Origin of the sequence: Bacillus sp. FSL K6-2944, assembly GCF_038005385.1 — a bacterium.
Lineage (GTDB): Bacteria > Bacillota > Bacilli > Bacillales > Bacillaceae_G > Bacillus_A > Bacillus_A cereus.
Genome location: NZ_JBBOTE010000002.1, coordinates 1 through 115,343, shown reverse-complemented (window position 1 = coordinate 115,343; position 115,343 = coordinate 1). Strand labels below are relative to the sequence as shown.

Here is a 115,343-nt window from a genome sequence, read left to right as displayed (position 1 = left end):
AATTTCCCAAATTTCAAATACTTATTTTTATTAGAAAAATCGACTTTTTCATTGTCCTGCATAATTTTAAATGGCAACACTTTTGCACTCTTATAAGAGGGCAAAAGCATGAATATTTCAATCAATATTGCGCCAAAAATCATGACCATTACTGCTATTTTATAATCAAATCCTAACGAACTATATAAGTCCACTATAAAATATCATCATGTATAAATCACTTCGAGATACCCGATAATGTTTGTAAAAAACATAAGGGGAGAAAATACGCTATGTCATATAAAATACAAAAATCACAACCTTTCACAATATCAGATTTACGAAAATTAGAGAAAAAAGAAAAACAAGCTTCTCGTCAACGACGTATTACAGCTGTCCGAATGGTAATGGAAGGATATACAATGGTAGACGTAGCGGCCATACTTGGTATGCATCGTCAAAGCGTTGCTAGTTATGTAAAAAAGTTCAAAGAACATGAACTGGAAGGATTACTTACTCGTAAACAAATCCCAGGTAAAAAGCCGTATTTAACTAAGCAACAACAGGAAGAATTGAAGCAACTCATTTTAAATACAACTCCAGTGGAGTTGCAATTCGGTCAAGAATCTTTCTGGAATACACGCAATATCCAATACATCATCAAAGAGAAATTTACGATTTGTATGTCACGTGAAGGCATCCGTAAAATGTTACATCGGATGAATTTTTCCTATACAAATGCTACTTATGTATTAAAAAAAGCGAATAAAGAAAAACAAATACAGTTTCAAAAACAATTAGATATGATAAAAAAAACTTAATTGATGAAAATACTGTACTCTTGTATCAAGATGAATGTCACTTTAGAGATAGTCAAACCGTTCATGCTACATGGTTTGCAAAGGGGAAGCAAAAGAAAATTGCAGTATTAGGAAAGCGTATTTCAACATCTTTATTCGGTACAATTGATGCAATCACTGGTAAATTTCTCTGTACAACAGCAGAACGCTGTAATGCTGAAACGTTTCAGCACTTTTTAACATATGTGTTAAAAGAATATAAAAATAAGCACGTCGTGCTTGTATTAGATAATGCAAGGTATCATCATGCTAAATTACTGAAATCCTTTTTACGAGAAAATAACCGCCGTCTAACTTTGCTGTTTTTACCTCCATATTCCCCGAACTTAAATATGATTGAACGTGTATGGAAGGTAATGAAGGAAAATGTATTAGCAAATTGTTATCATGAAACGATGAATCATTTAGTGGATTCAATCTATCAATTTATAGAATCTATTGATAAAAATCCGGATGCAATCCTCAGTCGTATTCAACGTACAGATATGTCGATTTTTTAAAGAGGACTTATATAATTTGAAAAGAAAATAATTTTTCCAGCCATTTTTGCAAGAATTGATTACTTATCACAGCTAGCACAAAGCCCAAGATAGTACCAATAATATTAATCAAGCTACATTGAAATAACACAACTTTAAATATTTGTTTTGTTGTCGCTCCAATGGATCTCATAATAGAAATTTGATTTTTATATTTATATAAAAACAATTCAAAATTAGAAATAATCATCAATGAAGTAACAACAAGCATGAGTACCGACAAAATAATCATAAATATATTTAATGAGGCTAGATTACTCTTTAAAAATTCATCTTCTTCTGTTACATCAATTCGTAAGTCCGAATCAATTTCTCTAATTTGATTAGCTAATGTTAGTACATCTTCATTTTCTTTCATCTTAATTAAAACATAAGTGGCTTCAATATTTTTACTATTCTTTTCCTGCATAAGTCGTTGAACTGTATCTTTAGATAATATAATTATATCAGGAGGCATCCCCGTTGCATCTAAATCTGTCAATAACTCTTTTATCTTATATTGTTTATTTTCTATTAAAATACTATCCCCTATTCGAACCTTCAATACTTGAGCTAATTCTTTATTAATTATCACCTGTTATGAAGTGACCTTTGTCAATAGTTTTTCACCCATAATATTTTTCTTGATGGCATACAAAAGCTTCAGAAATAAGATCTATCGACAGTTAACCACTCTGTTATTCGTGGATTGGTTACCTCAGGTTAATGGTTCGTCGTTAGGCTCTTATAATCTCACTGCGTGGATCACACCTTTTCAAATTCTAATAAATAGCTTGTTTATCAGAATTTCAGCCATGCCAGAAGAGGTGAGTCATAGATAGCCAGACCTGTAATTCACTATCTCTGAAGCTCATCTATGCCATCAATTGATACCTTTGGTTTCTAACTATGAATGAATCAATCAACTTCATATCCTTCCCTCTTTATTTTCGGTGAATTTTACCTGTTTCTAATCCCCATATAAAACACCCCAGTTCTCTTGCGATAGCTGTAACGGCAACATTTCTAGGTTTCCCTTGATATATCATGCGATAATATTTTCTTTGTAACCTTTCTACAGCCTGATCCGCATAAGCAATCACTTCGCTTCGTTGCCCTTTTTGTCTTGCTTTCACTCGCTTCGATTTTAATCCGATTGTTCCTTTTACCAACGCATTTGCACATTCTACAAGAGTAGACCTAACGGTCGAATTTCCTTGTTTTGTAATCGAACGTCGACTGATTTTTTCTCCACTTGAGCTTTCGCTTGGTGTCAATCCTACATAAGCCATAAATGCTTTAGCCGTGGGAAAACGAGTGAAGTCTGCAATTTCCACATGAACAGTCATTGCCGATGTTGTATCTATACCTTTTAAGCATCTTAAATTTGCGATTGGTTCTTCGTACCTTTCACGATGAGATAATTCTTCTAATCTCAGACTGAACCGCTCAATTTTATCGACTAGAACATCATACTGTAATAGGTATTCGCCTAACGTTTCTTTGAATAATCCTTGTAGATCAAGATTCTTTAACCATTTCATATAAGCGATTGTCCAGCTTGATTTCCCTTCATACACATAGCCATGCCTTAAAAGGAATGCTTTTATCTGTTGTTTTATTTTTTTCAAAGATGTTTTAAAATCACCTAACATGCGGATATACTCTTTCACGGCAACATCCTCTTCTTCTGGAACATATACTTCTTTATAGGTGCCATTTGCTAAATTAAGAGCAATCATTTTGGCATCGAATTTATCATTTTTAACCATTTTATTTTTTGATGAACTGTACATTGTTGTGGGAGCTAAAATATCACAATCAATTCCATTTTGTTCAAGAAGATTATGAAGTGAATACCCTAAACAACCAGCCTCATATCCAGCTTTAATTTTTATATCTTCACCATATTTTGTTTTCAGTTTCTCAACGAATTTTTTTACGAGAGATACATTTGAAGCACATCGTGCTTCTCTTACAATTTCCCCAGTTGTTCCGTGTAGTGCACATAAGCTAAAACTTTCCTTGTGGACATCCATCCCAATATAGATTATATTTTCCATAGTGGCCTCCTATTATCATAGGGTATAACCCCATTCATAATGTTTTCATTCATTATTATGGGTTAAAATCCCTGACTTGATAATCTAGGAGGTCACTTCATATTATCTCATTGGATTCTATATTCTCATTAAAATGATATTTACTTTTTGTTAGTACATCATTTTGAACCCCAACTGTATACATATTTGTGTTTAAACTATCTACTTTTAAACGTGTAACCAAGGCACTAGATGATTGTTTAATACTTTTTGAGGATGTAATTTTATCTAATAGGGACTTATCCATGACTTTTGTTTGATCACTACTGTAACCAACTGATAAATCCATATCTCCATATATCTGTTTAACTTTATTTTCTATTGAATGTCTAGCATTTACCGAGAAAGTTCCCATTGTGATAATTAAAGAAATGGACAACATCACACTAACAATTGATGACAATGCAATAAATTTATTTGCTCTAAAAAAACGTAATGCTATTCCCCTAATAGATCTAATCATTGCACTTTCTCCATCAACGCTTTAAACTTCTCTAAAATATTTTCCATATCGACCGGTCCATTATCACATACATAATTGTCCACAATTTTTCCATCATGGAAAAAAATCACGCGATCTGCGTATGTTGCTACATTGGGATCATGTGTAACTAAAACCATACTTTGATTTAATTTTTTTTTCATCTCTACTAACATTTTTAAAAGTTCTGTAGTTCTATTAAAGTCTAAATTCCCAGTTGGTTCATCAGCTAATACGATAGGTGGTGATGTAATTAATGCTCTTCCGATAGCAACACGTTGCTGTTGCCCCCCTGAAAGTTGAACTGGTCGATGATTAGACCAGTTTTCCAAACCAACTAGTTCTATCATCTGCTGTACCTCAGTGTCTATTTCCTCTTTTTTTATATCTTTTAAAATAAGCGGTAATGCAATATTTTCTTTAACTGATAAATCTTTCAATAAATTAAATGATTGAAACACAAACCCTATATTCTCACTCCGGTATTTTGTCGCATATGGTTCAGTAAACATATTATTTTTCACTTCCCCATTTAACAAAATAGTGCCTTCATCTGGACTATCTAAAGCACCTAATATGTTAAGTAATGTACTCTTTCCTGAACCACTTGTTCCCATAACTGTAAGTAACTCACCTCTATATAAATCAAAGGATACATTTTTTAGCGCTTTAACTTCATAGCCAACGCCCTTATAAGTTTTACACAAATTTTTCACAGATAATAAAAACTGACTCTTTTCCATAATACCCTGTTATGAAGTGACCTTTGTCAATAGTTTTTCACCCATAATATTTTTCTTGATGGCATACAAAAGCTTCAGAAATAAGATCTATCGACAGTTAACCACTCTGTTATTCGTGGATTGGTTACCTCAGGTTAATGGTTCGTCGTTAGGCTCTTATAATCTCACTGCGTGGATCACACCTTTTCAAATTCTAATAAATAGCTTGTTTATCAGAATTTCAGCCATGCCAGAAGAGGTGAGTCATAGATAGCCAGACCTGTAATTCACTATCTCTGAAGCTCATCTATGCCATCAATTGATACCTTTGGTTTCTAACTATGAATGAATCAATCAACTTCATATCCTTCCCTCTTTATTTTCGGTGAATTTTACCTGTTTCTAATCCCCATATAAAACACCCCAGTTCTCTTGCGATAGCTGTAACGGCAACATTTCTAGGTTTCCCTTGATATATCATGCGATAATATTTTCTTTGTAACCTTTCTACAGCCTGATCCGCATAAGCAATCACTTCGCTTCGTTGCCCTTTTTGTCTTGCTTTCACTCGCTTCGATTTTAATCCGATTGTTCCTTTTACCAACGCATTTGCACATTCTACAAGAGTAGACCTAACGGTCGAATTTCCTTGTTTTGTAATCGAACGTCGACTGATTTTTTCTCCACTTGAGCTTTCGCTTGGTGTCAATCCTACATAAGCCATAAATGCTTTAGCCGTGGGAAAACGAGTGAAGTCTGCAATTTCCACATGAACAGTCATTGCCGATGTTGTATCTATACCTTTTAAGCATCTTAAATTTGCGATTGGTTCTTCGTACCTTTCACGATGAGATAATTCTTCTAATCTCAGACTGAACCGCTCAATTTTATCGACTAGAACATCATACTGTAATAGGTATTCGCCTAACGTTTCTTTGAATAATCCTTGTAGATCAAGATTCTTTAACCATTTCATATAAGCGATTGTCCAGCTTGATTTCCCTTCATACACATAGCCATGCCTTAAAAGGAATGCTTTTATCTGTTGTTTTATTTTTTTCAAAGATGTTTTAAAATCACCTAACATGCGGATATACTCTTTCACGGCAACATCCTCTTCTTCTGGAACATATACTTCTTTATAGGTGCCATTTGCTAAATTAAGAGCAATCATTTTGGCATCGAATTTATCATTTTTAACCATTTTATTTTTTGATGAACTGTACATTGTTGTGGGAGCTAAAATATCACAATCAATTCCATTTTGTTCAAGAAGATTATGAAGTGAATACCCTAAACAACCAGCCTCATATCCAGCTTTAATTTTTATATCTTCACCATATTTTGTTTTCAGTTTCTCAACGAATTTTTTTACGAGAGATACATTTGAAGCACATCGTGCTTCTCTTACAATTTCCCCAGTTGTTCCGTGTAGTGCACATAAGCTAAAACTTTCCTTGTGGACATCCATCCCAATATAGATTATATTTTCCATAGTGGCCTCCTATTATCATAGGGTATAACCCCATTCATAATGTTTTCATTCATTATTATGGGTTAAAATCCCTGACTTGATAATCTAGGAGGTCGCTTCATATTATCTCAATGTCTTAAATCGAATTTTGCGTTATTTGTTCCTCATACCATTTTGCTTGTGATAAATACATTTCATAATACACTCCACGTTTATTCATCAACTCATCGTAGTTTCCCTCTTCAACTATATTCCCATTGTCCATTACAATAATTCTATCTGAATACTTTGTAGGTCCTAATCTATGAGAAATAGTTATTGTCGTTTTATTTTCAGATAATTTGTTGAAAAGTTCAAAAATTTTCATCTCACTTAGTGGATCTAATGCTGCAGTAGGCTCATCTAAAATAATTAAATCTGAATCTTTCAAGAACCCTCTTGCAATAGCTAATTTTTGCCACTCTCCACCAGATAACTCTCTCCCATCTGGTATTTCTCTAGTTAAATATGTATCCAGATTAAATTGATAATTTTTTACTTTCTCATATAACCCTACCTTTTGTAGTGCATTATATAATTCCTGATCATCGTTTAACTTCTTTAGATTCCCAAATCCTAAATTTTCTCTTAAACTAAATTTATATTTATAAAAATCCTGGAAAATTGCTGCTACTCTTTCAAAATAAGTTATTTTATTAATATCTTTAATATTTTTTTCGTTTACTCTAATTTCACCATCACTTACATCATAAAGGCCTAAAATACATTTAACTAGTGTAGTCTTTCCAGAACCATTATGCCCTACAATTGAAATATTTTCTCCCTTATTAATCTTTAAGTTTATATTATCCAATACTTTAACATTAGTTTTTGGATAATAAAAACTTATGTTTTTTAAAGATATCTCTTCTACGCTTTGAATTTCTATGGGATCTACTTCTTTTTTATTTTTAACATCGTAATCCAATATTTGCATTAGAGCACTATTATAGATAGCTGTCTCAAAAATCGAACCTAGATGAGAACCAATTGAACCAAATATTGATTGCACAGAAGCTACTGCCCCAAGTAAAGCAACATAGTCACCAATGGATAACTTATTATCAAATATTTGGTATACAAGTATTAAAGATACAACTAAACTAGACACCTGTAACAGTAATGCGGCAAGCGATTTAGTTTTGCACTCCCATAAAGCTAAGTTGAGTTTATATTTTTGTATAACTTTAAATAAGTTAGACCATTTATTTAATAAAAAATCTCCCGAATCATTAATCTTTATCTCTCTGATAGCACTTTTATCAACAAAAAGGTTATCAGTAAAGCCCAGTTCTCTATCTTTAGCCGCTGTTTCTTTAGTCATTCTATAATTTTTAGACTTTGCTATAAAAATCAAAATAATACCTGGCAATGTAGACAAAAATAGTGCAATGGGTAATATCCAATGGATCGCAAGTAATATCCCACAAATCCCAATTAAAGAAATCAAACTTTGTAAAACCCCTATCAAACTACTAATTACCCTTACACCATTTCCGCTTATTGCTATATTCGCTAAATTTATAGTGTCAAAAAAACTACTATCTTCATATTCTTTTAATGGTATTTTAATCAATTTTGTTAACATTATTTTTTTTAGAACATAATTAACAGTCTGGGTAATACGAGTAAATATATATATTCCTATATTACTTAATACAGAAGAGAAGTACTGCAATAAAAAAGTTACTACCAACAAAATTATTACAACTTCTTGAGCATCAGGGTTATTATGTATATTAGTAATCGTGTCAATGGTTTGTTTATTTAAAATGATTAAAATTGGTGGAATAGTAGCGGTAATAAGTGATAATATACAAAATAAGATTAAACTCAAAGGATGCTCTCTATATATATAACCTAGAAAATATTTCTGAGTTTTTATAAATGCCCAAAATTGATTATGTCTTTTCTCCTTCACTATAATCCTCCTCTCAATTAGCTAGTTTAATTTTTCAAGTTATATAGTTAATCAAGTTTTCTTTAGTAATATGACTATTCTCTTCAACTTTACCACTTTCATCCACTCTCATTGCAAAAGGAAATACATCAATATTGAATTTATTAATAATAATATCTTCATCAATAAATAATGCTCTATCCTTATAAACACTATTGCTCATATATTTGAAATTTTTTTCTGTTTTTATTAAAACTAGTTTAATTTCACTTAGGTAGCTAATATTAAAAACATCTAACGAGCTAAAAACTTTATTACATTCTTTGCAATCTAGATCTAAAAAAACAAGTGTATTTTTATTTCCTAATACATTATCGTAAATCCCCTTTACGTCTCCATCAACATTGTTAAAATCAACGTTTGGAATCTTGTCTCCGATTTCTAGTCCCCCCTGAACTACTTGACCCCATTTTAATTTTAAAATTGTAATTATATGTAAGGCTGTTTGTATCGTTATAATAATAAGTAATGAAATTATTATTTGATGATTTATATCCATTATTGCTCCTCCAATTACAACTTAATTAGATAATTTATTAGGAAATATAATTTCAAATATTAATCGAATTAATATTAATGTTATTGTCCAAAATACAGAAATTATAATAATTTCTAGTCCATACATTAAATGCTCCTTATGAGTCAATACTGTGCTTAAATTTGTGCCATTAAATATTATATTTGGAATAATACTAAGCAATAATAGTAGACATTGAATTAATCCACCATAACCAAGTTTAGTCTCTATTATTTTTCCAAAACAAAAACATTTCTTTTGCTTTTTTTCAACAATTACTTTGAAGTTGATTAAAATAAACATGACTATCAAACCTATCGCTATAATATTAATAAACATATTATTATTAAAAATAATTAAGGATACACCTAAAAAAATCTCCAGAAAAGGGAATAACATTCCAAATATAGATGCTAATTTTTCAGGCATTAAATTCATTTCAACAATCGATTGAGATGCTTCTTTTATAGCAATCAATTTAAACAAACCCGAAATAAAAAAAAGTAATCCTACAGACACACTAAATATTAATGTTATAACATTCAAAAGCCTAATTCCTCCTAATCGATAACTAGTCTGCATAATATATCATGTTAAAATATGGTCTATTATAAAAGTCTAATCTCACAACCATATATCAGTACTATGGATAATAATAAAATAATATTAACAGCTAAATTTTTTGTTGTTACTTTCTTAGGCATATTTAAGGAAAAACAACCACAATTATTTATAAATTCTTTGTTTATGTTAATTACTATCAGTAATATATAAAACACTTGAATTATTAAACCTATAATTAGAACAATATTTGAATATATTGTAGTTATTAATAATAATGCTAAGAATAGCTCTAAAGCAATTAATAGAGAAGTAATAACATTTAGTGATTTTTCTTTTTTAACTATTTGATAATCTTTCATAGCCATATAATAAGCAAATGGCTTTTTCACTTTAGTTCTAACACTTTTTAGAAAAATCAAACCAAGAATAACATATGACATCTTAATCATAATTAGATAAACTGTATCCATAATTTAATCCTGCCCTAACCTTTTTTTGAGTTCTACCAGAAATTCTTGATTATTGAAGTTTTCCTCGAATTCACCAAAATGTATGATTTCTTTTAATTCCTTACCATTTTTCATATATATAATTGAAGGAATAAAACTAATGTCTAACATTTTAATAAGTTCCATATTGAGTTCAGATGAAGCATGTGTGTCATTAGATAAATCTACTAAAACACATCGTCTTTCTTTATTAACAATATTTAACAACTCTATAAACAAATTAAAATCATGTATAAAGCTTTCTCTATCTGAGCATATAGCATATCCTGTATAGTCATTAATCTTCTTCCTAAATTCCGATCCACTCATAATACTTGCGGTAAAATCTTGATTTTTTTTAATTTTGATATATATGTATGCGCATGTAATAATTGCTACTATTAAAATTATTATAAAAAGGTAAGTCACCATTAAAATTCTCCTATGAATACTAATAAAATAAATTAAAAAACAATTAAACATTTTTTGTTTCATCAGTTTAGTAAATTAACATGTTTTATCAATGGATTAATATTCCTCTCATTAAAAACTATAAAATTAGGCAATCATACCAGCTACACAGCTGGTATGATTATCTTTCAATTTATTTAGCATTGGTTAGAGTCGGAACTACAACCATCTACAACCGCACATTTAAATACTTCTTTATATCCTGGAAGCCAACCAGCATGTACATATTTTCTTTTTTTCGTATAGTACGCTCCTGTTTCGTCTAATGCGAAATTTTCTTTCCCCCAAGAGCAATCTCCTTTAATTACACTTTCACTTTTACCACAATTCACCATTGAAGGTTTTACAAATGTTTTCATTTAACTTATCTCCTTTAACTTTATAAGTATAATAATCCTAAATAATTACATATTATTTCTTAGCATTGGTTAGAGTCAGAACTACAGCCATCTACAACTGCACATTTAAATACTTCTTTATATCTTGGAAGCCAACCAGCATGTACATATTTTCTTTTTTTCGTATAGTACGCTCCTGTTTCATCTAATGCGAAATTTTCTTTCCCCCAAGAGCAATCTCCTTTAATTACACTTTCACTTTTACCACAATTCACCATTGAAGGTTTTACAAATGTTTTCATTTAACTTATCCCCTTTAGTTTTATGAGTATAATAACTTCAAATAATTTCTAACTATATTTCAATTACATTCTTGACATATTGTGCATTTCGAAAAATCTGTTACCAATAAATATACATATTGCGCTATTCACCTGTATATTTTTGCTTAATAAAATAATTATTTATTTATTTTTAGCATTGGTTAGAGTCAGAACTACAACCATCTACAACCGCACATTTAAATACTTCTTTATATCCTGGAAGCCAACCAGCATGTACATATTTTCTTTTTTTCGTATAGTACGCTCCTGTTTCATCTAATGCGAAATTTTCTTTCCCCCAAGAGCAATCTCCTTTAATTACACTTTCACTTTTACCACAATTCACCATTGAAGGTTTTACAAATGTTTTCATTTAAATCAATCTCCCTTATTGTTTTTTGATAAATAACGCAATAGTTTTATACTAATTTTAATTAAATATATTCATTATAAATTCACAAAAAATTAGTTAACATTAATTTCATATATAAAAATATTGCGTTATTTATTTGATATATTTTCTACTAATTATTTTGATTTAACCTTTGTTGATACTTTATAAACCATATTTCAATACAAAATAATGTCCAAAAATCTTTTCTATTTTCAAGACCATTTCTCCATTTTGCGAGTTCCTCGTGCCACTCTTCATGCGAAAGCAGGTTAAGCTTCTCTACAATCATCGGATTTTCCATTAATCTGTATATTTTATCCCAATTCTTTCGAATGCTTTTATAAGTATAATCTAAGTGAGTTGTTTTATTAATTTTATTAACAATATTTGGAGTTAAGTATTTCTCCATTGATTTTCTTAATATATATTTAGTAGTTTCAGTTGAAAATCTAAATTCACCGGGGATTTTGTAAACGAATTCGATTAATCTTCTGTCTAAAAACGGATGACTAATATCTGCACCTACTGCAGCACCTATTACCCTATCTATATATAAGTGCGCTTTAGCATTAGTAATTTGGTAATATAATTCCTTTTGGTGAAAACGTTTAATATTTCTCATTTTTTTATTCATAAACTTATAATAATTACTATCTGTATTCCCAATAAATTCTTTGGCTAAATCAGGAGATAGTACACAGTTATAAAAATTTTTAAGGGCTGATGTATTTGTAGTTATAGAATAATCAGTAATCCAAGAAAATGTTTTTTTCAGTTGTCCTTTATTAAAAAAATCTCGAGTTGTATGTAAGGAACCTTTTAATAGATGATCACCCGCGAAGCCACTCAATATGTTAACTAAGTTATTCTCAACTGATTTTTTCACAGTATTATATGTGAAATTAAAAGATATTGAATTTACATTCGGTTCAAAAGTAAAAGGGTCATCATTAGGGAATTTTTCAAACATCAATGTATTATCTAAATTTAAATATATTCCTTCATCATTATATTTGTGAGTTAATTCATTAATATATTCTCTTTCATCACAATTCTTCAATTCATCAAAAACTGCACTAACTGATGAAATATGGAGTTTTTTTTCTTCCTTCGCAATAATTTTGGAAGCTGCGTACAACGAGGTAGAATCCATCCCTCCACTCAACATTATTGCGTTTCCTTCCTCTTTATCTAGCCTATCTTTTACAGCTTGAAATAATAAATCTGAAAATTTTCTGAAATAATCTTCCTCAGTCTTATATAATATTGTTCCAGAAACTTTAGATAAATCCCAATATGTTTGCACTTTAGATACGTCCTGATTTATGTTTAAATAACATCCACTAGGGATTCTAAAAATATTATTATAGGGTGTATCTGTTGTATCAATTATTCCGTTTCTCTCATGAAATTCTTTGAAATAGTTATAATTTATATCTTTAAAATCAAAGTAACTCTTTAATAAGAAAATATCACTTGCTAAAACGTATTCATCCTTATGCTTAACCCAAAATAAAGTTTTCACCCCTATATGATCTCTTACTGCAAATGTTTTTTGCTTCGCTTGATCATACAGTACAAATGAGAATTCGCCTACCAAATCTTTTATAAATTCAATCCCTTTTTCTTTGTATAAATAACTAATGATATATTCACTTTCTACGTCTTCATCTAACGATATTGAAAGATTATATTTCCTTATAAGCTCTCTTTTGTTATGTAATACAATATCCCCAATAATTAATATGTCACCAAATTCAAATTTAGTGTTTATATTCTTATGGCTATTGGCGGCAAAAAATTCAAAATGATTTTTCATTCCATAATTTTCTTCAACTTTTATTTTAAATTCATCAAAAATAGTATTCTTTATACTTAGATTTTTAAAATCTTTTTCCTTAGAAGAAACGGATACCAAAAACCATTTCATTTTAAATCCTCCTTCTTTAATTCCCTCGAATCCAATATAATGTTATATCGACTTGTTTCTTCTTGGTCATCAAAAAAATTATCACCATTGCACTGTAACCATGCGTGAGCCTCAAAAGGAAATTTTTTAATCCCTATAACCATCTCAACTGGTATTGCGAAATTTTTTCTAATAATTTTATAGCCTAGTAAAGTTTTATGTATGCAATCGGCCTTTCTTGGATACCAAACACAAACAACATCTAATATATGGAATATTCTTTCGATTTCACTTTTAGTTTTTTCTATAGATTCCTTGTCCCATTTTACATCCCTTATATTAAGATATTTATATGCATATCTTTTAAATGTATTATTAAATCCATTTCTTGATAATTCCATGTCGAATTTTACTAATAATACTAACAAGTATATGTATGTATTCAAATTCTTAAACTTACTTATCAATCTCAATTACCCCTGCCTTCTCTAAATTAAAAATAAAATCCATTATTTCATTCTTAATAACTTCTCTTTCGCCATCAAACTCTTGAAATATAGAGTCAATTATCTTTGTTACTTCTGATAGAAGTTCGATTTTCTTCCAAATCTCAGATCCTGTGTGATCTAATGCATAGAAATTATTTTTAATCATATTCACTAGAATAATTTCATTATTTTCTTCATATACAATTACATCTTTATTTACCGAAATATCCAATTAATCAACTCCATTTTCCTGCCATTTATATTTCACAACACAAAACATATTTTTACAAAAAATATGTTTTTTTACTTTTTCCATTAGCGACATCTTGATATTACAATACAAACCAAAATTTGTATATAAGTTCCACATAATTTCCAATATGCAATTTTTTATATATGGATAAATAAATTAAAATTCCCTTTAGAGATACATCTATCTAAAGATTCTGACAGAAGAGAATCCGAATACTCCCACTTAATTATAATTTTCAAATATAAAAATTCTTCTAATCATCTAGTACAAAATAGAAGAGTGTTCTTTGATGGAAATTTATTTAATTTTAACTGTCCCCGTTTGAAACATACGTTTCCTTCTTGTTCTTTGTTACTTCACATATCGTTTTAATGATTTCGTGCGGTACAAAAAGTGAAAAACACCCTGCTTGCGAAAAAGGTAAGGGCGGTTCTCAATTAAATTGTTGATTTGATTGTTCAATAACCACATCTACTACCACCATAGAAGTATGGTTGTACAAGACAGAAATTCATGAGTGTTCTGTCTTTTTTTATTTTATGCAAAAAAGCTTATAAACCCATTAGAAACCTTAATATTCAAAATAAAATTAATACACTCTATTTACTTATAATCACGGTTTTAGTGCGTGCATAATAAAACAAAAACCACCTAAAGGCTCCCCTTCAGGTGGTTCTCTATTTTACGCTAACGCAGCTGCCTGTTCTTGTTGATCTACAGGAATTACAGCGTCTGTTAATGCTTTTTCTAATTCAGCTGTGTATTTCATTTGCTCTTCTTTACTCCAGCCTAGTTTCGCAGCCATGTAGTTGATTACTGCTTCTTTCCACTCGTATACCCAGTGGATGTTGAAGAATACAGCGCCTCTGCGGCGTACGAAGAAGTCAACTGGTTTTGCTGTCATTTCGTAATCCATTGCGTATACAAGCGGGATTAGAACGTCTAGTGGCATGTTGTATTCTTTCGCTTCGTCTTTATGTTTTTTCGCTAAATCAAATAGTACGTCAACGTTAGAGCCGTAGAATTTCGCGAATTCTTCTGCTTGTGCTGTTGTTAAACCATATTTCGTACCTTCGCCAGCTTTTTTCGCAACGAATGCTGGGAATCCGTGTGAACCATCTACATGTCCACCAGAGATTGGCATATGTTTCGTTGTGCTCTTCGGATATGCGCTATGACCTTCTTTTTGTAGTAAGTTCGTTACGTAGTCTACTACCATTTCAGCCATTTTGCGGTATCCAGTTAATTTACCACCTGCGATTGTAATTAAACCAGATTCAGAAGTCCAAATTTCATCTTTACGAGAAATTTCAGATGCGCTCTTACCTTCTTCATAAATTAACGGACGAACACCAGCCCAGCTTGATTCAATGTCTTTCTCTGTAATTTTCACGCTTGGGAACATGTAGTTAATCGCATTAATGATGTATGTGCGATCTTCTGTTGTCATTTGTGGTACAGCTGCGTCTTTATCATAGAACGTATCTGTTGTACCTACGTATGTTTTTCCTCCGCGAGGAATCGCGAACACCATACGTTTATCTGGTGTATCGAAGTAAATCGCTTGACCTAATGGGAAACGTTTTTGATCAATTACTAAGTGAACACCTTTTGATAACTGAAGTACTTTTCCTTTTTTCGAGTTATCTTTTTCACGAAGTGTATCTACCCAAGGGCCAGCTGCGTTTACAATTTTCTTACCGTAAACTTCGTATACTTCTCCGTCTAGTAAATCGATTACACGTACACCACATACTTTTCCATCTTTATATAAGAAACTATCTACTTTTGCGTAGTTAACAGCTTTTGCGCCGTGCTCAATTGCTTCTTTCATTACTTCAATTGTAAGACGCGCATCATCTGTACGATATTCTACGTAGTAACCGCCGCCTTTTAATCCTTCTTTTTTTACAAGAGGCTCTTTGTTTAGCGTTTCTTCACGGTTAAACATCTTTCTGCGCTCGCTTCGTTTTACACCTGCTAAGAAGTCGTATACACGAAGACCAATTGATGTACTAAATGATCCGAACGTACCGCCTGTATGGAACGGAAGTAACATCCACTCTGGTGTTGTTACATGGGGACCGTTCTCATATACGATCGCACGCTCTTTCCCCACCTCTGCTACCATTTTCACTTCAAGTTGTTTTAAATAACGTAGACCACCGTGTACAAGCTTCGTTGAACGACTTGATGTACCTGCTGCAAAGTCCTGCATTTCAAACACAATTGTTGATAACCCGCGTGTTGCTCCATCTAATGCAATACCAGAACCAGTAATACCTCCACCAATTACGATCACATCTAACTCTTGTTTATTTACTCCGTTTAATACGTCTTTACGTTGTTTACTTGAAAATTTCATGGTAATTCCTCCCTTTGATAACGAAAAAAGAGACCACAAACTCCGCTATAGATTTCGCCTCTATAGCGCGTTGTGGTCTCTCCAAATCTCCTACCGAATTATTAACTTGTCACCATTATAACACTGTTTATGATTATTTGAAAGCTTTTGTTGCTTCAATTGCTTTTTTCCATCCAGCATATAGCTCTTCACTTGTTTTCGCTTCCATCGTTGGTTCAAAGCGTTTGTCCATATGCCACTGTTCTTTAATTTCATCTTGGTTTTTCCAATATCCAACCGCAAGACCAGCTAAGTATGCTGCACCTAGAGCCGTTGTTTCGTTGATTACTGGACGCTCTACAGGAACATCTAAAATATCACTTTGGAACTTCATTAAGAAGTTATTTTTAACCGCTCCGCCATCAACGCGTAATGTTTTCAGCTCAATACCTGAATCTGCTTCCATTGCGCATAATACATCTTTCGTTTGGTAAGCTAAAGATTCTAGCGTTGCACGAATGAAATGCTCTTTCGTCGTACCGCGCGTTACACCAAACATAGCGCCGCGTACTTCACTATCCCAATAAGGTGTTCCTAGTCCAACGAATGCTGGTACAACGTATACACCGTCAGTTGATTCAACGCGATTTGCGTACACTTCACTCTCACTTGCATCTTTAAACATGCGCATTCCGTCGCGTAACCATTGAATTGCAGAACCCGCTACGAAAATACTTCCTTCTAATGCGTAGTTTACTTTACCATCTATTCCCCATGCAATTGTTGTTAATAGACCGTGCTCAGACGCTACTGCTTTTTCACCAGTGTTCATTAACATGAAACAACCAGTTCCGTAAGTATTTTTCGCCATACCTTCACCGAAACAAGCTTGTCCAAATAATGCTGCTTGTTGGTCACCAGCTACACCTGCAATCGGTACATTTTGGCCGAAGAAGTGGTAATCAATTGTTTCTCCGTAAATTTCAGATGATGGACGCACTTCTGGAAGCATGCTCTTTGGTACTGTTAACATTTCTAGAAGCTCATCATCCCACTGTAAGTCGTGAATGTTAAACATTAACGTACGTGATGCGTTTGAGTAATCTGTTACGTGTGCTTTACCACCAGATAGTTTCCATACAAGCCACGAATCAATTGTTCCGAATAATAGATCGCCGTTTTCTGCTTTTTCTCTTGCACCTTCAACGTTATCTAAAATCCATTTTACTTTCGTACCAGAGAAGTATGCATCAATTAAAAGACCTGTTTTTTCGCGAACCATTTCGCTATAACCTTTTTCTTTTAACTCATCACAAATTTCAGCTGTTTGGCGAGATTGCCATACGATTGCGTTGTAAATTGGTTTACTAGTTGTTTTATCCCATACAACCGTTGTTTCACGTTGGTTCGTAATACCGATACCAGCGATTTGTTCTGGTTTTACATCCGCTTCGCTTAAGCAGGTTGCGATAACTGCTAAAATAGATCCCCAAATTTCTTGTGCATTATGCTCTACCCAGCCTGGCTTTGGAAAATGTTGTGTAAACTCTTTTTGAGCTGAATGAACAATTTCACCTTTTTTATTGAAAAGAATTGCGCGTGAGCTTGTTGTTCCTTGGTCTAATGAAAGAATATATTTTTTCATATCGGTTTCCCCCTTATGCTACTTTTCTACTATTTGTATTGCTTCCGCTTTTTTTACTTGTCATATAAGAGATTGCTAGTACAATCACAGTTGCGATAATCACATAAATAAGTGCTGAATTTTGTTTTCCTTCAAATACAACTTGATGGAATAAACCTGCAAGTGATCCACCTAAAATTGGACCAACTACTGGAATCCATGCATACTTCCAGTTTGAACCGCCTTTTCCTGCAATCGGAAGGAAGAAGTGTGCGATACGCGGACCTAAATCACGCGCTGGGTTAATTGCGTATCCTGTTGTCCCACCTAATGATAAACCAATACTTACAATTAAGAAACCTACGATAAATGGATTTAATCCATCTGCAAATTTATTTGCACCAATTGCTAATATACCAAATACTAAAACGAATGTTCCAATCATTTCACTTAAAAGGTTTGCAAATGTGTTCGGAATTGCTGGACCTGTTGCAAATACACCTAACTTTGTTCCTGGATCTTCTGTTTCTTTCCAGTGTGGTAAGTAATGTAAATATACGATAACTGCCCCGATAATTGCCCCAATCATTTGTGCTACGATATAACCTGGTACGTCGCTCCATGGGAACGCTCCCTTAAATGCTAATCCTATCGTTAAAGCTGGATTCAAATGTGCCCCACTAATTGATCCAACCGCATACGCTGCAACCGCTACTGCTAAGCCCCAGCCCATTGTAATAACAATCCAACCTGAATCTTTCGCAAACGATTTCTTTAAACTTACACCAGCACAAACGCCGCCACCAAGTACGATTAACAACGCAGTCCCTATTAACTCTCCTAAAAATGCTGACATAGTATCCCTCCACAATCAATTTAAACGCTTTCAAATGTGATAGAGGTAAAATGAATGGCCATTCGTTTTTGTCAAAAGAAAAAGACCCACAGCTTGCACGCTTCTATATAAATTTATATAGAAACAATGAAATGTGGATCTCTACTTTTCTCCGTCACGTTTATTAACTTGTCTATAATGTTAACCGTAAATGAAAGCGGTGTCAACGAAAAAATTCACATTTTCGTCACTTTTTTTGGTAATGTTTCCATAGTTCACGTTTTGATGTCGTAATTGCTGTCGCACCAGCATTTAATGCTCTTTCCACATCTTCTACAGTACGAATAAAACCACCTGCTAAAATCGGTACACCAGTACGCTCTTTCACTTCAGCGATAACATCCGTTAATGCTCCAGGAAGTACCTCAATATAATCCGGTTTCGTCTTATCTAAAAGATTGCAGCTCTTCTCCATCGCACTCGAATCGATTAAAAAGATGCGTTGTATTGCCACAACACCTTTTTGCTTCGCCTTCATAATAACGCTCGCCTTTGTTGAAAGTAACCCGTACGGTCTAAACTCCTGACATAAATATTCCGTCGCATGCCCATCACTCTGCAAACCATGAATTAAATCCACATGTAAAAATACCTTTTTACAATATTGCTTCGCAAGTGATATAACACTCTTCAATTGGCCGACATGAATATCTAAAATAACGATATATTCATACGAACTATGTAATAGCTTTTCCAAATCTTTAATTTGCCTCACTGCCGGCAAAATTTTCTGTTCATGAAATTCCATTCTATACGTCCCCTTCTTTATGTCATCCTATCCTTTATAGTACACAATTTAAGTGAAAAGAACAGCTAGTGTCGGGGATTTCTTTCAAATCTTTCTCTTATCTATATATTTTCTTCAACTTATCAGAACCTATACCACCTATAATCATGAATACAAGGGGCAAAAGATTCATTACATATGGCGCATCTGCTACAATTGTAATACTTGCTCCAGCAAACTTATTTAGCATCCATACAACGATTTTTGCAATAAACAAAAATACTCCTATCATAAATAGACTATCAAAAAACACCTTCCATTTTGGATACGCCAATTGCTTACTATCTTCAATTATTTTCTGCGTCAATTCTTCATCACTCCTTAGCAGTTCATCAATTGTAATACCGAACAGATCACTTAAATGAATAATAATTTCAATGCTCGGATAGTTCTTTCCCGTCTCCCATTTCGAAACAGATTGCCTGCTCACATGAAGTTTTTCAGCCAAATCATTTTGCGACCAATTTCTTTTTTCCCTTTCTTCTTTTAAACGCTCACTAAAAATCATACTGTGTTTATCACCTCTCTATGCCCATTATGTTCAAATAAATGATGAAGAGTAAAGCGAGTTATTGTTGCATTTCCTGCACAACTTATACGTTACAGCTTATAATGGCGCTCTTTTATATGTATCTTCCCTATACTATGCTCCAATAATAATTTCCCGAACAATAATACAAGGGACGGATACTAATAAAGTGAAACTTTAATCAGCCCTCACTAATCGGGCTTTTACGGACAGCCCGCGCCCCACCTAACTTCTTTGATTCCGCTGAATTTTGAGGTAGGTCTTACTGCCCGGCAAATAGCGGGATAAAGACTGGATTAGGCATAAAAAATACGCCATCCCTTCTTATCAGTCTCCAGAAAGAATAACGCAAATTTTCATTTTTACTCATCATTTTTCGGACTATATGAAAACCCCGGATATTTCACAACAGGCCACTTCTCCTTACGCAGAGAATCCATTACTTGCGGGCCAACATGTATATTACTCTCCACTATTTCTTTAGGAGTCAGTGCCATCCATTGATTTAACGATACATCTTCAAAACGATTGCTTCTGAACATCTCTAAAAACCATAATGTTTCGGTACCTGTATTTTGAATATAATGCCCCGTCGCAAACGGTACATATCCGACATCGCCAGCTCTATAATCAAATGTACGAGCGGTACCATTTCCAAGAAACACAGTCATTCTCGCTTCCCCTGTCAAATAATATTGCCATTCATCATTATTCGGGTGCCAATGAAGTTCTCTCATTCCACCAGGCTCAACCTCAACGAGCGCTGCTGCGATTGTTTTGGAAATAGGGAAATTTGTGGAATCTACAATTCGAACGCTACCACCAGGCGTCTTAATCGGCTTTTGTTTTAACAATTCATGTTTAAATGTTAAAGGAACTTCTCCTTTCGGTGATTGAACTTCCTGACTTTCAAGGGAACCTGGCACCTCTCCTTGATAAATATAAACTTGATCTGAAGGGATAGAACGAAAAGCACTCTCAGGTACTCCAAAATTAGCCGACAACACCTCTTTTGGCGTATGCGCAAACCAATCAGAAATAGCTAAAGTAGATAAATCAGAAAAATGCCCATCATCGAAAACGAGTAGAAATTCACAATGTTCCAATCCTTGAATGGAATGCGGAATACCAGGCGGAAAATACCAAAGATCACCTGGTCCAACATCAGCAATAAAATTCCGTCCATTTTGATCAACAGCCGTTATGCGTGCCCGTCCTAAAAGCATATACGCCCATTCCGCTTCTTTATGCCAATGTAGTTCTCGTACTCCACCGGCCGTTAAACTCATATTTACTCCTGCAATCGTCGTCGAAACCGGTAGTTCTCGAACAGTAATCTCCCGAGACCACCCCCCTTGTTTCAAAATCATAGAAGTGTCCGAGAATGAAAACTTCAAGTTAGGAACTAACCCTGCATCCGTTATAGGCGGAACAAGCATATTCGGATTTTGAATATCCCGCATAACATTACGAGGTCCAGAATCAATCGCCCCTGCTCCGTCGCTGCGGATTGGTTGTGGCACATTCCCTCCTGCTTCATTAACAGTACGTTTCTTCATGATTACACTCCTTTTTCATCCGGTTATGAAGTAAAAAGCCTCCATCATAGTGTATGAATTGGGCTTTGAATGGTTACTTTTACTATAGATTCGGCAATTTTCGCTCTAACAGTCTACTACCCATTACTATTTAAAACAGAAGATGGACAACAAAAACTTTAAGTAAAATGCAAAAAACGCCCTCTGTTTCAGAAAGATTAACAGAGGGCGTTTTCTTTTTTTTACGTAAAGTGTCCAAAAGTCTTTCCTTTGTCATACTGATTACACCCTTTTTTAGAGGGCCAATATTAACACTCTCTTTTTAAAATTCCATATCAAAATCCCTTATATTATTAACAGCGACAAAAAGGAATACCATTCTATCCAAATAGAACAGCATTCCTTTTTATAAACAGTATTTAAAAATTATTATTTAAGGTATTTCCCCAAATCATCTAAGTTTCTCGTATGATTTAGAATGATTACATACTCAACTTCAACTTCTGTTACTACCATTTCTAGTACTTGATGGACTTCAATATAATCATTTTCATATTCTTTTGCCGAAGATACAATCTCTTCTAAGGTTCTTACAAATGTTTCAGCACTCCAGTCTTTTGTTGACAACGCCACATAGGTTTGAAATTTTTTTGTATTCATGTTAGTTCTTTAAGTACAATGGGAATTGTGTACTTCTTGATGAGTCAGAATGATTGATTATAACCCTATGATGACTTGTTGATGAATCAGAAGTGCTTATATTACCATCAAATTGTTTAGCATAAGTTGTTGTTCTGTTACCCTTGTTATCCGTTTGACTCCACTTATTTTCATAATTATGCATTGTTTCCTCCCTTAACTTCTTCACGTCAACATCTCGACCATACTGAGTTTTGCTAGAAGTAGATTTTTCTTTTGGATTATATTTATGTCTATTATAAGCGTGTTCGTTAATAAAGTTAGATTTATTTGTTCCACCATTTAATTTATATGGTACCTTTGGACTCGAACCTTTCCCTGGTTTCCCTGGTTTTTTCTTTTTAACTAGAGAATCAACTAGGTTGTCATGTGTAGTGACTTCGTTTACGGAAGTTATATTTCCTCTAGCATCTGTTCGAACAGATAGATCAATTGCTTCCTCTATACCTTGTGTATTTTTCCAATAAAAAGTTACCTGATTTTCAGTGTTTTTTGTAAATGTATCTTGAATTTGATTTAGTTGATACATATCAATTTTTTCAGATGTAGCTTTATCTAAACTAATTTGTTTTGGACTGAAATTTTCTTCAGTAGCGGCGGATACAGCTCCTGTGAATAAAAGGCTTAAACTTAGTGTGGCGGCCGTTGTTAAATTAAGAAATTTACTTTTTTCATAATACATCCCTCCTGATAATGTTAAAACTATATATTATATTATTTAAATATAAATTACTCTCTAGTAAAAATCAATTACATTTTCATTTTTACGTTAATCTATTTGATTATCTAAAAATACATATACTCAAGAAAACCAAAGTACATATAAAAACAGGCCATAATATAGATTTTTCCTATATTATGGCCTGTCTTTGTCTCCATTCGCATATGCACATTGGCTTTTTGTGGTAGCTAACAGCATCCATTTGGTTCTTCCTCTACTAAATGAAATGCTTTTAAAACGATCTCATAATTCTTCAATATTACTACTTCGTAATTAATCTAAATTCACTATAAAAAATGAAGTTAGGGTTTCTTTTCTATATGTAGTAAAAATATATTAAGTAGCAGGCGAGTTTGAAATAAAGTCACGATATTAACAATGTAACTGTAACTGAAACTGCAGCAGCTATTAGTTTCTTCACTTTCATACCTCATACCCCTTACATTAATGTATTCTTAGTTAGTTTTACTACCGATACTCTTCGCTGCCTCTTCAAACAGTTTCGAACCTTCTTGTGCTTTACTTACTGATTGATGCATTTTACTTTCGTCTTCTTGGTCCAATGCATCAAAGAGAAGTTGAAAACAATCCGCATACAGTTCCATCGATTGCTTTATCTTCGCCTGTTCTCCCTGTAACTCAGGGGGCGCTTGTAAATTCTTCAGTTTCTTCGTTGTTGCCTTTGCTCCACCTAAACTTAGTTGTACTTCACTTTTCTTTTGTTTGTATGATTTTACGTCTGAATCTGCTATTCCTTCAATTAATTTCATTGTATCTTCAATTTGAGTAGCACTATTTATGATATCTGCCTTGTACCTTTCAACATCTGAACCAGTTACCTTACCAGGTGAAGAAGTTGAAGAAGAACTTGGTTGACTACTTGATGAACTACTGTTTGTACCTTCACCTTTCGCTACAGATAAGCTATCCTCTTTCTTGCTATCAGTTGACTTACTCTCTTTTTCAGAAGTCTTATTCTCTTTCTCTACCTTTTGCGTCTCTTCTTTCTTTGTTTCAGCTTTCTTACCATCAGTTTCAATTGTAATACAACCGCTCAATAACATAACTGGTAATGCTAAACTTACTAATTTCTTTGCCTTCATGATTACTACTACCCCTTTAGTTGTAAAATTTAATGTGAAAAAGTTAATATACTTAATTAATAAATTTCCCCCCGAGTAATTTATTAAAATCTACTACCCATAGATTTCCTGTATATTCATAATATTTCCATATATAACATTTTACAAAGAATTACATATTTGGTCAAAAGGATTTATGTAGTCCTTAAAAGAAAATTTTAATCACAAAGAAAAGAAGCTAACAATAAATTGTTAACTTCTCAGCTTAAGGAAAAATAGTATCTTTCCTTATCTTCTAATATCTAGATTGTGGATGAACCATATACCGCTCCCTCAAAAGAAAAAAGCTACCACCTAGGCAATAATTTCTACTAAGTGGTAACCTTTCAAAATTTCTATTAAAGCAATACAGAATCCTTATCACTATCCTGATTACGTTTCTCGCGCTCTTCTTCTAAGCGCTTCATATATACTTCGCCTTCTTTTTCGATAAACTCATTATCCATATCTTGCTCTTTTTTCGAAGTATATAAAACCATGTAGCCACTTAGTACAATCCCAACAATTACAAGATACACCCACCATGGTAAAGTTTCCACTCTACTTCATTCCTTTCCTTAGACAAGCCTTATTAGTTTCACTTTATGAGGAAAGAAGTGGATTTATGCTTAAAATTTTTATTGTGGATGCTTCGCGAAAAATGCTTGTACATATTCCATAAACTCAATTGGTTCTTGACGAAACGGTGCGTGGTATCCTTTTTCAATAATGTGGAACGTGCTATTCGCAAATAGCTCATGATACAGTTCACCATTTTTCCAAGAAACACTTTTATCGTGTCGTCCCCATACAATTAAAGTCGGTACCTTAATTTTATCAGCTTCCATCGCAATGCGGCGCTCTCTCATTTTCGTAAGCTGATCATAATGCTCTTTATCATCACGACTATTTTTCACTTCACTTTTATTATACTTCGTAATCTCAGTTACAGTTTGTAAGTCCGTCGATAGCGGTGGTACTTCATAACTTTCTTTTTGTTGGAAAGACTCTATCCCTGTAGCATCCGCCAAGATGAGATGCGTCACTGCATCCGGATATAAATACGCTAAATTAAGGGACATCTCTCCGCCCATTGAATGGCCGAGCACTGCAAACTGATCGTATCCGAGCTTCTTCATTAACTTATAATATAAATTCACTTGCGCAGGAAACGAATACTGAAAATCAACTGGCTTAGAAGAACGCCCAAACCCTAAAATATCAACCGCAATAATCGTATGGTCTCGCGCTAGTTCCGGATAAATATCACTAAATCCATCAGAAGAACCACCAAACCCATGCAGCATAAGTAAAGGAGGTTTCCCCTCACCAATTTGTTTAAAATAAATCGTCTGCCCATCAATTTGCGCCATACTCTCTTTCGTATTCAGCTTCATCATAACAGTATCTTTCACTTCTCCAACCTTCGCAATCGGCTTATCAACGAAGTTACAAACAATTAACAAAACGAGCACAATACCGCTAATCATATAAAACTTAAACCGTTTCAAAGTTCCCGTCTCCTTTCTCTTGTTGCTATTTAAAAGTTTTTACATTTTTTGGTTGTTTTATGTTCTCTTTTTAATTGTAACCAAAACAGTTACAATTAAACTAAAAAAATATAACTCATTTCTATTACTAATGGTTATTATGTAACTATTATAGTTACACATTTAAAGTAAGTCAATTGTTTTACAACTAAAAAGAAAAAAGAGACCTCATTGTGAGATCCCTTTTTCTCTTTTAGCCACCATAATCACCATGTTCAGCTTTCATTAGTGTTGGACTTTTTTGATGATCTGTTGAACTATACACCCCTAAAGTCAGTGTAAATACTGTTACAATCCCTAATAATTTAATTACCACTTTTTTCATTTTAAAGCCCCCTTATCAAAAAGTTTTTCTCTTGCTTTTTTACTAAAATAAAAATACTTACTTGCCTCTTCCCAAAGGTTTTCTTCATAAAATTTTACTGCTAACTTTTCCTGATACTCCTGAGTATAATCATATAACTCTTCTCTTTCAAAATACGTAATTCCTCTAAGAATAATGTCCTCTAATTCTTCCGCTTTTACACCTTGATTTAATGCATTTAAAATTTCATAATGGTGTTGATATCCTTCAATTTTCGAATCTCTACAAATCTTCAATCCTTTTTCTATAAGCTTATTTGCAATCTCATGCTCTTTTAACTTGTAATGCTCTTTTGCTTTTACATAAAGAGCTTTATAATGTTGGGGAGATTTTTCTACTACTTCAGTAAGATAACGAATTGCCAATGCAGATAAATTTTGCGTAGAATACATCCATCCTAAATTATGACGAACCATAATAATAAATTTTTCTTCACCAATTTTTTGGAATTGATCCATAGCAGCTGTGAAATGCTCTTCAGCTAATTCCCATTCCTTTAAGTTCATACAGGCTAAGCCTAAAATATTATCACAAAAAGCTACATTTAATTCATATCCATCATGATTTAAATACATATCCTTTACCTTCGTTGCATGTTTAATAGATACCAAAGCTTGTTGTGTATCATAATGAAATGTAGCTAACTTATAATAAAATTCAGCCTTTTCTAATTGATCAGGAACATACTTCAAAAAACTTTCAGCCTTTTCGTAATGTTCTTTAGCGAGATGAAAATTTCCTAACTCACTAGCATGTATTGCTTTAAAAAAGTGATAATAATAAGTTAAAAAATTATCTGTTGGTTGATCAAACGAATCTATCTTGTTAAAACTCTCTTGAGATAAGCCTAGATTATCTATTAAATAGTTATATCGAAATTCTAGCAAATAATAATAAAGTAATAGATTTTGGTCCTGCAAACCTTCTCCAGTCTCTTTTTTTAGTTTAGTAAATTTAAAATCAATTTCTTGTTTTAGACGTTCTGCATTACTTATACGTCTAGATCTAATCTCTAGATACCATTCATTCAATAGCTGCGTCAGTTTTTCGTTTGTAGTAGATGTAATCATGAAACCCCTCCTAATCATTTGTTATGTACTCTTCTACAAATAATAACAGAAAATTCAAATATCTATTCCGATCATCCTACAAATAAATATTTCTCAATAATTAACTGACAATTCATTAATTATTTTATGAAGATTATCCACTTTGATAATTACCCAAATAAAAAAGCAAGCAGTTCCAGCACTCCGCTAAAACTACTTGCTCTCCTACTTACTATCTCTATTTTTACTCTTTAATAAATTCCTTCGTACTTCTCACTGTATCAATTGGACGAACTAATTTTTCAATTTCTTCACGTTTTGGCTCTAGGAATGGAGGTAAAGATAATTTTTCGCCAAGTGTTTCGTATGACTCATCTCCCATAAATCCTGGGCCGTCTGTTGCAAATTCAAATAAGATTTGTGGTGCAACTCTTGCGTATAATGATTCAAAGAAGTGACGGTTTACATAGCCAGATGAAGGAAGTCCTACGCTACTGATTCTCTCAATCCATTCTTCTAATACAGCGCGATCTTCTACGCGGAATGCAGCATGGTGCACTGTACCAAAACCTTGTTGTGCTTCAGGAAGAACTGTATTATGTTCTACGATGACAGAGGCACCGTTTCCGCCTTTGTTCACTTCAAATAAATAGAATTCTCCTTCTTGCGCAATCTCTTTAAATAATAAAACTTTTTCTAACACTTCTTTAAAGAAGCTAAAGTTTGCGATACGAATGAATACAGGTCCTAAACCAGTAATTGCGTATTCTAATGGTACTGGCCCGTTTTGCCATGGTGTACCTGATTCGATTCCTTTATCAAGTTCATCTGAGATTAATTGATAGTGTTGATCATCAAAGTCAACGAAAGAAAGAGTTTTCTTACCAAATTGCTCTTTAATTCCTGTATGTTCTACTTCAAGACGGTCAAAACGTTTTACCCAATATGCTAACGCTGCATCAGTTGGAACACGGAATGAAGTTTTTGAAATTTCATTTGTACCGTGTACTCCTTTCGGAACACCCGGGAAATCAAAAAATGTCATATCTGTTCCGGCACTACCTTTATCATCTGCAAAGAATAAATGATATGTTTGAATGTCATCTTGGTTTACTGTTTTTTTAACTAAACGCATTCCTAAAACGTGAGTGAAAAACTCATAGTTTTTTTCTGCACTACTTGTAATCGCTGTAACGTGGTGAATTCCTTTTAATTGGTTCATTTTATATTCCTCCAATGGGTTTCATTTATATGTTAAAGTTGTATATTTTCTTCTATTACTTCTCTTCAATCGGTGCTAAATTCGCTTCAATTTCTGCACGCTGATCTTCTAAGAACGGTGGTAAATCAAGTTTTTCTCCTAAATGTTCCACATCTCCATCAACTGTAAATCCTGGGCCATCTGTTGCAATTTCAAATAGGATTCCGTTTGATTCGCGGAAATATAAGCTTTTAAAATAGAAACGGTCGATGATTCCTGAAGAATGGAAGCCTCTTTGTTTCACCTGTTCTTCCCAATAAGCAAGCTCTGCATCGTTTTTCACGCGAATTGCTAAATGGTGAATGCTGCCTCGGCCCGGCTTTTCAGTAGGACCATCTAAATATTTCACAACGATTTCTCCAAAAGCCTCTCCTTTAATGGACTGGAAAATTGCTTCTTGATCATTTCGGCTAACCTCTGTATAACCGAACATCTCTGTAAGTGTACTCGCCATTTTATCAAGTCTACGCACTGTCAGTTCTACAGAACCCATTCCTTGAATTTGATGCTTTGCAGGAACTTCTGATTTCTCCCAAGTTTCCCAGTGCTCCACTTTTTCCCCGTTTGAAACGAGTAGTACTAAGCGAAGACCTTCAGCATCCTCAAATTGCAAAGCAGGACGATTTGCATATGTTGTCATTTCACTATGTTTCACATCAAATTTTTCAAAGCGTTCTTTCCAGTAATGCAAGCTATCCTCTGAAGGAACAAGTAATCCAATTCGAGTAATCGCATTCGTACCGCGATATGTTCTTCCTACTAATGGAATTTCAAAAAATGATAATTCCGTACCTGGACTTCCTGTTTTATCTCCATAAAATAAGTGGTACATTGACGGATCATCTTGGTTTACTGTCATTTTCACACGACGTAAGCCAAGCACGTTTTTATAAAAGTGATTATTTTCATTTGCATTTTTCGTAACCATTGAAATGTGATGATGCCCTTTAATTTCATACATTGGTTATTCCTCCGTTTCGTTTTACTAGTCAAGTGACAACTAAAAAAATAACATTTCCCACAACTAATATGGTTTTTAGCTTTTCAATTTATTCTTAATTATGTTTTTGTAAATTCATCTTAGTTTTTACTGTATAAGTTACTTTGTTTTTTAATCGAAAACAACTGAGTGTATGTTTTCATATGACTCAATCGCTTTCGTTACTATCACTTTACACCTCAAGTGATTAAAAAGCAAGTGATTTATCTCAAATTCGAGATATTTTTTTGTTAAATAACATTTTGGACTAAAAACACGAGAAATTCTTGGTTTGAGGACATTATAAAATTCATAAGTTTATGGATGTGAGATATCGCCAGCATTTTTGAAAAAAACACGCTAAGAGTATACGAGATTTTATACAGTTTTTTCGTTAATCCAATAACAGACAAGAACCCTAAAACCGCACCAGAATAGGAATGTATAAAAAATTGCATAGATTGATAGAACAAAAAAGGAGGTTTCCTTGTGAGAGTAGGGTTCCTCCTTTTTCCTTGCTACCGATAATAGGACGTTATGTTAACTGATCATGTATAGGATATTCATATAGGAATTGTTTCTATCAATGCTGAATTATACAAAGAAGGAGGCATGATAATGAAAAAAGAACAATTAATATTAATTGCTAGTCTTACTCTTTTATTTCCTGTCCTTGAATTTTTCTTCCAGAAATATGATTACTTCAATTTTTACGCACATATAGGTATTATAGCCATTGCTGTATCAACTGTCGTATTCACACTCCATTATATAAAACAAATTTATTGGAAATTATCGATCGTATGAGGAAATTATGAAAGAATAGAATTTAATTGAATATGTTTTCTATTACCCGTTTCAAGCTTTTCCCCATACCTTTTACTGCCCATACTAGTTTAAGGAACACTTTAAAGATAGCATCCCATACGTGTTCATTAATAAAAAATTCGTATACTTTCTTTAACCACTCTTTCGGGGATTTACTCTTACGTTTAAACCTTTGCCAATGCGTTTCTTCACTAGTTTTCATAACTACCCCTTCTTTCTTAATCGAATATGCTTTCTATTAGAAGTTTTAACACCTCGCTATAATGATGAAAAGAACGAGGTTTATCATATCTGGCAATTTAATCACTCCTAATTTTAAATTAAATTCATTATATAACGATTTCTAAATTTTTAGTTAATTACTAGTGAGAATTAAGCAAAATTTAAACAAAAAAACCTATGTTAGGCTTTAGTTACAGGTTTTCCCCCTATAAAATCAACTATTTGCGCCACCAACTATGGGTTACGCGAATTACTTTGATATTATCTTTGAACGAACAAAATAACTCCTTGCGAAAAACAAATGAACTGATATTAATCAACTTCCAATATCGAGAATTATGTAAATAAGCTGCCCATATGGACAGCTTATTGTATTTTTTGCTTAACATATTTTTTCTGAAATGCTGGCGGTACTCAATTTAAAAGTTGGTATGCCCCCATTCTAGTGGCAAGATATGTTTTATTAGTTCTTCGTTACACCCATGCGTACTTCTTAACTATTTTATTTCATTTTTAATAAAGTGAAACTTTAATCAGTGGGGGTTTTCTTCACCCCCCACTGATTATCAGCCCTCACCAATCGGACTTTAATGACTTAACATTATGCTTATCTTGGGAGCGAGGTATTTTATCGGTGAGTGTATACAAACCATGTAATACTTGCTGTTAATAATGCTGACGAAATCAAAGCTGTAAGAACACTATATGTTTGCCACATAAGTATTGTTGACCAATCGAAAGCACAGCACAGTATACCCAGGGCAATCGTAGCGGTCAGGAAAATAACTGTTACGGTTATTCTCTTTTTTGTCATTGGCTGCCGCTCATTCGTTCTCCTTCTGCGTAATCCTAAGAGAAATAGCAAAACGGCCAATAGGCAAAGAATAATTGTGATAGACGACAAAATGATATCCAAAAGCTGTGTGCCGCTTATTTCATATGACTGAGTTAGATTGCCTTCTAATATATCTTTAACTTTTAGTACCATGTTTGTATTGGTATTTGCGCCGTTGCTCAGCAAGGAGACGGCTGTTCGTTCATTTGGCAGTATGACTACTTCGGTTCTGAAATTTGGATTGCCCCCAGTGTGTTCTATAATCGTTTGTTCGGCGTTTACGGACCAGCCTGCCGCATAATACATACCGTTGACAGCCGAAACAGACATATCACCCCTATGTGATTTTTCGATAACCATGTGAAATATTTCGGGTATGTCCTGCACGATCCCCATCTGTATGCCCATCCAACGCGCCATATCTTTTGTATTAGAAATGATGTAGCCTGCGGGTTTATTCCCAGCATAATCCGGAGTTTTAAATGGAGTTGTCATAAAAAAGGAAGAACGGTAGCCCTGTGCCAACTGTCCAGTGGCTTGAGCAGCTTCTTTATAAACATACGTCTGGTGAAGACCTAACGGTTGAAATACCTGTTCCTTCATAAAGTCTTCATAGCTTTGTCGCGACACAATCTCAATAACCAAACCCAATACGTCATAATTAACGGTTCCATAGTTATACTGTTCACCGGGAGGGAACGCCAATTCAGCATCCACGAGCATTTCCACAGTCTTTTGCAACATATCCGGTGTATTGCCTTGTGGAATATTTTGAAGATGCCTAATATTTGTTAGACCACTGGTATGGTGAAGAAAGTTATTTAGTGTAAGACTTTGCATATCAACAGGTTTCCCTTGATACTTTAATGTAAACCAAGGTAAATATTTTTGGACAGGGTCAGTCATTGAAAGCAGCCCTTGCTCTTCCAATAGCATAATACCCATACCGGTAAAAGCTTTACTGACCGAGGCTAACTCATAGAGTGTATTTTCACTTGCAGACAACCCCTTTTCACGGTCTGCATACCCTGAAGAAAAGTAGAACACTTCATCATCAGCAAGTATTGAGATTGACATTCCCGGCACACCTGATATACGACAGGCATCATCTAGCAACGCTTGTATTGCCGCAGATTGCGAATCTGACAACGCATAACTTTGTGTTGCAAATCCTGAGAATAATATAAATATCGTTAATACAAAAACAATAATCTTTTTCATAAACTCTCCTTTTTGGAAAATTATAAGAGAATAATATAAATAACCTCCTTTTACAACTACGAAACTAATTTTAATGTATCTTTCTATTCACCTGTATAATATCAAATGATTGCGAATAGTTACACTTGAACGAACAGATGGATGTAATTTGAAACAACTTTAAAGAGCCTTGCTACGTAGAATGTAGTAAGGCTCTTAGCTTTTTAATAATCAAAATTCAATAACTTTATTATCATTATACAACAGCCCCACTAAGCGTATTAACACTTAATGAGGCCATTCAATTCACACTATTAATTATGGAACGACGGCTTATAGAACGAACGATTATCAAGAGCAAAGACACGTTCTGTATATTCGCCTGGTTTTGTGCGTCCTAATGCGCGGTCCATCATGTTCATTTTTGCATCTAAGTTATCGATGTAATGCAGAATTTCTGCTTCTTTTACTAATGGTGGTTTTGGACTACCCCATTCTGCTTTTCCGTGGTGAGAAAGGACGATGTGTTGAAGAATTAATACTTCTTCTGCATCGATTTGCAATTCGTCTGCCGCTTTACCAATTTCGTTCACCATAATCGAAATGTGGCCTAGTAAATTTCCTTCTAACGTATACGTTGTAGAAATTGGGCCAGATAGTTCGATTACTTTACCAAGGTCATGTAAAATAACGCCTGCATATAGTAAGTCTTTATCTAACGATGGGTATAGATTTGAGATAGCTTTCGCTAAATCAAGCATTGATACGACGTGATAAGCTAGTCCAGATACGAACTCGTGATGGTTCTTTGTCGCTGCTGGATAGTCTAAAAACTCATTTTGATGCTTATTTAATAAATGTCTTGTTAGACGCTGAATGTTCGGGTTTCTCATTTCAAATATGTATTGCGTAATTTTCTCAACCATATCTTCTTTTTTCACTGGTGCTTTTTCTACGAAGTCTGAGATGTCTGTTACTTCATTTTCATTCGCAACACGGATTTGTTTCACACGTAATTGAATACGTCCTTTGTAGTTTAAAATATCTCCAGCTACTTTCACGATTGTTTCCGCTACATATTGTTTCTCAACTTCTGGTGATACGTCCCACAATTTTGCTTCAATATCTCCACTTGGATCTTGTAAGATTACTGTTAAAAATGGCTTTCCATTGCTTGCGATACCTTTTGTCGCTGTTTTAATTAACAAGAAAATATCGACTTGTTCACCAACTTCATACTCTGCAATTTTCTTTTTCATTCGAATTCCTCCACCAAATCAGTTACTTTTAGTATAGCACACTACAACTCATTTTCTTTACGCATATGTGTTAATTTTATAATCTGTTTTTCTGTAAAATACGCGAGTAAATGCGCATGACATGTAAAGAATATGACTTGTCTATCCTTTGCAATTTCCTTTATAAGTTCAATCGTTCGATTCGTCCTTACCGCGTCAAAGTGCACGAAACTATCATCAATAATAAATGGATAATCATGCTCAAATGTTTTTGCTAGTGCAAATCTCAGCGATAAATATAACTGCTCCGCTGTCGCTTGGCTTAGTTCATGACTGTAAAAACGCATACCATCGTTACGCTCTACAATAAACGGCTCTGACTCTGACGGTGAAAAGATTTTACTATATCGTCCGCCTGTTAAATAGACGAAATACTCTTCTGACTTTTGTAAAATACGAGGAAGATGTACTTCATGATAATATTGCTTCGTTTTCGTTAACACCGTTTTTGCGGCCGCATAAGCAGCCCACTTCTTCACTTGTTCACGCACTTGCGCTTTTTTCATTTCCCATTCATGCATTAAATCGCCGTACGTACTACCTTCTTCTAAATTCGCAATTTCCATACGATGTTTCGCAATACGCTCTGTCAGTTCTTTCTCTTGTGCCAGACAGTTTTGCACGACTGTCAGTTCTTGCTTTAATTTTCCGTCATAACCGTCAGCTTCGTAATGTTCAGCTAATGATAAACTCGTTAAACGTTGTTCTAACAGATCAATTTGCGGTAATAAACGCCCCACTTGTTTCTCTGCATCTTCACGGTTTTCCGCTAGTTTACCCGCTTCTAAAAACATCTCTTCATCTGTAGACGCTGCAATATGCCATAAACCATCTCGTTCTATTAGTAATTGCTTTAATTGTTCTTGCATAAACTCATATTCTTCTTGCCATTCCGCCAGTTTTTCTTTTAACTGCTTACAAGTTTGGCGCTTCTTTTTCTCATTTTGCATACGGCTTTGTGCCTCGTGTAGCTTACTATACTCCGCACTACCGATAACAGTTTCTAGTTTATGTTCAAATTGCGAAATCATTTCATATAATGAAGATTTTCGCGTGCCTTGTTTCTCTAATTCACGATATAATTGCTGCATTTTTTCAATACGCTCAAACGCCGGCAATATGTGTGCATACGTATAAAATTCAGGAAACATATAGCGCGCTTTATATGCATCGACTTGTTCTCCCGCCTGGAACGTTTCTCTCTCCCATTCCTCATACGATGAAACGACTTTATCATACGCTCGTTCCAACTGCTGTAACTTATAAGACTCGCGCTCAAATAATTTACGTATCTCTTCATCTTTTTCTAACTGATAGCGAACAGACATCGCTTCTTCACTTTGTCTCCCGCCGGCACTTTGCTGAAGTGTAAGGAGCTCTTCTTGTAATCCACTTGACGGATTTTTATATAAAATGAGGGCAAGAACAATCCCTACAAAAATAATGACACTAATAAATAAGAGCGGGCGATTGTCTATAAATAAGCTCGTGAATAAAACGACTGTGTTAATAAGAAGTAACAGAAGACAAACTCTTTGCCACTGCTTTTTCTTTTGCTTAGCTACTCCTGCTTTTTCCTCATACTTGCGCTTCATTCTCTCTGCGCCCATACCGATAAACGCCGCATCTTGGAACGATTTCTCTTTCTCAACTAACACATTTCTCTCTTCATCCACTAACATTTGTTTCTTAATCTGTCTTATATTTTCTTCTTGTTCTTCTAATTGCTCTTGCGCTACTTTAAAACGATCATCGAGCTGTGCTTTTTGCGTTTCTAATTCGCGCGCCTTTTGCACTGTTTGCGTAATTAACTCTTTCGTTGCCAAACTCATATCAAATGAAAGAACTGTTTCCTTTTCAAAAGTAGTACCAATTTGTTGTTCTAGTTCTGCGATTTCTTCTTTTATATTCGTAATATTCCCGCTCATATCACGCATTTCTTGGCGTGCATTTTCGTAAGACATATGCTGCATACGAAGTTCTTCTACATAACTTTCTTTTTGTAAAAACTCTTCATCTATTTGAATCGAGGCAATTTCCGATTGCACTGTCTCAATTTTCTTGTGGAGCGAATCAACTTGTAATTGAAGCGGCTCCATCTTCGCCTTCATTGCTTCATAACGCGCCATTCCGTTTACAGGAAACTGCCCGCTCTCGTTCTCTAACACTTTCTCATGCGCACGTTTTTCAATAACGAGTGGCTCAAGCGCTGCTAATATTTCATAATCTTGCTTTCGCTTTTCTGCACTCTCTTTCTCCACGCGAACAGAAGCAAGCTTCTCTTCACTTTCTTTTAACTGCTCTACTTGTTTTTCATACGTGCCAATTTTTCCTTGCCACTCTTTCATCTTCTCTTCAAGTTTCTTCATCTCTTGCAGTGACACGTTAATTTCTGGTTTACGCCCGCTCGGCTTAAAGCGCTGATCCATTTCTTTTTCTAGCTTTTTATCTAACTGCAATAGCGCATCACTTCCGACTGCACTTGCCGAAAATAAATAATTGCCAATATCCGCTTCGCCTAGCTGATGAATATTTTGAAGACCATGCATATCAAATGAAAAGACAGATTCAAATAAACTTTCATTCATCCCGCTTAATATATCGTTTAAAATTTCTTCTCCGCCCGTTTTCCCGTCTTCAAAATAAACGGTCACCTCGCCAGCTGCCGTCTTTGGCAATCGCTCAATTTTCAAACGACCGTACTGCTCTGTTTGCACAGTCATCGCGCCGCCATACTTCCCGCCTTCTTTCGGCTCATAACGGCGCTGTCCTCTCGTCGGAAAACCGAACAAAATACTTTTCATAAATGAGCGAATTGTCGATTTCCCCGCTTCATTTTCACCGTATAACACCGTCAGCAATGAAAGATCCATTTCCACATTTTCTAATTTTCCGTACCCATAAATATGGAGTTTTTCAATTCTCATTTTTTATCCCTCTCTTGCTGGAATAATTGCTCTAAAATAATATTTTCTGCTTCCTTTTGAATCTCTTTCTTCTCTTCTTCTGTAAAAGATTCAATACTATTACGCGCTACAGGAGATGTCCAAATGGTGCGCAATACGCCGTCCATATTGCTGAAAGCTTCTAACTCCTTTAGCACACTACCGACGAAATGATTTTCTGCTTTCAAACGTTCGATTTCTGCAAAAGAAACCGTCTCATTTTTCCACTTCATTGCATATACGAAATCTTTTCGCTCTTCGCCAGATGCTAAAATGTGAAAAATCTCTTCCACACGCTTTTCGTCACGCAAATAAGGAGAAAGTGGGCCCTGCCCTGTGAATACGACAGTTAAAAGCGTCCCTTCCTCTTCTCTTCTGCATTCATTCATCGCAGTAGATAGGCTCGTCATAAGTTCATCAACAGTTTCAAGTCCATCAATACAAACTTCAATCTCATCCCATACAACATCTGCCGTATGGAAAAATGAACATTGCGTTCCTTGTTTCGTAAGTTCAATAAGGTACGCACCCTTCTCGCCTGTTTCCTTACGATGACGACCTTGTATGTTCCCTGGATAAATAATGTATGGCTCTTCTGATAAAATTTCACGTTTATGTATATGGCCAAGAGCCCAATAGTCAAACTGTTTTTCTTTCAACTCACGAATTTGAAACGGTGCATAGCGATTATGCTCTGCATCTCCTTCCACACTTCCGTGAAGCATGCCAATATGAAAAGGCGCATCACTCATTTTCGTATACTGCGCTGTCATATTATCCGTTACCGCTTGCTGCAAATAACTAAAACCATAAATAGAAGCTAATAGCTCACCATTTTTATAAAATGATTTCTCTTCTACATAAGGCTCAGTAAATACATGAACATTTTCCGGAAACTCAATTGCTGCCCAGCTTCCCCCTAAATGATCATGGTTACCGTGAATAATAAAAACAGGGATATCGTACTGCGAAAGTCTCTTCATTTGCTCACGCACAAACACTTGCGCCCTCAAACTTCTCGTCTCCGCATCATACAAATCCCCAGCTAGTAATACGAAATCAACGCGCTCTTGAATCGCTTTATCAACAATACGCTCAAATGATTCAAACGTACTTTGCTTCATTCTCTCCCAAACAGACTGCGCAACATTCATCTCCATCCCTTTAAACGGACTATCCAAATGCAAATCAGCCGCATGTATAAACTTTACTTGTTTCACAAATAACGATCCTTTCTATCTTTCAAAAGTTTCATTTTATTAAAATTAAAATCGCTGAAAACTAATACTCATCGAGAATAAAAATATTCTCGATGAGTAAAGTTTCATTCTATTTTACCACGCAATGTCATATATTTCTTTGCATATTGTAGCGTTTTATGTCAAAATAATTATAAGATTCTGATTTTAATTATTGGAGGGAATTTTCATGGGAGTATACGTTCTAACAGTCTTTGAAAAAGATGGTTCAAAAGCATTAGACGAATCATTCGAGGCGGCAACTGAAAAAGAAGCAAAAGCAAAAGGTGAATCTATCTTACAAGAAAAAGGATTGTATGAAAAAACACATCGCTGTACATCTACTGCAGGTAAGCTCGTTTTATTCCAGCGCTAAAAAAAAGAAGCGTCATCCGCTTCTTTTTCACTCTACTATATCTTCGTCACACCACGTAAACACCACATCTAGAATGCGATTACCGATACGTACGCGTTTATTCCATTTTCCTGTTTGGATCTGATGTTGCAATTCAGCTTTCATCTTTTCCGTCCAGTCGTGAATCGTTTCACTACCGTCGTACGGATATACGCTCGGAAACTCTTTCTGCAGTAGATGCAAGCTCTCTGCATCAAAATGAAAATGGAAGAAGTAGTTTGCTGTAAGCGATGGTTCTTGCAATCGTAAAAAATGATCATCAATTTGCTTTCTATTTCTATAGAAAGTAAAGATATTCACTTTACCGCTAGTAATTTGGTCAATTTGAATTTCGTGCTTCTCTATAATCACGTCTTGTCCACCTCGTTGTATACTATCTTTAGTATATATGTCTTTTGCAACAAAGTTAACCATTTTCGCGCGAAATTCATTTCCTTCATTATAATTCCTGTACCTCCATATGCAATCAGGATAAATAAAAACAAAGTTGAAGGGGAGCGATCACATGTATTTCGGAAGCAAAGGTTGGTATGTAAAAGAACTTAAAAAATTAGGTATCCGTACTTATGAAGGTAAAAAACTAGAATCTTATCGTACGCATGTGTTGTCTAGTTTACTTGAGAGAATGAAGAGAGCTTCGGCTTAATAGAATAGCAAGAAGTAAACCTGAATATTGGTAAATGATAAAAAACACCTCCTAAATTCGCATACTAAGTATGCAAATTAAATGGAGGTGTTTTTATTAGTCTCACTTTTTCAGGGGCGCTTCAGTTTTCATAAAATATTTTTTGTTTCCGCTGAAACGGATACGTTTTAATCTCAGCTGTATCTAAATCTTCATTGAATAAATGAATGGCTATAATTTGTCTACAATCGTAAGTATGGTAATAATATGTTCCAGACTCCATACACATTGCACTTGTATAGATCGTATTATCTAATATACCGTCTTCTGTTATTACTGCCCCCTTAGGAACCTCACAATTCGATAAAATATGAAAAATAGCCGATATACCCTCTTCTTCGTTCTCTATACCTTGAATGTTTTGTTTGCCATACGCTGCCCGTACAAATCTTGATGGCGGTGTGAAATCTCCAGGAAGTCCCATCGATCCTGAACCTTGGCCAAAAGCACTTAATGGTACATCGCCCCACTCCGTTGGCGCAAATGGCTGCGATTTAAGACCAATATATTGTCTTAAATTTTGTAAATGCCAACTAAACTCCGGACTATTAGTCATCACTCCTATTGGATTGTCATACACTTTTATTCCATCAGCTGTCGGCTCAAGTACAATACATTCTCCCGATTTATCTGCTAAAATCCAATGTAGCGGTGGAGTAACCCCTAAAATTGGTAATGGCACATCTATAAAGGCAATGCTATCAATAGATTTTCTTAATTCTTCAACAGAATTGAACTGCGTGAGGCTCCAAGTCACAAAATCAAATGGTGCTACATTCGTTTTATTGCTATCTACATGACTACTATAAGTAGCGAATCCTGGGAAATAGAGAGTTGCACATGTCATACCAGCTTCATTTACTCCGTCTGCCATCATGACCCTTCCTCCAAAATTAATTCCCATTCCGACAACAGCCTTTTTCGTTCGGATTGTTTCACCAGTTATATTGTTCCACTGATAACGCCGAGGAATGATTATTACTTCCTGATTCATATCTAATGTGAAATCCATTGTTCTCGCAAAAAGATGTTGGAAATTTTTAGTTTGTAACGTCAAACTAGTACACATGAAGAAATCCCCCCCATTTCATAGTTATATACACATTTTATAAAATTCTGATAAATACGTAAATTAAAATCTATTTTACTTACCATTGTACAAACCCTATTTATCATTAACAAAATAACCAACCAAACCAAAAATGCTATAATAAACTCAATCAAACTAAGGGGGAACATCTATCTTGCGTGGAAAACACATTCAATTTCATAAGTTTGGCAATCCAAAAGACGTATTACAAGTTGAATATAAAAATATAGAACCACTGAAAGATAATGAAGTTTTCGTCCGTATGCTAGTTAGACCGATTAATCCATCTGACTTAATTCCAATAACCGGAGCGTACGCACATAGAATCCCTTTACCTAACATACCTGGTTATGAAGGTGTTGGTATTGTAGAAGATGTAGGAGCTTTTGTTTCTAGAGACCTCATCGGTAAACGTGTGTTACCGTTACGCGGGGAAGGTACTTGGCAAGAATATGTGAAAACATCGGCTGATTTTGTAGTCCCTATTCCCGATTCTATCGATGATTTTACCGCGGCACAAATGTATATTAATCCCCTTACGGCTTGGGTTACATGTACGGAAACGCTAAACTTACAACGGAATGATGTTTTGTTAGTGAATGCTTGTGGATCCGCTATCGGGCATCTTTTTGCGCAGTTATCGCAAATTTTAAATTTCCAACTCATTGCCGTGACAAGAAATAGTAAACATACAGACGAATTACTTCAGCTTGGCGCTCATCATATAATTGATACTTCGACTGCCCCGCTTTATGAAACAGTTATGACATTAACAAACGGCAGAGGTGCAGACGCTGCGATTGATTCTATTGGGGGACCGGATGGAAATGAATTAGCTTTCTCCTTACGTCCCAATGGGCACTTTTTAACTATAGGACTTCTGTCGGGAATACAAGTAAACTGGGCAGAGATTGTCACGAAAGCAAAAGTGCACGCGAACATATTTCATTTACGACATTGGAATAAAGAAGTGTCACCTTATAAATGGCAAGAAACGTTTCGTCATTTAATTCGCTTAGTAGAAAATGAGCAATTACGTTTTATGAAAGTACATTCTACATATGACTTAGTGGATGTAAGAGCTGCGGTTGATATTGTGCAGTCTGCTGAAAAAACGAAAGGGAAAGTTTTTTTAACGAATTATTAAATTGAGTACATTCAACTATCAATCCATTTAGTAGCATAGAATTTTAAGTAGCTTATGTAATTTAATTAAAAAAGCGAAAGGAGATTCTAACATGTGGTTACTCACGGCAATTGCGCCTGTTTTAATAGTCGGGGGAATTGTAGTCTATGTAATTGGAAGGCTTAAACATAAATATGACAACGGCACATTAGGTAAGAAAAAATCAAAAGAGGCTCAACTGTTATTAGACAGTTTAATACCTATAGGAATGCTTGTTGGCTGTATGATCGGTTTGATTTTCGGTATATTTTTCCCGAACTTCGCCCTGCTTTCAGTTAGTTTAGGAGCTGGAATAGGCTATTTATTTGGATATTTCGCCTATGAATTTTACAGCAAGACAGGAAACAATTTTTCCTAATCCAAAAGGAATAAGCGGGACAGTACATAGTAATCATATGAAATATGTAACTGTCCTTTATTTTTGCATCAATGTTATCACCTTACCTTTCGCCTACTATACACCTCTTTTATTGATTTTTCTCTCCTCCCCTTTTTGCATATCCGCTTTTTTATTTTCATTGGATCTATATCCAAAGTAAAGTAGCGCACATGTAATAATAGAACCTACAATGTATCCTAAAAAACATCCTAACCAAAACATAGTGTAACCGCCTCCATTCATAATAAATTTTATGTAATATAACTCTTTACATACTCCATCGTTTATTTCTATTAACTATACACTTTCTAAAATTATTCATACCACTAATTCTCTTCGTACCTCAAATAGCAATTTTATTATTTGTCATAAAATTAACACCTTCTTTAAATACAAAAACTTCCATTTACTTGCTTTTTCTTAAGAAATAATATACTACATTTGAAATAAGCGAGCTAGTACATCGGCCCTTCTCTATTTTAACTTTAGTCATGAACAAAAGAAAAATAAAAAACCCCCTCAAAGCATAAACTTCAAGGGGCGAGCCTGTTTTTTATTTACTTATATACGTACAGCTGTACCACTTACAGCAACCATTAACATTCCATCACGAACAACTTCGTAATCTACGTCAATACCAACGATAGCGTTCGCACCTTTTTGTTTTGCAAGTTCTTTCATTTCATCCATTGCGATATCACGAGCTTCTTTTAGCTTGCTTTCGTAAGAACCAGCACGACCACCGACAACATCACGAACGGAAGCGAATAAATCGCGGACAATATTTGCACCCATAATAGCTTCACCATTTACAATATCGATATACTCAATAATTTCTTTACCTTGAATTCCAGACGTTGTTGTTACAATCATGACTGACACTCTCCTAATAAGTTGTAGTTTTAATTAGCTTTCTTATGTCTTTATTATGACACGGAACAAACAACTAATCTATTGAATTACCTTACAGGAATGTGACAGTTTTGTAAGAATGAAACGCGCATTATGTTTCATTCTAATAAAGCGCTTTAACATTAGGATACATAAACGACTCTTTATTTTCTTTCCAGTCCTTTTCTACTTCTTTAAAAGTTGGTCGTCCTAATTTTTCATTGTTCTCATGTTTACAAAACCATTTCTTCACATACTGGTCTCCATTTTTATTTTGAACTGTACAAAGGAAACTATTACTGCTATCCTTTAATATTTTTACAATCACGAAAAGACACCTCTTCCCTTTTAAATAGCATGATAGAACTTGATCTTTTACTATAAGCCCTTCCTCTCTTATAGTCATACGACTCCTCGGCCGCGCCAAATTTGTAAGATCAAAAAACGATATTTACTTTGTTTACATTTTATTTAAAGAAATCAGAGTTATAAGCATGATGCTTATCAAAGATTTTATAGATTTCTAACTTATTATCTAATTTTGCATCTACTAAAATTAATATATTTCCATCGTAAATATATTCTTCATACTTTTTAGCATGTTCTTCTGGAATTCCTAATCCTATAAATGCTCCTATTAAACTTCCAGCTCCTCCGCCAATACCAGCTCCTCCAATTGCTGCTGCGATCGGTCCCGCTGCTACGATTGGACCCATTCCAGAAACGGCAAGTATACCAAGACCTGTTAATAAACCACCGAGTCCACCTGCTACACCTCCAGCTACAAGCCCTGTCGCTGAAAAGATATCTGCTTTATGTGCAGTTTCGCTATTCACTTTTTCACCCGATTTTTCTTCCAGATGTTCAATTTCCTTCTGATCTTTCGCAATAGCTGAAATGTTATCTGCTGAGTATCCTTTTTCATTTAATTCATTAATAACGAGTGCCGCATCATCAATTGTTCTAAAAACACCTACTATTTTTCTATCTACATTCATAACTATTAACCTCCTAAAGTTTTATATAATGTATCTTTATTTTTCTTCATTTCTGTATACACTAATCTTCTTATTAACATAACCATTTACGAAAAAAGCGAATAGTATAAGCACTACAAGTGAACTACTTAACAAGTAAATTAAATCAAATGTAATATTAATCATCATTTCATTCATGTATACCAGGCTCCTTTTTATTTAAAGTAAAAGTATATTTTGATAGACTAATCTACTAAACATAGACATCTTACAATTCATCTTCAGTTAATCTCTTTGTAGTATATGTATACCCTTCCTAACCTTTTCTAAACGTAAAAAACTATAATTATATTTTTTCTTATTTATATGTTTAACATTTTTTTAAACGGGTATGTTTATATTGTTATGCTTACTATATGGAAAGGGATATTACGATGAACGCCATTCACTCTACTACTATTTCTTATAATGAAACACCTACAATAACGCGGATTCATCATTTTTATGCTTTAATGACAACATTTCAAACGAATGTATTTATAAGTAAACACGGAACACTTACTTCTATTAAAAACTTAAGCACTCTAGTATCCTTTTTCCTTACTGTAAAAAAGAGAGATCTTGTATTATTTATTTTTGAAGGAATAGATGCAAAAAGAGCTTTAAAAACACTCTTCCCTTCTTAGAATGTTTGTTATCCTCTATTCCCTCGTCTACTACCTTTCATATATGTTTTTATATTTCAAAATGATTTCCTCTATTAAAAAAGAACCCCCTAATACAATAGGGGGATTTCTAGTTTGACCTTATGAAAACTGATATAATATATATTACGTTTTTCATTCTTTAAAATAGAAAAGTTTTAATAACCTTGAAGGTAGGAATTTTTAATGAACTCGAAAGCAAAATTTAGTATTCGCTACAAAATTATGGCTGGTTATTTAGTTATCATTTTGTTCTTACTTGTTTCTTTCATTATGTTAAACAATGAGATTTCCAGCTTACAAAAATCTCGTAATTTTATTATTGATCACGATTTTAAAGTTCTCAATTTAACGAATCAAGTGGAGAAAGAGTTACTAACAATTGAAAATAAAGCGAAAGGGTTTATCATTTCTAATAACCCTACTTACGTGCAATCCCTTAACTCTGCGGAAAAGGATTACGAAAAACATTATCAAGATCTTTTTGCTTTATTAGAGGATAACCCCTCTCAGCAAGAAAAATTAAAACAGATTAACGAAAACATTACTAGTTGGATTAATAAAGAGATTCACCCACTCATTACAAATAATAATAGTAATAATGTACAAACAATCGACACGACTCAAATTCAATCATTACAATCGCAGGTAACTAACTTCCGGAGCACTGAGGAGCAACTAACGAAAAAAAGAGCTGCACAATTAGATACTGAAAATAATAAATTAGAGATTTGGTTATACAGTTTATTGTTCTTACTTTCTTGTATTTCTATTATCGTTTCACTCTATATTTCGAATGCCATTACAAAAACGATTAAAAATGTAATTCAAGCTATTAAATCCATTTCTTCTAAAGAAAAAATTACGGAAAGAATTCATGTAAATACACATGATGAAATAAAAGATCTTGCTCATACAACAAATCACCTACTAGACGAAATATCAAAAAGAGAGTGGTTACAAACTGAGCTTGCAGAATTAATTTTAATGTATCAAGGTGTATCTTCTATTGAGATGTTAGGTAAAAAAATTCTTAGTGGCATCATACAAAAAACGCAAACTTCTTGCGGTGCATTTTATGTACGTGAAGAATATGAAGAAACTGTCTACTATGTGAAAAAAGCTTCTTTCGCCGATCAAGGTGCTGATATTGGAAAACAATCCATTAAAATGGGTGAAGGTTTCATTGGACAGTCTGCCTTAGAAAAGAAAAGTTTTATTCTCAGTGACATACCCGAAGAGTTTCGTTATGTCACTAGTGGAGTATTAGAAATACGTCCTAAAAATCTACTAGTCATCCCTATCTTATTTGAGGATGAAGTGATCGCAGTAATGGAGTTAGTAAGTGTAACTGAGATTTCAGATTTACATCAAGATTTAATTCAACAAACCGTTGATAATCTAGGTTTAACAATTCATAGCATTATGGGACGTATGCGAATTCAAACTCTTTTACATGAATCACAAGCAATGACAGAAGAGTTGCAAGTTCAATCAGAAGAATTGCAAACGCAAGCGGAAGAACTACAAATGCAAGCAGAAGAATTACGAACAACGAATGAACAATTAGAGTCTAGAACTGAAGAGGCTGAGCAGAAGACAGCTGACTTACAAATTACCAAATCAGAATTAGAAGAAAAAGCAAGCGAGTTGTTACGCAGCTCAAAATACAAATCTGAGTTCCTAGCAAATATGTCACATGAATTACGCACACCGTTAAATAGTATTTTACTATTATCTGAAATGTTAAGAGAAAATCATGATAACAATTTATCCGACGATGAAATTGAATTAGCAACTGTCATTCATTCATCAGGGAAAGACTTACTTACTTTAATTAATGACATACTAGATTTATCTAAAGTAGAAGCAGGCAAACTAGACATCATTTTTGAGGCAACGAACATAAGTGACATGGCAGCCAATATGCATCAAAACTTTTTACATATAGCTGCACAAAAAAATGTCGAATTTACTATTGAGGACAGTGATACGATTCCTGATCTGTTTTATACAGATGCAAAACGGATTGAGCAAATTATTAAAAACTTATTATCCAATGCATTTAAATTCACAGAAAAAGGATCCGTTTCTTTACATTTTGATTCGATAGAAACAACCAATTTGAGTCATGATATGCAGTCTATAAGTAAAGATTGGATTACAATTTCAGTAAAAGATACTGGTATTGGTATCGCTAAAGAACAGCATCAACTTATTTTCGAAGCCTTTCAACAGGCAGATGGAGCAACGATTCGAAAGTATGGTGGTACAGGATTAGGTTTATCTATTTGTAAAGAGTTTGCGAGATTATTAGGTGGTTGGATTACGTTAGAGAGTAATGTAGGAGAAGGTAGTACTTTCACGGTATATATTCCTAACCTTCCAAATGGATTACATGATATACAGTTATCCAATTTAGAAGTCGCAGCAACGATAGAAGATGTTATTCCTGCTGAAGTTGTTGAAGAAACTATCGTTACTCCAGAAACAAATAACGTCTTCCAAGAGAAAACAATTTTAATTGTCGATGATGATCATCGAAATATATTTGCGTTACAAAATGCATTAAAAAAACAAAATGCCAACATTATTACTGCCCAAAACGGCATAGAGTGTTTAGAAATACTACAAAGCAATACAAATATTGACCTTATTTTAATGGATATTATGATGCCTAATATGGACGGTTATGAAACGATGGAAAATATCCGAATGAACTTAGGGTTACATGAAATACCTATTATCGCATTAACTGCTAAAGCAATGCCAAATGATAAGGAAAAATGTTTATCTGCTGGCGCTTCAGATTATATAAGTAAACCATTAAATCTACATCAACTCTATTCGGTAATGAGTGTATGGTTAATAAAATAAGTGAGGTTTAGTTGGAGTGGAAAATAAGTATTATAATTTTGATCCATCAGTAGATACGGATGAGCGCACGAACTTAGAAATTGAATTACTATTGGAAGCGGTATTTAAACTATCAGGATTTGATTTTCGCCAATATGCTCGCACATCTATTTATAGAAGGATTTGTAATCGAATGCAGCTCTCTAATATCCCAACCATTTCAAAATTAATTGAAAAAGTAATTCACGAGGAAGGGGTTTTAGAACAGTTATTAAATGATTTCTCAATTAATGTAACTGAGATGTTCCGTAACCCTGCCTTTTTTAAAGCGCTTAGAGAGCATGTTATTCCTGAATTAAAAAAGCATCCCGAAATTAGAATTTGGCATGCTGGATGCGCAACTGGTGAAGAAGTATTATCAATGTCCATCTTACTTCACGAAGAAGGATTAAGTGAAAAGTCGGTTATTTACGCAACAGATATGAATACAAATGTGTTAGAAAAAGCAAAACAAGGTATCCTCCCGTTAAATAAAATGCAAACTTATACGAAAAACTATTTACAAGCTGGCGGTACACAAGCATTTTCTAACTATTATTCAACAGATAATCGTTTTGCTTATTTTAATCCATCACTTTTACAAAACATTATTTTTGCACAGCATAATTTAGTAACCGATCAATCTTTTAACGAGTTTCATATTATACTTTGTCGTAACGTTTTAATTTACTTTACAAGTAAACTTCAAAATCAAGTGCAGCAACTATTTTATGAAAGCTTAGGTCACAATGGTTTTCTATGTTTAGGGAATAAAGAAACTCTTCGTTTTTCAAATATAATGCCGCATTATACTCAATTTAATCCTAGTGAACAAATTTATCAAAAAATACAATAAAAAGCGTATGAAATCCTCTGTTTGGATTTCATACGCTTTTTATTTCGCATTCGTTTGTATCATAATGAGACACATATCATCTGATTGCGTTTTCTTTTGTTCTTCCTTGTAAAACCCTTCTATCTCGCCTTCTAAATCTCCCCATTTTCTTTCTGTAAAAGTACGTAATTTCTCTTCAGACTCAAATTCATCATTTGCAATTGCTTCAAGAACACCATCTGTAAACAATAATATTTGAGCGTTCTTCTCAAAAGGTATAACTGTCTTTTTAACTTTTATTTCATCAAAAAATCCTACGGCACAACTCCCGCGATCTAGTTCAACTACATTTGTTTCATCAACTAAAACATATCCAGAAGGATGCCCTGCATTTACATATTCAACTGTTCTATCTTCTGTATTAACAACTAAGTATATCGCCGTAAAATAATAAGGAATATTATCATTTTCATTATGTAAAAGGGTCATATATTTATTTAATTCTTTAATAACGAGTTCTGGATCAATTAAACATTTAATTGTTTCACGTAATACAGACGAAATAAACATACAAACTAATGAAGCAGATACACCATGTCCCATCACATCTAATAATATAATACCGTAGCGATTTTCATCGATTTTATACCAATAATACATATCTCCAGCTAGTTTAAATGAAGGTAAGTAACTTGCTTCAATTTTTATATGATCTTCTCTTAATGGGCTACTTAATAAGTTTCTTTGTACTTGCGTAGCTAAATCTAGTTCATTCCGAAGATTTTCTTCTTGTTCTTTATGCCAATTTAATTCTGATTTCAAGCGTAACGCTACACGCATACGTGCTAATAATTCAACTTTATTTATAGGTTTCGTAATATAATCCATTGCCCCCATATCAAGAGCTTCGGCCAATTTATTTGCATCCTCTAAAGCTGTAACAAAAATAATAGGAATATCTTTAAACTTCTCCTCTTTTTGTAATCGCCTACAAACTTCAAGTCCATCAATTTCAGGCATCATAATATCTAATAGTATTAAATCAATTTCATTATACCTGGAAGAATCTTCTCCAAATTGAATGTATTCGAAAAGCTCTTGTGCAGAATTCAGCGATACAAGATCCTGATATCCGGCTTGTTTTAAAATTTTTTCAATTACAAAGATGTTAACCGGATTATCATCGACAATTAAAATGGACACAAGTTATTTCCCCTTTTCTTATTTAAAATGTAAATCTATTATCATTTTCTATTTTTCTAGTATTGCATACTCAGTTACAAAATGAAAATTTCCTACTCTAACATAATTTTTATACAGCAAAAGAACAAACCCCCAGAAATGAGAGTTTGTTCTTTCATTCTATAAATTTCCACTATTAATTTAATACCATTGCTTTGTCATTTAAAAGACGATCTAATTCTTCCATATGATTTGTTTCATCGGCAATCATATCTTCTAGTTTTACAACTAACTCTGTCATATTTAATTTCGCTGCCTGTTCTTTTCTCGTTTCATAACGCTTAATTGTTTCATATTCTGATTGTCTAGCGGATTCTAACATTTCTCTAACATCTTCTACTTGTTTCACTGGTAAAGGGATCGTAGTAGGTGTACCACCTAGCGTCTTAATTTTCTCCGCTAAATATAGGGCATGTCCTTGTTCATCACTAATTTCAGATTCAAAGAAAGGCTTTAACACTTGTCTATATATACCAGAAACTGTAGCTGCATTATGGTTATACATAATAATTGCTGCGTATTCTCCTGCTAAATCTTCATTCAATCCTTCGATTAGTTCTTTCACATCGTGTGACATTTTCATATCTCCTCCTATACTTAATAAGTACCCCTTTTCTCATGTTTTAAACATCATTATTTTAAATTTTTTATGTATCTAAAAATGCGGCTTGCTTCAATTTACTTATCGCTTGTCTTTTAATACGAGAAACGTGCATTTGTGAAATACCTAACCGTTCCCCTGTATCTTTTTGATTTAAATTTTCTCCAAATATATAATGAATAACACTCTTTTCCGTATCATTTAATACGTTAAAAATATCCTTTAAAACGAGATGCCTTTCTGTCTCTTCATATCCTTGCTCTACTTCACCTACAGATTCAATTCTCGCTACCGAACTTCCATCAGATGAATTTTCAACTACATCATCTAAGGAAGATACTCGATAATTATTTTTCGCATCCATAATCTCTAGAACTTCCTCTTCCGATAGTCCTAAATGATTTGCAATTTCTATTATCTTCGGTGAACGTTGCAGATGATCTGTTAACTCCTCTATCGCAAGTTTAATTTTTCCGCCTAAATCTTTAATTCGCCTTGGAACGTGAATGCCCCAAGTTTTATCACGTAAATACTTCTTTATTTCGCCTACTATTGTAGGTATTGCAAAAGGCTCAAAGGCATTCCCTATCGAATAATCATACCTTCTTATTGCGCCTAAGAGCCCTAACATGCCTACTTGTATAATATCCTCATGCATCGGTCCGCCTTTTGAATAGCGATATGCAATGGAATAGACAAGATTTTTATAATGCTCAACTAACCTTTCCTGCGCTTCATCACATTGGTTTTGTTGGAAGTCTGCAATTAGTTTAATAACGTCTTCTTTAGTAAGATTCGTAGGTTGAGATTGGATTTCCATCATTCTCCACCTGCTCTCTTTGTATATATTTTGTCATTAAAACTGTCATGCCCTCATCATGCATGATTTGTATATCATCCATTAACGTATTAATTAAATATAAACCTAAGCCATTTTCCGGCAAATGTTCTACTGGTTTACTAATATCATACGGACCAACTTTCCTTTTTAAGTTATTAAAATCAAAGCTAACCCCATTATCCGCAACCATAATTTCTAATCGATTTTCATATAGTCCAAAGACAATTGCAATTTCTCCAACGTCTTCTTTATATGCATGTTGTACAATATTTGTACATGCTTCACTAATAGCAATTTTCATATCTTCTATATCGTCATAAGCAAAGCCCATTCGATTCGCAACACCAGCCATTGTTAAACGAATAATAGCCACATATTCTGCCTTTGCAGGAATTTTCATTTCTATCTTTTCAAATCTCTCCATCATCCCTAGTCACCTTCTTTCTACTTTTTCAAAATCGGAATTCAAATTTAATATTTCTGTTAACCCTGTAATATCAAATAATCTTTTTAACCTTTTAGATACACCGATAAACTCTAGTTTTCCATCATTTTTCTTAACCGCTTTTAATAGCGCTATAAAAACACCTAAACCGGTGCTATCCATATAATCTACGTTATGAAAATCTACTACAATCTGAACCTCTTTTTCGCTTGCAATAGGCATAATCTTATTTTTCAAATCTGATGCCGTATACGCATCAATTTCACCATTAAGTTGTACCGTATAATCTACATTATTTTGCAAAATATTTATTGCCAAATTCATCATTTCCGCCCCCTTATCTCGAACTACTACTATGTTAATTACCCATAAAAATTAGTTTTAAACATATTTTTTTATTTTCATTATAAATAAATTTTCTACACCTTTCTTGACTTAACACTTAAAAAAATACTACCGAATGTTTAAACCTTATAAATCTGTGTATGTATAATGTATAAACATTATTTTTAGGGGGATCTATCTATGGAAGAGCACAACTTTAAAAAGGGAGATTTCGTTCAATTTTCTTATCGACACGATCATGCTACAAAATTAGTTGGTTCCATTATTAATATACTAACGAATACAATTGTAGTGGATATAGGTAATAGCGAGGACTTACCTCATATAGAACCAAGGCAGGTCGTAAGAATAAATATTTGTAAAAAAGTAACGATGGTTTAATACATAATAGAAATTGTAATTTCAATGAGTGGGGGTTCTTCATCCTCCACTCATTCCTATGTAGATTACATTAAAAAAGCATCCAAATTAGTTTAATTGGATGCTTTTTTATGTATATTTATCATTCTATTTACTTTATAAATATATATAATAAACTTAAGATTACCATTCATTATCATACTTACGCTTTCCGTAGCATTCTAGAGAAGAATGTAACGATTAAAATAAAGACAATTGCACCTAATAACGCTGGAAGAATAAAGATGCCTCCCCATTCAGGACCCCAATGACCAAATAACGCACTACCTACCCAAGATCCGATTAATCCGGCAATCACATTACCAACTACACCTAAAGGAAAGTCTTTTCCCGTAATCATTCCAGCTAACGCACCAATAAGTCCACCTACAATACACGTAATAATAAGTCCCACAATTAACCCTCCTATATTCGTTTTATATTGTATTTATCAAGCTTTGGTATGTAACCAAAGCTTGATAAACATGTATTATTCTTTATTATCCAATCCATCACTTATCTTTTGTTTCACTTTTCCGACTTTTTCTTTTATCGTTCCCTTCGTCTTCTCCCACTTCCCTTCATTTTTCAACTTTCTATCTTCTGTAACTTCACCAATTCCTTCTTTTACTTGTCCCTTTGTCTTTTCCACTTTACCAGTAATTTGTTCTTTTAGTCCGCTCTCACTCATATTTCCCATCTCCTTTTCGTAATAGATTTATAGATTTACAGGATACAAATTTAAATAGAATACATGCATCTTCTTTCGTGTAACCATTCACCGACTCTTTCTAAATCTTTAACGAATAACAAGATCTTCCCTTCATCTAGCTTTTCTTCGTAGAAGTTTGCTTCTTCCTCATTAAGCCCTAACTCCTGCATCTTATTTCTTAACTGATCTCCCGTTTTTTGAAAGACATTAATAATGCTTGTCCCAAGTCCTTCCTCTTTTATTCCAATCGTGTTCACGTCTGCATTATCTGCGATTCTATCTGTCCTCTCTTTCTCATGTGTTAACACGTAAATATCTTTTTGTTCTATTCCTTTCTTCACTAGATCATTCGCCGCATTCATGACCTCTTTCTCCGTAATAAATTCATATACAAAAGGTTTACTATACTTCGTTTCCATCTTTAACTTCCTCCTTTAAAATGAATTATTTGTTATATTATATGTAGTACACCTATTTTCGAAATGTTAAACATAAAATATGAAAAAAATTATGTGAATTTTAATTTTAATAGAAAATGAACAACATCATTTACCACTTTAAAACATCTTCCCCTTACAATAACTACCTAAATTAACAGAAAATTGTTATAATTAATCTTAAGGAGGGATACTATGAAAAAAATCATATCTATATGCGCACTAACCGCTCTATCTTTCACTTTAATAGGTTGTACAAGCACCTCGGCTACAGATAAAGCTTCACAAGTTAAGCAAGAACATACACAATATACCTTTCAATTAAACTCCGCAAATATTTCAGACATTGAAATACTAAAAACAACAAATCATACTACTTCCAAATCTCAAACAGATAATAAAGAAATGATAAAATCTATCGTTTCAGCCGTTCAAAATGGAACACCTAAAACTATCACTTTAGATCAAAAAAAGAGAGAATCTGCACATTCTACTATTACCGTTACATATAAAGATGACGCAAAAGAAGAATTTCTTGTTTGGGTTGATAATAAGGAACAAATTACAATTGCTAAAGATGAGAAGAAAGATAAGGTAGAAGGTGTGATAGTAAATATTAAAGATGCTAAAATGATGAAGGATTTCTTTTAAAATTCTAGTTAACGTTAAAAAAAGAGTAGGATTACACCCTACTCTTTTGTTTAATCATGCTCAATAAATAGACCTTTATAAAATCTATTTAAGGTCTAATTTTGCTAAATCATGTTGTAAAACATTATTTCCTTCTTGTGGGTTAAATACGATTGCACTAAGACCAAAAACATTTGTAACAACATCTCTATCTTTCGGACGAATGATTCTTACTTCATAAGCAAAGAGTGCTGGAGGAAGAGCTGCTGAACGAAAAGTAACATATCGATTAGGTGGCAATGTTTGTGTTGAAGGGTCTATTAATGGTAACAATACCGGAGAACCCGATGACCAATCAAACATTTCAACTGTTACTCTACGAGTATCATCTGGATCAACATTCATAGCTTCAACAGTAAGAAATAACGTAGCGGAATGTCTACGTAATACACCCGTTGATAAAGTTTCATTATGATGTTCAAAGCATTTTTTTGGAGGGTGACCATAGCCATAACTCATACCAATTCCCCCCTTTCATTTACAATTAAGGACAAGTATTCCTTATAATATATAATGCTATTATTCTTTTATTGAAAGGTATAAAAGCGGATTTCTATCTATATTATTAGATATTTTATTTTTCATTTATTCGCTTTTAAAGAATGATATAGACTCTCCTATTTTGCCTTTGAATTCCTTCTAAGAATAAAGTGCAACTTTATTCTGCCCTCATCAATCGAGGTCTTACTCCCCGACAAATAGCGGGATAAATCTATTTTGAAAAGGACCCGCTCCATTCATTCGTAAAAGCATAAAGTAAATGGAATCCGTTAAAACACATGAGTGACCCCTTGGTTTTCCCTTCCTATTAAAAGGAGGAACTGTTATGGGCTTTGGTGGTAGTTGTGGTGGCTGTGGCTTCGCTGGAGGATTTGCTTTATTAGTTGTATTGTTCATTTTATTAATCATCGTTGGAGCTGCTTGCTTCTGCTAAAAACTATCGAAAGGACACTCACGTGAGTGTCCTTTCTTCATGAAAAAGCCCCATGCAATGTGCAGAGGCCATGCTTATCAACTTAAGAATTCAGAATTACCCCAAAACGAGAAAATGAGCTTTTTTATTATAAGTTAGCACAAAATTTCGTTCTGGAGGTACGATAAAATTTTAGCTTGATGACAATGGGACTGAACCCCTAATACTTTATTTTAATAATGACTCTTTTCATGAAACAAAACTCAGTTATCAGTCTAAACCATTTTTTAGATCTAACAATAGCAAGTGTGCTTCTTTACCTTTCAGATAGTCTCTATTATTCTAATTTCTTCATTTCCTTCAGCCGTTCTATATCCTTTTCTGAAGCATTTTGTATTTTATACAGTTCATAGCTACCCTTTATCTCATCTATCACTACAAATTCAACTTCATTCCGAACATAGCTTTTGGTTTTCCCCTTTTTATAACCAATAACATTATCTAATATAGTTTTTCCACTATCTTTTTTATATAAATTATAGCTAACAGGTGGACGGCCAATTACATACTTATTATCAGAAAATCCGACTATATCATCCCTCCCTAATCCTGTCGAAACACTCAAGACAAAAATAATCTGAAATATAGAATAAACAACAATACTGCATAAGAAAAAAAATAAGATTGATTTAAAAAATAACTTTAAAAGTATCTTGCCCAAAAAACATTCCCTCCCATTTCATCTCGGGATAGCAAGAACAAAACGTGAATTTTGTGCGCTAAGGAACCGAAATTTTTAGATTGTTGAACTCAATCCCCCATTAGTTCCATAAGAAAAAGAGTTACCGCAGTAACCCTATTTTTTATAATACACGTCATTGGGAGAAGCAATGGATGAATAAATTCAATCTATGAAATTTCCCACAATCTTTTAACCTCCACCAATTCCTGTCCATTGAATTCCATCCTATATATATCTGGTTTTGATGTCTGTAGTAAAAAATTCAAGTCATACTTACTGTCATAATACCCCATCATCAAAGTCATTATAGCTCCATGAGTGCCTAAGACTACTTTCTGTCCTCGATAGGTGTTTAATAATTCTTTTAAGACTTTTATAGCACGTTTCTGACAGTCGACATTAGACTCTCCCCCCATTAAAGCAAAGTCGGGGGCTAAGAATGACTTTTTTATCAAAGGGAATAATTCTTTATCCGAAATTCGTTCCTCTTCAGCAATAAAAATCCTCTCTTTTAAGTCCTCAAATACTAAAACTTCTTGTCCTATTTGCTTTGCTAACTGCTGAACAGTTAGAATTGAACGATTGTATGGACTTGAGATAACAACGTCGATTCCCTCACCTTGTAATGCATCCGTTATTCGTTGAACATCTAATTTTCCTTTTTCAGTTAATCCTCTTGTTTTTTCTTTTCCAAACTTTGGTGAATCCCCGTGTCTCACCATATATATGAAAGTTTTCATAATTACCTCCATTTTTTCAGTTTTCTGTATAATCACCAACTTATATTAGCATATATATCCAATACAGTCTCCCAAAAAATAACAGAAAACTACAAATTCGAAACAGACCATTATCGTAATGTAAAACAGGAGCGATTAGAGTGCCAACTATATAGAAATATAATCACTATTTACCTATGTTCCTCTACAATGTTTAAAATGCGCCAAATTCTAAAAAAAACTAATTGAATATAAAGCGATAGGTATGATACAAGATCATCCATTTCTCTTATATCAAGTCATACAAAAAGGACTCCTAGAGATTACAAATCTGCTGATTCGCTTGTTATACCTTCTACAGAACAACGGGCGGAAATCTCATCGATATGAGAAGAAGACTGTCTTAGATATCATGGGTGTTATCTATGAAAATAGTGGATTGAGAAAGCAAAAGAAAGCTGCATAAGTAAAAAAATGAAACCCGCTAGGGTCTATTTCGTATGCTTATTTTTAATGAAAACACATATTTTAAGAATTTCTTCGTTTATGTAAATGCAAGTTTATTTTATTTTTAAGCTTAATTTGATGGTTATGTGCGCAGAGATTCAATTGTAACTAATACTTTAATGATGTAGTATTACATTCGCCCCCAAAATGAACTTCGATACTATAAAAAATATAAAGTGTTCATTTAGGTACGGACTTAAAATCTTAGCTGGATAGCAATAACAGGAGATCCTATTCCAGACAAACTAATAAACATCTCAATAATTGCTATTGCAGCAAAGTAAAACAAACTGGACAACCTAGATTTCAAACTGTAAGATTAGATGTTAGTGAAATCGGGCAGCAAAGCATATATAGAAAATAGGTGTTAATTTTGAAAATCAATAAAAAATTTGAACCATTAATTTTTAATATCTTTATGATTTTAGGCATATCTAGCATTATCTCTTTCGTCATGGTTTCAATGAATGTTGGATATACAGCTTTATTTCTCAAATCATGGATAAAAACATGGGGAATTGCTTTCATACTTGCATTTTTAGCTTCTAAATTATTACCCTTTGTAGTTAAAAAGATAATGAAAATCTTCACTTTTGTTGAGAATGATGCTTAAGAATAAAGTGATGTACTGCGTAGGTTCATTCCAATTAAAAGAGTTTATTATCACAAAAACTTAACCTAGTAAAATGTTTCAAATCGAAGGAAGACACCTTAAAGGTTGTCTTTTCTTTATAAGTAAAAAAAGCCCGCCTATTTCCGTAGGCGGGCTTTATCTTTATTACACAATATGAAAGTATACTCTCTTTTTCACTGAAATTTTATGTAATTATACATATTCATGAAAATAGCAGAATTAAAATATGCCAAAATAAAAAATGAGCTAAATCCCCTAAATAGCTATATAGAGATGAAGTTGTTATGACAACATATTTTCCACTTTCAACTTAGTTATCATTAGAATGTTTTTCTACAAAATCAAGGATCCTAGCATTAACTTCGTTAGAGAACTCACCATTGATTGCGTGAGATGCATTTTTCCAATTAACTATATCAATATCTTTAACGTATTTTTTTCCAGTTTCAACTGCTTTTACCGAATTGTGCATTGTACTTTTTTCAGCTATAAGTGCAAGCACTGGAATATCAATATTTTTTAAGTCTTCTTTACTAAATAAATCAGGCGCTGGCGTTTTCAGTTTATAGTTACGCATACCCGACTCGATTAACTTAGCGATAGGCTCATCGTCACTTGCTTCTGCTCCTCCAGAAACATAGCTTAACATCTTTTCTCTTAAAAACTTAGGGACAATAGGAACAGAAGCTGGAATAGATGCCAGAATCATTTTTATGGATATTTGCGCAAATACAAAGACTGGATCTAATAAACTAGCCGTAGCAATATGCTCAGGATTATATCTGGCCAAGTTCATTGTTGTCCACCCTCCAATGGAGACACCTACGATATGCACTCTTTCTAAACCTAATCCTTCAATTACTTCATTTAACCATTCTGCTTGTTGTTTTTGATTTTCAATCACCTTCGTTTGCACACTCATCCCAGGTTCACCTAGTAAATCTATCGTATAAACAGGCCTTTTTTCTCTTAGACCTTCTAAATTAGGTACCCACATTGGAGTAGATGCACCACGTCCAGGGAGTAAGAGTATTGGTTCCTTATGTTTGTTTTCCTCTTTAGTAAAATAATAAGCACGAATTGTGCCATATTTCGTTTTTATATTTTTCGTATCGTTAGGTTTTGGAAGGAGTGCCATTGATTCATCGTAGGCAATTTGAAAGTCTTCCTTTCCTTTTTCAGATGTAAAGTGACCAACCTTATTATCATGTCTCTTCATTTGAATGCCTCCTTTCTACAAATATATGGATGAACTTTATCTATATATTCATGGTAATTATCCATTGAATTTTTATCTTCTTTAAGGCAAGACTCTCATTTAGAAAAAAGAAAATCGTACGTTTAGATACAATTTGGCAACAAACTAACTGTTTTTTGTACATTAATAGACAACTACTGCAAGAATTATAGTTTTTATGTTTTCATTTATCTTTTTAATCAGATGAATGCTTTTTTAGTACATAATAAAGTGAAACTTTAATCAGTGGGGGGTTCATCGACCACTGATTATTAGCTCACACCAATCGGGCTTTTACGGTCAGCCCGCCCCCCACCTAACTTCTTTGCTTCCGCTGAATTTTGAGGTGGGGGTCTTACTACCCGTTAATGCGAGATAAAAAATATAAAAAAATATCCAGAAAAACTGTCACAAAATCCGTTTTTCTGGTTTCTCTATAATACAGGTATCAAATTGAAAGTGAGGTTTAAACGAACATGTTAACCATAGAAAATGAAGAAAGTCATGCTTCTAATATGACCTTTGAAGATTTATTTAAGCAGTACTATGCTTATGCTGTGAAACAGATTATATGGATTGTTAAAGATCAATCTATCGCTGAAGAGTTAGCACAAGAAGTATTTTTACAATTATATCGTAGCGATTGGAAAGGAATTAAAAATATACCTGGATGGTTGATTAAATCTTCTACTTATGTAGCTTATAACCATTTTCGATTTGAAAAAAGGCAGCAAGCGAAGATTGATAAGGAAATACAATACCATGAAGTACAAAATGTATCATCATTAGACGATGATTGGATAAGAAAAGAAGAAATTACAAAGGTCCAAACGACACTAAATAAAATGAATGATCGAGAACGAACCCTTTTACTAATGAAATTCTCTGGTTTTCAATATAAAGAAATTGCAGAAGTACTTCAAATTGAAATATCTTCTATAGGAACATTATTAGTCCGAGCCAAAATGAAATTCCGCAAGATTTATAAACAAATAGAGGAGGCATAACAAATGAAATGTTATGATATCGGGTTTATTCAAACATATATTGATGGAGAACTTTCTCATGATATAAGAAAGGAATTTACAAAGCACCTAGATACATGTGAAGCATGCCAAGATTTATTAGTAGAAATTAGTAAATTAAATCAATGGGAAAACGTAATGCTAGATGAAGAATCTGCAAATTCACCACAAGAAATCAAAATTGATATAGAACAAGCATGGAAAACATTTGAAAGTCGTTCCAAGTTAGACAACGTTTCTAATATAAATTACAAAAAACAACAAAAGAAAGGCATCTTTACAAACATGAGTAAAAAATCAAAATGTTTCATTTATACAGCAGTAGCTGCAGCTGCACTTTTCACAACAGCAATGATTCCACAAGTACAAGTGGCGGCTACAAATGTCGCTTCATATTTTTCTGATGCAATTACAAATGATAAAGTTGTAAATGAAGGAATAAAAGATGAAAATGGTATCACACAAGATATGATGAAGAATGGTAAATATATTCCTATTGATGAAAAAATTACAGATCAAGGTATTACTGTACATCTCAAAGAATTATTTATCGCAGATTCACGTATATCAGTTCATTATAGAATGGAAAAAGCTGACGGAAGTTTAGTACCATTTGAATTTGATACATCAGGATTAGATCTCCAAAGTGATGGTATAATTAATGGACAACAAGAGGAAAACCCTGAGATTAAACATGATGGGAGACTATCATTTATCCATGATGCAGATGATCGTCTTCCTTTTGAACTTGTGGCAGCAGGTCAAAAGTTAGATAAAATAGGCATCCGTGATAATGATAGACCCGAAGGTGTTGCTACATTTGTTATAACTAATGAAGAAAAAGACGTTTTTAAACAGCCTCTTACTTTAGACGTAAATATAACTAGAATTGGAAAAGTAAATGGATCTTGGAAAGCTCAAATTCCAATTGATACTTCACATTTGAAAAATAATACGAATTAACATGAAAAAAAGAATAGAACAATATGTATCTAATTCTCAGTTTATATGTTTTCTTGTTTTCGTTACATTTATTTCGTATATAGTTTTTACTCTATCTTTTATTTATGATTTAAGACCATTATAAGAAAAAGCCCTCTAAAAAAGTAGGAAAATAAATAACCGGTTTCTTAACGTATAAGGAATCGGTTATTTTGTATTTAAAATGCGTCTAAACGTACAAATTTCTTTTTATAAAAAAGAATAGACACCCTAAGGTGCCTTCCTCCGACTTGAACCATCTTAATTTTAATAATATGTATTGGACTCCCGTCCAACTATTATTTTACCACGTTAAGTTGTTTTGTTTATTGAGAAATACAATGTTTTATTTATGCTAATCTTCTGTATTAGTTCATTTTGTAGTCCGTGCAGCGGTTAACAAGAAAATAATAGCATTGATGACACCTAAAAGTCCCTGCTTAATCCACATAGATAATGCAGCATTTGTGCCAATGGCTAGAAAAATAAGCATTACTGTGTATCTATTGAATCTCAGTATAGACAACCTCCCGATGGGACTATATTTAAGGAAATTTCATTATTTTTTTGTTCCATAAAACATTGTACTTCCTAGTGAAGAGAAATTCAGTTTTACTTCTATAACTCGCCCTGTTTCCACTCTTTATTATGGATATCTAATCCTTCTTGACCAAAGAAATGGAGAATAAATTCTTTTTCATCACTATCAATTTTTTTAGCTAGTTTAGATCCCTCCATACTTTGCTTTTTTCCTGAACTTAAATAATGAATTTCTTCAAAGTCTTTAACTACAGATTCGAACTCTCCATCATACCATTTGTTCAGAATAGATTCATATTTTGATCTTTCATCATTATTAATAACATTTAAGTTGTTTTTTAAGTATTGAATGTTTTCTTTCGTCATTTGAAATCGCCCTACATCACGGGTACCGGAAACATGAAGATTATTCCCATTGAATGTGAGTTTTTGTAAAGACATATGTATCATCATATCATTTATAGTTTGCTCGTTTTGGATTTCACCAATCGACTGTGCCGCTTTAGAGAGTTCATCTTCACTTACTACATAACTATCTTTTTGCTGCTTTTGAATGGTTTGAACTTTCGGTTTTTCCTGAACCTTTTCTTCTTGTTTAGGTTTTGATTCAGTTGTAGTCTTCTCATTTGAGCTACAAGCAGCCATTCCCATAAGCAATGTACCGCATGTTAAAGCCATTAGTAACTTTCGGTTCATTTTTTTCCGCCTATCTGCATTAGTTATTTTAAACAGTTTTTTAATGTAAGATTTCTCATCTCATAGTAGCAAAGAATGTATCTATATATTGTCATGTTTTGTCGAAGAATAATAAAAAAACAACCTAGATCCCATAGGATCTAGGTTGCTTTTAATACGTAAACGTAATCGTCACTAAAGAATACCCTTCTTTCGCATTGTAAGGCTCCGCTTTATAAGAAACTCGATTTGCCCCTTGCGGATAATCGATTTCACCAATTGCCTTTTTCACATCTTGCAGTGCACCATTCATTGATTGCTTGTATAGCACTTCAATTTTCTCTGGTTTTGCACTATAGCGTTGCTGCATTTTATTTTTTAATTCGTTGTAGCTTGCGGGTAGTCTCCGCGGTTCCACTCATGATTTCTTGCGATTTGTTCATCTGATAAATTGAAATACGAATACGTTACGCGGCCCTGCTCATCTGGAACCGGATCATCAAATGTTGTATCAAGATGATACCATTTGTTTTCGATTTTCACTAAATTCCAAGCATGAGGTTGTCCGTCCCCAGTTCCTGTCACGAAATGATTTTCAATTCCTGCTTCTTTTAATAATTGATACGTTAATAGTGCGTAACCTTGGCAAACCGCAGAACGATTTACAAGTGCTTCATATGCTGTGTAAGCTTTATAAGACGTATCATAAGAAACATGTTTTACTACGTAATCATGAATCGCCTTCACTTTTTCGTGATCGTCCATTCCAACTTGAGTAATAGAAGAAACGATTGCTTTCGCTTGTTTCATGACATATTCCGTCTGTTCTTTCGTTTCACGATATGTAATCTTAAGCGTAAATGTATAATTTCCAGGTGATCCAGAAAGTCCATATGAAACATTCGATCTATTATTATTTGTATACTCATTTTTACTTGCAACTTCTTTATATGCGTTAAAAAGTGTATTCATCACTTCGTTTGTATTATTGTTTTTCGTTTTATATGGAAGGGTAATATTTGTCTCGTATGTATTAATACGCTTTTGTACTTCCTCTTTAAACGCTGTTAATAATGCAGCATCTCCTGTATCTTTCACATCGGCATTTTTATATTTTAAAGTTTTATATAAAAACTGCGCATACTGTTCACGTGTTACTGTGCCATACGGTTCAAAATTCCCGTTCCCTGTGCCATCTGCGATTCCATTTGACTGCACTGCACTAATTGCGTTTTCTGCCCAAAATGGATTTGGAACATCCTTAAAGGTATGTTTTTGTTTTGCCGCAAGATGGAAAGCATTTGTAAGAATTTGTGCCATTTCCGCACGACTCACAGAAGCTTTCGGTCTAAATTGGCCATTTTCATCACCTTTAAAAACTCCTAAATTCGTTAAAGTTAATACCTCTTCTGGAAACATTGTAGAACTTTGATTAATATCACCGTAAGGATTTTTAAACGTAGACCCATCCTTTAATACGTAACGAGTTCCATCATTACTAAACGAACCGCCTTGTTTATTCGGTACTAACACTCGATAAATTAAAGCCGCAACTTGCTCCCTTGTCGCAACATCTCCAAAACCAAATATCCCATTCCCATAACCGGAAATAATATTCTTACTGGCTAAATCTTTAATCGCAGGATATGACCAATGTGATGTCGGCACATCAGAAAAAACACCCACTTCAGCAGCTTTCACATCGCTGCCATTTGTATATAACAACGCACCACCAATAAGTGATAATGATGTAATTGATTTTAATAGTTTTGTATACATAATGTCTTCTCCCAATACGTTCTCTATTTTTGTTGGTTTATGTCGAAAAATCTAAAAATATGACAAAATATATTATACAATTAAAAGTTTTTGAGGGATATATTAAATTTTAAAATATGCAAAAATTCATATTAATATATTTTTCCGTATTAATATTATGTTGTTTCGATTGTGAATATATATAAGTAGTCAAGTCAACACAAATAATAAAAAGACAGCTATCCATAGATAACTGTCTTTTTATTGAATCCAATTTAATTATTTTGAAAATCTAGCATACCCCAAGAAGTGCTTTTGAGTGTATGAACTATTTATCTTACTTTTAATTACACCTGTTGTTTCGTCAGCTGCATGAATATATTCACCATTCCCTAAATATATTCCTAAATGAGAAGGACCCGCTTTATATGTATTCTGTAAGAATACTAAATCTCCTGGTTGAGGATCACTTATTTTTGTAACCATTCCCCAATATCCAGCTACACTTGTTCTTCCAATATTGTATCCATTATTTTTAAATACATAATAAATAAAACCGCTACAATCAAATGAATTAGGTCCACTATTTCCAAATACATATGGTTTTCCTAATTGTTTTAAAGCAAGGTCAACCACTCCAGAATTACCAGAATCTGTTTGGTTAAGATTAATCCACTTGTCGCCTTCCCATGTTTTAATCTTCAACCATCCACTAGTTGTCCCATCCACAACTCTAAAATTCTGCGGACTATATAATGCTCCAGCGTTTGCTTTTCCTGAACTAAATGAAGGTTCATTATACGCATAGAAAGATTTATTTATAAATCTTTCTTCTCCATCTAGATTCATCCATTTCTCGCCTTCCCATGTTTTAACCTTTAACCATCCACTGGTTGTCCCATCCACAACTCTAAAATTCTGCGGATTATATAATGCTCCAGCGTTTGCTTTTGCTGCATTAAATGAGGCTTCGTTATACGCATAGAATGATTTGTTTATGAATCTTTCTTCTCCATCTGGATTGATCCACTTATAACCTTCATAAGTACTTACTTTCATCCAGCCATTTTCTTTTTTTTCTACTACTCCCCAATTTTGTGGGTTAAATGGTGCTCCATAATTTGCTTTCTTTGCATTAAATGAAGGCTCATTATATGCATAAATCGTTTTGTTGACGGTAATTTGTTCAGCCGCAGGATTCATCCATTTTTCGCCTTCCCACGTCTTAAATTTAAGCCAACCATCTGTTGTTCCATCTACTATTCTAAATGTTTGTCGCCCGTACTTCGCTCCAGCATTCGCAACCTTTGATGAGAGAGAAGGTTCATCATATCCATAGAAATCTCCCATGACACGTTCTTCCCCATTTAAGTTAATCCAAACTGGACCTTCCCATGTTTCAATCTTCCACCAGCCATTATCTCTTTTTTCCACGACTCCTACATTTTGAGCACCATACTCTGATCCGCCATTTGTTTTAGCTGAATTAAAAGATGGCTCCTTATACCCATAGAATGATTGATTCACAGATTCTGAACTACTAGCAGCGTGAGTTACTATACTAAATGTAGAAATAGATAAAATGAGAATTAATAGCAATGATACGCCTTTTTTAAACATATAAACTTTTCACCTCTTCCTTTTTTTAACAGTATATTACCATAAGTACATTAACATAAATTTCTTTATTTATCTATAATTTACCATATTAATTGGTAAACAATTTAGATTATTATATTTCTTTTAAACCCTCTCTATTCAAGGCATGATTGGGTTCAATGTAATATGAAATACAAGATATGCAATATTGCATATCTTGTATTTTTTATATTAAATTATTTAATCTATTCTTTTCTTATACATCAGTATCTAATTTTTGCTAGTTGCTCTTCTTTTTAAAATAACTATTTTATTCACTTTTTTGATACATTTACGAAACATTTCTCTGTTATCTTCATTAAGTTCTTTTCTTTTTATAATGTCGTGCGAGATATACCAACACAGGAAGCCCTAGCCCCCTAATCCTAGGGCTTCTTTTTTAATAAGGATTTTATGCATTTTATTATTCCCACCAACTTTCTAAATTTTATATTCAATATATAATCACATTTAGTTTATAATATATTAATGGAACGTCACGTGTTTCAAATACAACATTTTTTGATGACCTTTAATACATAAAATGTTGTTATCAAGTCGGGGTAAAGCACCTTTGGGTGTCTTTTCTTTTGTACATTATATTCATTAGGGCTCATTTATTTTTTACAAACCCCACCCTTTTGCTTCCGACGGCGATGAGGAGTGGTTTTTTTGTTATCTTTGTCTAAAATTTGTTTCCTAAAAACATACGCAGAAACTTTACGTACAATGGTTTTCACAAATTCTTTTAGAAGTTCAAACAAAACTCCATTAGAGATAGTTTTATTAATTTTTTCACCACTAGCCGTAAAAATATCCTATAATCTATATATAACAAATCAATGTATTAGGAGTAGATAAAATGCCAGTTACACTCGAACTTATTCTTTTTATTCTTATAGCAATTAGTGCTGTTGGCTATTTAATAAAAGAATTTCAAAAAACTAGGAAACGAACACTTGGAATTTCACTAGAATTTTTAGTTCTTTTCTGGTCAATATGGAGAATATCAACTCTCATAATCTAATTTATAAAACATGAATTCCTTCGAATGAAGTGAAACTTTAATCAGTGGGAGTTTTATTTATCCCCCACTAATTATGAGTTAAACCAATCGGGCTTTTACGGGATAAATTTACCAGTATTTTTACCACAACATTCATGTTAAAATCCCTTGTGAGTACGACATAACTCGACCTTATGAAGCTCCGCAACTTTTATCGCGGAGCTCTTTTTATTTAAAATAACTATTTTGTTCATTTTTTTGATACATTTACGAAACATTCATATGTTACGTTATATAAGTCCTTTTTTAAATCTTATTCATTCTAGCAAAAAGTCCTAGTCCCCCTAGGGCTTTTTTGCATTCAAACAATGAGTTGTATTTTTTCTCAATAATCGAAACTACTTAACATAGTAAAATAATAATCGGACTGGCATTCAATACCATATTACAATGGATCAAATCGCAAAAAGGCACCTTAGGGTGTCTTTTTTATAGAGAATCAGTTTAAAAACTAAAAATAAAAGAACCTCAATAAATGAGGTTCAAAAAATCTACTATTTTAAATTACCTTCGTAAAAAGCAACTCCATTTTGAACATGTTTTAAGTACCACGTAATCGTCCCGCCACAAACATTTTCATTAAAACTATTAGCATATACTCCATTTGAGTAATAAAGAGTTCTTTTGAATTTACCATTAGAATACTCATAAGGAATTGAGCATGTTGCTTGCTTCGGAGAGCTCACAGCTTTTTGCGTATCAGCTGAAGCTGCCCCAATTCCTCCTGTTAATGCAATACCTGTTGCCAATAGCCCTACTACTAATTTCTTGAACATAATAAATCCCCCTTTAATAGTTTTTATAGCTTACAACTTAAATGTATCATTTTTGTAATTTATGTAAATATCTTGAACATGTAGAAATATTTATTTAATTATTGGTAATATTAGGATTTTTTTTATCAAATGTAAAATAGAGGGATTAGAGAAGCATGTGAAAATACAGATAGGTTTATATTAAATGAACGTGGTCCAAGTCGGCGAAAGGCACCTTTTGGTGTCTTTTTTGTACATAAAAAAATCTCACCATCTTATAGAAACGATAAAACCTTTAAAACAATAATTGCAACTATATTAATTTTACATTACATTAAGGTTAGAGAATGTTCTTATATTAATAAAGTGCTAAATAGTAGGTGGCAAAATGGAATTTAACGATTTGGGTATTACCATTAAAGAACTTAGAATTAAAAAAAATATATCACAATCCGAATTATGTCATGGAATATGTTCACAAAGTCAAATTAGCAAGATTGAAAAAGGTATGATTTATCCATCTAGTATATTGTTATATCAATTATCAGAAAGACTTGGTATTGATCCGAATAACATATTTGCACTAACTCAAAACAAAAGATTAAAATATGTAGAAAACGTAAAATACGTAATAAAAGATTGCTTAAAGCAAAAACAATATAAAGAACTTTATGAAATAGTAAAAAAAGAGAAAAACTTAAATAATTTTCAAACAAAAGATGAGAAACAATTTCTAATGTGGCATGAAGCAATTGCTATATTTATGGTGGATAAATCAATAAAAACTGCTTTAGATTTTTTAAATAATGCATTAAAACTGACTTTAACTAATTCTGATTTTTTATCAGAAAGAGAAATAGATATTATGCAAACAATGGCTATATTTTATGCAGAAAATAAAGAATATGAAAAAAGTATTAATATATTCAAAAGATGTTTAACTAATTTTAATAAATTAGATTTTCCTAGAGATAAAGAAATTAAATTAAAACTCATGTTAAATTTAGCAAAATGTTTCGACTTCACATATCAACATGAAGAGGCAATAAAGTATATTGATAAGGGTATCAAATTAGCAATTAATCTAAATACTTTATACTTACTAGGTGAACTATTCTATTTAAAAGGTCAGTGTTTATTAAAAATGAAACAACATAATGTAGAAGATGTTATTTATAACTGGAAAAAAGCATTATTTATATTTGAACTAACAGAAAAAGAATATTATACAAAAATGCTACCAGATGAACTTATTGAAATACAAAATAAAAAACACTCATAATTTCGTAAAAACTACTTACAAAACCCACAGAAAAAATCCCTACAGCTTTTAAACTTAGATCGATAATATTAAAATTAATTTAAGTCGGCGAAAGGCACCTTTAGGTGTCTTTTCTTTATTTTTACAAGGACCTGCTCAATTAATTTTTAAAAACATAATAGGGAATATTGTTTTATTTATCTCATTTTCAGTCATGCTATATAAAATTCGTTAATAAATCCACCTCAAATACTAGTTCCTTTTATAAGCCGTTTGTTTTGATGTAGATGACATTATTTTCAATACAATAGAATGAATTATGGGAACATATTTAGCAATATATATCAAAAAACATATTAAAAAACCCCCTCCACCTTAAGGTAGAAGGGATCTTTTAATTTCTATTTCAAACTACCTAAAATTTCTGTAAAGATAACCCCAAGCATATGTGCACCTGCATCTGGATATCCTAAACTTCTTTCACCAACTACCGCTCCTCTGCCGAATGATCTTTCAACGATAGATTATATGCCTTGAAGTGCTGTTTGCAACATTTCAATTCAGATATACGACAGTAAAGAATACATTATCACAGTGTCAGCAAGCAAAAGTGTATTCTGCATTTCTGAAAACAGTAGATGGCAGATTATGACCTACTGAATCTGCTAAGAAAGAATATACAAGAACATCCTTAACATCCTCTCTATTTCCACTAATGATGACATCAAGGAAATCTTCTACTTGGAATTCTGGAGTAAACAACACAATCTTAGTTGTTCTGTTTGGTTCTAAAGAAACAAAAGTACGAGAGATTTCAACTAATTCATTTTGAGTTGGGAAAAAGGTGTTTCGACTTCTCTTAACAGTTACCGTTACATTACTAGTATGACAGCGTGAATCATTGTTTAACATAATGTTGAGAGCAGTTGGAATAATCCCATTTTCAGAAACTGGAACTCGAAACACTCCAGTAGATTTATGAGCCATATAATCACATCCTTCCAAAATAAAATATATTTACAATATATTAAATGCAAAAAACGTTCATTTTGATATGGACAAATTACATGATTAATATATCTATAATAACCCTCGGTATTACTAAGCCAATGTTTTAAAAGATTAACAAATATCGCGAGAACCAATCGAATGTATATTAAAAGTAAAAAGAATAAGTTGTCTAAAAGACCCCCTATTTTGAGCCAATAATGAGACATTATGTTAATCTTATATGTATAGTTGCACAAAATTGAGAAACTTAAGGAGACAGATAAATTTTATGAGAAAATTATCTATATTACTTACTTTCATTCTAGTATTAGTCAGTGTTACGGCTGCTTGCACACAAGATAAAACAGATAGTGCCGTTGAAAATGGTCCAATAGAAGAACCAACCGCAAAAAATGAAAATGAAGAATTAATAAATTTTGAAGAAAAAGAAGATATGAGCCGCTTGGAACAAGGTATTTTATTAGTTGGTGAGAGTGTTAAGGGAGGCTATTACTTGACCGCTGTTCAAAGTGCCTATTTAAATGCTAGCAACGATTCCGTAGTTGTTAATGTCTCTGTAAAAAATGTACGAGGTCAAACGATTGGACTATCAGAATTAAAATATAACTTAAAAGATGAAAAAGACGGAAAGATCTATAAAGGAAAGGTGCTTGATCAAAACCCTTCTGATATACAAGTTAAACCAAATGAAACGGTAGAATTGAAAATAGCTTTTGAAGTACCACGTACCGCAGATGAATATATGTTTTATATTGAAAGCTCTTTAGACCCTCTACAAACATACTGGAAAATTGATAAGCTGCAATCACAAACAAACTAAGTCTAAAATAAGTAAAAAACAATGAAAAATTTAATATAGATACAAATGAATACTATATAAACGTAAGACCATCGATTTAATGAATCGTTGGTCTTTTTCAAAAAATGCCCCATTAAAAACTAAGAGATAAAAAAGAACTAATCTCGAGAAGAGATTAGCTCAATATATCCAAAGCTATTATGGTACATAGTTTTATGAGCAAACGTTATATAATGTTGTATGGGATACATAACCTGTCATCCCTTTATATGTAACTTTTAACCACTGCGCATCTTTGCACCATATACACCTACCGTACCTCCCTTTGCACAAGCTGCTACTACATTTTGATTTTCAGTAGCATTCGTAGCCGCGAAAGCAGAGCCGTTAAATGTAAATAAAGTAAATATAAAAGCTGTTAGTACTGTACAAATAGATAAACGACGTAACAAAATAAATTCCCCCTTTTTTTATAATTTACTTCTTCACAAATGATTATCTTAAATATTCTAACTATTTTCAATATATTAATGTTGAGAAATATTAGTTGTATTTTTGAAATAAGATTTTATCAAAAATAGTAACAAACTCATATTTTACTGAGAAAGAACCGAAAGAAGTCTTCTACATATCAACTATATAAAAATCCCTCCACCTTAAAGCAGAGGGACTTTCCAATTACTATTTCAAACTACCTGCAATCTCCGTAAAGATAACCCCAAGTGCATGTGCACCTGCATCTGGATATCCTAAGCTTCTTTCGCCAACTGTACCAGCGCGGCCCATGCGAGCTACGATTTCTTTCGTGTACTCTGCTCCTTTGACCGCTGCTTCTGCTCCTTTTTCAAAGGCAGTTTTTACGTCTACTTCGTTTGAGGCGCTATCTAACCAAGAGTCTACACATGGAGCAAGTGCGTCAACAAGTGTTTTGTCACCAACTACTGCTCCTCTGCCGAATGATCTTTCACCGATCGATTGGATGCCTTGCAATGCTGCTTGCAGCATTTCAGCGAATTCTTTCACTGTTAACTCACGCTTCTCGGCTGCTGCTTTACTAGCTGCGCGGAATGCACCGCCCCAAATTGGACCAGATGCGCCGCCGCAATGTTCCATAATAATCATCGAACAGCCGTCAAGGAATGATCCGACCGTTACGTTTTCTTGTTCTACAATAGAGTGCCACTCACGTTTTAATTGCTTAAATCCTTTTGCCACACTCATTCCGAAGTCGCCATCACCAGCATGCGTATCTAGCTCACAGAACGGTACTTCATTTTTAATAATAATATCGCTCATTTTATCAACGAGATAAATCATGTTGTTTAATGTAATAACATTATCTTTAATAACAGCGTGCTCTTCCGCAGTTTCTAGTTCAAATGAAACTTCCTTCTCTTCTGTCTCTTCAAGTACATTTACGTACTCTACACTTTCAACTGGACCGTCTACTTTAAACGCTGGTGTATTACATTCTTTTGATAGTAATGTTTTTAGCTCTTCATCTAACTTCATTACCGTTAAAGACATACCAGCCATATCAATACTTGTCATATAGTTACCGACGAATACTCTATTAATTTTAATGTTTCTTGCAGCTAGTTCTCTCGTAACTGCGTTGTTAAATAAGTAAAGTTCTTGCAGTGGTGTTCCGCCAAAACCGTTAACTAGAATTGCGATTTCCTCGCCATCTTTTACTCCTAAATCTTTTACAAGGTCATTTGTCATACGGTTCGCTAGTTCATCTGCTGACAGCATTTTTTCACGCTTAATTCCTGGTTCGCCGTGAATACCTACACCGTATTCCATTTCATCTTCCGCAAGTGTGAAAGTAGGTGATCCACTCGCTGGAACTGTACAAGACGTTAATGCTAAACCGATTGTGCGCACGTTAGCCGCTGCTTTTTCTGCTACAGCTTTCACCGCTCCTAAATCCATACCTGCTTCCGCTGCTGCGCCGGCAATTTTATGAACTAAAATAACGCCCGCAACGCCGCGGCGTCCTACTGTGTACAGGCTATCTTCTACCGCAATATCATCGTCCACCTTTACATAGTCGACTTCAATTCCATCTTCCGTCGCTAAATGCGCACCGTTTTTGAAATTCATAATATCGCCGCTATAATTTTTAATAATTAATAACGTACCTTTTTTACTAGCTGTCTCTTTAATCGCTTGGTATACCTGAATTTGTGAAGGTGACGCAAACACATCTCCGCACACTGCCGCATCTAACATTCCTTTTCCGACTAATCCTGCATGTGCCGGCTCGTGACCACTACCGCCTCCACTAATTAACGTTACTTTATTTTCGTTCATTTCTTTCTTCTTAATCACTTTATATTTTTTCAAAAGCTCAAGCTCTGGATGAGCCATAACCATTCCGTTGCACATTTCCATTACTAATGTTTCTGGTTTGTTTATAATCTTTTTCATTGTAGTTCTCCCTCAATTCCTTTAATATATTGTGATATATTTGAAATCTTCTTCTTACTAACCATGTTAAAATGAAAGCGTTTTATAGTAAACGGACAAAATGGACAATCTGTCTAAAGACACCGCTCTCATTTATAGATAGGATTTTCATATTAATAACATTCTAGGGATGATTCAGATGACCTCTTCTATAATTTCTAAAAAGATAATCGCGAACTCATTGAAGTATTTAATGGAAACAGAGTCGTTTCATAAAATATCAGTGAGCGATATTATGTTACACTGTCAAATGCGTAGGCAAACTTTTTATTATCATTTTAAAGATAAATTTGAACTATTAAGCTGGATTTATAGAGAAGAAACGAAGGAAAACATTATCGACTTTCTCGATTATGAAACGTGGGAAAACATTTTCGATTTATTATTTGATTACTTTTATGAAAATCAAAAATTTTACCGAAATGCTTTTAAAGTCATTGAGCAAAACTCGTTTAATCACTATTTATTTGAGCATACGAAAAACTTATATATGAAGATTATCGATGAACTATCTGTGAGCTGTGGATTCAGCCTTTCTGATGAGACAAAAAATACGATTGCCTCCTTTTATAGTCACGGCTTCGTTGGAACGATAAAAGATTGGATTGAAAGTAAGTGCGAAGTAGATCCTTCCATTATGTCTTCTCTTATGAAAAATATGATAAACAATCAATTACTACTATTACTGGAGCAATCAGCAAAGTAATTAAAGGGTGGCAAAAGCAATGAAAAAGATTATGAATGATGTACAAAATATCGTTCAAGATATGCTGCACGGCTTTTATTTTGAACATAACGACAAAGTAAATTACGATGAAACGAATAACATCATTTATGTAAAAGATATCGAAAAAATGAAGCAAGACGTCGCTATTATAAGTGGCGGTGGTAGCGGACATGAACCTGCTGATATTGGCTATGTAGGAAAAGGTATGCTTACAGCGGCAGTAAACGGAAGCATCTTCACTCCGCCTACAGTGGAACAAATTGCGGCGGCAACTCGCCTTATGCCAAAAGATAAAAGTATACTATTCATTATTAAAAACTTTAAAGATGACGTTGAGAACTTTCTTGCGGCAAAGCAGATCGCTAAAGAAGAAGGAAGAAAAATTGACCACATCATCGTAAATGACGACGTTTCAATTGAAGATGATGCTTCTTTTAATAAAAGAAGACGCGGCGTCGCTGGTACTGTTTTCGTTCAAAAAATACTTGGTGCGGCCGCTCTTGAAGGCCATTCTCTAGAAGAACTAACAACACTTGGCCGCTCTATCACTAAAAACTTACACACATTAGGAGTTGCTCTTTCCCCTGTCAACGATCCAGTAAAAGGAAAAGCTTCATTCACATTAAATGACGATGAAGTGTTTTATGGCGTCGGCATTCACGGAGAAAAAGGTTACCGTAAAGAAGCACTATCCTCTTCTGAAATATTAGCGATCGAACTAATGAACAAACTAAAAAGCATTTATCGCTGGAGAAAAGGAGACAACTTCGCTATCCTCATTAACGGACTCGGCGCAACTCCATTAATGGAACAATACATTTTCGCAAACGACATTCGCCGTTTGTGTGAACTTGAAGGATTGCAAGTGACATTCGTAAAGGTTGGTACACTGTTAACTTCTTTAGATATGAAGGGTGTTTCGCTTAGTTTGCTTAAGGTAGAGGATTTTGATTGGGTGAAGTGGTTGAAGGCGGATGTTAGAGTGGGTAATTGGTAAGTAAAAATTATGATGATAAAAGCCTTTAACTATAACAAGTTAAAGGCTTTTTGCAAATTGAAATATCACTCGAGCATTCAAAAGAAATTCGTAATTGCCTCACTGAATGATGACAGGTCTTCCAAATAAAGCTGGATGATAAATTAACATCGCTCCTACAAATGAACATACTAAACAAAAAATAGCCTCGTATTTTATAACTAGAGAAGAGCTGGTATCAAGCTTTTCCCCCTCTCTTTTAAATATCATTTTTAAAGCTCTATATAATAAATACCCAATAATCGCCCCGAGGGTGTTCGTAAATAAATCATCAATATCTGTAATTCTATTATTTAACAATTGATTTAACTCAATTGCCAATGAAAAAAAGAATCCTGCACATACCGTGTTTTTTATTTTTCTAAAATACGGCCAAATCATCGGTAATAAAAAACCGAACGGCATAAACAGTACGATGTTCAAAAGATACGTAGTACTACCTGCCGTATCAAATAGAGTCAAGTTGATTTGACTTACACGAATCCACGTTTCATATCTACTTATATCCCATACAGTTGCAATCTGCGTCACCTTATACACTAACGAAAGGTAGAACAGAAAAACATATACCCATAGAAAATGCCGAATAGATATGTTTCTTTTCGCTTTAAAATAAAATCCAATTTGAAATAAAATACAAAACATAATTGTAAAAAAATAAGTATACAAATAACTCATTAAAACTTCTGTATGCATGTGGAATCCCCTAACTTTACATTTTCATCTATTATTTTAGAATATAGTTTAAGAACCAGTACTTTGTTCATATGTTTAATCTTCTACTTTGTCTTCGAATATAGGGAATATATTAAAAATAAAAAAATCCCCACTTATTCATTTTCAGTCTCCTCCTTGATGTAACTTGTTTATAGGATAGAAAAAACTTTTAAAATAAAAAGTGGGGGAAATATAAAATTTTTCTTAAATTTTATGTTAGATTTTATTATTACTCTAATTACTAATCCGCTATTCGTTGTTAGGCAACAGTATGCTTAAACTTAGGTTTCACTTTATCCCTTCTCATCCCTCATACTGTAATACCCCAAATTAATAATAACCAAGAAATACCCACTCATAATTCCAGCAGCGAATGTCCACATGAATTCATGGTGTTCAATTTCATACATAATAATCGCGCCGAGTATTGCGGCTGCGAACCGATTTATCATTCCAAGCATCGGTGCTTTTTCTTTTTTTACAATGCTATCTCCGAACTTTTCAATACGCCTTCCTAAAATCCAGGCGCAGTACATACTTACTAAAAGGCCAATGCTTATCCCTACGAACTGGGCTGAAAAAGGTGTCACAAGCCATCCCAATAACATTACGCCTAGCAAACAATACATTTGTATGTTGAATGATCTTAATGCCATACGAATCATGTTATACTCCTTTATCTTTCTCATTGTAATCCCGTATCATCAATCCAATCTTCCAGGCTTCAAGCTTTCAGCTATATCTTTTTTAAAATGAGGGAATTTGATTTTGCTTACCATTAAATAAGCGAGTACGCATGTACCAAACGCCACGGAAACTGGATTCTTTAAAAAACATAAAATGAGGAGACACATTGCCGCGAATGGGATTGGCATGCCGATAAAGGTCGGGAGTTTGCTTTGCTGTGTGTTAAATCTTGCAAGCCGAAGCATGCCGCAAATACTGTAAGCAAGCGCGCATATCATCCCGATAGACTGCAAATCTTTTAACGAGGCACTATATGCAAGAATAGACGGTGCCACACCAAAAGTAACTAAATCCGCAAATGAGTCTAACTCTCCACCAATTTCCGAAACAGAATCAAGTTTCCGAGCGACCATACCATCTAAAAAGTCAAACAACATACCTGTAATAATAAAAACTGCTCCCAAATAAATATCGTGAACGAAAACAGCGTAAATAGCTAAAAGCCCACATACAAAATTTGCTATCGTAATCATATTTGGTATGAAACTCATAATACACTTCTCCTCCTTTCTACTAATTGCTTCATCTACGTTCTTACTCATTACAATCAAGATCTTTCTGTTTTTCTTCCAATATGACTTTATTTATTTTCGTTAACGTATCTGTCATTTGCTCTAGGGCGTTTATATCGATTTTAGAAAAATATTTCTCAATTAATACATCATCTAACTCCGACAACCGCTCTATATACTTACTACCGTTTGGACCAAGTGTAAGAAAATACTCCCGTTTATTATTAGGGTTTACTTGTTTTGAAATCATCTTCTGTTTCTCCAATTTAGATAAAACTTGGCTAACGGCACTTTTTGATATATTAAAAGTAGTCGCAATGTGATTTGCTGTCGTGTTTTCATTTAAATTAATATGAAATAGCATGCTCTCTTGCTGTCCTGTAAGACCGAACTCATCTTTTAACTCCTGGAATAGTAAAATGTAGAATTCATTATAAGCTCGGTTCATTTCATTAATTACTTCTTTATACGTTCTAGTCATAGCGTTATTCCTCCATGCTTTTATTTCGTTTTGTTAAATAGTTAAGTTTACTTAACTTAACTATATTATACCGTTATGTTCGTGTAAAGAGAAATATAACTCTACACTTTACTCACAATGATACAAAAAAGAAGACACTCTTCTAAAACAAGTTAATTCCCTTCTTCCTCACCGCTTCCTTCATCCAAATACCCGATTAATCGTTCTGAATAATCAAAAAGAAAATCAACTAAATTCCATATAGACCCATTACTGGTTAAAATGTTATAATGGAATTACCCTACATAGTTACTCATAGCCAGACTGAGGAACTAGCGTCTTATTAAGTAATGCGCATAACTAAAATAAAAAAGACACTTTACGGTGTCTTTTTTATTTATATTCCTAGGAATCATCTCTTTTATAAACAGACTCTATCAAACAGTAAAGGAGACAAACAGATGGAACATCCTGTTGCAAGAGAATTACGTTTTATACGGGTATGTCTTATCATTTTGATTATTGTCATTGCATTCTGGGATCGTGAGAAAACTGTGGAAATTACTGATCACGGTAGCGATCCTATTTTAAACACCAGCAATATGACCCAAGTTGGTGAGAATACATTTGCATACAAAGATGAATCGAATCAAATTAAAATATTTAAGTTTAATCCAGATACAAATGAAATAAAATTAATAAAAGAGTTTTATGCTAACGAATATTAATTACATGAATTAAATAATTCAAATCTGTAGAAGGCACTTTAAAGTGTCTTTTCTTTATGAACTACAAAGTATGAGGACCCAAGTCATTAGCTGCAATTACGACTAAGGCTTTTACTATATAAAAAATAAAACATAGTAAGAATAGAATACTCACTTAAATTATTTTTCACTTCACAAACTACATCCAAAAAGTTGGATAACTTCTTTTACTACTCATATTATTAATGAATAAAGCAATAACTACAATAACAACGGAGCCAATTAAAACTGGTGTTACTAAATAACTCCAACTGTTTGCCCCTAAAATAACGATAATCGGATCGGCGCCTGCCGGAGGGTGCGTCGTTCTCGTTAACATCATAACGGCTATTGCCATCCCCACCGCTAAAGCAATTGTCCAATATTCATTCCCAAACAAATGATATATTGATAGACCAATGAAAGTTGAAATCAAATGTCCTCCAATAATATTACGCGGCTGAGATAATGGCGCATTCCAAACTCCAAACGCTAATACACAACTCGCACCAAATGGAGCCATTAATAATTCTGTAGAGGTTATGCTCGTTAAATATGTTAAGGTAAGAATTGTTAAAAATCCCCCTAGTAGTCCCGTTAAAGAGTCCTTTACATTTACTTGTAATGGGCTTCTTCCTTTCCCTTTCATTTTTGTAAAATATCGTACACTTATTGGTTGAGGATCTTTCTGCTTAGTTGCTGTTATATTATCCATCGTTCTCCTCCTTTATTTACCAACAATTATAACCCGACATAACTAACCTGTAAATATTAATTTAAGGAGTTAGTTTTAAAATGAAAAAAAAGAATCAACTGTTATAAGTTGATTCTCTAAACTTCCTCAAATTTTCGATCCTGAAATTTTGCTACCTTTTTCCGGTTCCCACATATTTTCATAGAACACCATTTTCGTTTTCCACTCTTATCTATAAATAATAAAACACAGTCAGGATTTGAACACCTTTTAAGGGAAATAAGCTTATTTTCTGCTATTAACGTTAAAGCGTCAAATGCAATTAACGATGCGAGTACATCCTCGATTTCTCCAACTGGGATAGATACTAGCTGCTGTTCAATGATTTTATATGTAAATGGTGCCTTCTCAATTTGTTTTTCTAAATACGTAATAAAATCATTAGAAATTTCTTGCTGATCAGCAATTGCCTCAAACTGTTTTCTCAATACTTCTCTTACCTCTAATATGCTAGATGTAACTTGATCCATTCGCTTCTGAATTCCTATAAGTGTTTTTTCATTCCAAAAAGGAAGATTAACCTTTATTACATGTAGCCATTCTAATACATCTTCATCTGTTATTAATAAATCATAACGTTGTCCACGCCTAACTAACTCTGTATTTACTAAATCTAATGAGAGATTTCCCGATATAAGCGGGAATTGTTTTGTTTCCTGCATGTACTCATCACCTTCTCTTTAAATAATCATATTCCAAATTAATACAGAAGTACAACTTTTTTATAAACTACAAAGTATGAAGATTAAGGCCTTTAGCCATAATTACGACTAAAGGCTTTTTGTATGTAAGTAAATGAAAAAGGAGCTTATTTTATGGAACATAATAAAAATGGAATTCTTGCTTTAATTGTTTTATTTTTAGGATTAGTGTTTTTTGTCAGTGGAATGGTTTATCATTTATGGGGCTCATTTTAATTTCAACTTTTAGACAGATAAATAATTCGAATCAGAGAAATGTGCATTTTTCCCTTTTCCTTCCAAAATTAATATAATAAGATATAAAATGTAATACATATAAAGACAAATATATATAGCACTCATTAAAAGTGCTTCTATTTTGGAAGGAAGAAACAAACGATGAACAAAAAGTTATTAGCATCATTATTATGTAGCACATTCTTGTTTGGAGTATCAGCTTGCAGTTCACATGATGCGCCTGCGAAAAATGAGCAGGCGACTTCTAAAAAAACAGAGAATGACAAACTTAGCAACAAGGATTCGCAAAAAGAACTTCCTACCAATGTAGATTCCTCTGATGTATACATGTCAATGGGATCTGCCGAGTCATTAGATGTTCTAGGGACTGGAGAAGTTAAAGCACAAGGTGTCTTTAAAGTATTAGACATCGCAGTTTATAATCGTAAAGAAGAACCCATTACACTAGATATCAACAACTTTAAATTAATTGATGGATTTGGAAGAGAATATCACATTTCCAATGAACATCAATCCGTACTTAAAGCTGCAAATACCTCTACATTTAAATTTGGTATTGTTAACCCTGATGAACATTCGGACGGAAACATTGTATTCGATGTACCGAAAAACACGCGAGGATTAACTTTAAAATTTAATAATGATAAGTTAGATAAAGAGCTCCAATTAAAAGTGGAATTGGAATAGGCAAAATAAATACGTCTCCCTTAACATTCTCTACTAACATAAAAAAGTACAGTCTTTTCTACAGCAGACTGTACTTTTTTATTTATCATTTCACATAACATTCCCTAATTTTTTTGACTAGATGCTCTCCAATCACGAAAAGATGTTGGGCGTCCAGAAAAAGCTCTTTGCTTTGTAACAGATGGTTTTTCTTCAGGAGTCATTGTTTTTTCTTTAAGAGTCGCTGGTTTTTCTTTAAGCGTCACTGATTTTTCTTCAAGAATAGTCACAGCTGTTTGCATTTTCTCTAACTGTTCTTTCAACAATTGTTGTTCAATCTTTAAATCCGTAAGTAAACGTAAAATCATCTCAGAATTAGCCATAAGATCCTCCTTCCCCCAATACACAGAATAAAATACAATATGTAGAAGACAAAATTCCGGTGACAAAAATAAGATCGTCAACTCTTTTTAACTTCCAAAATCCTTTTATTTTTTTAAGGACCTGCTCCATTCACCCTTAAAAACATAAATTAAATTAAATCCATTAATAAATGGTCTTTATGGAAGGAGGAGTTAATATGGGCTATGGCGGTAGTTGTGGTGGTGGCTGTGGTTTCGGCGGCGGATTTGCCTTACTTGTTGTGCTCTTCATCTTATTAATCATTGTTGGCGCTAGCTGTTGGGGCGGCGGATTCAGCTGCTAAGGAGAGGCACTCTTGAGAGTGTCTTTTTTTGATATGTAGCTCGTATACATATTGTTCAAATCTATATATTTTTTAAAAATATAGATTTAAAGCATATTTCTCAATGAATAAAACAATTTAACATGGTAAAATAATAGTTGGATGGGAGTCCAATATATTATTAAAATTAAGATGGTTCAAGTCGAAGGAAGGCACCTTAGGGTGTCTTTTCTTTATGACTTCTATCATCAACAAAGGGTGATACAAACTATTACATATGTTTGTACCACCCTTTATTGATGCGTTTAGACTTCACAGTTGTTGAAGTTTTAGACTTCTCCCTTAGTGTACCCATATTATTAGAACATCCTGTAATCTGTAGACAAAATGTAGCTAATAAAAACAATATTAATAATTTCTTCAATAAATCCTCCTACATGCATAAAACACCATATGTTACAAAACAAACATAACATCAACCCTTTATAAAAACAATATAATCCTCGGTCCTTAAGCTATCTCTTAACATAGGAGTACCGCTACATATTCATCAAGCTAAGATTTTAAAATATCCTTTACTTAAGGAATTTGTAAGTATCAAGTAAGAAAAACGAGAGCTTTGTTTTGTATAATCAAAATATAAAGTGAAGGAAGAAAGATTATTTCTGGGATTAATATGCATGTGACAAGAGAAGAAATCTACGTTTTTTAGAATAATAATATGAGTATGTCCAAGTTTTGGAGATTACTTGCAAATATTTTGAAGTTTTCGCACCAGAATTCTAATTACCATACCTGTTTTGTACCATCACGTATTGGAGGTTAAAACATGAATAAAAAAAAGAAAATACAAAGATCAGTACTTACCTTTCCCCTACTCTTTTCTTTAGGCGTTTCATCTTTCCCGCTTACAACAACTATTCACGCAGATACACGCGAAGAACAATCTGCTGAAAAGAAACTAGTCTCTTTAACGGAGCGTACATCATTATTTTTTGAATATCTCCAGCAAGGTAAGTATGCAGAGGCACTACAGTTGACGTCTACTGCTTTTCGATCCAAGTTTACAGCAACCACATTACCAAACTGGTGGACACAAAGTGGCTGGAGCGGGATAAAAAGCATGGGAACCCCCGTGATAAAAGAACGAAACTTGGTCCATCAGACGGTAGAAATTCCAGCAGCTACCGAAGGAACTACCATACCGCTACTCCTTAAATTCACACCTGGCGGGAAAGTAGATGAAATTGGAGAAAGGCCACCCGAAGAATCTTATACCATCCCACATCCTAGCTATGATCAACCTGACTCCTATCAAGAACGTGAAATCGTCATTGGAAATTCTACCTATCCGTTACCAGCGACATTAACAGTTCCGAAGCATCAGCGTGGTGAAAAGGTACCCGTCGTTGTTCTTGTGCATGGTGCTGGCATCCATGATCGCGATGCTACCTATTTGGGAACAAAAATCTTACGAGACCTTGCGGTGGGCCTTTCATCCAACGGAATTGCAGTGTTGCGCTATGAAAAACGTACCTTAGAACATGCATTAAAGATGAGTGCAGAACCTGTTACATTAGACCGTGATACTACAGATGATGCCATATATGCAGCAAAGTCAGCAGCGCAGCAGGAAGGCATTGATCCAAATAATATTTTCATTCTCGGACATAGCCAAGGAGCTGGCACAATGCCGCGTATACTGAGCAAAGCGCCTTCCTCACTTGTTCGAGGAAGTATCTTACTCGCACCACCTGCACGCCCTTTGACTGACATTGCCATTGATCAGTATGAATACCTTGGGGCATCAAAGGAAGAAATCGATGAACTAAAAAGACAGGCTGCTTTTATTCAGGACCCTACTTTCAATCCTGACCATCCTCCAGCTGGCTACAATTTTGGGTCACCTCATTTTATGTATGATGTTTCTAGGTGGCGTCCAGTTGAAGAGGCAAAATCACGAAAAGAGCCTTTACTCATTTTGCAAGGAGCACGCGATTATCAAGTAACAGTAAAAAATGAATATACAAAATGGCAAGAAGGGCTTGCAAACCGCAGGAATGTTCAGTTCAAAAAATACCCGAAATTGAATCATTTCTTCACGGAAGGTGACGGGGAATTAAGCCTCCCTAGTGAATATGAAATCCCTGCTAATATTCCCGAGTACGTCATCCAGGACATTATTACATGGGTTAACGAGACAAAAAAATAAGAAAACATCAAAAGCCTTCATGCAATCATTATTGCGTGAAGGCTTTTTGAAACTGGTGATTTAGAGATAGCTATTATTTTATATAATATTTGCCTCAAAACGAAAAATTAGAGTCTTTTATAATAATGAAGTTCATTTTAGAAGCAACCTGTTCTGTGAGCTTAACGGTGATGGGCGGTATCCCTAGAGTAAAGAAACAAGAGTAGTTAAAGAGACTACTCTTGCTTCTTTTCCTTCTCTTTATTTTCAATTTCAGATACCGATTTTGCTGGTTTTTTAATCATTTTATCTAATTCCCCAGAACATCCAAACTTATCCTCAAATTTATCTGTAGTACTTATACTTGCATCAAACCATAATTCCTTATCATTATTTATATATCCTTCTACAGAAGGAACTCCCATTGGACTTACATCTTTTTTTGTAAACGTAATAGATTTTACACCTTCGATATTATAATGAATATACTTTTCTACTCGTGCCTCTTGTACTTTCCAAAACTCTTCTTCTTTTTCTTTTTGTTTTAAGTATTCCATAGTAAAATATCCTCCTGCTATGAATATCACAGCAGATATAACCAAAATCATTGCTTTCTTCATTGGAAATCTCCTTATAAAAAGCCTACCAATGTATTCTTCTTAAAATGGGATAGAGAAGACAAGAATAGTACAAAGACTACTCTTGTTTCTTTTCCTTCTCTTCTTTTTCAATTTCAGATACCGACTTATCAGTTTTTTTTATAAGTTTATCTAATTCCCCAGAACATCCAAAATCATCTTCAAAATTTTCCGTAGTACCTATACCAGCATCAAACCATAATGCCTTATCACCATTTATATAACCTCTTATATGAGGAACGCCCATTGGACTTACCTTATGTTCTCTAAATGTAATCGATTTTACATCTTTAATATTATAGTGAATATACTTTTCTACTCGTTCTTTTTGCTCGTTCCAAAACTTTTCTTCAATTTCTTTTTGTTTTAAGTATTCCATAGTAAAATATCCTCCTGCTATGAGTATCACAGCAGATACAATCAAAATCATTACTTTCTTCATTGGAAATCCCCTTATATTCCAAGCTAGTTAACATATGCTCTTTCTAAAGTAGGGTACAGAAACCAAGAGTAGTCGCAAGAACTACTCTTGGTTTTTTTCTTTCTCTTCTTTTTCAATTTCCGATACTGATTTTTCAGGATTTTTTATAAGTTTTCCTAATTTCCCAGAACGCGTAAATTTGTCTTCAAAGTTTTCAGTTGTACTTATACTAGCTATAAAATCTAATTCTTTATTATTATTTATATAACCTTTTATATGAGGAACGCCCATTGGACTTATCTTATTTTCTGTAAATGTAATAGATTTTACATCTTTAATATTATAGTGAATATACTTTTCTACTCGTGCCTCTTGTACTTTCCAAAACTTTTCTTCTTTTTCTTTTTGTTTTAAGTATTCCATAGTAAAATATCCTCCTGCTATAATACAAATAATGGATAAAACAATCACCAATTTCTTTTTCATTTAAAATCCCCTTGTGTTTGAATATATTTAAAATATACCATGAAATGAGTTGAAACATATGAGTGAATTGAAAAAAAATCCAATTGCTACAGATGAAGATTATTTCGAACTATCCGATCAAGTTTATGAACCCGGAGTTTTAGAAATTGAAAAAGAAATAAAAGGGTCAAATAATAAAAAATGGGTAGTTATAGAAACATTTGATGCAGATAAAACAAAAGTAAAAAATGGATTACAAGCAATCGCTGTAGTACCTGCAAATAAGTATAAGCCTGGTAAAAAACAGTATGACGATGTAATCATTGCATTCCGTGGTACTGAATTTGATAGATTCGATGGAGATAAAACCACAGATATAGTTCAAATTACACTTGGACAGAAAAAGAACCTTGGTGTAGCAGGCGGAAAAGCTCCGACATCATTTGATAGTGCATTAGAATTTACAGAAAAAATTAAGAAAAAATATAATCCTACATCTATTCACACTACCGGACATAGTAAAGGTGCTGCGGAGGCTCAATATGTAGCAGCAGAAATGAATTGTTATGCAACAACATATGCTGCACCAAATATTTATAGATTACTAAGTGATAAAGCAAAAAAACGAGTAGATGAAGGCGTAATGGAAAATAAAGTAGTAGATTATACTCATAAAGAAGATGCTGTAGGAAATTTCAATCAATTTGGAGCACCTATGATTGGTAAACAATTTACAACGAAAAGTAATGGAACAGATAGTATTCTCGCGGCTGTATTTATGGGACAACATCCAATGTCAACATTTCTAGAAATGTTCCACAATAATGGTAGTGTTCGACTAGAATTAGAACCAGATGATATCATTCGTCATGCAAAAGAGATACAAAAAATAAGCGATATATTATCTGATATTATTAGAAATATAGAAAGATTTCAACAACAAGAAGAAGAGGAAGTTGCGAAATTAAAGAGTCAATTGAAGCATGAGACAGGCCCTGGAGGAAAATATCATCTGTTAGAAGAACATGAAGTAGATGAAGCAATTAGAGAGGTTGCAAAAATATCCCAAAACGGAAGAGACTATTTTCATGATGTACAACTAGCAGAAGAACTAATTCATCTTTTACGGAAAAAACAAAAAGAATTGATTCATTTTGGAGATGATATTGCTTATGCAGCTAATTCATTACGCGATAAAGATAATCAATTAGGAACAAATTTTGAAGGACTGGCGGCGAGATAATATGATGGATTTTATAGGGGAAATTCAAAAAATAGAGAAAGAAATAGAAAAAGCTACAGTTGGTGCAGTTGGAACTATTATAGATGAGTTGCAAGCTGTTAAAAAGCAATTAGAAAAAGAAATGCAACAATCACTTTTAAAAACTGATGTAGCATTCAAAACAAATAGCATAGTAGCAAGCCAAAAACATGCCATTCAAAAAAACAAAGAAGCATTTCATGATGTATGCAAAAGTTTATCTGAACAAGGAATTGAATTAAACAAAAGTTTTGAAAGCAAAACAGGTAGTGCAATAAAAGAAACATTACATAAACATCTCGATCAAATTCGGAATGAAATGATTTCTAAACAATATGATTTAATTAATAGTTGTGGAAAAAAATAAAAAATTTCTATTATTATTTTAATCTATATATATACAAAAAAGTCCTCTTATGTAGGACTTTTTCTAATACGCAAATAGATGCTATATTATCAAGCATCGCTCCTGCTTCAATTCTATGTAGCTTTAATTCCCTAAAAGCAAAATCTACAACAAGTTGAAGAGCCTCTGTTGTATAGCCCTTTGTATTATGCTCCTTATCCAAAGTAAAACCCGTATAACAACTTTGGAGGTCTCCCCTAACAATTTGAGTTAATGAAATGTCTCCGATAAGTTTATCATTTTCTCTTAAAAAGATTCCAAAAGGATATACTTGCCCTTCAGCTGTCTTTTTTAACGCTTGTTCAAGACGTATTTTTTGATGTTCTTCTGTATAAAAAACTTCTGGGAGCAATGGACAAACTCGCTGAAAAAATTCGCGATTTCTAATATGTAAGTTAGCTAACTCGTTAGCATCATCAGTTTTATAAAGCCGAATATAAATGTGCTTCCCTACTAGTTTCATAACATCCCTCCAACCTTTTTATATGTCTAATGAGGAAAAAGTATACCGTATACTATATACAGTTGGATAATATCAGGAAGCATTTTGCACGAAAGAAAAGACACTCTATATGAGTGTCTTTTCCAATAGTTTTTAGCAGAAGCAAGAAGCTCCAACGATGATTAATAAAATGAATAACACAACTAATAAAGCAAAGCCTCCCGAGAAGCCACAACCGCCACAACTACCACCATAACCCATAATAGTTCCTCCTTTAGATAAGAGGGGAAAACTAAGGTTCACTCATGTATTTTAATGGATTCGTTTCATCTTATGTTTTTCCGCATTGATTGAGCAGGTCCTTTCGAAAACTATTCACATATTAACTATATTTTTAAAAATGAATAATTTAACTATATCAATAAATAGATTAATTAATATAATGTATTAATTCTAAAAGAAGGGAGGAATAGCCATGCAAGTAGTTTGTTTTAAAATAGTGAGTGGTCAGTATTTCTTGTTTGTAGAAGGTATTCAAATTCCTGTACCAATTCCAGCAGTTGCTGCAGCTTTATTAATTGGTTTAGGAGTAATTCCACTTTGTTCTTAATGTAAGGAATTCGGATCATTCCTATCTTTCCATTGGAAAAGCCTCAAGTATATGAATACTTGAGGCTTTCTTTATATCAAAGAAAAAACACCTTACAGCGCTTGAAGATCTCCTGATTTAAATAATGCGGCCGTTACATCATCACCGAAAGTATTGAAACAGAATACTTGCTCGTCTACCTTATCCATTACTGTAGCTTCACCTATCTTGCCACCTTGAAGTTTAATAAAATAGTTATGTTCTTCTAAAATTTCACTAAAATCTCTATTTGACCATCTTTCAGTAATTGCTAATAGCTCTTCTTTGTTCTTGAAATTGTTTCCGTTTAGAATGTTTCTTACTTTCTCTGCATTCTTTTTGGACATAGGGGTTGCTCCCTTTCCTTCACACGCTTTTACTTTTTGATGAGTCATGCTATGCATAGCTGAAATAACTTCTTCTTCAGTAGAAGTTACTGTAATGTGAAGTTGTGCATTTGAGCCTTTCACTTCTGCTTCATTCGATAGTGTGTCTTCTTTATTAACCTCTGCAAAAACATGGTCCTCACTCTCAAGCGGGACTTCAGCAAACTGTAACATTCCATAAGTCATACCAGTTGCAAGTACTACTCCCCCTATAATAGATGCTAGCCAATACGTTAGCTTTTTGTCCATCTTCATTTCCCCTGTCTTCGTTTAAATATCTTAACTAAAGAGTACCATATTTAATTCCTTTTTATTGAAGTGTCTCTAATTTTTACTATAAAAAACGTATAAATCATTTAATACCAATATAACAACTTCACAATCATGACTATGCCTATTCTCATAACAGGATCTATATACGATGTCACTAAATCATCTGGTGAACTATTAGTTATTAGTACGGCTTTGCATCCTTATTCTCAAAAAGGATAATTATTGTACATACCAATTCTTATGTATGAAGACACCCAAAACAAATGTTACGAAAAAAATATAAAAAAGACATCTTTTCTAGGAAAAGATGTCTTTTTTATATAAACCTTAATGTTCGTTCTGTAAAACTCTCGCTTCCTTTACTCCTTCTTTGTCTTCTTTTAAGAATAACGATACGATAAATGCAACAATGATAAAGACTAACCCAAGTGCAAATGCACCTTGGAACCCTGAAGTTAAACCGTTTAACTTCTCTACTGGATCCAGTGGATTTGCGGAGCTTTCCATATACTTAGTTGTTCCTGAAGACATTTTCGAAATAAAGATAGCTGTACCAATTGCACCAGCTACTTGTTGCAACGTACTAAATAGTGCTGTTCCGTGCGGATATAAATCTGGTGTTAATTGATTTAAACCGTATGTTTGTGCTGTCATGACAAACATGAGTCCAACCATTAATACGCTATGCATGATAATAATTTGTACCATTGATGTATCAGGAGTAATGCCTTTAAATAAGAACATTGCAATTCCTACTAAGACAATGCCGGGAACGATAATAACTTTCGGACTAAATTTATCAAATAGTTTACCTGCGATTGGTCCCATTATGGCGCTAATAACACTTCCCGGAAGCATGATAATTCCTGATTTAAAAGCTGTAACGAGTAAAACGGTTTGCAGGAACATCGGTAATAAAGTCATCGTTGAAAATAACGACATCATCACAATGACAATTAATCCAACTGATAATGTAAACATCGGAACTTTAAATGCTCGTAATTCTAAAATTGGATTCTCAATTTTCAATTGTCGAACGGCAAAAATACATAATGAGATAAGCCCAACAATTAAAGTGCCATACACTTTTGCATCGGACCATCCTAAATCACCCGATGCACTAAAGCTATACACAAGCCCGCCAAATCCTAATGTCGATAAAAGGATAGATGGGTAATCTACTTTTGGCCTTGTTAACTCTGAAACATTTTGAATGTACTTCATCCCAATCATAATGGAAATAATCACGATAGGAATAACAATATAGAATAACCAGCGCCAATTTAATGAATCCACAATTACTCCAGATAATGTAGGGCCAATTGCCGGAGCTGCCATCATCACGAGTGCGATTAATCCCATTGTCGCACCACGTTTTTCAGGTGGACAAATGATTAAAATCGTATTCATTAATAACGGTGTAATTAACCCCGTCGCTACAGCTTGGACGATACGGCCAATTAATAAAACGGAAAATGTCGGTGCGAATCCCGCAATTAATGTACCGACTAAAAACGTTACCATAGCGATCAAAAACATTTGTCTCGTTGTGAGCCATTGCTGAAGTAACGCTGTAATTGGAACTAAAACCCCAACTACTAACATGTATGCTGTAGAAAGCCATTGAATCGTTGAAGCCGTTACGTCAAATTCTTTCATTAATACCGTTAACGCATTTCCAAGTAATGTTTCATTTAATAATGCAACCATTGCACCTAAAAGTAATGCAATTAAAATGGGGGTATGTTTCAAATTAGAAGTATCAACTTTGCCACTTGCTGGGCTCTTAGTTGTCATATTCATTTACAGATTCTCCTCCTGTTTCTTACTTAAAAAACTTTAAATACACCGGAACACATGTAATATAATATACATATGTAGATTAAAAAGGGAGAATCAATTTTCAGCCACTGTATATTTAATCTACAAAAAAGGAGAATTGTAGATGAACGATAATGAAAAACAACTTGATTTACGTATTAGACGTACACATAAATTACTGTGGGATTCCTTATTTGAATTAATGACGCAATCAAAACAGAAATATAGTACGATTACGATTAACCAAATATGTGACCGCGCAATGGTACACCGAACAACCTTTTATAAACACTTCGAAGATAAAGATGCTTTATTAGCATTTGGATTTAAACGATATAGCAAGATGATCGCTGAAATACCGGTTTCAGATCGATTAAGTAAACCATTTCAAGTAATGGAACAATTTCTACACCATGAAGAAATCGGTAAAATATTAGAAACGCAAATGTCTGATGAACAATTTATTAACCGAACACAATATTTAAGTCACGAAACGAGAAAACAAGAAATAGAAGCGTTAAATCAACTGCACAAAAATCATACGATGCCCAATGATTTAATCATTGAATTTTATTCAGGGGCAATCACCTCATTAAGCGCATGGTGGTTTAAAAGTGAAAGAAAAGTTTCTGCTGCTGAAATGGATAGGTATCTCCATCAACTTATTAATCGGGATATTTTTCAGTTTGAAAAGGAATAAGACTACACCTTTTCAATCATGCAATAAAGTGAAACTTTAATCAGCCCTCACCAATCGGACTTTTACGGACAGCCCGACCCCCACCTAACTTCTTTGCTTCCACTGAATTTTGAGGTGGGGGTCTTACTGCCGTTAAAGCGGGATCAAAGTGACCACAAAATAGGAATATGATATATTTTCCGTAGAATACTATATAAGTGTAACAGCGAATAAATTGGCATATAATAAAAAGAAGAGATGCGCTAACATCTCTTCCTTAACTGCTACCGTATAGGGTGGTGGTTATTATACGTTATTATTTTTTACGAAACCCACCCTTTTGCTTCCTACGGCGCGGAGTGGGTTTTTTGTTGTCCTTACCCAGAAGTTGCTTCCGCAAAAAATACGCTGAAACTTCACGTACATCGTACGTCTTGATTCTGTACTGTCTGTTCCGCTACCAGATACGTAAATGAACGTCATGTTTGGATTTAACTCCGCTAATGTTTTCGCGGCGGATAACATTAAATCAATGAAATAAAACGTCGATAAATTTAAGTTACAAATATTCAGAATTAATATTAAAATTAAAAATGGGGATAGGGGTATGGGCTTATAAAATTTATACATAACGAGGGAATAGAAATGAAACTACAATTAAAAGCGGATTTAATGTTACTACTAGTTACATTTTTTTGGGGTGCATCCATCCTACTTACAAAACTTGGACTTGATGGCATAGAAGAATATAATTTAATCGCATTACGATTTATTATCGCTTTTCTTTTATCAGGTTTAATATTTTACAAACATTTATTCAAAGTTGATTTTAAAACTGTAAAATATGCATTTATACTTGCTTCTGTCTTATTTATCGTTTACATTTTCGCGACTTTCGGTACAAAGTATACGAGTGTTTCTAATGCTGGTTTCCTACTATGTCTCACAGTCATTTTCATTCCAATATTATCAGCTATATTTTTAAAACACATTCCGGAAAAGAAAGTTATAGTAGGAATCATTTTAACGATAATAGGAATCGGCTTATTAACATTAACGAGCGAATTCAAAATCGGTAACGGCGATATATTTTGCATACTGTCTGCCCTATTTTATGCGATTCACGTCATCATTACTGGAAGCGTAACGAAACATGTAAACTCCATTGCACTTGGCGTCATACAACTCGGTTTCGTCGGTCTATTTAGTCTTATTTTTTCATTCATTATAGAAACGCCAAAGCTTCCTAGCACAATCAACTCATGGCTAATCATCTTAGCCTTAAGCATATTTTGCACCGCAGTCGCATTCATCGTGCAAGTAATTGCCCAGCAATACACGACGCCTACCCATACAGGTCTTATTTTTTCATTAGAACCTGTCTTTTCCGCAGGATTCGCTTTCGTTTTCACAGGTGAAACGCTGACAGGAAAAGGATACTTAGGGGCTACGCTTATATTGCTGAGTGTGCTAATTGCTGAGTTAGATTTTAAGAGTTTGTTGAGGCCTAATTATAAGAAGAATATAGAATAAACATTTCACTATGATCAATAAACATACCCCAGAAAAATATGAGTTTATATTATTTTTATTCTCTTCACTTAGATTTTCTTTTTAGATGCTATCTTCAAACAAGGTAGCATCTAAAAAATGTTAAAAGGAATTTTCTCCTGGTATCTTCTTATATTCTATGTAGGCATCTTTGACCTTTTCTACGTTCTTTAATTACTTACTGAATATAGTCATACAGATTTTTCGCTAACAATAAACAAGTTACTGTACTGAAAAGAGCACGAACATACCCGCTTCCTTTTTTTATAGCAAATTTGGAGCCAACAATCCCTCCAGCAATTTGAGCAATTCCCATTATAAAACCATACGCATAGTTGACTTGCCCTACATACATAAACATTAACAATGCACCAACATTACTTCCTAAATTAAGAAGCTTCGCCGTACCTGCTGCTTTTAAAAAATCATACCCAATAAATAAAAGAGCGAACATTAAAAACGAACCTGTGCCAGGCCCTAGAAATCCATCATAAAAACCAATAGCAAAAATAAAAAAGGCAAAAATAATGACGTGTCGACCAGATAATTTCTTATGAGTAGAAATACTACCCCAATCCTTTTTAAATATCGTATAAATAGCGACCGCACCAAGCATTACCAACATCAATGGCTTCAGTACTTCTGGGTTCATTAAATGAACGGTCCATGCCCCTATTATGGAACCTATGAAAGTGAGCGGGACTAATTTAAACGCCGATTTCAAATCAAGATTACCAGAACGATAAAACACAATATTACTAGTTGCACTTCCCATTGTCGATGCTAGTTTATTCGTAGCTACTGCACTTGCTGGATTCAGTCCTGTAAATAATAAAGCTGGTAAGGCGATCAATCCACCACCACCTACAACTGAATCAATAAATGCAGCTACAAATCCAAAAACAATCAAAATCATTAATACGGATGGGTCTAAATAAAAATCCATATTAGTAGCCTCCCCTTTAGTCACTATTGTAATAGTAACTACCAATTTGCTAAATGTAAACAGTTATTGTAACGTTAAAATATAAATGCAAACATCGGAGGACGAAAAAAGTGGACTACATAGTGCAACAGCTTAAAAAAATTGGTTTCAATGAATATGAAGCTAAATCTTATGTATCTCTTGTTAAACAAGGGCCTGTCACAGCCTACCAAGTGAGTAAAGATTCGGGTGTCCCAAGAGCGCGAATTTATGAGATTTTAGGTAACCTTGTAGAAAAAGGAATTGTCATGAAGGAAGAAATAAATGACACCACTCGCTATTCGCCTCTACCTGTTGAAATCTTTTTACAGAAGGCGCAATCAGAATGGCAGTCTACTTATGAAGGAATTAGTGATTCATTAAAGAAACTAGAAACTTCCGAGGAAAAAACGGATAATCGAGTCATTACTTTAAAAGACAATCAAACAATCATTAGCTATTGTCAGGCATTAATAAAAAAAGCAGAACGACGTATTGTCATTTCAATGTGGGATGAGATGTATGAAGCGTTAAAAGAAGATCTATCTGAAGTAGCTGATAAAGTTACAATACAAGGTATTACCCTACATGTTGAAAATCCCATTAAAAATCTAGAAGCCCACCGCATAACACCTTATACAGAAACCTTGTCTACAGAACATTGGTTTATTGTATCGATAGATTCTAAAGAGATGATTTATGGACCATCACTTGAAGAGCGTAATATTGCTTTTTATACAGATGACCCCGTTCATATATACTTATTAGAGGATTATGTATGGCATGATGTTTTAGTAAATCGACTTGTCCGACGTAGCCAAGATGACTTGCAGCAGTGGATTACTGCAGAGAGAAAGTCTTTCTTTATGGGGAAATAAGAAACATATTCAAGAGCAAATAAAAAATTTTGCGTATTAAACCTAACAACTTCTCCGTACAAAAATAGCCGACTATTATATAGTAAATATTCGGCTATTTTTGTATAAATTTATACAGACGCTGCCATTACCCCAGCGATTAATGAGATAAACGCTTCTCCCACTCTTTTACCTTTTCAATTGTTACATCTAATTTTTTAGCTATTTCTTCTACACTCATTCCTTTAAAGAGCATTCCAGCTGCCGAAAGTGCTTTATCAATTTCTTCTTGCTTCTCTTGCTCATATAAACGACCTACTTTTGTCATCCGTAACCACTCCTTTACCTTTTTATATGCCTTCTTCTATTTTATCATCCAATCTCCACAAACCGCCCAAACTCCTTCAAAAACCTCAGCTTAAAACTCCCCACAGGCCCATTCCGGTGCTTCGCCACATGAATCTCCGTCATCTCTTTCTGCACTGTTTCCTTATCGTAATAATCCTCTCGATACATAAGCATAATGACATCCGCATCTTGCTCAATTTGTCCGGTCTCTCTTAAATCTGATAAAAGCGGACGCTTATCTTGCCGCGACTCTACAGAACGAGATAACTGTGATAACGCTACTACACAAACATTTAACTCACGTGCTAATAACTTAAGCTTACGAGAAATCTCACTAATTTCTTGAAATCGATTGCCCTTATGCTTCGGATCGCCCGTAATAAGCTGCAAGTAATCTACAATAATTAAAATCTTTTTATCACCGTGCTTCCTCTTTAACTTACGAGTTTGCATCCAAATATCTTGTACCGTAACGCCTGCATTGTCGTAAATCTCAAATGGCAACTCACCAATCTCCGCAAACGCCTTACTTACCTTCTCCCAATCTTCCATCGCAAAACGATGCTTCGGATTTTTCAGCCTACCTCCTGACACTTCACCTACGCAAGATGCCATCCTTTTTAACAATTGCTTACTACTCATCTCTAACGAAAACAATCCAACCGCCACTCCAGACTTCGCCGCATGCAGTCCAACATTAAGCGCAAACGCAGTCTTCCCCATAGAAGGGCGCGCACCAAGAACGACAAAATCACCTTCCTGCAATCCGCACGTCATTTTATTTAACGATGTATAACCAGTCTCAATACCAGTAATCTCTTTCACATCTTGATGAAATTCCTCATACAAATCAACTAATGCATCCTTCAAATCAAACTCACATACAGAGTCTTTTTCCTCTAACTCACAAAGTGCCGTAATCGTCTCACCGATAACTTTCTCACTCTTCTCCGCAATAAGACGCTCTCCCATCTTGTGCCCAAGAACACCAGCCTGATACATTTTCCAGGCACCTCGAACAAGCCCCTCATAATATGAGAAGTTGCTAGTAGTAGGCACACCATCCATTAACCCTATAAAATACTCCATTCCCCCGATCCCCTTCAAAAAATTCGGATCCACTCTAGAAGTGAACGTCACAAGGTCAATCGGTTGCCCCTCTCCTTCCATCTTTCTCATTAACTGAAATATAGACTTATGCACCGGCATCGAAAAATACTGCTCCGTCAAACGGCACTCCTTAATAAGCTCTCCATCAAGTAGTAGAGAACCTAACACCGTCTTTTCCGCCTCCACATTTTGAATACTCATGGCCGCCACCCGCGCTCCGCTAAAAAGCGCTGCAACTCTTCCTCAGATGGCGCATTCTTCTCCCACTCCTCACACCTCGCCAAAAACTCCTCCGTCTCCCCCGTACTAACAGACGACTCCTTCTTCCGAAACTTAGCCGTATCTGCCTCAACCTCACACACTTTCGTAAACCCTTTCCCGTGCCAGCCTCTCAAAATGCCCTTCACATAAGCAACCGTCCGCTTATTATTCTCAAACGCAATTTGAAGCGCCTTCAACACAAGCTCCTCTGACAAATCTTCCATCCACGCACTCAGTTCCTCCACCGCAAAAGGAGACAAACTACCGAAATGTTGCTCATAAAAAGAAAACACGCGACTTCCCGTTTCTTCCTCTACAACCTCTTCTTCCTCTGTCTCCTCACAAATCGGCTCAACATCATCCACAGCCGAATCATCAGGCATACCGAAATGTGCTAAAAGCATCGGAACATTCAGCTCTTCCTCAGCGCACTTCTGAAGAAACATATGTACAAACTCCTTATTCTTCACACCCTTAAGCTCACGAAGCACACACTTCTCCACATTCGTATTCGTCACAGGATTATAACGAAGCCAATTCAAAACGAATAGCTCCCGAGTATCCGCATCATAAAGAATCTTCCCATAATCAATGAAGCGCTGCACAAGCTTATCAACAGTCTCCCGATTATAACCTGTCTCCATCTCAGCTAACCGCTTCGGAAAAGGAAAAATCCCACACTGCGTCGTCTTCGAACAAGTTAACAAATAAACATAAAAATACCGCTCCTCTGGTGTCAAATCCAAAACAAAATCATCCTGCCAAAAATTCACCTGCACATTACGATACACCGCCATCAAAGTTCCTCCCGTCTCCGTTCAAAAGTAAAAGCCCCTTCATAATATATATGGGAGACTGAGCGGGTTTTTGGCGTGTTATTTTTAAAAATTTTTTGACTACTACTACGGTGTTTGTTGGTGTTTTTGTTTTTGTTATGTTTTTTCTTAGTGATTTATTACTTGGTAGGGGCTTGTAAGGGGCTTAGGAGGGGCTAGTTATCGGTTACTTCGATTAGGAAGACTCGATCTGAGAAGCCACCTCGTTCTTCTGCTTTCTTTTTACGGATGTTGTTGATTTCTTCTAGTGTTGTGCCTTCGTGTTCGGCTAGGGCGTTGATTAGTTCTAGGAGGTCGGATAGTTCTTCGAGTTTAAGTAACAAACATGCTTAGTACAAAATAAAAATAACCAATATCGTAACAAAGTATATACGCAGTTTTACATAGAGAAACAAATATGCTAGCTACTAGGCTACGCCCACCTCTCATCATTACGATGTTCTGGACGCATAAGTCATACTTTTAGATATTCTATACCAATATCGCTCCACACTTACCCCAAAAATAACCATCGATGTAGGTAGTGCTTAAACACGAAAATCCCTTTTTAATTACTAGACAAAACTAGTAATTAAAAAGGGATTTAATACACTACTACATTATTAAATATATCCTCTGCCTATCACTTACTAAATCCAAATAAAAAATTATCTAATAATCATTATATATTTGATAATATTTAAAATTATTCATTTCTTTTGGTCTTTAAGCGACGTAAAAGGTATTTATTTCGAATACTTTTCAACTTAGCAACATCTTGACTACTTAACTCATTAAGAACTATTTTATCCACAAAATCAACTATATCTTCAAAACTACAATTTCGCCTAAACATAGTATCCAATAGTTCAAAATCATTTCTGCTAACTTTTTTATAAGGCATACTTAATGATTTAAATTCACTAGGTACTAACTCGCCTACACCTCCACCATAAAAACGACCTTGAAATTCACATAAAGTCATAGTAAGTGAATTATAAAAACAAAAAGCAACAGATGGTGCATCAAAATTTTCGTCAAGCCTAATATTATATGCAATGTCAGTCGTATAAACTGCCGCCTCATTAACCATTATTCTCGGTAACATATTATACCTCTTAAAAAACATTAAATTCCCAGAAGCTATAACAGGAACATCATACCATCGTTTCCTAATAGAGCATTTATATCTTTCATGAATCCCCTTCACTCTCCGCATTTAACAACCCTAAAACCTCCCTAAACAACACCGCCCCTCTCCCAACAACCAACTCCAAAGCAACTTCCTTAACACGTCCATCTCTCCTAACCATAACAACCTCATCCTCATAATCAACCCAAATCTGAACATCCTCCACGTAATAACTCTTAACTGAAGACGCCTCATCTAAATTGTTATGATCCAGCTCAACCTTAACTTGCTTCGTAAAACGACGCAGCGTTTTCCAAAGAATTCGTTCTTCTTTTGATTTCATAAAGATTTCTGGAAGTTCTTGTACTTCTTTTAATAACGACATAGTTGTTATTGTGTATATTTGAATGCCATATCCTACTGGGCGGATGAGGTGGTCTAGTTTTTTCCATGGCTCTAGTTCGAAATGTACATATTCATCGTTTTGTTGCATTTGAATATGCTTGATTTTGGCGACGTATTGAATTCCACCTTTTTCTCCGTTCCATTTTTTCGGTGCATATAATGCTATGTACTTTGCTTCTTGCCATCCTGGTTTTAGTTGTGTGACTGGTAGCTGATATAAGCCATTCTTTCTATATGTTTCATAGTCATTTTCAGTTTTCACACTGCCCACTAATACTATTTCTTCTAGTGAGGAGTGCCATTCTTCTTTTGTTCCTCTTGGGAGGATGCCTTCTCTTATAATTTCTTCTGGGCTTTTTTCAATGAGATGATCTAGAAACTGTTCAACTAGTCTTGTTGCATTTGGTAAGAACGGGAAGCCACCGATATTTACTTTTTCGATACTTTTATAAAATAGATGGTTCTCGTACGCTTCCTCTTGGTTCCACGGGAATAATACGTATGCTCCGTAAGCTGTTCGTTCAAAGGGCCCTTCTTGTTCTACTACTAATGCATCTCTGTAGCGGTGCATTGTATTAATGTCTTCTTCCATTGGGCCAGGGGCGCCATACTTCCTTTTATAATGAGAGCTTTCAGCAAAATCAATTCGGTATTTCGCATCAAAAATGTATTGATATTGATAGTTCTTTCCCTTTTTCTCAATAGCGAGCATCGTATCTGGCTTTTGTGTAACTGTTGGCAGTCCATCGTTTCTTTTCTGGAAGTAAAGTTCTAGTACCTCGTCCGTTTCCGGATGTTTGAACGTTCTTTTCGCGGTTTTACTTTCATCAAGTGTTACATATAAACCATCTTGTTTAACTTGGATAACATCTTGATGGAGCGGTATATATTTTTTAGATAGAATTTGTCCAAGTTTTAAATACGTCCAATATTCGTATAATCTAGCTACATCTTTTACCGACATTTTGAAAATTTGCCCTCGTAATGTTAAACCTCGAGATAGCATTAAGAAGATTTGATACGCATCTCTATAGCCTGCAGCCATTTGGATAACAAGTGAAAAGACTGAGCGATCTAATTTTCCGATTCCTCTCCAAAATGGATCGTTCAATTCATTTTTCATTCGATACTTCATATTTTTTACACGCTCTAGCAAATCTTCATCAGTTACACCACGTGTATATCTAGACTTTGGCTCTAGCGCCTTAAGTAAATCATCTATTTTATGTACGACTCTTTGAATCATCCATTTAACAAATCGATTTTCCAGAGTATCATAAGAAACTTCCTTATAAGCTGTAATCCCTTTAGTCGGTATATTGTTTTCTCCTTGGAGTAAGTGTGGTCGCTTTCGCAAATAGTTCATTCCGACAGAATCCAATTTACGAATTTTTTCTCCTCTTACAAGTTGATGTCTAGTCATAAGCGTATGATGCGGTTGTCTTTTTATATGAGAGATCGACTTCATAAATCGCTCAAAGGAATCATTTAAAATACGATAGAATTCACTCTTCGATGGATTTGTAGCGTAAATTGCAGAAGCTCCTAAGTAAGTTCTTTTTAGTAAATGAAATGCTAAATTATAAATTTCATCATTTACTTCATCTAATAAGGCTCTGTAATCATCCTTATAATCAAGTTTTGCCGGGAAAACTTCAAATGTAACAGTTAATAAAGTATCTTGATCATCTTTAATTTCAAACGTTGTATTTCCTACTTCATTCGGAAATGAAAGGTTCCCCATTAACACATGAAGCGACCCCATTTGAATAGAACTAACTTGTTTTCGAAAACCCGGATGTTCATGATAAAAAGACAGCTGCTTGTTATTTTTCGGAACAACAACAAGTTGATAACTCCTATTTTCAAAAAAGATTGGTGGGTGTTCGTTCCATTTATCCAATCTCTTCAATCTCGCATCAAATACAGAAATGGATTCCGTCTTCCCATCTACATGAAAATACATCATTTCATCCGCTTTCATAGCGTGATATTCTTTTAAACTCTCGTATTTTTCATGATAAGGATTTCCCTTAATCGTCAATGATAGCTCCTCTGTTTCAATCTTAACTAGCTCTATTTCATTATTAGATCCAGAAAGAGATGAAACCATCATACTCGAACCTCCTTAACATATGAGACAACTTGTTAGCAGAACGAGGATATTTAGCATATGAAGCATCATTGTTGCCACTATCATATTCCTCATTTGCACATAATATATACAACTGCTTTAATACCTCTTCTGTTCTTCCATCGCTACCTGCAAGACGTGGTAAAATCTTTTGATATATTTGATAATCAAGTGCTTCATCAAACGATAATAACTTTCCTTTTTCGTTGTATGCCATATAGAAACAAATTTCATCTCGTATACGATATCCAACTTGAGCCCCAACTGATTCCAGTGATTTATTTATTTCTATTAAAATAGTCGATATATTTCTCACAAGGTCTTCATTTTCTTTAAAGCATTCTTTTAAATGAAGATACTCGGTTGCTAAAGAGCTATTAGAAACAACTTCAGCTTCCTTCTCTTCTATATCCATTAAGAAATTAAAATAATCTAAGTTAACGGTATTAAACTCAATTGTATTCGCACGATCTAATACTTTCTTACTTAAAGGATGTGTCGTTTCGTCCATGTTTACCGTTCCGATAATATATACATTTGATGGGATAGTAATGTGCTTATTCGTAATTGATTCTGGAAGTACTGGTGACGTAACAATTTTTCCATCTTTCCATTTACGACTCTCAATTACACTTAAGAAATCACTAAAATAGTATTCCACTCGGGCTAAGTTCATCTCGTCCAATACTACAAAATAAGGCCTATTTGGGTTTGCATTTGCATTTTCAAGAACTTTAATTAACGGTCTTTCTTGAAACTCCCCTTGGAGGTTCACATAACCAAGCAAATCAGAACTGTCACTCCAATCCGGCCGAACCGGAATAAGCGTAAATTGTCCATTCTCTTCCGTAGCCCCTAAACTCTCCGCAAACCACTGAACAATTTTCGTTTTCCCTGTACCTGAAATACCTGATAAAATTACAAATGGCTTTGTTTTTAATGAAAGGAAGAAATTAATAAGATCCTTTTTCTCATAAAAGAAACCTTTACTTTGAATATAAGAAGACACATGATCGATAATTGATTGTTGATCTAGATACACTTCTTTTCTCTCATAGATCATTTCATATTTCGTTCCTTTCTCTTTATAAGCTATGAATCCCTCATAATAGCGAAGCATTCCTTCTAGATCCTCTACTAACTCTTTTTCACTTGGCATTTTATTAGCATCATACGCAATATAAGCCGCTGTTGAATTCGCATATCCTTTTGCTTTTGAACTTGTTCCTAGGAAAATCTCATCATCTTTTTTCACCTTTTGGGACATATGTATTTGTTCACGAATCTCTTCTTTAATTTTTTGCATCTCTTCTTTAGTTGTTTCTGTTACACCTTGTCCAATGGTCAAATACAATCGTTGCATATCTTCGCTAAATAAATAGACGATATAATATCCTCTCTGTGTCGATGTTGTAATATCTCTATGCATTAGCGCAATCCACGGAACTGTTGCCCAATTCCCTTTCCCCACTGACCCTATCACACTGTACTGCTTCTCATTTATAAATGGTAAACGAATGATTTCTGTTGCTATATCATTTCGGACTGTTAATCCTAATTTATGTCCTGCAAATTTTTCTGTTTTTGCATCCAAATATTCTTTCAGTATCTTTAAAAAGCCTTCACGTAAACTACTACTCATATTACCGCCCTTTTCTTCACTCTTTTTTATGTATTGTTCGGCTGGAATCCATTCAGCATTAATTATTTCCAATTTCTCAGACCACATTAAGAGATTATGCGTACGCTCTTTCGCTAATGATTTTAGCATTAAATTATCTCCTCTAGAGTTTCGGACGATTGTCATCGCTAAATCCACTAAAGTAGCCTTCTTGGCAGCCCTCGGATACACTCTTAAAAGATTAAGTACAAACAGAGCAATTTGAAAATACTCCTGCTTTAAAACTAGCTTTCGAATAACATCATTCTTACTCTTTTCTCCAATGTATTCATTTAATAAAGACGTATCAATATCATGATTATCATTTAAAAATCCCAGTAACCTTAAATCTTGTCTTCCTTTAGATTTAACTCTATACAAATTACCACTAATGTGATCACTTAAATTTTTCGGATCGTACGTATCGTTTATTACCTCTTCCAAAAATCCAACAACTTTATGATACTGCTCACATGGTAAATTATCAGTTTGGAACTCTTTAAATGTAATAGCCCCCGATTCCCTCACATCCACAAATGGAAGGTGTGAAAAGAATGCTACTAAGAAAGTATTACATTCACTCACTTGTCCGAAATCCTCACTCTTTACCGTTCGCATAGCGATAAGCTTTCCCCAAGCATTCTTAAGAAGCTCAAAACTCACGTTAAAATAAGATGGTGCTTCTTCTTCCTTTGCATATTGTCCACTTGAAGTTTTAGTTTGAACATCTAATCCTTTATCATCCTTGTTTATAATCCAATAAGTTTTATCACCATTTATATCTTCAGCCTGCTTCATTGATTTAGCCAATTCAATTATGAGTTGCTCTAACATTTTCATCCCCACCGTTACAATTAATTACAATTACTACTATTTTACCAAACTATGTATAAAAGAAAGTAATCTTTTATACATAGGTACGTTTCATCCTCTAAGAAATTTAATTTTTGTTAAGAAATAATAAATTTCCAAATTTTATTATTTCTCTATTCGTTATACAATATAAAATATAAATATTTCCAACAAATTTTATATCTGTATAGATAAATGAAAGGATTGAAGGAAGAGGTATGGCATTCATTGATGAACAAAACTTTATCGTGACTGAGCAGTTTGGAAAAAGCGGAGAAACGGGGGAGCTAAAAGTTTGGGAAGCAGTACGACAGGCTTTTAGCTCCCGAGAATGCTTAGGTTACTGGAAGTACCCTATATTTTCAAAATCCGGGCATGGTAGAAAAGAACCTGATATTCTCATTGCAGATCGAAATCTCGGTTTAGTGGTTATAGAAGTAAAATCAATTCACATTAATCAAGTCAAAAAATTAAATGGACACCGTTGGGAATTCGAAAATTTTTACACAAAATATGGAAATCCCTACGAACAAGCAGAAGATCAATTATACGCACTTTTAAATAATTGTAATGCATTCCCAGAAATCAGAAATAAAATCACAGGTAGAGTATTAGTTGCATTACCCTATATAACAGAAGCCGAATGGAAAAGTAAGGGATTCGATCGTTTGCCATCTTGTCCTCCAATTATTTTTAAAGATCAATTAGGAAAAGCTAGCTTATTAAATAAAATCGAATCTACTTATGTTACGCAATCGGGGGAAGAACTAATCGAAGAACGTTGGGAACTACTTTTATCTATATTAAGTGGTGCGCCTCTACATATAAAACAAGAAAGAAAAATCATTGGACATGAGCATAGTCGTTCTGCTGTGATTGCAGCATTAAATAAAAGCCTTTACGAATTTGATTTAAAGCAAGAAAGAGCAGGAAAAACTATTCCACCAGGAGCACAGCGCATTCGTGGTATCGCGGGATCCGGAAAAACCGTTTTACTTGCTCAAAAAGCAGCACATATGCATTTAAAACACCCAGATTGGGATATCGCACTTGTTTTCTTTACAAGAAGTCTTTACGATTCGTTCATTGCACAAGTAGACAAGTGGTTACGCCATTTTAGTAATGGAGAAACTTGTTATGATGAGATCGTAAAACGAAAAATCAAAGTTTTACATGCTTGGGGAGCAAAAGATCGTGAAGGTTTTTATCGTTTTCTATGTAGACGTCATGGAATAATACCTAAAAAACCATCAGATTTACCTTCAGGTTCTCCAAGTGAAAAGTTTGCCTATGCTTGCACTGACCTATTAAAAAATTCACATATCTACCCTGTCTTCGATGCCGTATTAATTGATGAAGCACAAGATTTAGTAGTAGGTGACCATGCTAAATATAATGGAAAACAACCTTTTTATTGGCTCGCCTTTCAATCACTCCATCCAATAAACGAAAGTGCTCCCTATGATCGCCGTTTAATATGGGCTTATGATGAAAGTCAAAGTCTAGATAGCCTAAAAGTTCCTACTTCCAAAGAACTTTTCGGTAATGATAAAAACTTTAGTAAAATGGTGAGCGGTCTTTATTCTGGAGGAATTAAAAAAAGTGAAATCATGCAACGTTGTTATCGTACGCTAGGCCCAATTCTTACTGCAGCACATGCAATTGGAATGGGACTATTACGAGATGAAGGAATGCTGCGTGGTTTAACAACTAGAAAAGATTGGGAAGGAATCGGTTATGAAGTACAGCAAGGTAGCTTTAGATCCGGTGAAGAAATTGTGCTACATCGCCCAAAGAAAAACTCTCCAAACCTTATTCCCTATCAATGGAAAGGTGATGTTTTACAATTTCAAACTTACGATTCCAGGGAAGCAGAACTTAACGCGCTTACAAAATCTATAAAAGAAAATATTGAGAATGATAAATTAAATCTTTCAAGAGACATTCTCATTATTACCCTAGGAGAAGGAAAAACACTACAAAAGGCCGTCTCTGAACATTTGATGAAAGCTGGCATAAATATCTATATTCCAGGTGCCTTAGAAAAAAATTATCTCTTCCCAAAATGGCCAAAGGAAAATCGTGATAAATTTTGGGAAGATGACGCTATTACGATTTCACAAATCCACCGTGCTAAAGGTAACGAAGCACATGTTATATACGTAGTTGGTTTTGATCTTATTGCATCTAAAGAAGACAATATCCAGCTTCGCAATCAGCTATTCGTTGCATTGACAAGAACACGTGGATGGGCTACTTTAACAGGAATTCAATCTACCTTGCCAATGTACGATGAAATGAGAAGAGTTATAGAAAGTGGCAACACCTTCAAATTTACTTTCAAACGACCTCCCATTCATAATGTAAACGAAGAAGAAGAGAACTATATTACAAATTGATAAGATAAGGAGCAGCTAATAAATGATAAGCAGCTCCTTATCACTTATTATTTAATCAAAATGGAGCTCTAGACAATCCTTTCTTTTCCAAAACGAATTTTTTCTGACTACTAGATAAACATTCCCAAATACTTTTTAGTTTCCATTCCTCTAACTGTAATAAGTCTTCCTGCTCCCTCTTTTTCTTAATAGTTAACTTAAAATGAGATTTATTAAAATCAATATCAGCTTTTCTAAGCCTCCATATTAATAAACTTAATTGCTTAGGAGTGAAAGCTTTTCTTTCTTTAAAATACTCAATAAAGTTTTCAATAATAAACTCATTATCTACTGAAGCCAATTTTACTAAAGTATTTAAGACGCTTTTTTCTTTCGCCTCTGTGACTAATTTATTTCTATCTTTATTCACTTTCTTTTTTGCATCTTCAGACGATAATTTAGTCCCCTCATCATTCACAACTACAATGTTAAACTTTTTAATACATTCTGACCCAATTAATAGTAGATTTCCATTTTGTTTGTTCACAATTTCAAATTGATATCTGATATTAGAATGATCGCATAAATGACATATTTCATCTGCAATTTCTACATCAAACATGTTCCCCTCATATGCCCATTCCCCCAAAGCCTTTTTTAAATTATATTTTTCGTTACTCACAGGAAAAATGTTTTTCTTAGCATTTTCTATCCAATTCATTCAACCACCCCATGTATTAATATTTGAATTAGTTTTAGATCCTCATGCTAGTATAAAAATATAAAACTCTATTCACCCTGGAATATATATCAAATTTTATACATCAATAATTTAATATTGTTCAGTTTCATATTTTATAATATTAGGTTCAAAAATATTCCTAACTTAACTCATGCGACAATTACAATTACTACCATTTTATCAAACTACATATATGTATAAAAGAAAAACCATACGTCATACCGTATGATTTACTAATTCCTATTATCCCCCACTAACTCCCCATACTCCTGACTACTCTGCTCAAGAAATATCATACTCTCCCCACTATCCTTATAATAAGAATTCCAACCCCGCTCCCTCAAAATCCCCTTCCAACTATCACTCTCCACCATCCTCTTAATCACATCATCCCAATAAGCAACCTCTTCCTCCGTCATATCTTTCGGGCCCATAATTCCTTTCCAGTGCTGGAATATGACGTCGATTCCTTGTTCTTTCCATGTTGGGATTTGTGGTAGTCGGTCTAGTCGTTTTGGTGCGGATACGGCTAGTATTTTTATTTTGCCGGCTTTGTATTGTTTTTCGGCTTCGGATAAGGTCATGGTTGCAGCGTTTATTTGTTTGTTCGTTAGGGCGTTTATGATTTTTTCTTTGTTTTCGTAGACGAAGAATTGTAGTTCGGCTGGGTTTATGCCGAAGGCTTTGCTTACTTGTACGAAGGATAGGTGATCGTCGTTTCCTAGGCCGGGGGCAACACCGATTTTGAAGTTTTTCTTGTCTTGTTTTAGTTGTTTCATTAGTTCGTTTGCGTTATCTATGGTGCTGTCTTTTGATACGACAACGACTTCCCAGTCCGATGCGAGTGTTGCGAGCGGGGTGAAGTCTTTATATGTTAGTTTACTGTGGCCTAGTAGGTTGTTCGTTATGAGTAAGCTTGAGTTAATCGCCAGTACGTGACCGCCTTTTTGTTTCGTATATTTCCATCCGACATCACCGCTGCCACCTACTTTGTTTGTGACTGTGATTGGTTTTGTGAAGATTTTTTCTTCTGTTAGTGTTTTTTGCATTGCTCGTGCTGTTAAGTCCCATCCTGCTCCTTGAACGTTTGGCGCAACGATTTCTAATTTGTCGATGTTCACTGTATTCGTATGGGATTTTTCCGAGGAACAACCAGCTATTACTATTACTCCTGTCATGATCCATATACATAGTAATAATCGTTTTTTCATAGTCCTCTTCCTATTCGGTATTTTCGTTCTGGTCGTCCGATAATGCCGTATGTGTACTCTACTGTGCATTCGCCGGTCGCTACTAAGTATTCTAAATATCTTCTTGCGGTTGTTCTGGAGGCCCCCATTTGTTCTCCCATTTCTTCTATTGTAATGCCCTCTTCAAATCCTTTTATAATGCCTTTCACTTTTTGCAGTGTTAACGGATCCACACCTGTCGGTAAGTTTTTTATGTCTTGTGTTTGCGAAGTCCCGAAGAAGTTATCGATGAGTGCTTGATTTACTTCATTGTTACTATGTAATAGTTGCTTCTTTCTTTTATAGTCTTCAATGGTGCGAACGAATTTTTCTAACGTGACCGGTTTTATAAGGTAGTTGCTTACGCCATTTCGAATTGCTTTTTCTAGCATATAGTTTTCATTCGCCGCCGTTACCATAATGACGTCAACGCTTGGAAAGTCAGCATGAATTTTTGGCAATAAGTCTGTTCCAATTCCATCTGGTAAGTAATTATCTAATAGAAGCAAATCGATTTCTTCCCTTTGTAGTAGTTCCATCGTTTCTTTTGCGTTTAATGCTTTTCCGATCACTTTTACATCCTTTATTTTTAATAAAAACTCTTCCTGAACTTGCGCGACGCGGAAATCATCTTCTGCAATTGCAACCTTCAACATATGTCCATCCCCCTGTTTGTCATGTACTTTCTTTCAATGTTTTCGGAAGGTAAATTGTAAAAATAGCTCCCCCATTTTTCTCGTTTTGAATTTCAATTGTTCCCTCTAGTAGATCTACCATTTCTTTCACATTCGCTAGCCCGTAACCCCGATTATTTCCTTTCATTGAAAATCCTTTTTGAAAAATGGTCGTTATTTTTTCTGCCGGTATCCCTATCCCGCTATCTATCACTTCAAATACAATATCGTGTCCAATATCCGTAACAAAGAAGGAAACACTCTTTTCCTCTCGTTCACTCACCGCATCAAATGCATTGTCGATTATGTTTCCAAGAATCGTAATAAGGTGCGAAACTTTTATATGGTCTGGTAACGGATGCAGCGCACTATCTCCTTCAATATGAAAATCGATTTTCTTCTCAGATGCTGTTCCGATTTTTCCTAATAAAATTGCTTGTACTTTTGCATCATGAATTTGATGGAATAAAATATGGTTTTGACTTTGATGAATATTAGATTCTTGCTGAATGAATTCAATAGCTTCTTTATAATGCCCTAACTGCAATAAGCCGGATAAGACGAAGAGCTTATTTGTAAATTCATGTGTTTGAGCACGTAAGTCCTCAGAATACTTTCTTACCTCAGATATCGTATTCACTAAGTTTTGCAGTTCTGTTTTATCTCTAAAACTACATACAACGCCTACCGTACTATTATTTTCGAGTATCGGTGTCATGTTTAAAATAAACACTTTATCTTGAAACGCGATTTCTTGATCGTTTTCTAGCACTCTTTCCATATTAAATTCCGGTAAAACCTTTGAAATGTGCTGCTGTATATAATCATCATTTACATGAAGCATTTCTTCTGCCGACGTGTTCATCATCGTAATAAAACCGTTTTGATCAATAGCTATAATTCCTTCTTTTATAGATAGTAGTATCGCACTTCGTTCCCGGTATAACGCTGCGATTTCATTCGGCTCTAAACCGAGTGTATCTTTCCTGATGCTACGCGCTAAAAGAATGCCACCAACAATGCCGGCTAATAATACTGCTAATGAAAAGAGGATAATTTCTTTCGTTCTACTCAATATGTTAGATTCAATTCCTTTTATTGAAAACTCTACTGTCACAACGCCTACTACTTGATCGTAATCTCCGTTATGAACAATAATAGGTGCCTTCGCCATTAAAGCTGGACCATTTGTACCATTTCCTTCGATTGTATAATAGCCACCAAAAGTAAGTGCCTCATAGTTATACGGGTTGTTACTCTTTGTTCCAATCAACTCAGAATTAGAATGGGAATACATAACCCCATAGCGATCTTCTATAATGACGTAATCTGCACCAGCTTGCTCACGAACTTGTTCCGCAATAGATTGAATCGTACTTTTATGCTCGTTATTTTGAAAAGCATCTTTTATAGCAGGCATAAAAGAAAGAGATTTAGCCGTTTGCAGCGCTAACTGTTCTACTTGGCGCTTCGTATCAACGGACTGAATGTAAACAAATATTCCCGTTAATAGGAGAACGACAAATAAAATTAACGCGATAATTAAGCTTACTATTTTCGTTTGTAATGACACTTTGCGTGATTTTTTCATGCTTCATATCCTTTGATAAAATATTCAAAACTATCAATCTCCTTTTTCTATTATTATGACAAAACTGAAAATGAAGCAACTATAAAAACTCTCCATGTACATAAAGTACAAAAAGAATAAAATTGTCATAATATTGAGATTTTATTTAAAGGACAGTACAATTCAACTACAATGAACACGCTTTCATAATTATCATTTTATTACTAAGCAAGAGGAGGAATTAGTATGGCTCAAGTAAAATCTAATCGAGTCGCCGGCAATATTTTCAAAGGTTCTGTCGGTAATTTAATTGAATGGTACGACTGGTACGTTTACTCTGCTTTCGCTGTTTATTTTTCAGCAGAGTTCTTTCCTAAAGGCGATCCAACGAGTCAGTTACTGAACACAGCAGCTATTTTCGCAGTTGGATTTTTAATGCGCCCTATCGGAAGTTTATTAATGGGACGCTATGCGGATCGGCACGGACGCCGGGCAGCATTAACGCTTTCCATTACAGTTATGGCCGGTGGTTCTTTAATTATTGCCTGTACACCGAGTTACGAAAGTATCGGTATTATGGCCCCTATTATTTTAGTTCTTGCTCGTTTACTTCAAGGATTATCACTTGGCGGAGAGTACGGAACTTCCGCAACGTATTTATCTGAAATGGCTAGTAGTGGACGCCGTGGTTTTTATTCAAGCTTCCAATATGTAACGCTCGTTGCGGGACAGATGGTTGCGTTAGGCGTTCAAATTGTTCTTCAGCAATTACTAAGCGAACCAGATATGAAAGCTTGGGGATGGCGTATTCCATTCATTATTGGAGCGATGGGCGCAGTAGCTGTATTATGGCTTCGCCGTACGATGGATGAATCGGAGCAGTTTTCAAACATAAAATCACAAAAACGCGAAAGCGCAGGAACCGTTCGCGCGCTTATGAAACACCCGAAAGCAGTATTAACAGTAGTCGGCCTAACACTAGGAGGCACTGTTGCATTTTATACGTACACAACATATTTACAAAAGTTCATGGTAAACACAGTCGGCCTTCCGAAAGAAGTTGTAAGCTGGATTAACTTTGTCGCACTACTTATATTCGTCGTACTTCAACCAATTGCGGGGCTACTATCCGATAAAATTGGACGCCGCCCATTATTAATGGCATTCGGTATTCTCGGAACATTACTAACAGCACCGATCTTCTTCTTCATGGAAAAAACGACAGAACCAATCGTAGCATTTTTACTCATGATGGTCGGTCTCATTATCGTTACTGGTTACACTTCCATTAACGCAATTGTAAAAGCAGAACTCTTCCCAACTGAAATTCGCGCACTTGGCGTAGGTTTACCATATGCACTAACAGTTGCGATATTCGGCGGAACAGCTGAGTTCATCGCATTATGGCTAAAGAGTATCGGAATGGAATCACTCTTCTACTTCTACGTAGCTGGATGTATCGCGATCAGCTTTATTACGTATTGGCGTATGGATGAGTCATCGAAAACTTCGCAGATTGAGGCGGAGCTTGGTGGTGGGGATAAATTAGTTAATAATAAGTCTAGTTAAAATTATGTATTCTAGTATCTTCGTTTATTTGAAAAAGCATAATTCACTAATATGCAATTTAAAAACCTCTACTTATATGTAGAGGTTTTTGTATGACGAAAAAACACGTAGTTTCATTGTTATTTTACAAACCCAGCTTCTATTCGATATAGTGACAGCACATAATTTGAAGTTTAAATAACGATGTCTTGATAACCAACTTCTACAACTTGCTCATTTTCAAATTTCACCCCGACACCGTCCTCTTCCCAGGTACAATTGAATATTAATCCAACTCTTCTAATTCCATCTTCAAAATCTGGTAATATAATTAACCCAACAGGTTCCACCAATTTTCCTAGTTCTTGAATGGTTGTTATAATCGGCGCTATTTTATCAGCAGATTCATCACCTACCATATCTCTATATTCCATATATTCTTCTTTATAATACTCGAATATCGCTTGTTCAGCTTCTTTTGTAAGTTTGTTTATATCAGTAATGAACTTCCTATATGCTTCTTCTTGAACTTTAGGAATTAAATCATCTTCTTCTCCATCAATAGTTAAAGAAACTATTTTTTCCTGCCCAAAAATAGTTATCTTTTGTTGTCCGCTCCAATATAAATCGTGAACAATTTCACCAAATAATTCATGGTTTATTTTTTTCATAATTTTATTCTCCTGAATTTTTTCTCGATAACCAATTACGCCCATATTCCCCGAATAAAAAAAATAAACTCATGTTAAACTTTTCTTATTCTTTAGAAACACAGCTATTACATTTCCATTCTTATCAATAACTACTCTCAAATTGTTAATACGCCTTCAATTAGCTGTAGCACCAATAGATTCTTTGAAGGTTTGTCCGTAATAAATAACATGATTATAAATTTTAAAAATAAATGTTATAGTCACCCAAAATAAAAAGCGTGAGCTATTGGACCCACGCTTAAGAAGCATTTTAGTTTAAATGTTTTTATAAAAGTTAATTTTTTAGTTATTATTTTTACACATTTTTTGTGTTTTTCCCCAGACCTCTATTAAATTTCTAAATTCATAAGAAGCAAATAAATGATTAAAAGATTGTAACCCCTACTATAAGAAATACTATTATTACTAAAGGAAGAATGATAATCATAAAGGATATTATTATTGTTAATAATGCTTTCCATGCTGAGAATTGGTGTGCTTCTCCTAAACATTTTAAGGAAATAATGATTGTCCAAATTGCAATAACTATATCAATTATGGCAAAAATAATAAACAAAATCGTTAAAGTTATGCTACTATCCATTTTCGGTGTCTCACTCGTAAAGTTTTCTATCCCAAACAAGAAAAATGAAGGCACCCAAACTAATATAAGAGAGTAAACGTAAGGGATATAAGAATAGGCAACTGCGTAACGTGTTTTTTCAAAGGTACCTTGTCCACCAAGTTTTTTTGCCACCCAATTAAATAACGCTGGTAGCAAAAAATAATAAATTAAGAAAGCAACGAAGGTACCGAATATAACCATTGAGATTATTGAAACTGGACTACTTATTGAATCCCCCATATTTTTAGAAGATGCTCGATCTAAAGTCTGTACGAATGAGCCTAGTAAAATGAGTAAAAACACATTCTTTGGTTTGGATATAAAAATTTCTTTCATTGTATCACGTGGTTTTGTCCAAATGGAGAACCAAGGATTAAGCGCACGTTTAAATTGATTTTCTGGAGTTTCCATATAAAAAACATTCCCCTTTCTTAAAACATATTAAATGCAAATTCCTAATTATCCCAGTTATGTACATAGAAATATTAAAGCATAAATAGTCGATTATTTAAATATAAATATTCAATTATTTAATTTCATCTGAAACTCAGGCGGAGTGCTTCTTAGCAATTACCTCTATATTGTCTTGCATTTTTAACTATGGGCTGAGTAGTTACTTTCATTTTTGAGTACCTCACATTCTTTAATACATTGGATAAACAGTTATAATCTTATCATTAATAAGAACAAACCTAATTTCCATTCCTTCAGATGTTTTACCAGAATATAACCTTCCACCTATACATCTTTTATTGCTATAAGCCTCGTGAATGGCTTCCATAAGAAGAATGCAATTATACACTTGAAATGCAACAAATCCTCTTTAAAATCCTATACGTATTTTCCCTCCATCTTCTATATGCTTCCGTAAATAATAATACTTATGGAGTTCTATAATCATATAAAACAAAGCAAACGAAAACACTGTGCATGCACACATAAATACAATTACCCCCATCTGTTGTGTTGCAATGCTAAGAATTATATTAGCAATTAACTGCCCCGATCCAGCTGCAATAGCTGCTACTTTTACACCACCAGTTCCTTTCGACGACTTTGATTTTTTTCTTGGTTCCTGAAGTTTTTCAATATGATTTTTATAAAAATAATACAAAGCAACACCATACAAACCAACTGAAAAAATAAAATAGATAGGAGTTTGTAATTGTAACACTTCATAGGCATACTTTTGCGTTATAACCAATAATCCGACTGAACATATGGTGCCATATACTCCCCGAAATAGAGTGTATTGTAATTGTCGTTTCCGAGGATTGATAGCAATCCATATCGCCCACAAATTTAAAAAAATAACTGGAGGAGTTACTATATATACATAGAGTAATTGAAAAGGATTCGCAAAAGCAGGCAAGAGAACAAACACATCTGCCCCCAAAAGGACAAGGACAATTACTTGGACTCTTATTTCATTTACAGGATAAAGAGCCATATAATGTGCAAAAGCTTTCTTATTAAAATCTATACTTTTTTTCATGTTAATTAAACCACCCTGCTATTGTTCCGATCATTAAAAGTTTCATAGCTATTTATTCTCCTTTTTTCTAAATTTATCCATAATATTATGAGCAACTATATTCCATAGTAAAGAAAGTACGGTAACAAAAAGTACAGCTAAAGAAAAATAAATCCTATCCTTCCATGTATCATGTACAATCATGCCCAGTATAATCATTATTAACGCACCAACACATATAACTATTTTTGAAAATTTTTGCATTCTATTATCTCGCTTCCTTCTCAAACTTAAATGAAACTCCTGCGGAATCTATAACCATACCCACCTATTATAATCTCACCTTTGACACTTCTATCATAATCATCTAATACAGGTATATAATCACGTATCTTAATTTTAGTAATTTCCGCTTCATATGTTTGCAATACTATCAACGTTTCAAACGTCCTTTATACATTCCTTATTTAACCCAAAAATATTAAAATATGAATATTATAAAAATTAACTATCTACTTCCCATCAAAATTATGGTAATCCCATTAAACCTGGGGTTACCCCTTCTACCTTTGCCCATTCAAACGAGCACTCAACTAACATTTGATTCTTACACTTAATTTTTAATAAACCCTCTTCTTCTATCGTATTTATTTCAAAATAATCAATTATATTTTCTGTCCCTAAACCTTTTATTGTTAAATTATGAATAGTAAAGAAAGATATCTCTACATAAATTACATCCCACTTATTCCATCGCTTTGGCTTGTTTTCAACATTTTCCTTTGTCATCAATTGAATAACTAAAGTCGGACCATCTCTTTTAAGACGCACCTCTAATAACTCTGATTCTTTCAACTTTGGTATTTTCCCAAAAATACTAATTAACGCTTGTGGATTTAAAAATTTAAATTGATCAATCATTTTTATACTCCCTATTTATTATTTCTCTTCTCAAAATAATAATGATCCTCCATACCATCTACCTGTCCTGTTCTTGTATTGTATTCAGGTCTTACATTATGATGCGGTGGATGATCTCCAACTCCACCTTCTCCAAACTTATGACCCTCTGAATGATCTTGATTGACCTTTTACTTCATATGTAAATTCTCGAGTCATAATAGGCTGTTTATTATCATTTAATATCCTTTTACCATTACTATCTGTTAATGGTACCATCTTTTGACTAATCGGGTGTTGAAATCTAGATATATTTAATTGTCTTTTAATTTCTTTTAAACTAGCTCCCCTAGATTCATGAGAATTTCCCCCCTAAATCTTCTTAACTTTGAGATAATATTAAAAAGACTTATGCGTAATTCACATAAGTCTTACTTTTGTTACTCATAATTAATTATTATTTGTCTTCGCAATCACATAAGCTAGAAAACATTTCTTAAAATAATGAACCAATAATGCACCACTCTAAAAAAGAGAATTGATATCTATTAAATATAATAGTCAGGATTTTCATCCATTTTAATTAAAAATTCTTCTAAAGAATCCGCTATTTTCTCATCTTCAGAGTAAGTAGGACATTGACCTAATTCATTTTCCTCTTTAAATTTAATTGTTAAAAAGTTAAGTTCTGTTACTTCAAAAAACACTAATGAATCATCATCTAGGTTTGGATTATATTCATAAATATCTTGCCTTAAACGGAAATCTGCAACTGAAATCGGGTCCATAAATCTGTTGAAAAACGTTCTTGTATCAGACTTAAAAAACCACAACCTATTTCTTGATAAAAGCGTTTCAGTTCTTTTGGAAGTTCCATTTGTAATAAGCTTTCTGCCTCATCTATCTCATCTTGATATATAGGATAGAAAATAGGTTTTTGTTTAGAACGGACACTTCTGTCTGCTACAACATATTCTTTTAAAAAATTAAACATAATTTTTAATACCCCCCCTATTAAAGAAGGGTTATTTTTAACGCTTCCTCAAGCATTGTATTAAAATCATTATATGTGTTCATTACCGTACCTGATGGTTTATCAAGTTCTAAATAAGTACCGTCTGATAAGCTCTTACAAAACCACGCAATATTTGAATCGCCAAAGAAAAGATACTCTTTTTGAAATTCATTTTCATACCAAATCTTATTCGTGTCTATAAAGCCGCAAATATGTTCATCTTTTTTTGTTTCTAGTAAAGAAGAATCAACTCCGTAAAGTACCAGTCCATCAAAGTCTAAACCATTTACAGTTTTAAGAAACTCTTCGTATTCCCTCGGTAAATCAACATTAAATTTCTCTTTTACATGTTCTCTTAATCTTTGAACTTCAGTATCCGTTGCGGGTGTATTCAGCTTA

At 34.0% G+C, this 115,343-nt stretch carries 123 protein-coding genes and 7 pseudogenes (1 of these 130 running past the window's edge); 33 read left to right on the top strand and 97 right to left on the bottom strand.

The features are described 5' to 3' along the window. Positions 1–143: the start of an FtsX-like permease family protein gene (locus tag MHH55_RS21630; protein ID WP_254849808.1), read on the bottom strand. Its footprint begins 1,315 nt before the window's first position; the window shows 143 of its 1,458 coding nt (coding positions 1–143); its start codon is at positions 141–143; the stop codon falls past the left edge of the window. Positions 144–272: 129 nt separating this feature from the next. Here MHH55_RS21630 and MHH55_RS21625 point away from each other — a divergent pair, with 129 nt between their 5' ends. Both MHH55_RS21625 and MHH55_RS21620 read left to right on the top strand, forming a co-directional pair. After that, positions 273–800 carry a helix-turn-helix domain-containing protein gene (locus tag MHH55_RS21625; protein ID WP_078188213.1) on the top strand — a complete coding sequence of 176 codons (528 nt, stop codon included), beginning with the start codon at positions 273–275 and terminating at the stop codon, positions 798–800. 20 nt (positions 801–820) lie between these two features. Further along, positions 821–1,339, top strand: coding sequence for an IS630 family transposase (locus tag MHH55_RS21620; RefSeq protein WP_078188212.1), 519 nt, complete (start codon positions 821–823; stop codon positions 1,337–1,339). A 13-nt stretch (positions 1,340–1,352) separates the two neighbouring features. On the opposite strand, the pseudogene MHH55_RS21615 reads toward MHH55_RS21620, so the two are convergent. From MHH55_RS21615 to MHH55_RS21465, 31 genes and pseudogenes are all read right to left on the bottom strand, one after another. After that, positions 1,353–1,955, bottom strand: a pseudogene (locus tag MHH55_RS21615) (ABC transporter permease); the annotation flags it as partial. A gap of 346 nt (positions 1,956–2,301) precedes the next feature. After that, entirely contained in the window at positions 2,302–3,420 is a 1,119-nt protein-coding gene (locus MHH55_RS21610; RefSeq protein WP_340880263.1) for an IS110 family transposase, read from the bottom strand. Positions 3,421–3,517: 97 nt separating this feature from the next. Beyond that, positions 3,518–3,922: a hypothetical protein gene (locus MHH55_RS21605; RefSeq protein WP_340881307.1), complete on the bottom strand. Its 405-nt coding sequence runs from the start codon at positions 3,920–3,922 to the stop codon at positions 3,518–3,520. After that, the gene (locus MHH55_RS21600; protein WP_078188143.1) at positions 3,919–4,683 is read right to left on the bottom strand and encodes an ABC transporter ATP-binding protein; all 765 of its coding nucleotides are present in this window, start codon (positions 4,681–4,683) and stop codon (positions 3,919–3,921) included. The genes MHH55_RS21605 and MHH55_RS21600 overlap by 4 nt, the downstream gene beginning before the upstream one ends. A 355-nt stretch (positions 4,684–5,038) precedes the next feature. Further along, positions 5,039–6,157 (bottom strand): IS110 family transposase, encoded by a 1,119-nt coding sequence (locus MHH55_RS21595; protein WP_340880263.1) that lies wholly within the window; start codon positions 6,155–6,157, stop codon positions 5,039–5,041. Positions 6,158–6,272: 115 nt separating this feature from the next. Continuing rightward, positions 6,273–8,096 (bottom strand): ABC transporter ATP-binding protein, encoded by a 1,824-nt coding sequence (locus tag MHH55_RS21590; RefSeq protein WP_078186741.1) that lies wholly within the window; start codon positions 8,094–8,096, stop codon positions 6,273–6,275. A 34-nt stretch (positions 8,097–8,130) separates the two neighbouring features. After that, complete coding sequence (locus tag MHH55_RS21585; RefSeq protein ID WP_078186740.1) at positions 8,131–8,634, bottom strand: hypothetical protein; 504 nt, start codon at positions 8,632–8,634, stop codon at positions 8,131–8,133. A gap of 21 nt (positions 8,635–8,655) precedes the next feature. Then, complete coding sequence (locus MHH55_RS21580; RefSeq protein ID WP_063535823.1) at positions 8,656–9,198, bottom strand: MauE/DoxX family redox-associated membrane protein; 543 nt, start codon at positions 9,196–9,198, stop codon at positions 8,656–8,658. Positions 9,199–9,260: 62 nt separating this feature from the next. Continuing rightward, positions 9,261–9,686, bottom strand: coding sequence for a MauE/DoxX family redox-associated membrane protein (locus MHH55_RS21575; protein ID WP_000381999.1), 426 nt, complete (start codon positions 9,684–9,686; stop codon positions 9,261–9,263). A 3-nt stretch (positions 9,687–9,689) separates the two neighbouring features. Next, on the bottom strand, positions 9,690–10,136 hold the full coding sequence (locus tag MHH55_RS21570; RefSeq protein WP_078186738.1) for a hypothetical protein: 447 nt from the start codon (positions 10,134–10,136) through the stop codon (positions 9,690–9,692). Between the two features lie 176 nt (positions 10,137–10,312). Then, positions 10,313–10,534 (bottom strand): hypothetical protein, encoded by a 222-nt coding sequence (locus tag MHH55_RS21565; RefSeq protein WP_000847606.1) that lies wholly within the window; start codon positions 10,532–10,534, stop codon positions 10,313–10,315. A 59-nt stretch (positions 10,535–10,593) separates the two neighbouring features. Next, positions 10,594–10,815 (bottom strand): hypothetical protein, encoded by a 222-nt coding sequence (locus MHH55_RS21560; protein ID WP_078186737.1) that lies wholly within the window; start codon positions 10,813–10,815, stop codon positions 10,594–10,596. A 172-nt stretch (positions 10,816–10,987) separates the two neighbouring features. Next, positions 10,988–11,209 carry a hypothetical protein gene (locus MHH55_RS21555; RefSeq protein WP_000847606.1) on the bottom strand — a complete coding sequence of 74 codons (222 nt, stop codon included), beginning with the start codon at positions 11,207–11,209 and terminating at the stop codon, positions 10,988–10,990. A gap of 151 nt (positions 11,210–11,360) precedes the next feature. Continuing rightward, positions 11,361–13,160, bottom strand: a complete 1,800-nt coding sequence (locus MHH55_RS21550) for an asparagine synthase-related protein (RefSeq protein WP_000870873.1) — start codon at positions 13,158–13,160, stop codon at positions 11,361–11,363. Next, positions 13,157–13,606 (bottom strand): lasso peptide biosynthesis B2 protein, encoded by a 450-nt coding sequence (locus tag MHH55_RS21545; protein ID WP_254849745.1) that lies wholly within the window; start codon positions 13,604–13,606, stop codon positions 13,157–13,159. Before MHH55_RS21545 ends, MHH55_RS21550 begins: the two co-directional genes overlap by 4 nt. Continuing rightward, positions 13,596–13,859, bottom strand: coding sequence for a PqqD family protein (locus MHH55_RS21540; protein ID WP_000355425.1), 264 nt, complete (start codon positions 13,857–13,859; stop codon positions 13,596–13,598). The genes MHH55_RS21545 and MHH55_RS21540 overlap by 11 nt, the downstream gene beginning before the upstream one ends. A gap of 703 nt (positions 13,860–14,562) precedes the next feature. Next, complete coding sequence (glpD, locus tag MHH55_RS21535) at positions 14,563–16,245, bottom strand: aerobic glycerol-3-phosphate dehydrogenase (RefSeq protein ID WP_016122054.1); 1,683 nt, start codon at positions 16,243–16,245, stop codon at positions 14,563–14,565. A 133-nt stretch (positions 16,246–16,378) separates the two neighbouring features. Further along, positions 16,379–17,869 (bottom strand): glycerol kinase GlpK, encoded by a 1,491-nt coding sequence (gene glpK / locus MHH55_RS21530; RefSeq protein WP_000760009.1) that lies wholly within the window; start codon positions 17,867–17,869, stop codon positions 16,379–16,381. Positions 17,870–17,882: 13 nt separating this feature from the next. Then, positions 17,883–18,704: a glycerol uptake facilitator protein GlpF gene (glpF, locus tag MHH55_RS21525; protein WP_001272200.1), complete on the bottom strand. Its 822-nt coding sequence runs from the start codon at positions 18,702–18,704 to the stop codon at positions 17,883–17,885. Positions 18,705–18,930: 226 nt separating this feature from the next. Next, positions 18,931–19,491, bottom strand: a complete 561-nt coding sequence (gene glpP / locus MHH55_RS21520; RefSeq protein WP_000394285.1) for a glycerol uptake operon antiterminator GlpP — start codon at positions 19,489–19,491, stop codon at positions 18,931–18,933. Positions 19,492–19,588: 97 nt separating this feature from the next. After that, positions 19,589–20,038: a helix-turn-helix domain-containing protein gene (locus MHH55_RS21515; protein WP_078186735.1), complete on the bottom strand. Its 450-nt coding sequence runs from the start codon at positions 20,036–20,038 to the stop codon at positions 19,589–19,591. A gap of 383 nt (positions 20,039–20,421) precedes the next feature. After that, positions 20,422–21,618 carry an oxalate decarboxylase family bicupin gene (locus MHH55_RS21510; protein WP_078186734.1) on the bottom strand — a complete coding sequence of 399 codons (1,197 nt, stop codon included), beginning with the start codon at positions 21,616–21,618 and terminating at the stop codon, positions 20,422–20,424. Positions 21,619–22,026: 408 nt separating this feature from the next. Beyond that, complete coding sequence (locus MHH55_RS21505) at positions 22,027–22,257, bottom strand: hypothetical protein (protein ID WP_001093032.1); 231 nt, start codon at positions 22,255–22,257, stop codon at positions 22,027–22,029. Between the two features lies 1 nt (position 22,258). After that, positions 22,259–22,978 (bottom strand): hypothetical protein, encoded by a 720-nt coding sequence (locus MHH55_RS21500; RefSeq protein WP_078186733.1) that lies wholly within the window; start codon positions 22,976–22,978, stop codon positions 22,259–22,261. Between the two features lie 494 nt (positions 22,979–23,472). After that, the gene (locus MHH55_RS21495; protein WP_074555678.1) at positions 23,473–24,120 is read right to left on the bottom strand and encodes a DUF7018 domain-containing (lipo)protein; all 648 of its coding nucleotides are present in this window, start codon (positions 24,118–24,120) and stop codon (positions 23,473–23,475) included. 377 nt (positions 24,121–24,497) lie between these two features. Then, the gene (locus tag MHH55_RS21490) at positions 24,498–24,698 is read right to left on the bottom strand and encodes a sporulation YhaL family protein (RefSeq protein ID WP_000449223.1); all 201 of its coding nucleotides are present in this window, start codon (positions 24,696–24,698) and stop codon (positions 24,498–24,500) included. Positions 24,699–24,776: 78 nt separating this feature from the next. Next, the gene (locus tag MHH55_RS21485) at positions 24,777–25,649 is read right to left on the bottom strand and encodes an alpha/beta fold hydrolase (RefSeq protein WP_130055552.1); all 873 of its coding nucleotides are present in this window, start codon (positions 25,647–25,649) and stop codon (positions 24,777–24,779) included. A 232-nt stretch (positions 25,650–25,881) separates the two neighbouring features. Beyond that, positions 25,882–26,013, bottom strand: a complete 132-nt coding sequence (locus MHH55_RS21480) for a hypothetical protein (RefSeq protein WP_000758182.1) — start codon at positions 26,011–26,013, stop codon at positions 25,882–25,884. Next, positions 26,010–27,122, bottom strand: coding sequence for a response regulator aspartate phosphatase (locus MHH55_RS21475; protein WP_000633311.1), 1,113 nt, complete (start codon positions 27,120–27,122; stop codon positions 26,010–26,012). The genes MHH55_RS21480 and MHH55_RS21475 overlap by 4 nt, the downstream gene beginning before the upstream one ends. A gap of 223 nt (positions 27,123–27,345) precedes the next feature. Beyond that, positions 27,346–28,323, bottom strand: coding sequence for a ring-cleaving dioxygenase (locus MHH55_RS21470; RefSeq protein ID WP_001072569.1), 978 nt, complete (start codon positions 28,321–28,323; stop codon positions 27,346–27,348). 55 nt (positions 28,324–28,378) lie between these two features. Further along, complete coding sequence (locus MHH55_RS21465; protein WP_000272977.1) at positions 28,379–29,323, bottom strand: ring-cleaving dioxygenase; 945 nt, start codon at positions 29,321–29,323, stop codon at positions 28,379–28,381. A 636-nt stretch (positions 29,324–29,959) separates the two neighbouring features. On the opposite strand from MHH55_RS21465, the gene MHH55_RS21460 reads away from it, so the two are divergent. Continuing rightward, on the top strand, positions 29,960–30,148 hold the full coding sequence (locus tag MHH55_RS21460) for a hypothetical protein (RefSeq protein ID WP_000712159.1): 189 nt from the start codon (positions 29,960–29,962) through the stop codon (positions 30,146–30,148). 22 nt (positions 30,149–30,170) lie between these two features. Here MHH55_RS21460 and MHH55_RS21455 read toward each other — a convergent pair whose 3' ends face one another. The 5 genes from MHH55_RS21455 to MHH55_RS21435 all read right to left on the bottom strand — a co-directional run bounded on the left by MHH55_RS21455 (position 30,171) and on the right by MHH55_RS21435 (position 37,889). Further along, complete coding sequence (locus MHH55_RS21455) at positions 30,171–30,371, bottom strand: hypothetical protein (protein ID WP_000858032.1); 201 nt, start codon at positions 30,369–30,371, stop codon at positions 30,171–30,173. A gap of 648 nt (positions 30,372–31,019) precedes the next feature. Next, positions 31,020–32,447, bottom strand: a complete 1,428-nt coding sequence (locus MHH55_RS21450; RefSeq protein WP_078186732.1) for a serine hydrolase domain-containing protein — start codon at positions 32,445–32,447, stop codon at positions 31,020–31,022. Positions 32,448–32,740: 293 nt separating this feature from the next. Then, positions 32,741–33,685, bottom strand: a complete 945-nt coding sequence (gene yhaM, locus MHH55_RS21445) for a 3'-5' exoribonuclease YhaM (RefSeq protein WP_000726638.1) — start codon at positions 33,683–33,685, stop codon at positions 32,741–32,743. A 41-nt stretch (positions 33,686–33,726) separates the two neighbouring features. Beyond that, positions 33,727–36,651, bottom strand: coding sequence for an ATP-binding protein (locus MHH55_RS21440; RefSeq protein WP_078186731.1), 2,925 nt, complete (start codon positions 36,649–36,651; stop codon positions 33,727–33,729). Then, complete coding sequence (locus MHH55_RS21435) at positions 36,648–37,889, bottom strand: metallophosphoesterase family protein (RefSeq protein ID WP_074555668.1); 1,242 nt, start codon at positions 37,887–37,889, stop codon at positions 36,648–36,650. The genes MHH55_RS21440 and MHH55_RS21435 overlap by 4 nt, the downstream gene beginning before the upstream one ends. A gap of 208 nt (positions 37,890–38,097) precedes the next feature. Here MHH55_RS21435 and MHH55_RS21430 point away from each other — a divergent pair, with 208 nt between their 5' ends. Next, the gene (locus MHH55_RS21430; RefSeq protein WP_000539552.1) at positions 38,098–38,283 is read left to right on the top strand and encodes a YhzD family protein; all 186 of its coding nucleotides are present in this window, start codon (positions 38,098–38,100) and stop codon (positions 38,281–38,283) included. 27 nt (positions 38,284–38,310) lie between these two features. On the opposite strand, the gene MHH55_RS21425 is transcribed toward MHH55_RS21430, so the two are convergent. Then, entirely contained in the window at positions 38,311–38,673 is a 363-nt protein-coding gene (locus MHH55_RS21425) for a hypothetical protein (RefSeq protein ID WP_000582785.1), read from the bottom strand. Between the two features lie 154 nt (positions 38,674–38,827). Between MHH55_RS21425 and MHH55_RS21420 the strand changes: the two genes are divergently transcribed. Continuing rightward, a complete protein-coding gene (locus tag MHH55_RS21420; protein WP_000273537.1) occupies positions 38,828–38,968 on the top strand; it encodes a YflJ family protein in 141 nt (46 codons plus the stop codon). Positions 38,969–39,089: 121 nt separating this feature from the next. Here the strand turns inward: MHH55_RS21420 and bsh are convergent, their stop codons facing one another. Then, on the bottom strand, positions 39,090–40,076 hold the full coding sequence (bsh, locus tag MHH55_RS21415; protein WP_000337598.1) for a choloylglycine hydrolase: 987 nt from the start codon (positions 40,074–40,076) through the stop codon (positions 39,090–39,092). A 175-nt stretch (positions 40,077–40,251) separates the two neighbouring features. On the opposite strand from bsh, the gene MHH55_RS21410 reads away from it, so the two are divergent. Then, positions 40,252–41,244, top strand: a complete 993-nt coding sequence (locus MHH55_RS21410) for a zinc-dependent alcohol dehydrogenase family protein (protein ID WP_078186730.1) — start codon at positions 40,252–40,254, stop codon at positions 41,242–41,244. A 91-nt stretch (positions 41,245–41,335) separates the two neighbouring features. Continuing rightward, positions 41,336–41,641, top strand: coding sequence for a hypothetical protein (locus MHH55_RS21405; protein ID WP_000266566.1), 306 nt, complete (start codon positions 41,336–41,338; stop codon positions 41,639–41,641). Positions 41,642–41,737: 96 nt separating this feature from the next. Here the strand turns inward: MHH55_RS21405 and MHH55_RS21400 are convergent, their stop codons facing one another. The 5 genes from MHH55_RS21400 to MHH55_RS21380 all read right to left on the bottom strand — a co-directional run bounded on the left by MHH55_RS21400 (position 41,738) and on the right by MHH55_RS21380 (position 43,728). Further along, entirely contained in the window at positions 41,738–41,884 is a 147-nt protein-coding gene (locus tag MHH55_RS21400) for a hypothetical protein (RefSeq protein ID WP_000498628.1), read from the bottom strand. A 339-nt stretch (positions 41,885–42,223) separates the two neighbouring features. After that, complete coding sequence (locus MHH55_RS21395) at positions 42,224–42,535, bottom strand: YbjQ family protein (RefSeq protein ID WP_000637510.1); 312 nt, start codon at positions 42,533–42,535, stop codon at positions 42,224–42,226. A gap of 142 nt (positions 42,536–42,677) precedes the next feature. Next, the gene (locus MHH55_RS21390; protein WP_002197481.1) at positions 42,678–42,881 is read right to left on the bottom strand and encodes a DUF4028 family protein; all 204 of its coding nucleotides are present in this window, start codon (positions 42,879–42,881) and stop codon (positions 42,678–42,680) included. Positions 42,882–43,020: 139 nt separating this feature from the next. Next, positions 43,021–43,551, bottom strand: a complete 531-nt coding sequence (locus MHH55_RS21385) for a general stress protein (RefSeq protein WP_001100102.1) — start codon at positions 43,549–43,551, stop codon at positions 43,021–43,023. Between the two features lie 36 nt (positions 43,552–43,587). Further along, complete coding sequence (locus MHH55_RS21380; protein WP_001004569.1) at positions 43,588–43,728, bottom strand: hypothetical protein; 141 nt, start codon at positions 43,726–43,728, stop codon at positions 43,588–43,590. 236 nt (positions 43,729–43,964) lie between these two features. Here MHH55_RS21380 and MHH55_RS21375 point away from each other — a divergent pair, with 236 nt between their 5' ends. From MHH55_RS21375 to MHH55_RS21365, 3 genes are all read left to right on the top strand, one after another. Then, positions 43,965–44,216, top strand: coding sequence for a hypothetical protein (locus MHH55_RS21375; protein ID WP_071740563.1), 252 nt, complete (start codon positions 43,965–43,967; stop codon positions 44,214–44,216). Positions 44,217–44,420: 204 nt separating this feature from the next. Further along, a complete protein-coding gene (locus MHH55_RS21370; RefSeq protein WP_071739516.1) occupies positions 44,421–47,111 on the top strand; it encodes an ATP-binding protein in 2,691 nt (896 codons plus the stop codon). Positions 47,112–47,127: 16 nt separating this feature from the next. Beyond that, a complete protein-coding gene (locus MHH55_RS21365) occupies positions 47,128–47,985 on the top strand; it encodes a CheR family methyltransferase (RefSeq protein ID WP_000429036.1) in 858 nt (285 codons plus the stop codon). 39 nt (positions 47,986–48,024) lie between these two features. Here the strand turns inward: MHH55_RS21365 and MHH55_RS21360 are convergent, their stop codons facing one another. The 5 genes from MHH55_RS21360 to rsbV all read right to left on the bottom strand — a co-directional run bounded on the left by MHH55_RS21360 (position 48,025) and on the right by rsbV (position 51,420). Next, positions 48,025–49,167: a fused response regulator/phosphatase gene (locus MHH55_RS21360; RefSeq protein WP_071740564.1), complete on the bottom strand. Its 1,143-nt coding sequence runs from the start codon at positions 49,165–49,167 to the stop codon at positions 48,025–48,027. A gap of 175 nt (positions 49,168–49,342) precedes the next feature. Then, positions 49,343–49,783, bottom strand: a complete 441-nt coding sequence (locus MHH55_RS21355) for a ferritin-like domain-containing protein (protein ID WP_000017741.1) — start codon at positions 49,781–49,783, stop codon at positions 49,343–49,345. Positions 49,784–49,853: 70 nt separating this feature from the next. Then, positions 49,854–50,630: an RNA polymerase sigma factor SigB gene (sigB, locus tag MHH55_RS21350; RefSeq protein WP_078187055.1), complete on the bottom strand. Its 777-nt coding sequence runs from the start codon at positions 50,628–50,630 to the stop codon at positions 49,854–49,856. Beyond that, the gene (rsbW, locus tag MHH55_RS21345) at positions 50,593–51,075 is read right to left on the bottom strand and encodes an anti-sigma B factor RsbW (protein WP_000970576.1); all 483 of its coding nucleotides are present in this window, start codon (positions 51,073–51,075) and stop codon (positions 50,593–50,595) included. Before rsbW ends, sigB begins: the two co-directional genes overlap by 38 nt. A 6-nt stretch (positions 51,076–51,081) precedes the next feature. Next, positions 51,082–51,420, bottom strand: coding sequence for an anti sigma b factor antagonist RsbV (gene rsbV, locus MHH55_RS21340; protein WP_002164612.1), 339 nt, complete (start codon positions 51,418–51,420; stop codon positions 51,082–51,084). A 198-nt stretch (positions 51,421–51,618) separates the two neighbouring features. Between rsbV and MHH55_RS21335 the strand changes: the two genes are divergently transcribed. Then, positions 51,619–51,819, top strand: coding sequence for a hypothetical protein (locus MHH55_RS21335; RefSeq protein ID WP_017656867.1), 201 nt, complete (start codon positions 51,619–51,621; stop codon positions 51,817–51,819). A gap of 181 nt (positions 51,820–52,000) precedes the next feature. Here the strand turns inward: MHH55_RS21335 and MHH55_RS21330 are convergent, their stop codons facing one another. The 3 genes from MHH55_RS21330 to MHH55_RS21320 all read right to left on the bottom strand — a co-directional run bounded on the left by MHH55_RS21330 (position 52,001) and on the right by MHH55_RS21320 (position 52,968). Beyond that, positions 52,001–52,252, bottom strand: a complete 252-nt coding sequence (locus MHH55_RS21330) for a GlsB/YeaQ/YmgE family stress response membrane protein (protein ID WP_017656868.1) — start codon at positions 52,250–52,252, stop codon at positions 52,001–52,003. 75 nt (positions 52,253–52,327) lie between these two features. Beyond that, a complete protein-coding gene (locus MHH55_RS21325; protein WP_017656869.1) occupies positions 52,328–52,528 on the bottom strand; it encodes a CsbD family protein in 201 nt (66 codons plus the stop codon). Between the two features lie 50 nt (positions 52,529–52,578). Beyond that, entirely contained in the window at positions 52,579–52,968 is a 390-nt protein-coding gene (locus MHH55_RS21320) for a general stress protein (RefSeq protein ID WP_016125605.1), read from the bottom strand. 213 nt (positions 52,969–53,181) lie between these two features. Here MHH55_RS21320 and MHH55_RS21315 point away from each other — a divergent pair, with 213 nt between their 5' ends. Further along, a complete protein-coding gene (locus MHH55_RS21315) occupies positions 53,182–53,637 on the top strand; it encodes a hypothetical protein (protein ID WP_048538035.1) in 456 nt (151 codons plus the stop codon). A gap of 84 nt (positions 53,638–53,721) precedes the next feature. Here MHH55_RS21315 and MHH55_RS21310 read toward each other — a convergent pair whose 3' ends face one another. Then, positions 53,722–54,135: a hypothetical protein gene (locus MHH55_RS21310; protein ID WP_000120217.1), complete on the bottom strand. Its 414-nt coding sequence runs from the start codon at positions 54,133–54,135 to the stop codon at positions 53,722–53,724. A 367-nt stretch (positions 54,136–54,502) separates the two neighbouring features. On the opposite strand from MHH55_RS21310, the gene MHH55_RS21305 reads away from it, so the two are divergent. After that, positions 54,503–54,610 carry a YjcZ family sporulation protein gene (locus MHH55_RS21305; RefSeq protein WP_000505670.1) on the top strand — a complete coding sequence of 36 codons (108 nt, stop codon included), beginning with the start codon at positions 54,503–54,505 and terminating at the stop codon, positions 54,608–54,610. Positions 54,611–54,926: 316 nt separating this feature from the next. On the opposite strand, the gene MHH55_RS21300 is transcribed toward MHH55_RS21305, so the two are convergent. Together MHH55_RS21300 and MHH55_RS21295 are read right to left on the bottom strand one after the other, a co-directional pair. Next, the gene (locus tag MHH55_RS21300; RefSeq protein ID WP_016125603.1) at positions 54,927–55,310 is read right to left on the bottom strand and encodes a hypothetical protein; all 384 of its coding nucleotides are present in this window, start codon (positions 55,308–55,310) and stop codon (positions 54,927–54,929) included. A gap of 188 nt (positions 55,311–55,498) precedes the next feature. After that, a complete protein-coding gene (locus tag MHH55_RS21295; RefSeq protein WP_016125602.1) occupies positions 55,499–56,071 on the bottom strand; it encodes a histidine phosphatase family protein in 573 nt (190 codons plus the stop codon). Positions 56,072–56,167: 96 nt separating this feature from the next. Here MHH55_RS21295 and MHH55_RS21290 point away from each other — a divergent pair. Continuing rightward, positions 56,168–56,516, top strand: a pseudogene (locus tag MHH55_RS21290) (IS4 family transposase); the annotation flags it as partial. A gap of 414 nt (positions 56,517–56,930) precedes the next feature. Beyond that, entirely contained in the window at positions 56,931–57,170 is a 240-nt protein-coding gene (locus tag MHH55_RS21285) for a DUF2798 domain-containing protein (protein ID WP_000700223.1), read from the top strand. Between the two features lie 331 nt (positions 57,171–57,501). On the opposite strand, the gene MHH55_RS21280 is transcribed toward MHH55_RS21285, so the two are convergent. Further along, entirely contained in the window at positions 57,502–58,410 is a 909-nt protein-coding gene (locus tag MHH55_RS21280) for an alpha/beta fold hydrolase (protein ID WP_000820345.1), read from the bottom strand. A gap of 494 nt (positions 58,411–58,904) precedes the next feature. On the opposite strand from MHH55_RS21280, the gene MHH55_RS21275 reads away from it, so the two are divergent. Both MHH55_RS21275 and MHH55_RS21270 read left to right on the top strand, forming a co-directional pair. Next, the gene (locus MHH55_RS21275; RefSeq protein WP_000955512.1) at positions 58,905–59,435 is read left to right on the top strand and encodes an RNA polymerase sigma factor SigX; all 531 of its coding nucleotides are present in this window, start codon (positions 58,905–58,907) and stop codon (positions 59,433–59,435) included. Between the two features lie 3 nt (positions 59,436–59,438). Continuing rightward, positions 59,439–60,416, top strand: a complete 978-nt coding sequence (locus MHH55_RS21270; RefSeq protein WP_000650420.1) for a DUF4179 domain-containing protein — start codon at positions 59,439–59,441, stop codon at positions 60,414–60,416. A gap of 636 nt (positions 60,417–61,052) precedes the next feature. Here the strand turns inward: MHH55_RS21270 and MHH55_RS21265 are convergent. The 4 genes and pseudogenes from MHH55_RS21265 to MHH55_RS21250 all read right to left on the bottom strand — a co-directional run bounded on the left by MHH55_RS21265 (position 61,053) and on the right by MHH55_RS21250 (position 66,887). Further along, complete coding sequence (locus MHH55_RS21265) at positions 61,053–61,670, bottom strand: DUF6241 domain-containing protein (protein WP_001080425.1); 618 nt, start codon at positions 61,668–61,670, stop codon at positions 61,053–61,055. A 151-nt stretch (positions 61,671–61,821) separates the two neighbouring features. Next, positions 61,822–63,428: pseudogene (locus MHH55_RS21260) on the bottom strand (S-layer homology domain-containing protein). 258 nt (positions 63,429–63,686) lie between these two features. Next, positions 63,687–65,027 carry a C40 family peptidase gene (locus tag MHH55_RS21255; protein ID WP_078187054.1) on the bottom strand — a complete coding sequence of 447 codons (1,341 nt, stop codon included), beginning with the start codon at positions 65,025–65,027 and terminating at the stop codon, positions 63,687–63,689. Positions 65,028–66,605: 1,578 nt separating this feature from the next. Beyond that, on the bottom strand, positions 66,606–66,887 hold the full coding sequence (locus tag MHH55_RS21250) for an LCI fold-containing protein (RefSeq protein ID WP_000473837.1): 282 nt from the start codon (positions 66,885–66,887) through the stop codon (positions 66,606–66,608). A 367-nt stretch (positions 66,888–67,254) separates the two neighbouring features. On the opposite strand from MHH55_RS21250, the gene MHH55_RS21245 reads away from it, so the two are divergent. After that, complete coding sequence (locus MHH55_RS21245) at positions 67,255–68,148, top strand: helix-turn-helix domain-containing protein (protein ID WP_000395467.1); 894 nt, start codon at positions 67,255–67,257, stop codon at positions 68,146–68,148. A gap of 380 nt (positions 68,149–68,528) precedes the next feature. On the opposite strand, the gene MHH55_RS21240 is transcribed toward MHH55_RS21245, so the two are convergent. Both MHH55_RS21240 and MHH55_RS21235 read right to left on the bottom strand, forming a co-directional pair. After that, positions 68,529–68,648: a DAK2 domain-containing protein gene (locus MHH55_RS21240; RefSeq protein WP_071740898.1), complete on the bottom strand. Its 120-nt coding sequence runs from the start codon at positions 68,646–68,648 to the stop codon at positions 68,529–68,531. 76 nt (positions 68,649–68,724) lie between these two features. Then, positions 68,725–69,114: a hypothetical protein gene (locus MHH55_RS21235; protein WP_000940664.1), complete on the bottom strand. Its 390-nt coding sequence runs from the start codon at positions 69,112–69,114 to the stop codon at positions 68,725–68,727. A 292-nt stretch (positions 69,115–69,406) separates the two neighbouring features. Between MHH55_RS21235 and MHH55_RS21230 the strand changes: the two genes are divergently transcribed. After that, positions 69,407–69,958, top strand: coding sequence for a DUF4352 domain-containing protein (locus MHH55_RS21230; RefSeq protein ID WP_001228902.1), 552 nt, complete (start codon positions 69,407–69,409; stop codon positions 69,956–69,958). A gap of 192 nt (positions 69,959–70,150) precedes the next feature. Here the strand turns inward: MHH55_RS21230 and MHH55_RS21225 are convergent. Next, positions 70,151–70,389: pseudogene (locus MHH55_RS21225) on the bottom strand (hypothetical protein). Positions 70,390–70,618: 229 nt separating this feature from the next. After that, on the bottom strand, positions 70,619–72,370 hold the full coding sequence (dhaK, locus tag MHH55_RS21220; RefSeq protein ID WP_078187379.1) for a dihydroxyacetone kinase subunit DhaK: 1,752 nt from the start codon (positions 72,368–72,370) through the stop codon (positions 70,619–70,621). Positions 72,371–72,548: 178 nt separating this feature from the next. On the opposite strand from dhaK, the gene dhaS reads away from it, so the two are divergent. Together dhaS and dhaQ are read left to right on the top strand one after the other, a co-directional pair. Beyond that, positions 72,549–73,115 (top strand): dihydroxyacetone kinase transcriptional activator DhaS, encoded by a 567-nt coding sequence (gene dhaS / locus MHH55_RS21215; RefSeq protein ID WP_000204220.1) that lies wholly within the window; start codon positions 72,549–72,551, stop codon positions 73,113–73,115. A 19-nt stretch (positions 73,116–73,134) separates the two neighbouring features. After that, positions 73,135–74,133 (top strand): DhaKLM operon coactivator DhaQ, encoded by a 999-nt coding sequence (dhaQ, locus tag MHH55_RS21210; RefSeq protein ID WP_000723363.1) that lies wholly within the window; start codon positions 73,135–73,137, stop codon positions 74,131–74,133. Positions 74,134–74,232: 99 nt separating this feature from the next. Here dhaQ and MHH55_RS21205 read toward each other — a convergent pair whose 3' ends face one another. The 4 genes from MHH55_RS21205 to MHH55_RS21190 all read right to left on the bottom strand — a co-directional run bounded on the left by MHH55_RS21205 (position 74,233) and on the right by MHH55_RS21190 (position 76,629). Continuing rightward, positions 74,233–74,868, bottom strand: a complete 636-nt coding sequence (locus MHH55_RS21205) for a VanZ family protein (RefSeq protein ID WP_000556719.1) — start codon at positions 74,866–74,868, stop codon at positions 74,233–74,235. 314 nt (positions 74,869–75,182) lie between these two features. Further along, positions 75,183–75,554, bottom strand: a complete 372-nt coding sequence (locus MHH55_RS21200) for an ATP synthase subunit I (protein ID WP_000620610.1) — start codon at positions 75,552–75,554, stop codon at positions 75,183–75,185. Positions 75,555–75,593: 39 nt separating this feature from the next. Beyond that, positions 75,594–76,127: a CDP-diacylglycerol--serine O-phosphatidyltransferase gene (gene pssA / locus MHH55_RS21195; RefSeq protein WP_033695667.1), complete on the bottom strand. Its 534-nt coding sequence runs from the start codon at positions 76,125–76,127 to the stop codon at positions 75,594–75,596. 43 nt (positions 76,128–76,170) lie between these two features. Further along, on the bottom strand, positions 76,171–76,629 hold the full coding sequence (locus tag MHH55_RS21190) for a MarR family winged helix-turn-helix transcriptional regulator (protein WP_000198939.1): 459 nt from the start codon (positions 76,627–76,629) through the stop codon (positions 76,171–76,173). Positions 76,630–77,069: 440 nt separating this feature from the next. On the opposite strand from MHH55_RS21190, the gene MHH55_RS21185 reads away from it, so the two are divergent. Next, entirely contained in the window at positions 77,070–77,336 is a 267-nt protein-coding gene (locus MHH55_RS21185) for a YmzC family protein (protein WP_000400965.1), read from the top strand. 178 nt (positions 77,337–77,514) lie between these two features. On the opposite strand, the gene MHH55_RS21180 is transcribed toward MHH55_RS21185, so the two are convergent. Together MHH55_RS21180 and MHH55_RS21175 are read right to left on the bottom strand one after the other, a co-directional pair. After that, positions 77,515–78,069 carry an HPP family protein gene (locus tag MHH55_RS21180; protein WP_000368844.1) on the bottom strand — a complete coding sequence of 185 codons (555 nt, stop codon included), beginning with the start codon at positions 78,067–78,069 and terminating at the stop codon, positions 77,515–77,517. A 116-nt stretch (positions 78,070–78,185) separates the two neighbouring features. Then, complete coding sequence (locus MHH55_RS21175; protein WP_001158435.1) at positions 78,186–78,770, bottom strand: CGNR zinc finger domain-containing protein; 585 nt, start codon at positions 78,768–78,770, stop codon at positions 78,186–78,188. Positions 78,771–79,187: 417 nt separating this feature from the next. On the opposite strand from MHH55_RS21175, the gene MHH55_RS21170 reads away from it, so the two are divergent. Beyond that, entirely contained in the window at positions 79,188–79,733 is a 546-nt protein-coding gene (locus MHH55_RS21170) for a DUF4352 domain-containing protein (RefSeq protein ID WP_001035576.1), read from the top strand. A gap of 104 nt (positions 79,734–79,837) precedes the next feature. On the opposite strand, the gene MHH55_RS21165 is transcribed toward MHH55_RS21170, so the two are convergent. After that, the gene (locus MHH55_RS21165; protein ID WP_000013694.1) at positions 79,838–80,095 is read right to left on the bottom strand and encodes a hypothetical protein; all 258 of its coding nucleotides are present in this window, start codon (positions 80,093–80,095) and stop codon (positions 79,838–79,840) included. 197 nt (positions 80,096–80,292) lie between these two features. On the opposite strand from MHH55_RS21165, the gene MHH55_RS21160 reads away from it, so the two are divergent. Both MHH55_RS21160 and MHH55_RS21155 read left to right on the top strand, forming a co-directional pair. Then, positions 80,293–80,418, top strand: a complete 126-nt coding sequence (locus tag MHH55_RS21160) for a YjcZ family sporulation protein (RefSeq protein ID WP_017656878.1) — start codon at positions 80,293–80,295, stop codon at positions 80,416–80,418. A gap of 808 nt (positions 80,419–81,226) precedes the next feature. Continuing rightward, positions 81,227–82,609, top strand: coding sequence for an alpha/beta hydrolase family protein (locus MHH55_RS21155; RefSeq protein WP_048538036.1), 1,383 nt, complete (start codon positions 81,227–81,229; stop codon positions 82,607–82,609). 215 nt (positions 82,610–82,824) lie between these two features. On the opposite strand, the gene MHH55_RS21150 is transcribed toward MHH55_RS21155, so the two are convergent. The 3 genes from MHH55_RS21150 to MHH55_RS21140 all read right to left on the bottom strand — a co-directional run bounded on the left by MHH55_RS21150 (position 82,825) and on the right by MHH55_RS21140 (position 84,133). Continuing rightward, positions 82,825–83,208 (bottom strand): DUF1433 domain-containing protein, encoded by a 384-nt coding sequence (locus MHH55_RS21150; protein ID WP_071740855.1) that lies wholly within the window; start codon positions 83,206–83,208, stop codon positions 82,825–82,827. A gap of 76 nt (positions 83,209–83,284) precedes the next feature. Next, positions 83,285–83,668 carry a DUF1433 domain-containing protein gene (locus MHH55_RS21145; protein WP_074554116.1) on the bottom strand — a complete coding sequence of 128 codons (384 nt, stop codon included), beginning with the start codon at positions 83,666–83,668 and terminating at the stop codon, positions 83,285–83,287. Positions 83,669–83,749: 81 nt separating this feature from the next. Then, positions 83,750–84,133, bottom strand: coding sequence for a DUF1433 domain-containing protein (locus MHH55_RS21140; RefSeq protein WP_071740857.1), 384 nt, complete (start codon positions 84,131–84,133; stop codon positions 83,750–83,752). 58 nt (positions 84,134–84,191) lie between these two features. Here MHH55_RS21140 and MHH55_RS21135 point away from each other — a divergent pair, with 58 nt between their 5' ends. Continuing rightward, on the top strand, positions 84,192–85,355 hold the full coding sequence (locus MHH55_RS21135) for a hypothetical protein (RefSeq protein ID WP_071740858.1): 1,164 nt from the start codon (positions 84,192–84,194) through the stop codon (positions 85,353–85,355). A gap of 1 nt (position 85,356) precedes the next feature. Next, a complete protein-coding gene (locus MHH55_RS21130) occupies positions 85,357–85,740 on the top strand; it encodes a hypothetical protein (RefSeq protein WP_000968628.1) in 384 nt (127 codons plus the stop codon). Between the two features lie 13 nt (positions 85,741–85,753). Here the strand turns inward: MHH55_RS21130 and MHH55_RS21125 are convergent, their stop codons facing one another. Beyond that, entirely contained in the window at positions 85,754–86,242 is a 489-nt protein-coding gene (locus tag MHH55_RS21125; RefSeq protein WP_071740859.1) for a GNAT family N-acetyltransferase, read from the bottom strand. A gap of 132 nt (positions 86,243–86,374) precedes the next feature. Further along, entirely contained in the window at positions 86,375–86,482 is a 108-nt protein-coding gene (locus tag MHH55_RS21120; protein ID WP_000540375.1) for a YjcZ family sporulation protein, read from the bottom strand. A 214-nt stretch (positions 86,483–86,696) separates the two neighbouring features. Here MHH55_RS21120 and MHH55_RS21115 point away from each other — a divergent pair, with 214 nt between their 5' ends. After that, positions 86,697–86,831 (top strand): hypothetical protein, encoded by a 135-nt coding sequence (locus MHH55_RS21115; RefSeq protein ID WP_001198456.1) that lies wholly within the window; start codon positions 86,697–86,699, stop codon positions 86,829–86,831. Between the two features lie 92 nt (positions 86,832–86,923). Here MHH55_RS21115 and MHH55_RS21110 read toward each other — a convergent pair whose 3' ends face one another. Together MHH55_RS21110 and MHH55_RS21105 are read right to left on the bottom strand one after the other, a co-directional pair. Further along, positions 86,924–87,484: a PRK06770 family protein gene (locus tag MHH55_RS21110; protein ID WP_025687788.1), complete on the bottom strand. Its 561-nt coding sequence runs from the start codon at positions 87,482–87,484 to the stop codon at positions 86,924–86,926. 351 nt (positions 87,485–87,835) lie between these two features. Then, positions 87,836–89,311 (bottom strand): MDR family MFS transporter, encoded by a 1,476-nt coding sequence (locus MHH55_RS21105; RefSeq protein ID WP_025687787.1) that lies wholly within the window; start codon positions 89,309–89,311, stop codon positions 87,836–87,838. A 142-nt stretch (positions 89,312–89,453) separates the two neighbouring features. On the opposite strand from MHH55_RS21105, the gene MHH55_RS21100 reads away from it, so the two are divergent. Together MHH55_RS21100 and MHH55_RS21095 are read left to right on the top strand one after the other, a co-directional pair. Beyond that, on the top strand, positions 89,454–90,029 hold the full coding sequence (locus tag MHH55_RS21100; RefSeq protein ID WP_025687786.1) for a TetR/AcrR family transcriptional regulator: 576 nt from the start codon (positions 89,454–89,456) through the stop codon (positions 90,027–90,029). Positions 90,030–90,653: 624 nt separating this feature from the next. Further along, a complete protein-coding gene (locus MHH55_RS21095; protein WP_025687785.1) occupies positions 90,654–91,541 on the top strand; it encodes a DMT family transporter in 888 nt (295 codons plus the stop codon). Between the two features lie 196 nt (positions 91,542–91,737). Here the strand turns inward: MHH55_RS21095 and MHH55_RS21090 are convergent, their stop codons facing one another. Beyond that, a complete protein-coding gene (locus tag MHH55_RS21090; RefSeq protein ID WP_078186832.1) occupies positions 91,738–92,505 on the bottom strand; it encodes a TSUP family transporter in 768 nt (255 codons plus the stop codon). 110 nt (positions 92,506–92,615) lie between these two features. Here MHH55_RS21090 and MHH55_RS21085 point away from each other — a divergent pair, with 110 nt between their 5' ends. After that, positions 92,616–93,401 (top strand): TrmB family transcriptional regulator, encoded by a 786-nt coding sequence (locus MHH55_RS21085; protein WP_048565174.1) that lies wholly within the window; start codon positions 92,616–92,618, stop codon positions 93,399–93,401. A 139-nt stretch (positions 93,402–93,540) separates the two neighbouring features. Here MHH55_RS21085 and MHH55_RS21080 read toward each other — a convergent pair whose 3' ends face one another. From MHH55_RS21080 to MHH55_RS21050, 7 genes and pseudogenes are all read right to left on the bottom strand, one after another. Beyond that, on the bottom strand, positions 93,541–93,708 hold the full coding sequence (locus MHH55_RS21080) for a hypothetical protein (RefSeq protein WP_000169783.1): 168 nt from the start codon (positions 93,706–93,708) through the stop codon (positions 93,541–93,543). A gap of 44 nt (positions 93,709–93,752) precedes the next feature. Next, positions 93,753–95,039, bottom strand: coding sequence for a replicative DNA helicase (gene dnaB, locus MHH55_RS21075; protein WP_139362455.1), 1,287 nt, complete (start codon positions 95,037–95,039; stop codon positions 93,753–93,755). Next, a complete protein-coding gene (locus MHH55_RS21070; RefSeq protein ID WP_078186834.1) occupies positions 95,036–95,896 on the bottom strand; it encodes a DnaD domain-containing protein in 861 nt (286 codons plus the stop codon). Before MHH55_RS21070 ends, dnaB begins: the two co-directional genes overlap by 4 nt. A gap of 194 nt (positions 95,897–96,090) precedes the next feature. Then, a pseudogene (locus tag MHH55_RS21065) lies at positions 96,091–96,249 on the bottom strand (nucleoside triphosphate pyrophosphohydrolase); the annotation flags it as partial. A gap of 371 nt (positions 96,250–96,620) precedes the next feature. Beyond that, a complete protein-coding gene (locus tag MHH55_RS21060) occupies positions 96,621–97,133 on the bottom strand; it encodes a hypothetical protein (RefSeq protein ID WP_438284846.1) in 513 nt (170 codons plus the stop codon). After that, complete coding sequence (locus tag MHH55_RS21055) at positions 97,108–99,564, bottom strand: DUF2357 domain-containing protein (RefSeq protein ID WP_139362457.1); 2,457 nt, start codon at positions 99,562–99,564, stop codon at positions 97,108–97,110. Before MHH55_RS21055 ends, MHH55_RS21060 begins: the two co-directional genes overlap by 26 nt. Then, the gene (locus tag MHH55_RS21050; RefSeq protein ID WP_078186837.1) at positions 99,539–102,079 is read right to left on the bottom strand and encodes an MrcB family domain-containing protein; all 2,541 of its coding nucleotides are present in this window, start codon (positions 102,077–102,079) and stop codon (positions 99,539–99,541) included. The genes MHH55_RS21055 and MHH55_RS21050 overlap by 26 nt, the downstream gene beginning before the upstream one ends. Positions 102,080–102,315: 236 nt before the next feature. On the opposite strand from MHH55_RS21050, the gene MHH55_RS21045 reads away from it, so the two are divergent. Continuing rightward, on the top strand, positions 102,316–104,496 hold the full coding sequence (locus MHH55_RS21045; RefSeq protein ID WP_078186838.1) for a DEAD/DEAH box helicase: 2,181 nt from the start codon (positions 102,316–102,318) through the stop codon (positions 104,494–104,496). A gap of 55 nt (positions 104,497–104,551) precedes the next feature. On the opposite strand, the gene MHH55_RS21040 is transcribed toward MHH55_RS21045, so the two are convergent. The 4 genes from MHH55_RS21040 to MHH55_RS21025 all read right to left on the bottom strand — a co-directional run bounded on the left by MHH55_RS21040 (position 104,552) and on the right by MHH55_RS21025 (position 108,711). Further along, a complete protein-coding gene (locus MHH55_RS21040; RefSeq protein ID WP_001104030.1) occupies positions 104,552–105,196 on the bottom strand; it encodes a hypothetical protein in 645 nt (214 codons plus the stop codon). Positions 105,197–105,450: 254 nt separating this feature from the next. Then, positions 105,451–106,428 (bottom strand): tripartite tricarboxylate transporter substrate binding protein, encoded by a 978-nt coding sequence (locus MHH55_RS21035; protein ID WP_078186839.1) that lies wholly within the window; start codon positions 106,426–106,428, stop codon positions 105,451–105,453. Further along, complete coding sequence (locus tag MHH55_RS21030; RefSeq protein ID WP_078186840.1) at positions 106,425–107,102, bottom strand: response regulator; 678 nt, start codon at positions 107,100–107,102, stop codon at positions 106,425–106,427. Before MHH55_RS21030 ends, MHH55_RS21035 begins: the two co-directional genes overlap by 4 nt. Positions 107,103–107,121: 19 nt before the next feature. After that, positions 107,122–108,711 (bottom strand): ATP-binding protein, encoded by a 1,590-nt coding sequence (locus tag MHH55_RS21025; RefSeq protein WP_078186841.1) that lies wholly within the window; start codon positions 108,709–108,711, stop codon positions 107,122–107,124. Between the two features lie 225 nt (positions 108,712–108,936). On the opposite strand from MHH55_RS21025, the gene MHH55_RS21020 reads away from it, so the two are divergent. Then, positions 108,937–110,259 carry an MFS transporter gene (locus MHH55_RS21020; RefSeq protein ID WP_000079866.1) on the top strand — a complete coding sequence of 441 codons (1,323 nt, stop codon included), beginning with the start codon at positions 108,937–108,939 and terminating at the stop codon, positions 110,257–110,259. Between the two features lie 173 nt (positions 110,260–110,432). Here MHH55_RS21020 and MHH55_RS21015 read toward each other — a convergent pair whose 3' ends face one another. The 7 genes and pseudogenes from MHH55_RS21015 to MHH55_RS20980 all read right to left on the bottom strand — a co-directional run. Continuing rightward, positions 110,433–110,909 carry a DUF6985 domain-containing protein gene (locus MHH55_RS21015; RefSeq protein WP_000723511.1) on the bottom strand — a complete coding sequence of 159 codons (477 nt, stop codon included), beginning with the start codon at positions 110,907–110,909 and terminating at the stop codon, positions 110,433–110,435. 406 nt (positions 110,910–111,315) lie between these two features. After that, positions 111,316–111,966 (bottom strand): Yip1 family protein, encoded by a 651-nt coding sequence (locus MHH55_RS21010; RefSeq protein ID WP_000449723.1) that lies wholly within the window; start codon positions 111,964–111,966, stop codon positions 111,316–111,318. Between the two features lie 412 nt (positions 111,967–112,378). Next, a complete protein-coding gene (locus MHH55_RS21000) occupies positions 112,379–113,050 on the bottom strand; it encodes a hypothetical protein (RefSeq protein WP_071740881.1) in 672 nt (223 codons plus the stop codon). A 507-nt stretch (positions 113,051–113,557) separates the two neighbouring features. Then, positions 113,558–113,950: an immunity 50 family protein gene (locus MHH55_RS20995; RefSeq protein ID WP_071740882.1), complete on the bottom strand. Its 393-nt coding sequence runs from the start codon at positions 113,948–113,950 to the stop codon at positions 113,558–113,560. A gap of 11 nt (positions 113,951–113,961) precedes the next feature. Beyond that, positions 113,962–114,051: pseudogene (locus MHH55_RS20990) on the bottom strand (HNH/endonuclease VII fold putative polymorphic toxin); the annotation flags it as partial. 426 nt (positions 114,052–114,477) lie between these two features. Further along, positions 114,478–114,923 (bottom strand): annotated as a pseudogene (locus MHH55_RS20985) (SMI1/KNR4 family protein). Between the two features lie 20 nt (positions 114,924–114,943). After that, positions 114,944–115,343 (bottom strand): YrhA family protein (locus MHH55_RS20980; protein ID WP_340881249.1); only part of this gene is annotated, 400 nt, incomplete at its 5' end.

What these genes read in the sequence shown, in the direction of transcription:
- MHH55_RS21070 (WP_078186834.1), bottom strand. Translation starts at nt 95,896, where the DNA reads ATGGCGGTGTATCGTAATGTGCAGGTGAATTTTTGGCAGGATGATTTT.
- MHH55_RS21245 (WP_000395467.1), top strand. Translation starts at nt 67,255, where the DNA reads ATGGAATTTAACGATTTGGGTATTACCATTAAAGAACTTAGAATTAAA.
- MHH55_RS21010 (WP_000449723.1), bottom strand. Translation starts at nt 111,966, where the DNA reads ATGGAAACTCCAGAAAATCAATTTAAACGTGCGCTTAATCCTTGGTTC.
- MHH55_RS21605 (WP_340881307.1), bottom strand. Translation starts at nt 3,922, where the DNA reads ATGATTAGATCTATTAGGGGAATAGCATTACGTTTTTTTAGAGCAAAT.
- MHH55_RS21250 (WP_000473837.1), bottom strand. Translation starts at nt 66,887, where the DNA reads ATGTTCAAGAAATTAGTAGTAGGGCTATTGGCAACAGGTATTGCATTA.
- MHH55_RS21180 (WP_000368844.1), bottom strand. Translation starts at nt 78,069, where the DNA reads ATGGATAATATAACAGCAACTAAGCAGAAAGATCCTCAACCAATAAGT.
- MHH55_RS21405 (WP_000266566.1), top strand. Translation starts at nt 41,336, where the DNA reads ATGTGGTTACTCACGGCAATTGCGCCTGTTTTAATAGTCGGGGGAATT.
- yhaM (WP_000726638.1), bottom strand. Translation starts at nt 33,685, where the DNA reads ATGAAAAAGAAAATTGCAGAGTATGAAGTTGGTGAACAAGTCGATATT.
- MHH55_RS21380 (WP_001004569.1), bottom strand. Translation starts at nt 43,728, where the DNA reads ATGAATGAAATGATGATTAATATTACATTTGATTTAATTTACTTGTTA.
- MHH55_RS21595 (WP_340880263.1), bottom strand. Translation starts at nt 6,157, where the DNA reads ATGGAAAATATAATCTATATTGGGATGGATGTCCACAAGGAAAGTTTT.
- MHH55_RS20995 (WP_071740882.1), bottom strand. Translation starts at nt 113,950, where the DNA reads ATGATTGATCAATTTAAATTTTTAAATCCACAAGCGTTAATTAGTATT.
- MHH55_RS21175 (WP_001158435.1), bottom strand. Translation starts at nt 78,770, where the DNA reads ATGCAGGAAACAAAACAATTCCCGCTTATATCGGGAAATCTCTCATTA.
- MHH55_RS21275 (WP_000955512.1), top strand. Translation starts at nt 58,905, where the DNA reads ATGTTAACCATAGAAAATGAAGAAAGTCATGCTTCTAATATGACCTTT.
- MHH55_RS21155 (WP_048538036.1), top strand. Translation starts at nt 81,227, where the DNA reads ATGAATAAAAAAAAGAAAATACAAAGATCAGTACTTACCTTTCCCCTA.
- pssA (WP_033695667.1), bottom strand. Translation starts at nt 76,127, where the DNA reads ATGAGTTTCATACCAAATATGATTACGATAGCAAATTTTGTATGTGGG.
- MHH55_RS21305 (WP_000505670.1), top strand. Translation starts at nt 54,503, where the DNA reads ATGGGCTTTGGTGGTAGTTGTGGTGGCTGTGGCTTCGCTGGAGGATTT.
- MHH55_RS21130 (WP_000968628.1), top strand. Translation starts at nt 85,357, where the DNA reads ATGATGGATTTTATAGGGGAAATTCAAAAAATAGAGAAAGAAATAGAA.
- MHH55_RS21585 (WP_078186740.1), bottom strand. Translation starts at nt 8,634, where the DNA reads ATGGATATAAATCATCAAATAATAATTTCATTACTTATTATTATAACG.
- MHH55_RS21170 (WP_001035576.1), top strand. Translation starts at nt 79,188, where the DNA reads ATGAACAAAAAGTTATTAGCATCATTATTATGTAGCACATTCTTGTTT.
- dhaS (WP_000204220.1), top strand. Translation starts at nt 72,549, where the DNA reads ATGACCTCTTCTATAATTTCTAAAAAGATAATCGCGAACTCATTGAAG.
- glpD (WP_016122054.1), bottom strand. Translation starts at nt 16,245, where the DNA reads ATGAAATTTTCAAGTAAACAACGTAAAGACGTATTAAACGGAGTAAAT.
- MHH55_RS21205 (WP_000556719.1), bottom strand. Translation starts at nt 74,868, where the DNA reads ATGCATACAGAAGTTTTAATGAGTTATTTGTATACTTATTTTTTTACA.
- MHH55_RS21145 (WP_074554116.1), bottom strand. Translation starts at nt 83,668, where the DNA reads ATGAAGAAAGTAATGATTTTGATTGTATCTGCTGTGATACTCATAGCA.
- MHH55_RS21440 (WP_078186731.1), bottom strand. Translation starts at nt 36,651, where the DNA reads ATGAGAATTGAAAAACTCCATATTTATGGGTACGGAAAATTAGAAAAT.
- MHH55_RS21235 (WP_000940664.1), bottom strand. Translation starts at nt 69,114, where the DNA reads ATGGCTCATAAATCTACTGGAGTGTTTCGAGTTCCAGTTTCTGAAAAT.
- glpK (WP_000760009.1), bottom strand. Translation starts at nt 17,869, where the DNA reads ATGAAAAAATATATTCTTTCATTAGACCAAGGAACAACAAGCTCACGC.
- MHH55_RS21040 (WP_001104030.1), bottom strand. Translation starts at nt 105,196, where the DNA reads ATGAATTGGATAGAAAATGCTAAGAAAAACATTTTTCCTGTGAGTAAC.
- MHH55_RS21510 (WP_078186734.1), bottom strand. Translation starts at nt 21,618, where the DNA reads ATGAAGAAACGTACTGTTAATGAAGCAGGAGGGAATGTGCCACAACCA.
- MHH55_RS21335 (WP_017656867.1), top strand. Translation starts at nt 51,619, where the DNA reads ATGGAAGAGCACAACTTTAAAAAGGGAGATTTCGTTCAATTTTCTTAT.
- MHH55_RS21575 (WP_000381999.1), bottom strand. Translation starts at nt 9,686, where the DNA reads ATGGATACAGTTTATCTAATTATGATTAAGATGTCATATGTTATTCTT.
- MHH55_RS21055 (WP_139362457.1), bottom strand. Translation starts at nt 99,564, where the DNA reads ATGGTTTCATCTCTTTCTGGATCTAATAATGAAATAGAGCTAGTTAAG.
- MHH55_RS21120 (WP_000540375.1), bottom strand. Translation starts at nt 86,482, where the DNA reads ATGGGTTATGGTGGTAGTTGTGGCGGTTGTGGCTTCTCGGGAGGCTTT.
- MHH55_RS21450 (WP_078186732.1), bottom strand. Translation starts at nt 32,447, where the DNA reads ATGAAAAAGATTATTGTTTTTGTATTAACGATATTTATATTATTCTCA.
- bsh (WP_000337598.1), bottom strand. Translation starts at nt 40,076, where the DNA reads ATGTGTACTAGTTTGACGTTACAAACTAAAAATTTCCAACATCTTTTT.
- MHH55_RS21095 (WP_025687785.1), top strand. Translation starts at nt 90,654, where the DNA reads ATGAAACTACAATTAAAAGCGGATTTAATGTTACTACTAGTTACATTT.
- MHH55_RS21050 (WP_078186837.1), bottom strand. Translation starts at nt 102,079, where the DNA reads ATGTTAGAGCAACTCATAATTGAATTGGCTAAATCAATGAAGCAGGCT.
- dnaB (WP_139362455.1), bottom strand. Translation starts at nt 95,039, where the DNA reads ATGAGTATTCAAAATGTGGAGGCGGAAAAGACGGTGTTAGGTTCTCTA.
- MHH55_RS21515 (WP_078186735.1), bottom strand. Translation starts at nt 20,038, where the DNA reads ATGATTTTTAGTGAGCGTTTAAAAGAAGAAAGGGAAAAAAGAAATTGG.
- MHH55_RS21500 (WP_078186733.1), bottom strand. Translation starts at nt 22,978, where the DNA reads ATGTATTATGAAAAAAGTAAATTTCTTAATTTAACAACGGCCGCCACA.
- MHH55_RS21320 (WP_016125605.1), bottom strand. Translation starts at nt 52,968, where the DNA reads ATGGAAACGAAGTATAGTAAACCTTTTGTATATGAATTTATTACGGAG.
- MHH55_RS21420 (WP_000273537.1), top strand. Translation starts at nt 38,828, where the DNA reads ATGTATTTCGGAAGCAAAGGTTGGTATGTAAAAGAACTTAAAAAATTA.
- MHH55_RS21295 (WP_016125602.1), bottom strand. Translation starts at nt 56,071, where the DNA reads ATGAAAACTTTCATATATATGGTGAGACACGGGGATTCACCAAAGTTT.
- MHH55_RS21610 (WP_340880263.1), bottom strand. Translation starts at nt 3,420, where the DNA reads ATGGAAAATATAATCTATATTGGGATGGATGTCCACAAGGAAAGTTTT.
- MHH55_RS21375 (WP_071740563.1), top strand. Translation starts at nt 43,965, where the DNA reads ATGAACGCCATTCACTCTACTACTATTTCTTATAATGAAACACCTACA.
- rsbW (WP_000970576.1), bottom strand. Translation starts at nt 51,075, where the DNA reads ATGATGGAGAGATTTGAAAAGATAGAAATGAAAATTCCTGCAAAGGCA.
- MHH55_RS21025 (WP_078186841.1), bottom strand. Translation starts at nt 108,711, where the DNA reads ATGAAAAAATCACGCAAAGTGTCATTACAAACGAAAATAGTAAGCTTA.
- MHH55_RS21555 (WP_000847606.1), bottom strand. Translation starts at nt 11,209, where the DNA reads ATGAAAACATTTGTAAAACCTTCAATGGTGAATTGTGGTAAAAGTGAA.
- MHH55_RS21060 (WP_438284846.1), bottom strand. Translation starts at nt 97,133, where the DNA reads ATGCGGAGAGTGAAGGGGATTCATGAAAGATATAAATGCTCTATTAGG.
- MHH55_RS21470 (WP_001072569.1), bottom strand. Translation starts at nt 28,323, where the DNA reads ATGAACCAATTAAAAGGAATTCACCACGTTACAGCGATTACAAGTAGT.
- MHH55_RS21385 (WP_001100102.1), bottom strand. Translation starts at nt 43,551, where the DNA reads ATGAATGTAGATAGAAAAATAGTAGGTGTTTTTAGAACAATTGATGAT.
- MHH55_RS21395 (WP_000637510.1), bottom strand. Translation starts at nt 42,535, where the DNA reads ATGATTGTAACAACAACGTCTGGAATTCAAGGTAAAGAAATTATTGAG.
- MHH55_RS21015 (WP_000723511.1), bottom strand. Translation starts at nt 110,909, where the DNA reads ATGAAAAAAATAAACCATGAATTATTTGGTGAAATTGTTCACGATTTA.
- MHH55_RS21135 (WP_071740858.1), top strand. Translation starts at nt 84,192, where the DNA reads ATGAGTGAATTGAAAAAAAATCCAATTGCTACAGATGAAGATTATTTC.
- MHH55_RS21230 (WP_001228902.1), top strand. Translation starts at nt 69,407, where the DNA reads ATGAGAAAATTATCTATATTACTTACTTTCATTCTAGTATTAGTCAGT.
- glpP (WP_000394285.1), bottom strand. Translation starts at nt 19,491, where the DNA reads ATGGAATTTCATGAACAGAAAATTTTGCCGGCAGTGAGGCAAATTAAA.
- MHH55_RS21370 (WP_071739516.1), top strand. Translation starts at nt 44,421, where the DNA reads ATGAACTCGAAAGCAAAATTTAGTATTCGCTACAAAATTATGGCTGGT.
- MHH55_RS21455 (WP_000858032.1), bottom strand. Translation starts at nt 30,371, where the DNA reads ATGAAAACTAGTGAAGAAACGCATTGGCAAAGGTTTAAACGTAAGAGT.
- MHH55_RS21255 (WP_078187054.1), bottom strand. Translation starts at nt 65,027, where the DNA reads ATGTTTAAAAAAGGCGTATCATTGCTATTAATTCTCATTTTATCTATT.
- MHH55_RS21030 (WP_078186840.1), bottom strand. Translation starts at nt 107,102, where the DNA reads ATGTTGAAGGTTGCAATTGCAGAAGATGATTTCCGCGTCGCGCAAGTT.
- dhaK (WP_078187379.1), bottom strand. Translation starts at nt 72,370, where the DNA reads ATGAAAAAGATTATAAACAAACCAGAAACATTAGTAATGGAAATGTGC.
- MHH55_RS21565 (WP_000847606.1), bottom strand. Translation starts at nt 10,534, where the DNA reads ATGAAAACATTTGTAAAACCTTCAATGGTGAATTGTGGTAAAAGTGAA.
- rsbV (WP_002164612.1), bottom strand. Translation starts at nt 51,420, where the DNA reads ATGATGAATTTGGCAATAAATATTTTGCAAAATAATGTAGATTATACG.
- MHH55_RS21495 (WP_074555678.1), bottom strand. Translation starts at nt 24,120, where the DNA reads ATGAAGGCAAAGAAATTAGTAAGTTTAGCATTACCAGTTATGTTATTG.
- MHH55_RS21125 (WP_071740859.1), bottom strand. Translation starts at nt 86,242, where the DNA reads ATGAAACTAGTAGGGAAGCACATTTATATTCGGCTTTATAAAACTGAT.
- MHH55_RS21430 (WP_000539552.1), top strand. Translation starts at nt 38,098, where the DNA reads ATGGGAGTATACGTTCTAACAGTCTTTGAAAAAGATGGTTCAAAAGCA.
- MHH55_RS21105 (WP_025687787.1), bottom strand. Translation starts at nt 89,311, where the DNA reads ATGAATATGACAACTAAGAGCCCAGCAAGTGGCAAAGTTGATACTTCT.
- MHH55_RS21570 (WP_078186738.1), bottom strand. Translation starts at nt 10,136, where the DNA reads ATGGTGACTTACCTTTTTATAATAATTTTAATAGTAGCAATTATTACA.
- MHH55_RS21505 (WP_001093032.1), bottom strand. Translation starts at nt 22,257, where the DNA reads ATGAATACAAAAAAATTTCAAACCTATGTGGCGTTGTCAACAAAAGAC.
- dhaQ (WP_000723363.1), top strand. Translation starts at nt 73,135, where the DNA reads ATGAAAAAGATTATGAATGATGTACAAAATATCGTTCAAGATATGCTG.
- MHH55_RS21035 (WP_078186839.1), bottom strand. Translation starts at nt 106,428, where the DNA reads ATGAAAAAACGATTATTACTATGTATATGGATCATGACAGGAGTAATA.
- MHH55_RS21115 (WP_001198456.1), top strand. Translation starts at nt 86,697, where the DNA reads ATGCAAGTAGTTTGTTTTAAAATAGTGAGTGGTCAGTATTTCTTGTTT.
- MHH55_RS21480 (WP_000758182.1), bottom strand. Translation starts at nt 26,013, where the DNA reads ATGAAAAAAGTGGTAATTAAATTATTAGGGATTGTAACAGTATTTACA.
- MHH55_RS21090 (WP_078186832.1), bottom strand. Translation starts at nt 92,505, where the DNA reads ATGGATTTTTATTTAGACCCATCCGTATTAATGATTTTGATTGTTTTT.
- MHH55_RS21100 (WP_025687786.1), top strand. Translation starts at nt 89,454, where the DNA reads ATGAACGATAATGAAAAACAACTTGATTTACGTATTAGACGTACACAT.
- MHH55_RS21280 (WP_000820345.1), bottom strand. Translation starts at nt 58,410, where the DNA reads ATGAAGAGACATGATAATAAGGTTGGTCACTTTACATCTGAAAAAGGA.
- MHH55_RS21165 (WP_000013694.1), bottom strand. Translation starts at nt 80,095, where the DNA reads ATGGCTAATTCTGAGATGATTTTACGTTTACTTACGGATTTAAAGATT.
- MHH55_RS21325 (WP_017656869.1), bottom strand. Translation starts at nt 52,528, where the DNA reads ATGAGTGAGAGCGGACTAAAAGAACAAATTACTGGTAAAGTGGAAAAG.
- MHH55_RS21355 (WP_000017741.1), bottom strand. Translation starts at nt 49,783, where the DNA reads ATGTCACACGATGTGAAAGAACTAATCGAAGGATTGAATGAAGATTTA.
- MHH55_RS21625 (WP_078188213.1), top strand. Translation starts at nt 273, where the DNA reads ATGTCATATAAAATACAAAAATCACAACCTTTCACAATATCAGATTTA.
- MHH55_RS21265 (WP_001080425.1), bottom strand. Translation starts at nt 61,670, where the DNA reads ATGAACCGAAAGTTACTAATGGCTTTAACATGCGGTACATTGCTTATG.
- MHH55_RS21400 (WP_000498628.1), bottom strand. Translation starts at nt 41,884, where the DNA reads ATGTTTTGGTTAGGATGTTTTTTAGGATACATTGTAGGTTCTATTATT.
- MHH55_RS21270 (WP_000650420.1), top strand. Translation starts at nt 59,439, where the DNA reads ATGAAATGTTATGATATCGGGTTTATTCAAACATATATTGATGGAGAA.
- MHH55_RS21600 (WP_078188143.1), bottom strand. Translation starts at nt 4,683, where the DNA reads ATGGAAAAGAGTCAGTTTTTATTATCTGTGAAAAATTTGTGTAAAACT.
- MHH55_RS21190 (WP_000198939.1), bottom strand. Translation starts at nt 76,629, where the DNA reads ATGACTAGAACGTATAAAGAAGTAATTAATGAAATGAACCGAGCTTAT.
- MHH55_RS21315 (WP_048538035.1), top strand. Translation starts at nt 53,182, where the DNA reads ATGAAAAAAATCATATCTATATGCGCACTAACCGCTCTATCTTTCACT.
- MHH55_RS21550 (WP_000870873.1), bottom strand. Translation starts at nt 13,160, where the DNA reads ATGAAATGGTTTTTGGTATCCGTTTCTTCTAAGGAAAAAGATTTTAAA.
- MHH55_RS21080 (WP_000169783.1), bottom strand. Translation starts at nt 93,708, where the DNA reads ATGACAAAAGTAGGTCGTTTATATGAGCAAGAGAAGCAAGAAGAAATT.
- sigB (WP_078187055.1), bottom strand. Translation starts at nt 50,630, where the DNA reads ATGATGGAAATCCAATCTCAACCTACGAATCTTACTAAAGAAGACGTT.
- MHH55_RS21110 (WP_025687788.1), bottom strand. Translation starts at nt 87,484, where the DNA reads ATGGACAAAAAGCTAACGTATTGGCTAGCATCTATTATAGGGGGAGTA.
- MHH55_RS21460 (WP_000712159.1), top strand. Translation starts at nt 29,960, where the DNA reads ATGAAAAAAGAACAATTAATATTAATTGCTAGTCTTACTCTTTTATTT.
- MHH55_RS21310 (WP_000120217.1), bottom strand. Translation starts at nt 54,135, where the DNA reads ATGAGTTATGGCTATGGTCACCCTCCAAAAAAATGCTTTGAACATCAT.
- MHH55_RS21560 (WP_078186737.1), bottom strand. Translation starts at nt 10,815, where the DNA reads ATGAAAACATTTGTAAAACCTTCAATGGTGAATTGTGGTAAAAGTGAA.
- MHH55_RS21465 (WP_000272977.1), bottom strand. Translation starts at nt 29,323, where the DNA reads ATGTATGAAATTAAAGGGCATCATCACATTTCAATGGTTACGAAAAAT.
- MHH55_RS21000 (WP_071740881.1), bottom strand. Translation starts at nt 113,050, where the DNA reads ATGAAAAAAAGTATAGATTTTAATAAGAAAGCTTTTGCACATTATATG.
- MHH55_RS21150 (WP_071740855.1), bottom strand. Translation starts at nt 83,208, where the DNA reads ATGAAGAAAGCAATGATTTTGGTTATATCTGCTGTGATATTCATAGCA.
- MHH55_RS21475 (WP_000633311.1), bottom strand. Translation starts at nt 27,122, where the DNA reads ATGATTACATCTACTACAAACGAAAAACTGACGCAGCTATTGAATGAA.
- MHH55_RS21160 (WP_017656878.1), top strand. Translation starts at nt 80,293, where the DNA reads ATGGGCTATGGCGGTAGTTGTGGTGGTGGCTGTGGTTTCGGCGGCGGA.
- MHH55_RS21140 (WP_071740857.1), bottom strand. Translation starts at nt 84,133, where the DNA reads ATGAAAAAGAAATTGGTGATTGTTTTATCCATTATTTGTATTATAGCA.
- MHH55_RS21020 (WP_000079866.1), top strand. Translation starts at nt 108,937, where the DNA reads ATGGCTCAAGTAAAATCTAATCGAGTCGCCGGCAATATTTTCAAAGGT.
- MHH55_RS21200 (WP_000620610.1), bottom strand. Translation starts at nt 75,554, where the DNA reads ATGATTCGTATGGCATTAAGATCATTCAACATACAAATGTATTGTTTG.
- glpF (WP_001272200.1), bottom strand. Translation starts at nt 18,704, where the DNA reads ATGTCAGCATTTTTAGGAGAGTTAATAGGGACTGCGTTGTTAATCGTA.
- MHH55_RS21045 (WP_078186838.1), top strand. Translation starts at nt 102,316, where the DNA reads ATGGCATTCATTGATGAACAAAACTTTATCGTGACTGAGCAGTTTGGA.
- MHH55_RS21185 (WP_000400965.1), top strand. Translation starts at nt 77,070, where the DNA reads ATGGAACATCCTGTTGCAAGAGAATTACGTTTTATACGGGTATGTCTT.